Genomic DNA, 82,476 nt, shown 5'->3' with positions numbered 1-82,476 from the left:
CAAGGAGGAGTGGTACCGCATCCAGAAACCCTCAACCCTCGACGAGTTCCACACAGGGCTGAATAATTACCTGCGCTGGTGGAACACCACCCGCATTCAACAGCGACTCGGCTACCTCAGCCCAGACGAGCACTGCGCCCAAGAGATTGCCGCCGCGTAGAGTTTCATTATCAAGTCCAACATTCGGGGACCAGGCCACTCCTTCGACAGTATTTCCCTAAAGGAACGGACCTCTCCAGGCACGCCCCCGAGGAGCGCCACCGAGCTAAACGCCCGGCCACGGAAATCACTGGACTGGGACACCCCAGCCGAGCGACTCCATGCTTTACTAGAGGCCAGCTAACCAAGCAGTGTTGCAACGATGGCTGGGGTCCAAGCCGCGGAAGGAAAGCTCTATCTCTGCGCAGTCAAGGACGTGTTCTCGAACCGGATCGTGGGCTACTCGATCGATTCACGAATGAAGTCCAGCCTCGCGGTGAACGCCCTCGAAAACGCTGCCGCGCGCCGCGGTGATATCGCCGGCTGTGTGGTTCATAGCGACAGAGGATCGCAATTTCGGAGCCGGAAGTTCCTTCGCGCGCTCGCCCGCCACGACCTGGTCGGATCGATGGGACGGGTCGCATCGTGTGGCGACAATGCGGCAATGAATTCTTCTTCAGCCTGCTGCAGAAGAACGTCCTGAACCGACGCAATTGGACCACCCGGGACCAGCTTCGGCTCGCGATCGTGACCTGGATCGAACGCACCTACCACCGCCGACGCAGGCAGCCCCGCCTGGGCCGTTTGACCCCGATCGAATTCGAGGCCATCATGAACACGCCAGCCGCACTGGCTGCGTGACTAGAAACTGTCACCTACTCGTGCAGCAGACCCCTTCGCCTATCTCGTGCTCCGCGCGGCACTCGACCACGCCCTACTCGATCCCGTCTCGATCGACGCCAACGCCATAGAGAAAGCGGCACTGGCCGGCGCCGACTCGTTCCTGCGGGCTTACCGTGCTGACCCCGGTGGGCGCCACTTACAAGGTGAGGTTCGCGTACGGCTGCGACGGAGAATAGGCGGGCAGCGTTGCAGTCGAGAAGCTACTTCGGTACCGACTACTTGGAATAAGATCCACAGTCGGCTTGTCGGAAACGGCGGATGCGCGCGGCTTCTATTGATTTGGCTGAATGTCTCGTAAACCTATAGGGCGGTGGCTCTGGGAGAGTTGCGAACCCCTGAATGACAACACAGAAAAATCTTCGACTCAATCGAGGGTGTATATCTGAGACGCCTCATCAACCTTTAGGTTTTCGAGATTCCTCTGGCGAGCTTTTCGAGTCCGCGCCGCTCGTCAGTCGTCCATTGCTGTGCTGATTTCGATGAGGATGCCGTTGAGGTCTTTGACGTAGGCAACGACCTGCCCCCAGGGTGTTGTGACGGGTTCGGCTATAGGAATGGCGCCAGCGTTGCATGCTTGTTTGTAGGCGCTCGGGACGTCGGCCGTTGCCAAGGCCAGTTGTACCCCCGGCGCTTCGTTCTCGGTGCGGTTCGGACGAATTTCAAGGCGCGAGTTTGCGGCGCCCTTCAGACGTCAGCGGGGCGTTGGGATGGGTAACGTAAGAGATGAGGGCCTCCGTGGCATCGATTGAGTGTGGTAACCCAACTGATACCGGAGGTCCTCACCTATTTAGCTCACGCCACGCACACAACCTCTATGGGAAGACACCTAGGGCGAATTCTCAGGCATTGGAGCACAGGGTTGAGAGTAGCGAGATCGCGAATTTCTGAGTGCGTTCGTGTTCCTGTCCTGAATGCCTCTCAAGATCGATGGTATTCAGTAGCCCAGTGACGAGCGATAACAGGCAGAGTGGTGACATGACGTTTACCGGATTCGGGTCAGATGCGAGTGCCTTCTTGGCCGGCCTCGCGAAAGACAATTCACGGCAGTTCTTCGATGCGCACAGGCAGCAGTATGACATCGCTGTTCGGCAGCCTTTAGAGGATCTTCTCGGCGAAGCAGAGAAGACCTACGGACCCGGTCGGGTCATGCGACCCAACCGTGATGTGCGGTTCAGTACGGACAAGTCGCCCTACAAGACCAATGCCAGCATGTGGGCTGGCTCGGTTGGGGGAGTCTATCTGAGCCTGACCGCAGATCATCTCGAGGCTGGAGGCGGTATCTACGAACCCAGCCGGGATCAGTTGGTTCGCGCCCGGACGGCCATCGACTCTGTTCCCACAGCCGCGGCGCAGCTGACGGAGATCATCGATGCCCTTGTCTCGTCGGGCTTCGAGATGGCGGGCCCGTCTCTGAAGACTGCGCCCCGGGGCTACGACCGCGACCACCCCAACATCGAGCTGCTCCGCCTGAAGCATTACGCAGCCCTCACCAGGCTTCCTGTCGAAGCTGCCCCGGAAAAGATCCGGGGCGCGTGGAAGGCTATTGAAGCTCTGATCGAATGGGGCGAGACCCATGTCGGGGCCGCCAAATCTTGGCCGTGAGAACCACGCTTCATCGCGCCTCGGCGATTTCGATCGCACTCCTGGTCGAGGCGAACTGCTGTGTTGCGTCGGGAACCCACGTATCGAGGTAGCTCTCGACGTCGGCTGCTGCATCAAGATTCATGCGCATTGCCAAGCGCCCATCCGGCCGGACGAGGACAAGGGTGGGGGCGGTGGCCCCATAAATAAATTCGGTGCGCTTCTTGATCGAGGTCGAAAAGGGTGCGCCCCTGATCGGTAGAAGAGGCGACTGGGGTGCTGTCGGTGGTGATCACATGCGTCGAGACACGCGCAGACAGCCCTTCGGTCGCATCCAAGGGGAGGGTCGACGCGTTCGGGCGCCGACCCGTGAATGCGAGCAGGGTCCACCCGCCGCGGTAGAGCAGGTCGAAAAGGTGGATGCTGTTGAACCCTTGGACGGTTTGGGAGTCCAGGGCCCGGTCGCCCGCTTTTATCCTCAAATGTGTACGCAAATGATACAGTTGGCTTTATGGACACTCTTTCGGCCTCGGTGAGCGCCCGCGACTTGCGTACAGAGCTTTCCGCAATCGTCGGTCGAGTTGCCTACGGGCATGAACGGATCGGCTTGACTCGCAATGGAAAGCTGGCCGCCGTTGTTATCGGGGTCGACGATCTGGAACTGTTGGAGCGTCTCGAAGATGCCCAGGACCTGTTGGCATACCGTGCCGCTAGGGCGGCGGACGACGGAGGACGCGTCTCGCTGGATGAACTCACCTCTGAGCTCGGGGAGTGAGCCCGTACGCCGTCGAGTTCACCACCGCGGCGGCTCGTCAGCTGCGCAAGCTCGACCCAGTCGTCCGTCGGCGCCTCCTGGCCGCGATCGGACTGCTCGCATCTGATCCGCGACCCCAAGGCTGCAAGAAGCTCGCGGGTGAAGACGTGGCATGGCGCGTGCCGGTCGGTGACTATCGCGTCATCTACGAGATCCTCGACGACCAACTCCTCGTCACCGTTCTGAGGGCAGCGCACCGTCGCGAGGTGTACTGAGGCAGTGAAGAACGACCTGGACATTGCCGAGCGGAGTGCGGTTGGATGAGCGGATGAGCCCGCCAGCGATCTTCGTCGAGATCGACATCCGCTGTTCCCTCGATCGCGTCTGGGAGCTCACCCAGCAGCCGGAGCTGCACCCGCGCTGGGATGTGCGCTTCACCTCCATCACCCCGACGGCAGCGCTCCCCGGGGAGGGCTACCGCGTCCGTTACGAACGCCGGCTTCCGCTTCACACCATTGTCGGCACGGGCACGTCCCTCGGCGAACGCAGCAGGCCGGACGGCACCCGCACCTCCGCGCTGCGGTTCACCACGGCCGATCCGTTGTCTCCGCTCGGCGACGGCCGCGGCTACTGGCGCTACCTGCCCACCGAGGCCGGGGTCACCTTCCTCACCGGCTACGACTACACCCCCGGCTGGGGCCGGTTGCTGGATGCCCTCATCGTTCGGAGACTGGTCGGCTGGGCCACAGCCTGGAGTTTCGACCGCCTGCGCATCTGGGCGGAGACCGGCGTCGAACCCGAGCGCTGGCCGCTGTGGTCGGTACTGCAGGTGTGGCGACCGGGTCGGCCCCGTGCATCCCGCTGCCGTCGTGTTCCCCGCCGGGGCCGGCCGATGGATGCCGCACCAGCCGCCCTCGAAACGTTGGAGGCCCCGTGACCAGCGTCTTCGAGCAGGCTCTCGGCGCCGACTTCCAACGGCTCTCACCGATGATGCAGGAACGTTCCGTTCACGATCGAGAACTACCCCTATCGCGATCCCTTCGGGCGGGAGACCGTCACGTTCGTGCGTCACTACCGGGTGCGCCGGCGACCGAGTCGCTTCGACGCGACGATGGTGCTGAGCGATGGCCGGATCCTCGACTATCTGGGCACCCACCAGCATCTGGCCGTCGATCTCGATCTGCACGTCGATGATAGGGGCGGCCTCCGTCTCAGGTCGGGCCGGCAGCGCTTCCACGAGGGGAGGTTCGTCTCGTTCCGGTTCCCGATGATCTTCAGCGGCACGGCCGAGCTGCACGAATGGTTCGACGACGTAGCCGGCGTCTACCGGATCAGCATGCAGGTGCACAACCGGGTGCTCGGTTTCCTCTTCGGCTACGAGGGCGAGTTCACCGGCACGTTCCCCGAGGCCCGCGACGCGCCGCAACACCTGAAGCCGGTGAGGCACGAACCCCGAGGGTGAACTTGTTACGGTAGTTGCACAGTGACAATGACACGACGGCAGCTCCGCGAGCTCGCCACGACTCAAGGCTCGGCCGTGCGACCCGAGATCCAGGCGCTGCGGGCCATCGCTGTGCTCTCTGTGGTCATCTACCACCTCTGGCCGGCGGGGCTTCCGGGCGGCTTCGTCGGGGTCGACGTCTTCTTCGTGATCTCGGGTTTTCTCATCATCGGCCACCTCCTGCGGGAGGTCGATCGCACCGGGGGCGTGCGCCTCCTGCCGTTCTGGGCGAGGCGTGCCCGCCGGCTGCTACCCGCCAGTCTCCTGGTGCTCGCCGTCACCGGGGTCGCCGTTCTCGCCGTCGTTCCCCAGGTGCAGTGGCAGCAGTTCTTCTCCGAGATCGCCGCCTCTGCCCTGTACGTGCAGAACTGGCTGCTCGCCCACAATGCGGTCGACTACCTGGCCGCCACCAATGCGTCGTCTCCTGTGGAGCACTTCTGGTCGCTGTCGGCGGAGGAGCAGTTCTACATTGCCTGGCCTGTGGTCATCGTCGGCCTCATCGCCATGACCGGTCGCCTGAAGAGCGCCGCGCCGCGCCGGTGGATCGTCGGCGGGCTCATCGTCATCACCGCCGCGAGCTTCGTCTACTCCGTCTTCGCGGTCGCGACCGCTCCTGCAGCGGCCTACTTCGTGACGCCGGCGCGGGCGTGGGAGTTCGGTGCCGGGGGCATCCTCGCCCTGTTCCTGAAGGCGTCCCCGAGTGCCCTCCCGTTCGTGCGGGCGGCAGCGAGTTGGATCGGGCTCCTCGTCATCGGCATCACTCTCGCGCTGTACACGGGCGCGACGCCGTTCCCCGGGCTCGGGGCACTGCCGCCGGTACTCGGCACCCTTCTCGTGATCTGGGCCGGCTCGCCCGCTGTCTCCTGGGCTCCGACCCTGCTGCTCCGGCTCAGACCCGTGCAGTGGATGGGCGACATCTCCTATTCGCTCTACCTCTGGCACTGGCCGTTCATCGTGCTCGTTCCGATCGCGCTCGCCCGGCCGCTGGGCTGGCGCACCCGCCTCGCCATCCTGGTCGTCTCGATTGTGCTCGCCTACGCGACCAAGCGGCTCGTCGAGGATCCGCTCCGGGTGCGGAGGAAGCTCACAAAGAGGACGGCGTGGCAGTCCCTCGCGATCACCCTCAGCGGCACGGCGATCGTGGCCATCGGCGCATCCATCGCCTTCGCCCAGCCGGTCATCCAGAACTCCCAGTATTCGGCGAGCGTGGAAGCGGCCATCCGGAGCGACCCGGGATGCACGGGGGCGCCGGCCGCGCTCAGCCAGAACCACTGCCCGGCACCGTTCGCGGTGACCAGCCTCACCAACCCGGCCTCGGCAGAGACCGACATCGGCCGGGGAGTGCAGTCGGTCGACGACTGCAAGCAGACGATCATGGCGGATGCCGTCATGACCTGCGACATCGGGGATGTCAGCACGCCGACATCCACCGTCGCGCTGATCGGCGATTCGCACGCGGGCCAGTACCTGACACCGCTCGACGAGTACGGGCAGGCCAACCACATCCACTTCATCACCTACCTGAAGTCCTGGTGCAGCGGCACGGGAGCTGAAGGGGTGGCGAACCCCGGCTACGACGTGCCCGACCGGATTCGATCGTGCACCGACTGGGGCAGGGCTGTGCTCGACAGCGTGAACCAGAATTCGGCTATCACGGCTGTGTTGTTCACGGATTTCACCCGCAGTTACCTCGAACCCCCGCCTGTTCTCGGGGGGCGGGCGATCACCCCGAACGACTTCGAGCAGGCGTGGCAGCCGTTGCTCGCCTCTGGAAAGCGCGTCATCGCACTCCGCGACCTGCCCAATGCCGACCAGCAGAAGGAGGACGTCCCCGAGTGCGTCGCGCTGCACCTCACAGACGACGACCCCTGCGCGGTGCCGAAGGCTATGGCGACGCTCGATCCCGCACAGGATCCGCTGGCGATCGCGGCGGCCCAGATGCCCGGCGTCTCCCTGGTGGATCTGACGGACACGTTCTGCGATGCCACCGTGTGCCACGTTGTGATCGGCGGGCTGATCGTCTATTTCGGCAGCAACCACATGACGCTCGCGTTCTCGCGCACCCTTGAGTCGATCGTCGGCCCACAGATCGCCGGTGCCGTCGGCCCACGCTAGCCTCTGGGTTCCGAATCGCCGACCACGAAATCGCACCCCCGAAAGGGTTACGTAGCGGCGATCAAAGTTCTAAAGTCTTATTCAGACTCTTACTTCGACGATCCAGAGGAATCCTGAACAATGACTCCAGCCAACAGTGAGACCGCCCAGGGAATGTCCCGCCGAACCGTTGTCACCGGAGCCGCGTGGGCGGTGCCGGTTGTGGCTCTCGCCGTGGCGGTTCCGGCCGCGTCGGCGTCGACCGCCGTACCCACCGACATCCAGGTCACGCTGCAGCCCACCCCTCCCGTTGCCAATCGCCCACTCCGCCTGACGTACTCGGGTACCAGCAACTTCGACCCCGTTCCGTTCCCCGCTGGATCGACGGTCACCATCACCATCGGTGGTGCGTTGGCGTCCCCGGTCTTCAACGGGTTGAGCCAGACCAGCTCGTCGGGCACCAATCCGGTCACCTACTTGTTCGCCATCACCAACCTGAATGCCTTCTACGTGCAGGGCACTCCGCAATCGGGCACGTCGATCACGGTCACGGTCTACGACGCGAGCAACAACGTGATCGGGAGCGACTCGACCACCGTCGCCTAGCCTCCGGGATCACTCCGCCTCCCACTGTGATCGAATCGAGACCGACTTCATCGCGGCCTTCGGGAACCGAACCGGTCGTGCCGGACAGTATGAAGTATGGGGACAGAACGATTCGAAGAACTGGCGGTGTGGGCGTCAGCTCGCAACGGAGACGCGGCTGCGTTTGCCGATCTCTTCGATCTCCATCGTGACCGGGTGTTCCGCCAGGCACTCCGCCTGACGCGTTCGCAGCACGATGCCGAAGACATCACCGCTGCGACTTTCTACGAGTTGTGGCGTCGGCGCGACGCCGTTCGTATCGTCGAGAACAGCGTGATCGCCTGGCTGCTGGTCACGACGAACAATGTCGCCCGCAATGTCTCCCGCAGCCGGACCCGGCACCGTGCGCTGCTCGATCGGCTCCCTCGCGAGGACGACCGGGGCGCCGAAGCATTCGAAGCGGTCGACGCGCGAATCGATTCGGAACGCGCGACCCAGAAGATCCGGAGTGCGCTGGCCCAGCTCTCGATTGCGGACCAGAACGTGATCACTCTCTGCGTGATCGAAGAACTTCCGACCGCAGAAGCGGCTCGCGTGCTGAACATTCCGGCAGGCACCGTCAAATCGCGCCTGTCGCGCGCCAAAGCACGCCTGGCTGTTCGTGCAGACCTTCTCCACGCCGAGGGATCACTGACAGGAGGCGCACAATGAACGACGAGCCGACGTTCGATCCGGAACGCAGCCGGGCTATCAGGCAGTCGCTGGTCGAAACGGTTGCCGCGGAGCCCGCCAGACGACGGCGCACTCGTCACGTGCGAGTGCTCGCCGGAATCATCGTGGTCGCCGTTCTGACCGCAGGCGGAACGACGGCGATCGCGCTCGGCGGTGGCGCCCTCTTCACCCCGGCGACGGCTCCGTCGACGGGCACGCCCGCTCCTGTTCCGCCGACCGCGCTCCCGACGACGCCGCCGATCACCTCGACGGCGGATCCGAACCCTGTGCCTGCCGTCGCGTCATCCCCGATTGCGCCGCACGACGTTCTCTCCTCCCCGGCTGGCGCATTGTGGTCGACCGACCTGCTCGGGAGCGACGAATCCTGCGTGCAGCACTACGTCTACAGCGTCTCGGACGGCTACGCGCTGTTCCAGTCAGGCCCGAAGATCACCGCAGGAGACGAACCCGACCCGTGTGATCTCACGGACAACGGTGTCACCCTCACCCTCGTCGACACGACAGACGGCACGCAGGCCTGGTCGCGCAACTGGTCCTGGGACGGCGGCCCCAGTCGCGACGTCGGAGTCGACACCCTGGTGCTCGGCACCTCGGGCAGGATCCTCATCAACACCCAGGAACCCGGTTTCGGACCGGAAGAAGTCCTCGATTTGTCCACAGGGTCAGCTCTCGGATCCCTCACCCTGACCGATGGAGAGAGCGTTCGCCAGGTGCAGGCGGTCGCGGGCGATTCGGGTGAAGTGATCGCGATGATCGAGACCGTCGACTCCCGTTCGAATACGACAGGACCGTCGAGGGTGGCCCGATTCGATCCACGGGATGCGGCACACCCCGTCTGGTCGACATCGGTGGAAGGTTGGTTGCACAACATGCGGGTCGTGACCAAGGGTCTTGGCTACACCGCGCTGACGTACAGCCCCACGGGAGGGCAGACCGCGCCGGCACCCGGGCTCGCTCCGTCTGTGGACAGCGTGCTGAATCTGACGACGGGCGAGATCTCGCCACGCTCTGAAGAGCTCATATACGACTTCTTCACCGGCTACACGATCCGCCTCTCTGACGTCGACGACAGCGGAAGCGCGCTCACCCTGACCGGACTCGATGACGGTGGGAACCAGCTCTGGACGCGGAGCATCCCGACAGGCAGCGACGTCGTTCAGGTGACCACACCTCTCGTGCGGCCGGGCAGCAGCGATCTCGTCGGAAACGGCCAGTTCCTGATCGAGTCTCCCGGTGCACTCACGCTCGTCGACGGTCTGACGGGCAACACCGTCTGGTCGACCAAACTGGATGCCTGCACCCTGACCGAGACGGGTGCGTTGAGTTCCGGGGCTCTTGCCGTCTCCGACGGCCCAACGCTTCTCGTCAACGGCCTCCCTGACGCGGCGTGCCGCTTTGCGGCCACCTCCGGGGCGCCCCTCGCCGATCCTTCCCGGGCACTCTGGACGAATGCCGGTCTGACGGCGACCTACGAACTCCGCGACGGCAGAGGAACCGCGACGAACGTGCAGAGCAATGAGGTGCTCTGGTCGATCTCCTCGGACGCCTCCTCCTGGCTGTTCGCAGGCGGTCGGTTGGTCGCTCGGACCGGCAACACCATCTCCGGCCTCGGCTGAACCCGATCCGGAACCGAGTGGGCGAGCGGGCCCGAGCACCCGCGGGGATCGGCTCTGGCGGAAATTCGCAACGTCTGTTCAAATGGTGCTGTACGGCGAACTCATCGCCGTTCGATCGGAACCACAAGTTCTGAGATCGTTACGACTCGCGCCCACCGGCAGAGGAGAACACCATGAGCAACAGAGACGTTGCATCGCTTGAGCGCATCGCGCCCGAGCTCGAACCACAGTCCATTCCGACGCCCGAACGTGACGTCATCCGATTCGTGCAGAGCGACGGCTCCCTCACCGAGCTGGGGCAGAGCCGCGGTGTGGATGTCGGATTCGCCCAGTCCCTCTACCGGGAGATGGTGCTGGCCCGGCGACTGGATGTCGAAGCGCTCGCGCTGCAACGGCAGGGCGAGCTGAACCTCTGGCTGCAGTGCGCGGGCCAGGAGGCCGCACAGGTCGGATCGATCCGGGCGCTGGATGCGGCCGACATGGTCTTCCCGAGCTACCGCGAGCACGCCGCAGCTCTCTCCCGGGGTGTGACGCCGTCGGAGCTGCTCTCCCAGTGGCGCGGGGCGAGCCACACCGGCTGGGACGGCGCGGCCAGGCGATTCCACCTCTACTCGGTCGTTCTGGGCACCCAGACCCTGCACGCCACGGGATTTGCGGCAGGGTCCCGGCTGGCCGACACCGACGACATCGTGCTCACCTACTTCGGCGACGGTGCGGCGAGCCAGGGCGACGTGAACGAGGCCCTCAACTGGGCGGCGGCGATGAAGCTGCCGGTGGTGTTCTTCTGCCAGAACAACCAGTGGGCCATCTCGACCCCGTCATCGTCGCAGATGGGGGCGCCGCTGCACCAGCGAGCGGCGGGCTTCGGGATGCCCGCCTGGCACGTCGACGGCAACGACGTTCTCGCGGTGCACGCTGTCACCGAGGCGGCCGCCCTGCACGTGCGCTCCGGCCGGGGACCGGCGTTCATCGAAGCTCAGACGTACCGGATGGCGGGCCACAGCAGCTCGGACGACCCGGGACGCTATCGAGGCACCGACGAGGTGACGCTCTGGAGCGGCCGCGATCCGATCTCCCGCATGACCGCGCTACTGGGTGAGCTCGGCGCGGCGGAGCAGTTCTTCGACGAGTTGCGTGCGGAGTCGGATGACTTCGCCCGCGACATCCGTTCCGCCTGCCTCTCGATCGAGCGCCCCCGCTTCGAGGAACTGTTCGGCAACGTCTACGCCGAACCGCACCCCGTGATGGAACGGGAGCGAGCCGAGTTCCATGCGTTCGCCTCGATGCTGAACGCGGAGGTGTGACATGGAGACCATGACTCTGGGCGGAGCCCTCAACGCCGGTCTCCGCCGCGCCCTGGAGGCGGATGACCGTGTCGTTCTGCTGGGCGAGGACATCGGGCGCCTCGGCGGAGTGTTCCGGGTCACCGACGGGCTGCAGAGACAGTTCGGGGCGAATCGGGTCGTCGACACGCCGCTCGCTGAATCGGGGATCGTGGGCACGGCCATCGGGCTGGCGCTCCGGGGGTTCCGGCCGGTCTGCGAGATCCAGTTCGACGGCTTCGTCTACCCGGCGTTCGACCAGATCGTGAGCCAGCTGGCGAAGCTCCGCGCACGATCAGGCGGACGCCTCACGCTCCCCATCGTGATCCGCATCCCGGGTGGCGGCGGCATCGGCGCGGTCGAGCATCACAGCGAGTCGAACGAGGCCTACTTCGCGCACACCGCCGGACTCCGGGTGGTGTCGTGTTCGAATCCGAACGACGCTTTCTGGATGATCCAACAGGCCATCGCCAGCGACGACCCGGTGATCTTCTTCGAACCGAAACGACGTTACTGGGACAAGGGTCAGGTCGAACCGCAACCCGACCTGCCCCTTCACGGTTCACGGATGATCGGGGAGGGCGACGACGCCCTTCTGGTGGCTCACGGGCCGAGCGTCGCGCTGGCGCTCGCGGCGGCTGCTGCGGCGCACGAAGACGGCTACTCGGTCGGCGTTCTCGATCTGCGGAGCCTGTCGCCGCTCGACCTGCCCACCCTCCTCGACGAAGCGAAGCGGAGCGGCCGCGTCGTGGTGGTTCACGAAGCGAGCACGTTCGGCGGCATCGGCGCCGAGATCGCCGCGACGATCACCGAGCACTGCTTCACCGACCTGAAGTCGCCCGTTCTGCGGGTCGGCGGGTACAACATGCCGTACCCACCAGCCGGCGTCGAGAACCAGTTCCTGCCCGACATCGACCGCGTGCTTGTCGCGATCGATCGTTCACTGTCGTTCCAGGTGGCATGATGACGACCTTCACACTGCCGGATGTCGGCGAGGGGCTGACCGAAGCCGAGATCGTGCTCTGGCGGGTCGCGCCGGGTGATGTCGTGAACGTCAACGACCCGCTCGTGGAGATCGAGACGGCGAAGTCGATCGTCGAGATCCCGTCGCCCTACGCCGGAACGGTCGAGACGCTGCACGGGGAGACCGGCGCGACGCTCGCCGTGAACAGTCCGCTCGTCACCATCCGGACGGTGGGGGAGGTGCCGGTCGCTGGGGGGACCGGGGTCGCTGAGGTCACCGAGGCGGCCGGTGTCGCCGACGCCGTCGTCGCTCCGGCGCCGGCCGATCCAGAACCGAGGCCTCTGGTGCTGGTCGGCAGCGGGCCGAGTGTCGCGGCGAGCCGGCGCTTCCACCTTCCGATGCGCGACTCGGCCGTGGCCGGGGTGACCGGGGTTGTCGCTGCCGAGACTCGGGTCCCCATCCGTGGCATGCGGAAGGCGACCGCGGCCGCCGTGACCGCATCCGCGTTCACCGCACCGCACGTCACCGAGTGGCTCACCGTCGACGTCACCTCGACGCTGAACGTTGTCGCCGCACTCCGCGCCGATCGCGGCTGGCAGGGCGTGCGGGTCACCCCGCTGCTGCTCGTGGCGAGAGCCCTGGTCGTCGCTTCTCAGAGGTTCCCCGGCATCAACGCCTCGTGGGACGAAGCGACGCAGGAGATCGTCACCAAGCACTACGTGAATCTCGGGATCGCCGCTGCCACCCCGCGCGGACTGCTCGTGCCGAACATCAAGGACGCGGGGCGCCTGGGCCTCCGCGACCTGGCAGAAAGTCTCGCCGACCTGGTGGCGACGGCCAGAGCCGGCACCACCGCTCCCGCGGCACTCGCGCACGGAACGATCACGATCACCAACATCGGTGCGCTCGGCGTCGACGCCGGAACCCCGATCCTGAATCCCGGCGAGGCGGCCATCCTCGCCTTCGGCCGGATCAGGCCGATGCCGTGGGTCGTGGGAGACGAGGTCGTCGTGCGGCAGGTGGCGCAGTTCGCCCTCTCGTTCGACCATCGTCTCGTCGACGGGGAACTCGGGTCGAACGTGCTGGCCGAAGTGGGCAGCATCCTCACCGATCCCTGGCGCGCCGCCCTCTGACGCGCGTGTGCTCACAGAGAAGGGCGCTCAGGGGTGTCACAGGCCGCGAGCGAACCCGATGCTCTCGCGAACCAGCACCAGGATGAATTCCAGCTCCCGCTCGTCGCGCGGGCCGTAGATCATGAACTCGGTGCCGAAATCCTCGTACTGGTGGGGCTCGCCCCATCCCCGATCGGTGAGTTCAGCGCCCCGCTCGGCGGGCAGGCAGAGGTGGATGCTCGTGTCCGTGACCCCGTGCAGATGCACCGGCTCGAGCCGCCTTCCGGGCGCCAGAGACGTCTCCGGTGCGCGTTCGACCAGCAGGTCGGTGAGGAAGACGGCTCTGGATGACGGCGGCGAGACCTGGCTGTGACCCTCGACCACGCCATCGAGTTCGAAGACCGCGCCCACCAGTCGGCCCCACAGCGCGGCCGGGGACCGTTCCGTCAGCTGCCTCTGGGGCCCTTCGCGGGAGACCTCCGGTCGCCCGCCCGTTCTTCTCGGTTCATTCACCCGACAACGCTACCGCGGCGGTAGATTGGGGTCATGGACAACCGTGTTTCCCGAATCGCGCTCATCGTCATCGGCGTGATCGCGCTCATCGTGGGCGCCGTGTTCGCCGGTCAGGGCGCGAATCTCATCCCCGGCAGTTCGATGACCGGTGACCGCATGTGGCTGTACATCGGAGTCGTCGTCGCGGTGGTCGGCGTCATCCTGATCGTGCTCGGACTCCGTCGAAGGGGTCGAGGCCGCTCGAACACCTAGGGCCGACGCCTCAGGGGCAGACGCGGAGCCTCCGCCCCTCGAAACCGACGATGTCGCCGGGCTGCAGCTGTCGCCCCCGGCGTCGATCGACCTCTCCGTTCACGCTCACGTGGCCGTCCGCTATGACGTCCTTCACGAGCCCGCCGGAGTCGAGGATCCCAGCGAACTTCAGGAATTGCCCCAGGCGGATGATCTCCCCGCCGATCGGGATGTCGTCGACTGGGCTCGGGTTCGTCATCCCGGAATGCTAGCCGACGGACCCCGCCGGGGGGCCCGATGTGCTCACTGGGCGCGAGGCGCAGCCGGGGTGGTGTTGTCGCGTGGGGGGAACTCGCCCATGGTCAGTTCCGGGTCGGTCCCGGTCGGGTGGGGGAACCAGGCGAGGAACGTGACTCCTTCGTGCGTGGCGTCGAATCGGGTGATGGTTGCGTTGCCGGGCTCGAAGAAGGTGTCTCCCGGGCGGAGGATCACCTCGTTCTGGTCGCCGACGCGAAAATGAACCGAACCGGATTCGACGACACCGAAAACAGGCCCGTTGTGCCAGTGCGTCCCGGGATGGATGTTCGGGGCAATGGTGATCCGGCGGACATCGACAGTGCTGAAACGTGCCGCGTCTCCGAGGTCGAGAGAGGCGAGCGTGGTGCGTTCCACAGGATTCTGATTCACCTGACGATCTTGTCACCTGGGCCGGGCTTTCAGCCACTCGGATGTCATCGCCGGGTGAGGAGCGTCACGCCGTCCGAGACGTCGACGGCCCGGTAGCCGGCGGCCTGGGCCGAGGAGACGAGGCTGGTGAGAGCGTCCGCGTCGAGGGGGAACCGGTGGGGGATGGAGGTGTCGGCGACGATGAATCGGGGCTGGCTGGTTACCGTGTTGGCCAAGCTAGTGGCTTCGGCAAGGGGGATGGCGTTCATACTGGAGGCATGGCCCGTGCTCTCCTTCTCGTTGACATCCAGCTCGACTACTTTCCCGGAGGCGCGTTCCCTCTTGTCGAACCGGACGCCGCGGCTGCAGCCGCGAGCACCGTCCTGACTTCGTTCCGCCTCTCGGGCGAACCCATTGTTCACATCTTCCACGTCGCCACGGACTCCGATGCAACGTTCTTCCTGCCGGGAACACCCGGAACAGACTTTCACCCGAGCGTCGAACCCCTCGCAGGTGAAACGGTCCTCGAGAAGCACGAACCGAACAGTTTCATCGGCACAGGGCTCCAGGGCATCCTCGACGGCGCGGGAGTCACCGACCTGGTGATCGTCGGCATGATGAGCAGCATGTGCATCGACTCCACCACCAGGGCCGCCCACGAACTCGGCTTCACCTGCACGGTGATCTCCGATGCCTGCGCCGCGCCCGACTTGCGCCTGGGCGAGACGACCGTTCCGGGGGCGAGCGTGCACGCCGCGTTCATGGCTGCTCTCGACGGAAGCTTCGCGACTGTCACCCGCAGCACCGACTTTCGCTGACAGAGCCCCGCCGGGTGCGGGCGGGCCCTCCGAGCCACGGTGAATCGACGACGACGGCGAGCTCTGCGACTCCGGGGGGCTGTCCGATCGAGCGGATCGCGGCGAGCACGTGTCGCTGGCCAGGCCGTGCTGCCGGTCGTGCGCCAGCAGGGCTCCGGCGCCATCGTCAACGTCAACTCTGGGACGACTTTGCGAACGTTCCGGGAACAGGCGGCTACGTCGCGTCGAAGATCGCGCTCGAACGTCTGTCGGCCATCGCCCGGAATGAACTCGAGGGCACGGGGATCGTCGTCTCCACCATGATCCCCTTCGCGACGAGCATGGAGTTTTTGAGCTCGATCAGAGCGGCGAGCCTCAGCTCGACCTCGTCCCTTCAGCTTATGGAGGAACGCGCTGAATCGGCGCCGGCGATCAGCCCCAGAAAGCCCGCACGGCCTCGACGACGAGATCCGCCTGGCGCCGACCGGCCTCCGCGGAGGCGCGCCGGGTGTGCATCAGAAGGGGGTTCGCTCCGAACGCGAGCGTGCTCTCTTCGTCGGCCTCGACGACGAACACGTCGCTGATGCCCCTGAGGGTGTCGATGGTGGCGGGCAGGGTCGGGCCGGTGCCGCTGACAGGGGGCTCGGGGGAGCAGGCGATCACCAGGATGCTCGCGCAGTCGGCGGCGACGTCGGCGTTCGTCGACGAGCGCATTCCGCCGTCCATGTACGGATGGCCGCCGATGGTGATCGGCTTGAAGACTCCCGGCACGGCGCAGCTGGCGGCAACCGCGCTCGCGAGTTCGGCATCCGAGTCGCGGTCGAAGACGGTGAAGTGACCGGTCTCGGCGTCCACAGCGGTGATGCGGAGTTCGCCCTCCGGCCACTGTTCGCTGGGCAGAAGGGGAGCGATGCGGGCGAGGCTCTCCCTGTCGTCGGATCGCTGGTAGTCCTCGCGGGCCAGTTCGCCGATCGTGCGCCGTGCGGCAGCCTCGCCCTCTGTGCTCGCGATGCCCGCCATGATGGCCTTCATCGTGCGGGAGAGGTCGCGATCCTCGGCTCCCGCGGGCGAGGGGTCTGCCACAGGGCGATCCCCGTCGCTGTCGGCCATCAGGGAGGCGAAGGTGTCGTCGAGGGATCCGGCGCGGAGGTTGACCCCGACGACCGATCCGGCCGACGTTCCGACGATCACGTCGGCGGCCTGCAGGTCGATGCCGTGCTGCAGCAGCCCAGTCAGAAGGCCCGTCTCCCAGGCGATGCCGGCAACGCCGCCCCCGCCCAGAACGATTGCGCGGCGCGGGCCGCTCTGGTCGGGCCGGATGTCTTCGTCGCTCATACTCCAACGCTACTCCTCCGGCAGAGGGGCGGGCGGAGGTTTGCGCCCGCGAGGACCCACAGGCATGATGAACACAGTGGCGCCGGGGACCTGTGGGCCCTCGACAGGGATGGGGCCCGGATGCACGACGACACTCTTCTCGCCATCATCTACCGGGGGCGCCCGACGACGGTGCGGGAGCTCGCCGCACTCTCCCACATGACGGAGGCTGAGGCGCGGGCGGCCGTCGTCGACCTGCGCGAGCGAGGACTGCTCGGCGGGGACCGTGACGAACTCGCGTATGCCAACCCGGCGCTGTGGGCCGCCCAAGCGGTTGCGGAGCGGTCGGCGGCGCTTCGCCGAGACTCCCGTGAAGCCCTGGCGGCGCTCGAACAGATCGTCGTCGACCTCCCGGAGATGCTGCGGAACTGGTCGGTGGGGGAGACCTCGTCCGATCCGGTTCCGGTGATCACGCGCCACGGCCGCCATGCCAGCGAGGACCTCTGGTACGACGTCGTGCGCCGTGACGGCGGAACGCTCAACGCGGTGCTGCCGGAAGTCGACCGGTTCCTCCACCCGTCACCCGAACGTGCCGAACGCTTCGGCCGCGCCCTGGCGGCCAAAGACGCCGTGCGTGTCATCATGCCGACCTGGGCGGCCGACGATCAGGCTGCCCTTCTCCGAATGCAGAACTACCGCGCCGCCGGCGTCGAATACCGGCTGCTGGATGCTCCGTCGAGCTGGTTCTGGGTGGATGGAGACCATCTCGCCGTTCCGTTCGAGTGGGGAGAGAGCCGTCCGACCAGCGTGCTCGGCATTCGGAACGCTGCCCTCGCGGGAATGGCGACGCAGTATTTCGATGAGCTGTGGCAGCGGGCAGAGCCAACCGAGCCCGCCGACAAAACCTGGACGCCGCTGCTGAAACTCATGCGCACAGGCATCACCCTCGACACCGCCTCACGCCGGGTGGGCATCAACCCCCGAACCGGCAGGCGCCGGATCGCAGCCGCCATGGAGCACTACGGCGTCTCGACCCTCTTCGCACTCGGCGTGGTGTGGGCCGCCGACTCGTCGACTGCGAATGGCACAGAGAGCGTGCTCTAGCCGGCCAGGGCCTTCAGCGCAGGCGGGGCGAGCTCGAGCAGTCCGGGGTAGCCGGGAGTGAGACCAGCCGGAAGCAGGTCGTTGAGGATGACGATCGCGAGGTCGGCATCCGGGCAATAGGCGGCGATGCCGTTCGAGCCGGGGATCTCACCGGCGTGACCGAGGCAGGTGCCGACGCCGGGCACGAGGTCCCGGATCCAGACGGCCTGGTCCCGCGCGCTGCTCACCATGCCGCCGGCCGAGAAGGCCCCCGTCCACTGGGGGGAGGGCGTGGGGCTCGTCGGCGTGGCGGTCGAGGGTTTGCCGAGACAGTCGCCGCCCGTTCCCGCGGCGCAACCGAGGTCGAATCCGTCCACCGCCGCGGGGCCCTTGCCGAACCCGTCGAGGTACGTGCCGGTCAGCCCGAGCTGGTCGATGAAGCGGGTCTCCACCTGCTCGCCGTAGGGGATGTTCGCCGCCTTTTCGGCGATGCTCCCCAGGATGATGTAGCCAGCGTTCAGATAGGCGTAGGCGGTCCCTGGAGCGCTCACGGGAGGCTCGGCGAAGACGTTGTCGATGACCGCCTGGGTGGTCGCGGTTCCGACGAGGTCGAAGTCGAGCTCGGCGAGTCCGCTTTCGTGCTGGAGCAGCATCCGCACCGTAATGGCAGAGGCGTTCGGAGCCTCCGGGTACCAGCGACTGAGGGTGTCGTCGAGGGAGAGAACGCCCTCCTGGTCGAGCTGCATGATCAGCGCCGCGGTGAAGAGCTTCGTCATGCTGCCGATGTGGAAGGTGTCGTCGACGGCCAGGGGTATCGACCCGAGGGTGGCATCACCGCTCGCGACGCGGGCGACGGGCCCGGTGCCGACGGATGCCGCCACCACCGTTCCGGGTACGGCGAAGGTCATCGAACTGGTGAGATACGACGAGCGCCACGTCGAGACGGGTGCGGACATCACCGCGGCGAAGGCGGCATCGGCGCCCGGGTCGGCCGACGCGGTCGGGGAGGGCGCGGGTGCGGTCGACGTCGCTCCGGGCGATCCGCTTGCCGAGCATCCGCCCACCGACAGCAGCACGGTGGCGACGATCCCCGCCACCAATGCGATCCTCGGCCGGTTCGGTCTCGGGGTCATGTCGTTCCTTTCGGCTCTGCCCGCGGTCTGAGGTCGAGCGGGCAGGGGCCCCACAATCATGACGGCGCGGCGAGCTGCGCCGAAACGCCCGGTGCCGCCCTCTAGCGGACGTGTCCGCAAGAGGGTCTTGTCGGCGACAAATGCCGCCCGACACACTGATTGTGCCGACAAAGGGGAATCACCGTGACCGACCGAACTGCCAACGCGAGTCCCAGCCAACCCACGGTGCTGGACGCCGCCCAGCCGCAGCTCAAGCGCACGCTCGGCGGTTTCCAGGTCTTCGCGATCTCGTTCGCCTTCATCTCCGTGGCGGTCGGCGTGTTCGCGACCTATGGCGAGGTGCTTCAGACCTCGGGGCCGGTCGGCATCTGGCTCTGGGTGCTCGCCGCCGTCGGACAGACGCTCGTCGCGCTCGTCGTCGCCCAGTTCGCCGCCCGGATCGCCCTGAGCGGATCGTCGTACCAGTGGGCCTCCCGGCTCGCGAACCCGAAGGTGGGTTGGTTCTTCGGCTGGCTGAGCTTCTGGTACCTCGCCATCGCGGTTGTCACGATGGCCAACGCGATGGCCAGCCAGGCAGTGATGCCGCTCCTCGGAATGGACGCCGATGAGGGGATGGCGCGCATCCTGACCCTCGTGATCCTCGTCGTGCAGGCTGCCCTCGTGATCGCGTCGACGAGGCTCTTCGGCCTGATCACTTCGGCTGCGGTGGCCGTCGAACTCGGCATCATCGCGGTGCTCGTCATCGGGCTGCTGATCGTGCTGGCCGTGACCGGAGGTGGGGATGCCGCCACTCTCGTCTCCCGCGGAACGACTCTCGGCGACCCGAACTACTTCGCCATCGGGGGAGGCCTCACGGCCGGTGCGCTGATGGGGCTCACCACCCTGGTCGGCTTCGACTCCGCTGCGAACCTGGCCGAGGAGGCGAAGAACCCGTTCCGCACCGTTCCCCGAGCGATTGTGGGGTCGGTGATCGCGGCGAGCGTCGCGGGTCTCGTCTTCCTCATCGTTCTCACGGTCTCGATCAAGGACGTGGATGCCGTCACTGCCGATCCCTCGCCAGTTGCAGCGATCATCCGGGGCCAACTCGGCCCGGTCTGGGAGCGCATCCTGCTCGGCGGTATCGCCTTCGCGTTCTTCGGCGCCGGCATGGTCGTGATGGCGGCCTGCTCGCGGCAGGTCTTCGCGATGGCCCGCGACGGCCGGTTTCCCGCGGCACGGCTGATGAGCCGGGTCAACCCGGTGACGCGAACGCCTGTCGCAGCGACAGTGCTCATCGTCGTCATCGGCATCCTTCTGATGGTCGCGCTGCCCGGCGACGCACTGATCCAGCTGATTGTGGGGGGAACCCTGCTGCCGGCCCTGATGTACGGGGGCATCGTGGTCCTCTACCTGGTGGTGCGCGGCAAGCTCGAGAAGAAGCCCGGGGGGTTCAGTCTCGGGCGCTTCGAACTGCCGGTCACGGTGGTGGCGCTGGTGTGGGTGGCGCTGGTGCTGTTCGTGCTGGTGACGCCGCCCGATGCCTTCGTGCCGTCGCTCGTGGTGCTCGGGCTGCTCCTGGCGGGAGCGGTCTACTTCGCGTGGCTGATGATTTTCCGCCGTCGGGTTCTCGAGAGCGAATCCGACGGCGGAGCGGCCGTGGAGGCGGTCGAATGAGCGCCCTCGGCCAGACGCCAGCCGTTGTCATCCCCGACCTCAGCGAGCTTCCCGGCCGGGTCGTGCGGCCGGGCGACGACGGGTACGACGCTGCTCGCCGCTCGTGGAACCACCTCTTCTTGCACCGGCCGGCCGCTGTCGTGTACCCGCAGTCGACCCCGGATGTCGTCGCCGCCGTCGACTGGGCCAGAAACGCCGGTGTACCCCTGCGAGTGCGCGGCGGCGGTCACTGCCTCGAGGGGTGGTCGACGCTCGACGACGGCCTCGTGATCGACGTGGGCCACCTGGACTCGGTCTCGATCGACACCGATGCCCGAACGGCCACCGTCGGGGCGGGCGTGTCACAGGCGGCGGCCGTGGCCGCGCTCGGAGCCGCCGGATTCGCCGCGCCGACCGGAACGGAGGGCTCTGTCGGCCTCGCCGGCGCCACGCTCGGCGGGGGCTTCGGACTGCTCACCCGGGCCTTCGGGATGGCCTGCGACAACCTGCTCGCCGTGGAGATCGTGGTGGCGGCTGGTGCTGACGCTGGTGCGGGGTCGGATGGCGGTGCGGGGGCGATCACGGTCGACGCCGATCATCACGGTGAATTGCTGCGAGCACTCCGCGGCGCGGGCAATGGCAGCTTCGGGGTGGTGACCGCGTTGACGTATGCCGTGCATCCGCTCTCCCAGGTCTCCTCGGTCAGGGTGACGTGGCCGAGCCCCGATGTGCTGGCCGAGGTGTTCGACGTCTGGCAGCGCACCGCCCCGTTCGTCGACGATCGCCTGACCAGCCAGCTGGAGATCACCCGCGGGTCGATCGTGCTGTCCGCGGTGCTCGCGTCGGGCGACGAACAGGAAGCACTGCGGATGCTCGAGCCCCTGCTCGCGATCGACTCACCCGACGTGGTGACCGCCGACGCGCCGTGGGCGGAGACGTATGCAGGCTTCCAGATTCCGCCGGGCGACGAGCCGGCCAACTGGAAGTTCCGCTCGCAGTTCGTGACCGAGCCGTTCCCGCCTGAGGCGATTGCCGTCATCCACTCGTTCCTGGCCAGCGCTCCGGCCGACGGATGCAACTACTTCACGAATGCGTTCGGCGGTGTCGTGCCACAGAGCGAACCACGCGGCGGAAGCGCATTCGCACACCGCGACGCCCTCTTCTACGCAGAGCCTGGCGCAGGGTGGGGAATCCGCGGGGGAGTGCCTGCCTCAGACGACCCACTCACCCCGGTGTGCCGGGCCTGGGTTGCGGCCTTCGCCGCAGCGCTCGAGCCCTACACGAACGGTGCCTACCCCAACGTGCCCAACGCCGACGCCGTCACCTGGGCGACTGACTACTGGGGACCCGACATCGCGCGGCTCTCGGCTGTCAAACGGGCCTACGACCCGGCCGACGCGTTCCGCTTCGAGCAGAGCGTTCCACTTCACCCGTTCGGCTGAACCCCTTCCGCTGAACCCGTGCCGATCCAGGAGTCACCATGGGCCCATCCAGCCGCCTCGCCCGCACGACCACCGTCGTCGCCCTCGCTCTTCTGCTGGCCGGGTGCTCCACGCCGGCCTCCACCGGCGCGGAGTCACCCGCCGCCGCCACGGCTTCGGCTCCGGCGGTGACGGCCTATCCAGCCGACACCGCAGCCGCCATCAGCAAGGCGGCCACCGACGTGATGACGGCCAACGGCATCCCCGGCGCCATTCGAAACTCGTCGTCATCACCTCCACCAACTCATTGGTGAAGCTGGCCGATGGAACCCTCGTCCCGCCGAGCGCGGCCATCGCGGCAGCCGTCTCAGCGGTCGTGCCCCCCGACGCGCCGTTCGTGTTCCCGCACGTCGGCGCCCGCGTCTCCGCCGGCATCAGTCCGAGCGGTGACGCCGACGGACCCGTGGATGGCGGCGCCCACCGCCTCGCTGATACCGGCCGCCACCGGCTCCGACCCCGCCGCGCCGCAACCGGGAGCCAGGGGAGCGTCATCATCCCCAGACCTCGCCAACACCGGCGACACCACCCTGGTCTCCCTGCTCATCGCCGCCTTCGCCGCAATTCTCGTCGGAGCGGCAGCGCTCATCGTGCGGAGGCGACGGAAGGCGCGCCCCGAGACGAGAATCGACCGGTTCTAGAGAGCGTGGGCGATCAGCGCGTCCAGTTGAAGGGTGTGGTCGTGGACACTTTCACGAGCCCGGATCGCTCGAGAATCGGCCGGGAGTCTTCGGTCGAATCGCTGTGCACGAGCTTCTTGCCCCTCTCCAGCGCCGACCGGGCTCGCGCGGCCGTCAGGGCCCGGTAGATCCCTCGACCGCGGTAGGCAGGAAGCGTCGCACCACCCCAGATGCCGACGAAGTCTGTGCCTGGCACGGGTTCGAGCCGGCCACCGCAGACCATCACTCCATCGGTCTCCGCCACCCAGAGCTCCATCCCGTCACCGCGATCCAGGCGCGCGATCAGGGCATCCGCGATCCGGGTGTCGACGCTGTCGCCGAACGCTTCGTCGACCATGGCGCTCATCGCCCGCACCTCACCCTCGCCGACAACACGACGCACGGTCACGCCGCTCGGCATGGGGGCGTTGTCGCACAGTGCCTCGAGGGGCCCGATCATGATCGACTCGGGCTCGTCCGGTTCGAACCCGCTGGCGATCAGGGCTTCCCGGAGCCCCGGCGCGCGGTCGTGCCCGCGGGTCTTCCACTCGACGCGTGAGATCTCGGGATCGGCCTGGAAATGCTCCAGGCCGTTTGCGACGAGCTCGGCGACCCGGTCTGCATCAGAGTCTCCCAGGTCGCGATAGGTGATGAATCCGCGGCCGCCGGCGAACGTGACGAGGCGCAACGGACCCAGCCGCGTCACGCTGACCGCGCTCGGCGTTTCGGCGTCGGTTCGCAATTGTTCGTCGTAAGCGCGGAGGTACTGCTCAGCGGAAGTCATACTCGTCAGGCTAACGCGGGCCGCAGGCGTCATCCGGGCGAGAGCCGACCGGGAGATATTGAATATCGATACAGAGCGCGCGATCTTCGATATGCTCTCCCCATGACTGGGTTTGTCGATGTGTTCCTCCGCGTGTTGCTCATCGCGCTTTTCGGCGCGTGTGTCGCTGTGCAGATCTGGGCGGGCTCGCTGGCCGCGCCGATCGTCGGCGGTGTGTCCGGTGTCGTTCTGGTCTGCCTCATCGTCGCCGGCGCGCTCTGCGTCGAGGCCGTGCTGATCAGCGTCTGGATGCTCGCGGGCATGGTTCGCGACGCGTCGATCTTCGACGGCCGCACCCGCGCCGACCGGTGGACGAACACCGCGATCGCCGCGCTCGGCCTCGCCGCCGTGTTCGCGGCATCCGGGTTCGTCTACTTCCTCGTCAGCCAGACGCAGCCGTCGCACCAGGCCGAGGCGGTGCTGGCCGTGGTTGCGGCGGCAGCCGTGGGCGTCGCCGTCGCACTGGCGCTCGTCGTGGTGGTCATGCGGCGTCTGCTACAGACCGCGATCCAGTACCAGTCCGAACTGGCCGAGGTCATCTGATGCCGATCGTCATCAACCTCGACGTCGAACTTGCCAAACGGAAGATGTCCGTCACCGACCTCGCCACAGCGATCGACCTCGCCGTGGCGAACGTGTCGATCCTGAAGAACGGGCGCGCCAAGGCCATCCGGTTCACGACCCTCGACGCGATCTGCGAAGCGCTCGGCTGCCAGCCCGGCGACATCCTCAGCTACGTTCCCGACGAATGACCCGGTATCGAAAAGCCCTCCTGGCGGGCATCGTCGCTGCTGCGCTCTGGATGCTCGTCAACGGGCTGAACATCGCCCTGACCTTCAACAGCACGCTGCCGTCGTCGCTTGCCGACATCGTGTTCCCCGCCGCGATCCGGTCGGTGACCTGGGTCTCCGACCCGCCCTGGAACGTCGTCACCCCGATCGTGTCCGCTCTGGCGGTCGGCGCCCTGATCGTCATCGGATCGCGACTGACGGCGGGCCCGGGCCCGGGCTCGGAATCCGGATCGGATCGCGGTACCCGCCGTGTGCCCCGGACGTTGACTTCGTGGTTCACCGCCCTCCTCGCGGCCGGCCTCGTGGGCTTCGCCCTGGCCCTCGGGCAGACCTTCCACGATTGGCCACCGAGCCGGGTCTGGAACGCGTTCGACGGCTTCCCCGACGCCATCCGGTCAGGCGTTCTCTGGGGTGTCGTGTGGGGCTGGATTCCGGCCGTGCTGTTCGCCCGGGTGGATGGGGCCGGGCTCTCGTCCCGGGCATCCGCACGGAAACGCGGCGGTACCTCACGGATGCTCGTCGGGGCGGTCGCTGCCGTGTTCGTTCTTGCAGTGGTCGTGTCCTCGTCGCTGACGGGATACAGCGTGCCCGCCGAGCCATCCGACCCCGCACCGATCGTGCAGCCGACAGGGCCCGCCGTTCCGCTGATCGCTGAGGGATCACCCGTCGTCGATCCGCAGTGGTGCAGCGACGACCAACTCGCCTTGGAGGCCGGCGCGGTCGACGGTGCTGCCGGGCACCGCTCCCTCCAGCTGTTGGCGACCAACCACACCGGGGTCGACTGCGTGTTGGACGGGTATCCCGACCTCGCGTTCGCCGACGCGAACGACTTCCTCCTCACCCTGCACCTCGTGCACGGCGGATCCTTCACCTCCGACGACCCGGGCCCCGCCCCGATCATCCTGAGTGCCGGCCAGTCGGCGACCGCCCGGCTCGGCTGGGACGCCCAACCCAGAGACCCCGACCACACGGTCGCCTACCTCCATCTCGCCCCGTATCCCGGCGCGGAACGGATAGCGCTGCCGATCAGGGGCGATCTCATCCAGGATGCCGACGTCGCGGTCACCGCGTGGGCCGGCACTGCTCGGGTGGCGGTCCCGGTCGACTCCGGTCCCCGGCAGGCAGCGGAGGGAGACGTCACCTACGACGCATCCGGTGCCCCGATCTCCTACACCGTGGCGGATGGCGACAAACTCGGTGCCATCGGAGACCGATTCGGCCTGGACGTCGTCGAGCTGACCCATCCCGACGGTTCGCGCTACGACTACAGCAACGTCATCATCCAGCCCGGCGATGTGCTCGGATTCGCAGCCTGGTCACCCGCCTGTCGAAGCAGTCCCACCACCTGCTGACCCCACGGGTCTGGCCTCAGCGGGCGGTCTGGCTCACTCGGCGACGGCGGGGAGGGCATGCGAGGTGAGGTGAGCAACCATGTGGACTCGGCGTTCATACCGGTCGAGACCATGTTCCGCCTCGACGTCGATGAGAGAGCGGTGGAACGGCGTCGTCGGCTCCTCCTCGATGAAGCCTGCCGTTGCGTAGAACGGAGCGTTCCAGGGGACATCGGCGAAGGTACGCAGTGAGATCTGCGCGTGGCCGCGCATCCGCGCGTGCTGCTTCGCAGCTTCGACCAGCATGCGACCCACGCCCTGTCGCGCATGCTCGGGTGTCACCGACAGCTGTTCCAGGTGGCAGAAGCCTTCTGTCTCCAGGACGTGCGCGAAGCCAGCGACGCTGTCGTCAGCGAGTTCGGCGACGAGCAGGAAGCCGGGCTGGGACGCCCGAGCAGCTCCCGCTGGAGCGGCGGGCCAGCCGTCCGGGTGGAACTGGTTGATCAGCAGCTGGTCGGCCCGGTTCTCGATCTGCTCGATCGCAGACAGGTCACGTGCCTGGGCGAAGCGAACACGCAGAGGCATGACACAAGCGTACGAGCCGGTCGGCAGATCGCAAGTACTTGCAATAATGGCAAGTACGTGCGATGATGGGATCAGACGAGAGGAACACCAATGGACACCACACCCACCATCACCGCCACGGAGGCCCAGCGCCTCCTCGATCAGGCAGATCGGCTGAGTCGCTCCGCGCACAACGCCACCCGCTGGCCCTACATCGCGTTCATTCTCGCGCTCGGCGTGGCGACGTCGATGGGAACATTCGCGATGGCGTTGGCCACAGGAGACGCCTTCGGGCTCGCCTACGTGGGCACGCTGGCTGTGATGTTCGCGCTCGTGATCTTCTTCATGGTGAGCATCCAGGGCCGATCGGCGTTCGCTCGCAGCCGCCGCTGGACCGGGTACATCGTCAGCTGGTTCATCACCTACGCTGTAGCACTCGCCGTCGTCATCTGGGCACACGGATCTGTTCTCCTGGCCGGCACCGCGTCCGGACTGGTACTCGTGGTGGCGATGATCTGCGCGGCACGGGAGGCGCGCTCGTGACCGCCCTCGAGCAGCATCCCCGACACCGGCTCGACGATCTCCTGCAGAACCCCGTTCGCTTCTCGATCGTGGCAGCCCTGGACCGCGCTGGTACGCTCGGATTCGGAGAAGTGCGCGACGCGGTCGAGATCACAGACTCGGCGCTGAGCAAGCAAGTCTCGTCGCTGGAATCCGCGGGGTATCTCTCCGTGGGCAAGTCGTTCGTCGGCAAGATGCCGCGCACCTCCCTCACCCTCACCCGTCACGGGCGCTCCGCCTGGGCGGCCCATCTGGCTGCACTCCGAGAGATCGCCGGCGAACCGGGCCGGTAGCGGGCCGCGAAGGGGGCGTCATCGCTGGCGGCTGGCGGGCAGCGCGACCAGCGACAGCAGCGCTGTGAGTGCGGATGCGGCGAGCACGATCCACGTGATCGCCGAGGTGCCGGACGCGCCGATCGCCACACCCGCCGCGAGTGTGCCGGTGCCGATCCCGAGAGTCGTGCCACTGACGATCCAGCCGTTCGCCTCCGTGAGGGCAGCAGGCGCACTGAGCTGCGAGATGCGTTCGAAGACCTGGCCGAGCGTTGGAGGGAGCATCAGTCCCGAGATTCCCGCGGCGAGGATGCAGGCCCACGTCGGGAGCCGCGTGATGGCGAGCGCGAGGTACCCGACAGCGAGAAGGATGCCGCAGAGGGTGAGCAGGCGCTCGGGCGAGGAGCCGAGCGGGCGGCTCGATTCTCAGTCGACCGGGCTGTTTCTGCTCCGCCGGTTCGCGCGCGCCAACCGGATGCGCGTGAAGCTCGAATGGGAGGCCTCCGTCGCGAGCGTGCGGGCGGTCGGCACCTCGGTACCGGGTTTCCCCTGCACGATGTTCTCGCCTCCCGGAGGCCGGGCCGTCGTGGTTGTGCCGCTCCTGGTGTCGGACAGCCCGCGGGTCTCGTCGTGCTGCTCGGTGGCCCGGCGGTGCTGTTCGTGGTGGCAGCGCAGACGCACGGGTAGCCGCTGTCTAGCTGCGTCAGAGTTCAGCCCCGACGAGCCGGCCCACACGCGTGATCTGCTGTTCGTTCCGCTGGTAGTGCGACCACTGTCCGATACGAGTGCACGTCACCAGGTTCACGCGCTGCAGCGTGGCCATGAACTGCGAAGCGGTCGACTGGGAGACGTTCGCCCGAGCCTGGATGTGTTTCAGGCACACCCCGACCACCTCTGCGGGCTGGTCCTGCGGAGGGAACGACGACGGTTCCTTCAACCACCCCAGAATCGCCAAGCGGGTCGGGTGGCCCAGCGCCTTGAAGACCGCCACCATGTCATCGACCGACTCACTGTTCATTCTCCGACTGTATCGCAGTATCGCGATTTACCGATGTTGTGCTAGACAGTACATCGTAGAATCGCGGTTTGACGATGGAGGCAGGATGCAGAAGACGGCGCTGGTGGTGGGAGCACGCGGAGTGATCGGCGGCAACCTCGTCGCGCACCTCGAACGGGAAGGCGATTGGCGCGTGATCGGACTGTCTCGCAGGGGCGGAGACGATGCCGGGGTCGTGCGTAACATCGCCGTCGACCTGCTCGACCGGAACGACACGGCCGCCACGCTCGCCCCGCTCACCGAGGTGACTCACGTGTTCTACGCCGCGTATCAGGACCGTCCCAGTTGGGCAGAACTGGTGCCGCCGAACCTTGCGATGCTCGTCAATGTCGTCGACGCGATCGAGCCCGTCGCGCCGAGGTTGGAGCACATCAGTCTGATGCAGGGGTACAAGGTCTACGGCGCGCACCTCGGCCCGTTCGCCACTCCTGCGAAGGAGGATGACCCGCCCCACATGCCTCCGGAGTTCAATGTCGATCAGCAGGACTTCCTCGAGCGTCGGCAGCTCGGCGCCTCGTGGTCGTGGTCGGCTCTCCGGCCATCCGTCGTCGCAGGTGTGGGGCTCGGCAATCCGATGAACCTCGCCATGGTGATCGCCGTCTCCGCCTCGATCAGCAGGGAGCTGGGGATACCGCTGCGGTTCCCGGGCAAGCCGGGTGCGTACACGAGCCTGATCGAGATGACCGACGCGAATCTTCTCGCCCGGGCCACCACGTGGGCCGCCACCAATCCGGGAAGCAGGAACGAGGCCTACAACATCACCAACGGCGACATGTTCCGGTGGTGCACCATGTGGCCGAAGATCGCCGCCTTCTTCGACGTCGACGTGGCGCCGCCGCTTCCCATGAGCCTGACCGAGATGATGGCAGACAAGGCCGACCTCTGGAACACGATGGTCGAGAAGTATGGCCTTCTCCCCACCCCCTACCAAGACGTGTCGTCGTGGCAGTTCGGGGACTTCGTCTTCAGCTGGGATTACGACGTGATCGCAGACACCTCCAAATCACGCCGGGCCGGGTTCCACGACTATGTCGAAACCGAAGCCATGTTCCTCCGCATCTTCCAGAACCTCCGCGACCAGCGGATCATCCCCTGAATCCGCCGGATACTCCGCGGCAAGCCGCTTATGGAGCGATTCCCCAGCCGGCGAATGCTCCGTCAGCCGGCCCAGGGCGCGGATGAGAACCTGCTGGTCAGCGTCGCTGACGGCCGCATCGATCGAGTCGTAGAGCCGGCCTTCGATTCTCCGAACCCGCTCAGCTGTGCTCGCGCCGAGGCGGCTGGCGGAGAGCCGGATCTGGCGCCTGTCCTGCTTGCCGGGATGCCGTTCCACGAGGCCTGCCGCGACAAGTCGGTTGACGATTCGGCTCGGATTCGTTCCGCTGTCGCAGACCAGCATGTCGCCGAGTTCGCTGAGCGCGAGAGGGCCGTGGTCGGAGATGAGGCCGAGCGCCTCCGACTGCGCCGGCGTGAGGTCGAGCTCCGTCAGGAGCGCCTGAAGCACCCGGTTGCCCTCCCGCTGCGCTGCGAGGATCAGGTAGCGGAGTTGCTCTGCTGTTCTCACCGGGTCAGCCCCTGGCCCGCAATAGTGCTGACACGAGCAGACCTGCGGCTGCCGGGTCGTGGGCCGCAAGGATCGGCATGGTGGGGTGCCGGAGAGCCAGCTCATTGACGCGTCGGGTCGTCTCTTCGAGGACGGTCCTTCTGCCGACCCCGGGGACACGGCCGGCGGCAAGGAGTTCGGCGTCGTAGGTGACATCGCCGACGAACAGCATGACGGGAAGTCTCGCGCTCTGGAGGAGCAGCGACAGCGAGCCCGGCGTGTGGCCCGGTGTCGGCAGGAGGAGTAGAGAGCCGTCGTCCATGACGTCGTAGGCGTGAGTGAACGGTGCGATCGAGTCCCCGGGGAAGGGTCGCGGAGTGATCGGGACCCACTCGAGGCCGGGGATCTGGATGTGATCGCGCATCACCCCGTTGAGGATGGCGAACCGCTTCTGCAGTCCGGCAAGTTCGATGTCACTGGCCATCACCCGCGCCGACGTCGGCAGTTCACGCAGGCCTCCGATGTGGTCCTGGTGCAGATGGGAAAGGATCGCGGTCTGCACGTCGGCGATGTCGTAGCCGAGGTCGTGCAGCTGGTCGGTGAGTGTGGCACCGTGGGGGATGTCGAACGTGGCAAGGCGTCGATAGAGGTGCCCGGGTATGCCGCCGGGGAAGTAGTCGGGATCGGTGACAGAATTCTGGTCCTGGCCCGTGTCGAAGAGCACGAGCCCCTCCGCGTGCTCGATCACATACACGTTGATGGGGCGAGGCGTCGTCCAGTGACGAGACGTGTTGAGCCACCACAACAACGGCGTGCCGCGGGTCTCCACGTGTTCGGGGCGGATCTGCACCGTTCCCGTGCTGATAACCGAAACCCGTCGGATCTCTGACACGGCGCCTCCTCAGTGCATGATGCGACATATGTGTCATGACATACATCATAGGGTATGCGGGCGCTCGACCTCGTCAATCTGCGGGTCGGCGGGTTCGACCATCCCGAAGCCTGATCGATCGCCGAGCCGTTCACGGAGCTCGACACGATCGGCGGTTGACGCTAGGCGGGCACCCGCACGTCGAGGGCGCTGGGCTCCACCCACGCGTTGAAGGCCGTGGCACGGCCGAAGGCATCGCCGTCGAGCTCGATCTCCTCGGGGCGGGACAGGCGGGCCGTGAACTTCTTCACGGTGCTGTATTCGAGTTCGTGGTCGTTGCGGTGCTCGCCGACGAGAGTCCTGCCGAGCTTCGTGCGACGCACCACGCCGTTGACCCAGGCGACCTTCGTCCAGATGCGGAGCCACCCGAGCACTCCGCCCGGCCGCATGACGAGCAGATCCAGCGAGCCGTCGTCGACGACAGCATCGGGCATGAGCAGGATGTTCGCCGGCAGCGATCCGCAGTTGCCGATGATGAGCGTGTTCGCCTTCTCCCGCACCACCGGTCCGTCATCCTTCCGGAATCGGAGGTGCAGCTCGTTGGGGTCGCGGAGTGAGGTCACGATGGCGCGGACGTACGCCGCCCAGCCGGCTTTCGCCTTGAGGTCGTCGTCGGTGTTCTGGATCATCTTCGCGTCGATGCCCATGCCGGCCATCACCACGAAGACGTGCCTGTCGCGTGTGCCGCCCTGCCGCTCGATGTCGATCACGCCGAGGTCGATGGGCCGGTTCGTGCCGGTGAAGGCGGTGTGCACCGAGTGCTCGAGGTCGTTGAGGGTGAGATCGAGGTTGCGGGCGAGCAGGTTGCCGGTGCCCGATGGCAGGAGTGCGAGTGTGACTCCGCTACCCCGCAGGGCTTCCGTCACCGCACGGACAGTGCCATCGCCGCCCGCTGCGAGCACGAGGTCGACGCCCGCTGCGAGGGCCTCCTTCGTGGCCTCCTGGCCCACATCCTCCACGGTGGTCTCGAAGAAGAGCGACTCGCCCCAGCCGGCAGCCGACGATTCGGTGGCGACGATCGTCTTCAGCAGGTCGACATCGACCTTGATCGGGTTGTAGACAACAGCGGCTACTCGGGTGGCGGCGGGTGTGGCGTCGGGCACGCGGGTCTCCTAGAGGTCGTCGAATTCTTCAGTGTAGGCAATCGGATCTGCGAGGCCCGCAACGTTGGCGCTCCGCAGGCGGGAGGTCTGCTGGTCGAATTCGGCCACCAGGGATGCGTCGATCAACTCGTCGTGCTCGCTGTCCTCGGTTGAGGAGATGATCTGGCTCGCCGGGCCGACGAGAAGGCGCACGCTACCGGTGGTGCCATCGGCGTGCAGGCAGGGGATGACGACCGTCTCCGACCCATTGGTGGCTGCGAGCGCCCCAGCGTAGTCGAGCAGTGCCCTGGCGATCTCCGATCCCGTCAGGATCGAATCGCCCGAATAGTGGATTCTGTCCATGCCTTCTTTTTACCCCACGCAGGGGATCTACCCCGAGGCTTGCGCGGTGGGTGCGGATGCCGTAAGCCTCCGCCCCCGGCCTCCACCGCTCGACCGTGCGGGCGCAACGGGGAAGGTTCAGGCGGCGTTGGTCGTCACGCGCGGGCCCATCCAGTCTGGCGGTCGGCCGGTCGGTCGGTCGGCCGGCGCGGTGCTGCGGCACACAACGGATGCCGTGGCCGGGGGCATCCGTTAAGGCGTTCTTCACCTGCTGTCTCCGAGCGCTCTGCGGGCCGTACGCGCCCCCCTCCTAACGTGTGGATGTCGCCCCGGTGGCCCAGCAGCCCGCACCCGAACGCGGGCACCACCAACGATGTACCGGAGGAATCTTGTTCACTTTTCGTCGCAGCACGATGGGAATCGCCGCCCTCGCGGTCGCTGCACTCGCGCTGACCGCCTGCTCCTCGACCGCCTCGACCACCGGCAGCTCTGCCGCTGCCGTCGACGCCCAGACCGCCACCAGCGTCTCGGCGTTCGGTGACCTCGACGGGCTCGTCGCCGCAGCCAAGGCCGAGGGCTCACTCAACGTCATCGCCCTCCCGGACGACTGGGCGAACTACGGCAAGATCATCGAGGCCTTCAAGGCGAAGTACGGGATCACCGTGAATTCGGCGAGCCCCGATGCATCCAGTGCCGAGGAGATCACCGCGATCACGAGCCTCGCCGGCCAGGACACCGCGCCCGATGTGGTGGATGTCGGCCCGGCGGTCGCGCTCGCCAACACCGACAAGTTCGCTCCCTACAAGGTCTCCGCCTGGGGCGACATCCCCGACGAGAACAAGGAGTCGACTGGCCTCTGGGTCAACGACTACACCGGTCTGATGTCGATCGGCTACAACTCGAACGTCATCAAGACCGCCCCGGCGAAGCTCGACGACCTGCTCGGCGCCGACTACAAGGGCAAGGTCGCGATCAACGGCGACCCGACCCAGGCCGGTGCAGCCTTCGCGGCTGTGGGGCTCGCGGCTGTCCAGTCGGGTGGCACGCTCGACGACTTCCAGCCCGGGATCGACTTCTTCCAGAAGGTGAACAAGGCCGGCAACTTCCTCACGGTCGACCCGACCCCGGCCACGATCGCCTCGGGTGAGACCGCCGTCGTCTTCGACTGGAGCTACAACAACCTCGCGGCCGCCGCGGCGACCCCGGGCTGGAAGACCACCGTTCTGCCCGGCACGGCCTACGGCAGCTACTACAACCAGGCGATCAGCAAGGACGCCCCGCACCCCGCGGCCGCCCGCCTCTGGCAGGAGTTCCTGTACAGCCCGGATGCCCAGAACCTGTACCTCGCAGCGGGAGCGTTCCCCGTTCTGCTCGGTGCTATGGAGACGGCCGGAACCGTCGACACCACGGCCGAGGCCGCTGTTGGAAAGATGCCCGAGAACTTCGTCTCGCCGACGTCGGACCAGAGCGCGGCGGCTGCTGCGCTGCTGTCGACCAACTGGGCAGCGGCGATCCAGTAAGCAGAGGCACGCCTTCACCCCATGACGAAGAAGCTCGCCGTCCTCGGCCTCACACCGTTCGCGCTGTACATTCTGCTGTTCCTCGCGATCCCCTCGGCGCTGGCGATCACGACGGGCTTCTTCGACAAGGCGGGGGCGTTCACCCTCGACAATGTGGGTGCGCTCTTCTCCCCCCAGATCCTGCAGACCTTCCTGAGCTCGTTCTGGGTCTCGGGGGTCACCGCGGTGATCGGGGCGGTCGTGGGAGCGCTCGTCTGCTACGCCTTGCTCGGCACCAGGCCTGACGGGACGTTGCGGTCCACCGTCAATTCGGCCGCCAGCGTGCTCGCGCAGTTCGGCGGGGTGATGCTCGCCTTCGCGTTCATCGCGACGATCGGCGTGCAGGGCGTCATCACCGTCTGGCTGAAGGATGCCGGACTCGACATCTACGGCAACGGCGTCTGGCTCTACCAGGTGCCGGGCCTGCTTCTGCCCTACCTCTACTTCCAGGTGCCGCTCATGGTCATCACGTTCATGCCCGCGCTTGAGGGCCTGAAGCCGCAGTGGGCCGAGGCGAACTCCAGCCTCGGCGGCAGCCGGTTCACCTACTGGGTGCGGATCGCCGGCCCGATCCTCCTGCCGTCCTTCCTCGGCAGCCTGCTGCTGCTGTTCGCCAACGCGTTCTCGTCGTATGCGACGGCTGCCGCGCTGATCAGCCAGGGTTCGCAGATCGTTCCGCTGCAGATCCGGTCGGCGCTGATCAGCGAGACGGTGCTGGGGCGCGCGAACATGGCGGGCGCACTGGCGTTCGGGATGATCGTGGTGATGGTCGTGCTCATGTTCGGCTATTCACTGCTGCAGTCCCGCACGGCGAGGTGGCAGCGATGAGCGGGGCGCGGGTGGATGCCCGTGGTGCCGCGACGCGTGGCCGCACGGCCGAACCACGGGTGGGGGCGGCGCCCTCGCGGCTGACCCGCACGATCATCCTGAGCGTGGTCGGGCTCGTGTTCGCGATCCCGATCGTGGCCATGATCCAGTTCACCTTCCGCGACGGGTTGAGCGGTTCGTACACTCTCGGCCACTGGACGGGCCTCGCCGACCCGGCTGTCAACACGAAGTACGCGCCGCTCGTGACGGCGCTCGGCAACTCCGGTGTGCTGGTCGTGGTGACCGTGCTGCTGGTGCTCGTCCTGCTGCTGCCGACCATGGTGCTCGTCGAGCTGCGCTTTCCGCGGCTGCGGCGCGTGTTGGAGTTCGTCTGCATCGTGCCCATCACCGTGCCGGCAATCGTGCTGGTCGTCGGGCTCGTTCCGGTGTACAGCGTGGTCGTGAAGGTCGCCGGCAGCTCGATCTGGTCGCTCGGCTTCGCCTACGGGGTGACGGTTTTGCCGTATGCGTACCGTGCCATCCAGGCGAACCTCGGCACGGTCGACGTCATCACGCTCAGTGAGGCCGCGCGGTCGCTCGGGGCGGGCTGGGCGACCGTGCTGTTCCGGGTCATCCTGCCGAACCTGCGGCGCGGGATGCTCGCGGCGGCGTTCATCTCGGTCGCGGTGGTGCTCGGGGAGTTCACGATCGCGTCGCTGCTCAATCGCGTCAACCTGCAGACGGCGCTGGTGCTGATCTCGAAGAGCGACCCGTACGTCGCCGTGATCTTCTCGCTGCTCGCGCTCGGCTTCGCTTTTGTCCTCCTGCTGCTGATCGGGCGGTTGAGCACCGTCGGGGCTGGCCGCACCCACCGCCCGCGTCGCCCGTCGGACGCCGGGAACGTGGCGCTCCCGGTAGCCGCCGGCTCCTTGTCGCCGGCCACCGTTGTTCTCCCCGCCGCAGTCCTTCCAGCTCCCGGCGCAGTCCCGCCGGTCCCCGCCGCAGAAAGAGCCAACCGATGACCTCACTCACCGCACCCGCCCCCCGGGCCGGTCTCGCGCCCACCGTCGGCGCATCCGTCGAGCTCATCGACGTGGTGAAGGACTACGGCACCGGCACCCTCGCGCTCGACTCGCTGAACCTGCACGTGCGACCGGGTGAGTTCGTCGCCCTGCTCGGCCCGTCGGGCTGCGGCAAGACCACGGCCCTCCGCTCGGTGGCCGGGCTCGAGAGCGTCACCAGCGGCGGCGTCGCGATCGGCGGCGTCGACGTGACCGACCAGCCGACGAACCGGCGCGACCTCGGGATGGTCTTCCAGTCGTACTCGCTGTTCCCGCATCTCGACGCCGCACGGAACGTCGAATTCGGGCTCCAGATGCGCAAGGTTCCGGCGGCGCTCCGCCGCACGCGGGCGCTCGAAGCCCTCGAGATGGTCGGCCTCGGCGGCTACGGCGACCGGTTCGCCCACCAGCTCTCGGGCGGGCAGCAGCAGCGCGTCGCGCTCGCCCGCGCCCTCGTCACCCGGCCGCGCGTGCTGCTGCTCGACGAGCCGCTGTCGGCGCTCGACGCCAAGGTGCGGGTGCAGCTGCGGGACGAGATCCGCCGCATCCAGACGGAGCTCGGCATCACCACGCTGTTCGTCACCCACGACCAGGAGGAGGCGCTGGCGGTCGCCGACCGGGTCGCCGTGATGCGTGCCGGCACGATCGAGCAGATCGGCACCCCCGAGAGCCTCTACACCCAGCCCGCGACGACGTTCGTGGCGGAGTTCGTGGGTCTCAGCAACCGCCTGCCCGGGGTGGCGGCGGGCGGCTACGCCCTCGTGCACGGGATCGAACTGCCCCTGCTCGACCCGACGGTGGCGCCGGGGCCGGTGACGGTGTACGTGCGGCCCGAGGACCTCGAGATCGTGCCGTCCGGCACCTCGGCCGTGCCGGCGGATCCGCTCAGCGGCACTCCCGCCCTGACCGGCCCCGCTCCGGTGCTTGTGGGCACGGTCGTCTCGACCAGCTTCCTCGGCTCGATCCGCCGCTCCACCGTGCGTCTGCCCGACGGAGGTCTCATCGCCGTGCAGCACGGGGTCGGCGTGCGACCCGCCCCGGGCGAGCACGTGCACCTGCGCTTCGGCGGCGCCTGCGTCTCGGCCACCCCCGCCCCCTGACCCACCCTCCCCTCTCCCACCCGCTCGCCCGGGCCCGCGCCCCCGCGAAGGGACCCATATCGTCCCAACCGGGCCGCGGTGGCGCGTTTCGGGTCCCTTGACGGGAGCCAGCCCACCCTCGCACCCGCTCGCCCGGGCCCGCGCCCCCGCGAAGGGACCCGTATCGTCCCAACCGGGCCGCGGTGGCGCGTTTCGGGTCCCTCGCCGGTAGCCGGCCGCGGGGTTCACCCCATCGGGGGGTGCACACCAGTGCCCGCAGGTCGCTAGTCTCAGCCTGCGCACCTGCGCGACACCCCGAACAGAAGACGAGCATCGGTCATGCCGCGCAGAAGTCACCGCCTCCGCTCCCTCCGCTCCTTCCGCCTCCTGCGCGTTCCGGCCGTGCTCGCGATCGGGGTGGTCGTCGGCACCGGCGGCGTCGTCGCAGCGCCGGCTCCCCAAGCCCAGGCGGCCACCTCCGTGGTGTCGAGCACCAACACCTGGATCAAGACGATCACGAGCGTTCTCGGCCCGGCCGGCAAGGTGTTCGGCTTCGACACGGCGCCGCTCGACCTCGCCGCTGCCTTCATCGGCCCGCTTCTGTCGATCATCCTCGGTGACGACGGCGGGCAACCCAAGGGCCCGCAGATCCAGGATGTGCTCGACCGGCTGGAACAGCTGAACGACATCGAGAACAAGATCGACATGCTGCATGACGACCTGGCGACCATCCAGAGCCAGATTCTCGACACCGATCAGCACGTGCTGATGGGCACCTGCACGGTACAGACGACGCAACTGAACGCCTATCTGACGAAGCTGCAGTCGGCGCAGTCGAAGTACAAGACGATGCTCGAACGGGTCGAAGACCTCAGGGCGCACGGCGGAGACGGCGGCGAACTGCAGCTCGCCGTCAACGAGTTCGTCGACTACTCCCTCGGCGACGCCGGGCGAACGGCTGTCGTCGGGACGCCGCTCGGTGACGGGGTCATGTCGGTGAACACGGCGCTCCTGACAACCGGGGGAGGCCCGGGGCTGATCAAGAGCTGCGGGGAGGCCTACCTCGCCGCGTGGCGGAACGGACAGGCGCACGCCGGAGCCGACGACGCGGGCCGCTGGCTCGACGACCGTACCTACTACGAGCCCCTGCAGAACCTGGTCGAGTTCTGGCAGACCGCCAGCGCGCAGGGTGCCTTCCTGGTGGAGGAGGCCGCTCTTCTGAAGTCGGCGCGCACGTGGGTCGGTGACGGCAATGCGCTCGCACCCGAAGACCAGGCATCGGTGTGCAAGCTCGCCCTCAGTGCGACCGGTTCGACCACTTCGGCCAAGACGCGAGCGATCTGCCGCGACGGATCCGTGTTCATGCAGACCTTCTACAACGGGCTCGCCGCCGAGTGGCGAGAGGTCGGGATGCCGCTCAGCAACGATGACATGGTGCTGAGCCCGGGTTCCGACGTTACGGGCGTCGTCTACAACAACAGGGTCGTCCCCTCGACGCTCTGGGCCCGGAACCCCTCCACCTTCCCCGCATCGTGGACGAGCGGCACATGGACCACGTCCGCCACGCCGGTCACCGTCGACAGCATCCCTGGGTTCGCGCCGGCGACAGAGTCTCAGTGGCTCGACCTCAGTTCGGGTTACGCGGCCACCCACCCGTCGAACCAGCCGGCTGTGGCCAAGCCGTTCAACAGTTGGGACGCCCAGAAGAACCCGTACAAGGCGGCTGAGGTCACGCCCTTCGCCCCGGTCGACGTTCTGGCCCAGATGCGGAACAGCGTGCAACCGGGGGCGCCAGCCGCCGACGGTACCCCGACCACGACGCACCTCTTCGACCTGACGGGGGTGACGTCGGCGTGGATCCCGAACCAGACGGCGAGCCACACGTTCCCGATGTTCGTCGGCCGCGAGCCCTTCGAACTCGGCAAGGCCGACGGATTGACCTTCCCGCCATCGTCCTTCCAGGACGGTTTCAATCAAGCCGGGCAGTCCGACTACGTCTACGACGACAACGGGCTCGCGGTCAAGTGTTTCGTGGCTCCCGTCGACGGCGTGGTCTGCAACGACACTGTCGGTTCGTGGTTCATCGCTCGGGAATCATCGGAGTACAACTACCTCGAGGCCTTCCAGGCCTTCTCGGTCATCCCGGGGGCGACGGAGACCGGTCGGCTCGTGATCGCCTCCTACCCTGACTCGGGATGCTTCGGTATCCCCTCCGAGTGCGCCTGGCGCGTGACATCCATCGACCACACCTACGACCTCCCCTCCTGGCTCGCCCCGTTCACCACGAAGTCGGGCCAGAAGTACGAGGGCGACCCGACCGCGAAGGCGACTCTCTGGCCGGTGGCCGCAGTTCCAAAGGAATGCGGGACGACCAGCTGGGGCGTGCCGACCCAGTGCCGGGCGAGCATCGATGCGTGGCTGAAGGCGACCATCCCGAACCCGAGCATCCCGGGCCCGGTGGCGACGTCGGCGGCGACGGTCAGCGACCATGACTTCACCGACCGCGCCTACTGCGAGGTGCCGAGCTGGCAGCCGAACGCGAGCGAAGCCGGGGTCGCCATCACGACCGGCGAAGTGACCTGGACGGGCTGGAAGACGGACGGCGTCACCTACACCGTCACGACCGCCGCCGCGGATCCGCTCGCGCTGACCGATTTCGCGCGAAAGGCGGGCTGGTACTCCGACGCCTTCGCTGGCGTACGGGAGTCGTTCACGCTGCGGTGTTCGTTCGCGGCCCGGTACACCGATCTCGCGACGGAGACCACCGTGCAGAGCGCCGTGGCGACCGCGACGCGCGTGGCGGGAGCGAACACGTTCCTCCTCACGGGGGTCGGAGCCGGGGACCCGGGTGCGGGGTCGGGTTCGGGTTCGCCGGGCACCGGTACGGGCGGTTCGCTTGAGCCCGTAGTTGCAACGAACCCGAACCAGGCCTCTGCCGGCCAGCTTGCCGCCACGGGGAGCGAGGCGGGCCTCTGGGTGCTCCTCGCGGGCGCTCTCGCCCTCTTCGGGGTCGTGGCAGCGCTCATGGCCCGACCGCGGCTGCGTCGCCGCCGCTGACGGGTCGACGTCCGGTACGGGATACTGGGGCGTGCGCCGTGCCCGAACAGTGGGCGCGGCGAAGCCCAGCCAGCGGCCCCGCGCCGGCTGCGAGAGACGAGGAAGACCGTGACACCCGACCGCCGCTGGATCACCGAGGCCATCCGCGAGCTGAAGGCCGACAGCACCCGGAGCGCCGACACGCACCTGCTGCGCTTCCCCGTGCCGGCCGACTGGGGCGTCGACCTGTACTTCAAAGACGAGTCGTCGCATCCGACGGGCTCCCTCAAGCACCGCCTCGCCAAGTCGCTGTTCATCTACGGCCTGGTCGGCGGGCACATCGGGCAGGGCACGACGGTGGTGGAGGCATCCAGCGGCTCGACCGCCGTCTCGGAGGCCTACTTCGCCCGGATGCTCGGGCTCGACTTCGTGGCTGTGATGGCCGCCTCGACCAGCCGCCGCAAGATCGAGCTGATCGAGGGCTACGGCGGCCGCTGCGTGCTCGTCGCGACAGCCGGCGAGGTGTACGCCGAGGCCGAGCGCATCGCGCGGGAATCCGGCGGGTACTACCTCGACCAGTTCACGAACGCGGCTGTCGCGACCGACTGGCGCGGAAACAACAACATCGCCTGTTCGATCTTCGAGCAAATGGCGGGGGAGCGGCATCCGGAGCCCACCTGGATCGTGTCGGGCGCCGGCACCGGCGGCACCACGGCGACCATCGCCCGCTACGCCCGGTACGCCGGCGTCGCGACGCGCGTAGCGGTCGGCGACCCCGAGGGTTCGGTCTTCGAGGAGGCGTGGCGCACCGGGCGGACGGATGTCACGGGCCGAGGCTCCCGCATCGAGGGCATCGGGCGGCCGCGGGTGGAGCTCTCGTTCCTGCCGTCGGTGATCGACTGGGTGCAGACGGTTCCGGATTCGGCGTCCATCGCCGCGATGACGGTGGTCTCCGACGTGCTCGGCCGGGCGCCCGGCCCCTCCACGGGGACGAACCTCGTGGTGGCGCTCGACCTCGCCCGGGACATGGTGGCGCGCGGCGAGACCGGCAGCATCGTGACGCTGCTCTGCGACGGCGGCGACCGCTACTCGGACACGTACTACGACGCGGGCTGGGTGGCGGCGCAGGGCTTCGACGTGGCGCCGCCGCTCGCGGCGCTCCGCGAGCGCCTCGCCCGCTGACGCGCCCCCGCCCCCGCCGCTCTCCGGGTGCTGCGCTGACCCCGCGCCGCACGTGAAGCGCGCCCATTTGTCGCTTTCGCGGGTGCGCGCGCAGGCACGGAAGCGACAGACGTGCGCGGAAGCGTGCGACTGCGGGGATGCAGCGCACGGCTGGGGCGCGTTTAGGCTGGGAGCAGAGCGACGAGAGGCGATGACGTGCAGCACGAGATCCATCTGGCGGGGTACGGCATCCGACTCGAACCTATGGCGACGGCGCACGCCGAGGCTCTGCAGGCCCTCACCGACGACGCGCTCTGGGCGGGCATGACGTCGCCAAGGCCGCTGGATGCCGCCGCCTATGCCGCACACATCGACGCCCAGCTCCAGACGCCCGGCACGTTCGCCTTCGTGGTGCTCGGCGACGACGGAACCGTGCGCGGCACCACGAGCTTCTACGAGTACTCGGCTGCGCAGCGCCGCATCGAGATCGGCAGCACCTGGTACGGCCGGGAGTTCTGGGGCGGACGCACCAACCCCGCGGCGAAACGCCTGCTGTTCGGCCACGCGTTCGACGAGTTCGGCGTCGCGAGGGTGGCGCTCCGCTGCGATGCGCGCAACACGCGGAGCGCCGCCGCGATCCAGCGTCTCGGAGCGGTGCCGGAGGGTGTGCTGCGCTCGCACCGTTCCTCGCCCGACGGCAGCCGCGGCGACACGGCCTACTTCTCGGTGCTCGAGGCGGAGTGGCCGAATGTGCGCCGCGGCCTCGACGAGCGGCTCGACGAGCAACTGGCGTGAGTGCCGTGACAGCGGCGCATCTGCATGGCCGACGGGTGACCCGCCTGCTCGCCGCCGCCGCCGGCGTGTCGGCCTTCGCTCTCGTCGCCCTGGTCTCCCTCGCGCCCCCGCCGCAGGCTCCGGGCACGATCGACGCCTACGGCTACGTGCAGGCCAGCGCCCGGGGGTCGCTGCAGATCGTGACGGTTCCCGGGGATGCGGCGGGGGTGACGGTCACCCGCGACGACTATTCGGCCACGGCGGGGGTGAAGACCCTCTCCGCCGGAAGCACCAACAAGGACTGGGCCACGCTCGTGCTGTTTCTCGCCGGGTTTCCGATGACCGAGTCGAACGTCACCGTGATGATGCGATGGATGCGGCAGGAGAACGGCCCACCCGACTGGTGGAACCGCAACAATCCGCTGAACAACGGCTGGGGTTCGGGCGGCGGCAGCGGCTTCGGCAGCTACGACACCCTGGTCACCGCGGCGGCGAACTGCGCGGAGGCCCTGCACAGCGTGGGCGGCTATTCGGCGATCGTCGCCGGGTTCGCCGCCTCCGCCCCGACGGCCCAGATCGAGAGCGCCATCTGGGCGTCACCGTGGGCGTCGAGCCACTACGCGAACGGTGCCCACTGGTCGTACGCTCCGGTTCCGGTCGTCGCCTCGCCCTCGGGCACCTGGTGAACGCCGCGCGGCGGCCGAGTCACGCCGTGCGGAGGTCCGCGACGGCGCTCTCCGAGGTGAGCGACGCGATCAGCCCCGGAAAGCGCGCCTCGAGCTCGTCGCTCCGGAGGGCTATCCGGTGACTCCGGCCTTCGATGACGACCGTGGTCAGCCCGGCCTCCCGCAGCGTCTTGAAGTGGTGCGAGAGCGTGGACTTCTGGATGTCGAGCCCGAACGCTTCGACGTTGCAGGCGTGGTACTCACCGTCGGCCAGCACCTGCACCATCTTCACCCGGCCGGGGTCGGCGAGGGCGCGCAGGATGCTCGTGAGCCGGATGTCGTCGGCGTCGGGCTGCGGGAACGGATTGTCGGGCATCCGGGAGACCTCCAAAGTAGTTCGACGCATGTCAAACCGTCTGCTAGCTTATCGGTATGACGAACATCGAACGATCTTACTCCGCCAGGCGGCCCGACGGGCGGCTCGTGCTGCTTGCCATCGGTCTCTTCGTCGTCGGGACGAACGCGTTCGTCATCGCAGGTCTGCTGCCCGCCATCGCCACGACGCTCGGAGTCGCCGCGAGCGACGTCAGCTACTCGATCACCGCGTACGCGATCGTCGTGGCGGTGGCCGCACCGGCCGTCGCCATCCTGCTGCCGCGCGTCTCGCGGACGACTCTCATGGCGGCCGGCCTCGTGCTGATCGCTCTCGGAACCGTGCTGGCCGCGGCATCCACGACCCTGCCGCTGTTCACGACGGGCCGTGTTCTCGCCGCCCTCGGTGGGGCGGCTCTCGTCCCTGCCGCCACAGCCGCCGCCGCGAGCCTTTCGACGCCGGCCGCCCGTGGCCGCGCCATCGCGTTCGTCTCGCTGGGCTTCACGGCGGCCACGGCTCTCGGTTCTCCGCTCGGCACGGCCCTCGGAGCCCTCGGCGGCTGGCAGCTGCCCCTGCTGATCGTCGCGGGCATCTCGGCGGCGCTCGCGCTTGCTGTGGCGCTCTTCGTGCGAGGCATCCCTGTCGGGCACCCCGTGTCTCTCCGGGCGCGATTCGCGCCCCTCGCCGACCATCGCATCGTGCTCACCCTCGCCGCGACCCTCTTCCTCATGGCCGGCTTCAACATCGTCTACATCTTCAGCTCGTCGATCACTGCCGGTGCGACCGGCGGCAGCGGCAGTCTGCTCGCAGTGCTGCTGCTGGTCTACGGCGTCGCCGGAACCGCGGGTAACGTCGCTGCCGGCCGGCTCACCGACAGGCTCGGCAGCAGGCGCACGGCGACACTCTCCCTGGCCGTGCACGCCGTCGCCCTGGTTGCGCTGCCGATCATCGATGCGAACTACCTCTCCACGGCCGTCGTCTTTGCGATCTGGGGTTTCGCCGCCTTCGCAGCGGCTCCCGCTGTTCAGCACCGGGTGATCGTCATCGACCCCGCCGCATCCGGCCTCGCCCTGTCGTGGTACACGACCGCCATGTACGCGGGCATCGCGATCGCGCCGCCCCTCGGCGCCGCGGCCCTCGGCCTCAGCGGGACCCAGGCGCTTCCCCTCGTGGGAGCTGCGGCCGTGGTTCTCGCTCTCGTGCTGTTCCAGCTCGGCTACCTCGCGAAGCCCGGGCGCCGCGCCGGTACGCGCGAGTCTCAGCCCGGGATCGGGTCTCCGGCCCCCGCGCCGCGCCCCTGACAGCGCCGCACGGGCAACAGGCCCAGCGCGAGCGGGGTTCGGGTCAGGGGGTGAGGGTGAACTCGAAGAAGGCGCCGTCGGCGTCGTGCACGATGCGGGCCGCCCCCGCGAATCCGGCGAAGTCGCCGGTGCCGGTGCCGGGAACGATGTAGCCGAACGCAGACGGATCGCCCGGATGCTGCAGGGCGCCGTGGTGCACGGTGAATGAGCCGGAGCGGCCATCGTCGAGGGTGCCGGTGATGCGCTCGGCGGCGAGGTAGCCACGACCCGACTCCTCATCGCCCGACGACAGGAACTCGGCGACGCTCTCGCCCACGAGGCCAGCGGTGTAGGTCTTCCGCATGATGATCGCGCCCACCCACTCGCCGTCGCCGTCGAGTCCGCTGAGGGATGACGGGTCCCAGCCCGTCACGGAGAAGCGCGCGGTGAGGGTGGTGGGCGTCTGCGCTGGGTCGGTCATGCGAACAGCCTACGGAGCGGAGTCGCCGGAGGGAACATTCGGAACTTCCGTGGTGTCGGGAGCGCCCCGCTTCTTCTTCTGGAACCGCTTGCCGGTTTCGAGGTCGACCGCGATGAGCCCGGTCGGCAGGTTCGACAGGTCACGGGCGATCACCGTGGTCTCCTCAGAGTCAGGCAGCCGGATGCCCACCGGGTAGTGCTCGCCGGCCAGAATCAGGTCGCTCCGGCGCTCGAGCGTCTGGCCCTTGAAGAAGGCGGGGCTCCGCCAGCGCATGATCAGCATCAGGATGACGCCGAGCACGAGCGACCCGACGCCGACGACCGCGACCGCACCGATGCCGAAGATCGTCACGTTCTCGTCGTTCTCGTCGGTGAGCCAGTCGGGCAGCGCGTACTGGATGAGGCCGAAGATGAAGACGGCGGTGAGCATGAGCCCGCCGAGCAGCGGGATCACCCCGCGCATCATGAAATCGCGGAACGTCGCCGTGAGCGTTCGGCGGTAGTACCAGACACAGGCGAAGCCCGTGAGGCCGTAGTAGAACGCGATCAGCAGCCCGACCGATCCGATCAGCGCGCTCAGAAGTGTTGGCGAGATGAGCGTGAACAGCAGGTAGAACGCGGCCGAGATGACGCCCATCCCGATGGTCGACCAGGTCGGCGTGAGGAACTTCGGGTGAATCTTCGCGAAGTTCTCGGGCAGCGCTTTGTAGACGGCCATCGAGAGCGAGGTGCGGGCCGTCGGCAGGATGGTGGTCTGCGTGGACGCCGACGCCGAGGTCAGGATCGAGATGTAGAGCAGTGCGAGCATGATGCCGCCGAAGGCCGAGTCCCCGAACAGGTCGGGGCCGATTGCGCTGAAGACGTCGCTGGCATTGTCGGGGTTGCCAAGGCCCACACCCTCGGTTCCGACCCCGGCGAACGCGATGGTCGCAACCGCCACGAGGGCGTAGGTCACGAGCAGCAGAAGTGTCGAGATCACGGCTGCGCGACCGGGGGTGCGGCCCGGGTCATCGCTCTCCTCGTTGATGGAGACGGCGGTGTCCCAGCCCCAGTAGATGAAGACGGCGGTGAGGATGGCCGGGGCGATCACCGTGCTGAAGTCCAGGTCGAACGGCAGGAACCACGAGATGTCGGGCATCAGGGAGTAGCTCTCGGCGGTGCCGGTGTACACCTTCACCAGTGCGAACACGGCGAAGACGACGAGGATCACGACCTCTATGCCGAGAAGGGCATATTGGAGCCGGGCGGAGACCTCTATGCCGCGATAGCAGATGTAGGTCATGATGGCGATCCAGGCGAGACCCGCCACCGTCGACCAGAACACGTCTCCGGAGAGGGCGCTGATCGCGTCGTCGTTGAAGAGCTTGCCCACCAGCGTGAACGAGTACGACCCCGCAATCTGGGCCAGGTTGGCCATGACGATCACGTCGGCGGCGATGATCCCCCAGCCGCCCATCCAGCCCGTCTTCGGTCCGAACGCCCGCGAGGCCCAGGTGAAGGTGGTGCCGCAGTCGGGCTCGGCCTTGTTGAGCTCCTGGTAGGCGACGGCGATGAAGTACATCGGCACGAAGGCCAGCAGGATGATGCCGGGCGACTTCACCCCGGCGAGCAGCGAGCCGCCGGAGGCGACGATGAAACCGAGACTCGCGGCCAGAGAGTAGGCCGGTGCGGTCGAGGCGACGCCCACCACCACGCTGCCGACGAGACCGAGGGCGCCGCCCTTCAGCCCCTTGCTCTCGACATCGGTGCTGCCTCGTGCGGGGGCTGTTGTCATCGGGCACCACTCTCTTCCGGCGGTTCACCGGCGTCACCGGGATAGACAGACAGTAGTGCCCGCGGGCCCCTTCGCGCCAGTCTTCGGAGGTGTACGTGTCGAAACGCTTCGGAATCGGTGGTGTCGGGAGCGATCACAGCCGGAAAGCGTCGTCTGGGAAAGCGAGGCAGAACCGCGATTGCGCGCCGAGGATTTACTACGCCTGGAAGGCCGAGCTCGGCAGATCCTTCTCGTTGGCGACGATCGCCTGCACGATGCGGTCTGCGACAGCGTCGGGGTCGAGGCCTGCGGGGAAGGCGGGTGCGGTGCCGGCGAGCGGATGCCGCGACAGCTCAGTCTCGGTGTGCCCGGGCCGTGCATCCAGAACCCGCACGCCCGCTCGCCGGAGCTCCCGGGACGCCGCCTGCACGAAGGCGGCCAGCCCGGCCTTCGACGCGGAGTAGGCCGCCATGCCGGCCGTGGGAGACTCGGCGACGATGCCGCTGATGGTCACGATGAACGGACTGCGGTCGGCGGCGGCCGATTCCGCCAACCGCGGGAGCGCACCGCGGATCAGACGGATCGGCGCTGTCGTGTTGACCGCGAAGAGCGCATCGAGGGTCTCGTCGTCGAGCTCGCCGACGGGCCCGAACGCTACGGCGCCCGCCGCGATCACGATGCCGTCGAGGTGTTCGGGATGTGCGGCAGCGGCGGCCAGCAGCAGGGAGTCAGCCGCTTCGGGCGCCCGCAGGTCGGCCAGGAACGCGTCGGGCCCGGCCAGCGTCACGGGGTTGCGTGCGGCGCGCACCACGGTCGCGCCGGCATCGGACAGGCGGCTCGCGATCCTGCCGCCGAGTCCGCCCGACGCGCCGAGCACCAGCACCACTGCACCTTCGAGGTTCGTCATGCCCTGAGCGTATCCGCGCGCGCCGGGACGACGGCACCCCTTGCGGAGGCCGCCCGTCGTCCCCAACGCGAGGAGGTTATCGCGTCGCTGTGGCGGCCGCGACGGCCTGCGTCACGATGGTCGGCACGTCGGCGTCGATCGAGAGGCTGACGCCCCGTTCATCCGGGTCCAGAGGCTCGAAGGCCGCAAGCTGGGAATCCAGCAGGGCGGCCGACATGAAGTGGTTCGTGCGCGCGCCCAGACGGCTTTCGAGCAGTTCGCGTGACCCGGTGAGCGTGACGAAGAAGGTGTCGGGAGCGGCTTCCCTGATGGTGTCGCGGTAGTGGCGGCGGAGGGCGGAGCAGGCCATAACGAGGCCGTCGTTGCGGCTGCGCTGCAGTTCCGCCCCGATGCGCACGAGCCACGGTGCGCGATCCTCGTCGGTGAGCGGCGTGCCGCCAGCCATCTTGGAGACGTTCTCGGCCGAGTGCAGGGAGTCGGCGTCGGCGAACGGGATGCCGAGCTGCTCTGCGAGGGCGAGACCGATAGTCGACTTGCCGGCGCCCGACACGCCTGCGACCACGATGAGCGGCGTCATTCGGAGTCTCCCATGGGCTGAAACACTACCGGCTCGAGCCGGGCGGATGCCGCACGTTCCAGCTGCGTCTGCGCTCGGGTTCGTGCTGTGGAGCTATGCCGTCGCGCGGCTCCCGGGCACCCCGTCACCGGGGCACCCGCCAGTCGAAGCGTGATTCGGACGGATCAGGCCGTCGCGGTCGCGCGCACGCCCTTGGTCAGGTTCTCGACCAGCTCGTGCCTGTTCTGGCGAACCACGTAGGCGGGCTGGTCGCGCTCGACACGCCAGCTCTCCGAGAGCGGGCCGACGTTCACGGTGTCGAAGCCGAGCTCGTCGTAGAGGTTCGTCACCAGCTCGGCGGCCTCCTCGAAGTCGCTCGCGGTCGCAAGCGCGCGGCGGTTCTCGGTGCCGGCGGGGGCACCGTCGGTGGTGATGTCATCCGACTTGATGTGATTGAAGCCCTTGGCGACCTTGCTCTCGACGAGATGGCGCTGCAGTATGCCCGACACGGTGTCGAGACCGTTGTCAAGGGCGGCGATGTGGCCGTCGCGTTCGAAGTAGTAATTGTTCGTGTTGATCACGATCTTGCCGACGAGCGGTGCGACGGGCACGGCCTCGTAGGCCTTCAGCGGCACCGTCACGACGGCGAAGTCGCCGGCCTCGGCGGCCTCCTCTGCGGTGGCGGCGCGCGCCTTCGGGCCGAGGTCTGCTACGAGGTCTGCGAGTGTCTCCGGACCGCGCGAGTTGCTGATCACGATGTCGGAGCCCGCCGCGATCGCCGCGCGTGCGACCTGGCTGCCGATGTGTCCTGCTCCGATGATTCCGATTGTTGTCATGTGAGAAGTAACAGCGCGGGGCGGCGTGGCTATTCCCGCCCATCCCGCAGCTTCGATCGGTCGAAGGGAAGCACACTGCTCGAAGGCGCGGTCTTTGGGACAGTTTGCGTCCTCTGCTCCGTAGTTTGCGGGGTGCCTGCGGAGGGTGCCGTGCCGGCCCGGGGCGGTGCGGTACCGTGTTGGCATGGCAGAGTCGGGCGGGCCTACGGGCGCAGAGTCGGGTGGGCAGTCGGGTGCGCGATCGGGTGCGCAGGGGGTCGGGCGGAGCCGGTTCGCGGTGCGCCTCGATGCGTCCGGCTCGGAGCCGCCGTTCGAGCAGGTGCGACGACAGGTCGCTGAAGCTGTGCAGTCGGGCATCCTGGTTCCCGGATCCAAGCTCCCCACGGTGCGCGCCCTCGCCGACGAGCTCGGGGTGGCCGTGAACACCGTGGCGAAGAGTTACCGCGAACTCGAGGTGGACGGCATCATCGAGACCCGTGGCCGCAGCGGATCCTTCGTGGCCGCATCGGGCGACCCGCGGATGCGCGAGGGCCACGCGGCGGCCCTCGCCTTCGTCGGGCGGGCGCGGCACCTCGGCTTCGACGCCGACGAGGTGCTCGACCTCGTACGGAGCGCGCTCCGCGCCTGAGCCCGCGGGTCACCCGCGGACCCGCGCCGCGCTCCGCGCGTTACCGCCCCAAGTTCGCGGTCACCCGCGCATCCGCACCGCACTCCCCGCACCGTGTCAACCCGCCAACCCGCACCGCGTGAGCGCTCCCGCCCTCGGCCCTGACCCGCAGAGCGCCCGAATCGACGTCGAGGGACCCACGTCGGTCCGGGTCACGTCGAAGGGACCCATTTCGTCCTGGGCCACCGGGGGTGGAACGATATGGGGCCCTTCGCTGCGCAGCCGCGGGGCGGGGCGCTACGACTCGGCGGCCCGCCCGCGGAACGCCACCATGTTCATGCGGTTGCCGCAGCGCACGCTGCAGAACCGCTTCGAACCGTTCCGCGACAGGTCGAGCAGCAGCCCGTCGCAGTCGTCGGCAGCGCACGCCCGCAGCCGCCCGTTCTCGTCCGAGCGGATCACGTCGACGAGAGCCAGCGCGACCTCCACCCGGATGCGCTCGGCCAGGGGTGCCTCGGGGTCCGTGGCGTGCAGGTGCCAGTCGAGCGTGTCGTGCCGCACGAGCTGGGGGAGTGCGCGCGCGTCGGAGAGCATCGCGTTCACCTCTCCGACCGCGTCGGTGCGGGCGAGCATCCAGACCCGGCGGAGCCTGGCGCGTGTGGCGCGCACCTCCGCGAGTTCGAGGTCGTCGAGGTCGATGCGGCCGGAGTACTGCCAGAAGGTCAGGATGGCGCCGAGTTCGGGAGGTGTTGCGAGCTCGTCGAGGCCGCTTTTCGTGGCGCCGACGACCGTGTTCATGAGGTCGACAGCGAAGCTCAGAGTGTCTTCGGTGTCAGGGGCAAAATGCAATTTGACTCCTTACTGTGGACGATACTACCGTCAAGACCAGGGTGTGAGCGAGAAGAGCGGTGAGGAAGAGCATGGCGAAGACGTCGATGTCGAAGGGGCTCGCTGTCGCGATCCTGGCCGCAGCCACATTCGGGGCGTCCGGAGCGTTCATCAAACCGCTGCTCGAGGCCGGGTGGAGCCCCGCCGCCGCCGTCACCGTCCGTGCCCTGATCGGCGGATTCGTCTTGCTCCCCTTCGCGCTCCTCTCGCTCCGGGGCCGCTGGTCGGCACTCTGGCGGGGCCGCTGGCGGGTGCTCGCGATGGCGCTGGTGGGTGTCGCCGGCACCCAGCTGGTCTACTTTGCGGCCATCCAGCGCATTCCGGTCGGCACGGGCATCCTGATCGAGTACATGGCGCCCCTGTTACTGGTGGCGAGCGTCTGGGCGATCACCCGCCGTCGACCCAAGGTCGTCGTTCTGGTCGGCTCGGTGATCGCGCTGGTGGGTCTCGTGCTCGTGGTCTCGCCGGGCGGCGGCGGGTCGATGGATGCCCTGGGGCTCATCTTCGCCCTCATCGCCATGGTCGGCTGCGCCCTCTACTACGTGATCGCCGCGCGACCCGCCGACGGCCTGCCCGCAGTGGCGCTCGCCGGATTCGGGCTGCTCCTCGGCGGAATGGTGCTCGGAGCGGTCGGGCTCACCGGCGTCGTGCCGTTCACGGCGACCTTCGGCCAGGTCGGTCTGCTCGGCGGCGAAGCGCCCTGGTGGATCCCGTTGCTCATCGTCGGTGTCATCAGCACCGCGATCGCCTACGCGGCGAGCATCGCGGCGAGTGGGATGCTCGGCTCCCGCCTGGCGTCCTTCGTCGGGTTGCTCGAGGTCGTTGCCGCCACGTTCTACGCCTGGCTCCTGCTCGGCGAAGCACTCTCGGTGGGACAGCTGATCGGCGGGGCGCTCATCCTCGTCGGAATCGGATTCGTGCGCTCAGAGAAGCAGACGGCGGAACCGCTGGCGCCCGGCGCCTCCGACCCGCAGTTCGACGCCGAGCAGTTCGCCAAGGCGTAACGGGCGGGGCCGCGGCCTGCGGCGGCGCGAGCGCCGAGCCGGGCATCCGCGAGCCGAAGGCAGCCGGTACGGTTGCATCACGGACACCGTCGACCAGGGGGAGTGCAATGAAGCTCGAACGCATCGGCGAGGTGTTCGTCATCCGCCTCGACGAGACCGAGAACCGGTTCAATCCGGGTTGGGTGGGTGACTACCTCAGGCTGCTCGATGAGGCGGAGTCCGCGTCGGGTCCCGCCGCGCTCGTCACTGCGGGCACCGGCAAGTTCTTCTCCAACGGACTCGACCTCGACTGGATCACCACACACCGCGCTGGAGCGGCCGCACTCCTCGGGGACGTGCTCGAGCTTTTCGCCCGCGCTCTCGAGTCGAGCCTGCCGACTGTCGCCGCGATCCAAGGCCATTGCTATGCGGCCGGCGCGATGCTCGCGATCGCCCACGACTACCGCATCATGCGGGAGGATCGCGGTTTCCTGTGCTTCCCCGAGATCCACATCCGGGTGCCGTTCACGCCGGGCATGGCCGACCTCGTTGCGGGGAAGCTCACCCCGCAGGCCGCCCGTGACGCGATGCTGTTCGGAACGCGGTACACGGCTCCGGATGCCCTCCGAGCCGGCATCGTCGACGAGGTCGCCGCGGCTGACGCCGTCGCCGACCGCGCCATCGCGCTGGCCGCCTCGCTCGTGGGCAAGGACGCGGCCACCCTCCGCGCGATCAAGCGGGCCGTGCACGCCCGCGCCCTCGACTCGCTGCGGAACGACCCCGCGAACACGGCTCTCGGCGGCCTGTTCGCGGACTGACGCGGCTGCGCTGCGCTCGTCCGGATAGGCACGGGATCGCTCATCCGGGAGGAGCTCAGCCCAACCGATGCGAATACGGCGGAGGATTGCCCCACCTCCTCCCGGATGGGATGGCGGTGCTGGCAGCCCAGACGAAACCGTGTCCGATCGGGAGGAGCTGAGGTGATGTTCGGCGTTATTCGCGCGACCCTTGCTCAGCTCCTCCCGTTCGCAACGCCGGGTGGCACGCGGGTCACGCGGGCGTCGCACAGCGGCGACGCGCGCTACGTGAGGCGCGAGTTACGCGGAGCGCAACGCGAAGCGGCGAGGGGCGGAGCCTACGCGGGGTCGGCCGCGCCGAGGTGCGAAGCGCTCCGCGAACGCTCCTGTTGCACGCGGAGCGCCGCGTCATAGCCGGCCGACCAGTCCTCCTCGACGGGGATGCCGAGACGCTCGGCCTCCTCGATGCTGAGTTCCCGCGGAAAACCGTTGGTGTCAGAGAGCCGGAAGATGTCTTCGCCCGTCAGGGTGCGCCCGGAGAAGCCTCCGATCATCCGGAGACCCGCCTCGAGGGTGCGCCGGAACGACTTCTCCTCCCGAAGCAACACCGCCACGATCTCCTCGCGCGACGTTCGGATCTCGGGGTAGTCGTTCTCGTAGAGGTCGGCGATCTGGCCGACCACGCCCTCGAAGAACGTGTCGCGCAGATTGATCGAGTACGCGGTGCGGATGGCGCGCCTCAGCAGCCGGCGCATCACGTAACCCTGCTCCTTGTTGGAGGGCCGCACGCCGTCGACCGCGAGGAACACGGCACCCCGCAGGTGGTCGGCGATGATGCGGAACGGCTTCGGATCGGCCTCGTACGAGGCGCCCGACAATCCCTCGAGCGTCTGCACGATCGGCCACAGCAGGCTGATGCGGTACACGTCGGGTGTGTCCAAAGCTGCGGCGGCGATGCGCTCGAGACCTCCGCCGAAGTCGACGTTGCGCTGGTCGAGCGGGGTGAACGAGCCGTCCTGCTCGCGGCGGTACTGCATGAAGACCTGGTTACCGATCTCCATGAACTGGCCGCTGTCGCTCGCCGGGTGCGCCTTGCCGAAGCACGCGTCGTGATGGTCGGGGCCGAAATCGTAGAAGACCTCGCTGTCGGGCCCGCAGGGGTCGCCGAGCGGGGTGCCGAGCAGGCTCCCGCCGCGGCTCCACCAATTCTCGCCGGAGTCGTAGAAGAAGATCTTCTCGCCGGGTTCGACCCCACGGGCATCCCCGTCGGCCTGGCTGCCCACGACGGCGATGCCCGCTTCGATGCCGTGCTCGGCGAAGACGGCCTGCCAGATCGCCGCGGCCTCGTCGTCGCGCGGGATGCCGTACTTCTCGTCTCCGATGAAGCAGCTCACCGCGAGCTTCATCGGGTCGAGGCCGACGACATCCACCAGAAAGGTGAAGAACGCGCGGATCTGGTGCTCTTTGAAGTAGTCGCCGAGGCTCCAGTTGCCGAGCATCTCGAAGAACGTGGTGTGGCGGTTGTCGCCGACCTCCTCGATGTCCTGCGCGCGGAGGCACGGCTGGCTGTCGGTCAGCCGGATCCCGTCGGGGTGGTGCTCGCCGAGCAGGTACGGCAGGAGCGCCTGCATGCCGCTGCCGGTGAAGAGCGTGCTGCCGTCGCCCCGCGGCACGAGGTTCGCGCGCGCGATCTGCACGTGCCCGCGGTCACGCTGGTAGGCCAGGTAGGCGTTGCGGATGTCGTGTGCGTCCAAGGGGTCCCCCGTGATGTGGTCGAGATTCGCTGCAGGATGCTCGCGCCGAGCGTGGGCGGCTGTGTTCGTGCTCGGTCGTGGCTGGTGCTGGGTGGTGGCCGTGCTGGGTGGTGGGCTACTGCTGGGTCGTGCGGTCGATGCTCATCACGAGGATGACGCGGTCGGCCGAGTCGGGCGGCGGAGTCTGCTCGGGGTTGCCATACCGTTTGCCGAGCACGACGTAGAACGCACCCGTCGGGTCGGGGACGACCTCGGACAACCGGCCACGCACCTCCAGGTAGCGGAAGGGGTTCTGCGGGTCGATGACCGCGAGGCTCATTGATGGGTTCTGCATGAGGTTGCGGTACTTCGCGCGTTTCGTGGTGTGGGTGAAGCGCAGCGTCTCGCCGTCGAACAAGAACCACATCGGGTTCACCTGCACGGTGTTGTCGGGGCGGACGGTTCCGAGCGCGCCATAGTTGGGGTCTTCGAGCAACCGGACGTAGTCCGCGGGGATCTCAGCTGTCATTGGCCCAGCCTGCCAGAAGCGCCAGACACTGTCACGGGCCGGGGCGCACGCCTGGCCTCCGGCACCGGGCGCCGGCGTCAGACGCCGGCGGGAGCCCAGCCGAGCAGCGGTGCCAACCGCGTAGCGATGTCGGTGAGGATCTGCACGTAGTCCTCGTGCTCGAACGAGAACGGCAGGGCGAACACCACCTCGTCGACAGCCTGGAACCCGGCATGCGCCTGGAGGGCATCCGCGATCTCTGCCGAACTGCCGACGATGTCGGGGGCGAACAGCAAGCGGCCGGGGCCCTGGGGGGTGAGGGTGCGTTCGAAACGGCCGTCGGCGTACGCGCGGTACTTCGCGACCTGCTCGGGGCTGGCGCTGTCGGTCGGGATGACGACGAGCCCCTGGGAGGCGCGCGCCGCGTCACCAAGCGGATGCTTCGAGCGGAACAGGTCGATCTGTGCCCGTTGGATGCGGGCGAAGTCGTTGTCCTCCTCGGCTCGCACCACGCTGCTCGACAGTAGGTTGAGCGCGTGCTCACCGGCCCAGGCCGCCGACGAGAGCCCGGCCGCGCCGTACCAGATGCGTTCGGCAAGACCCGCTGCGAACGGCTGGATGCGCCCAGAGTAGGCTTCGATGCCCTCGGTTCCGGTGAAGGTGCTCACCGATTCGCCGCGGAGGTTCGCCAGCAGACGCTCTGCCCGCTCGTGACCGAAGTTCTCGTCCTGCCATGAATCCGGGTACAGGTGCTCCCTGATGGCTTCGAAGTGGGTCGGCGCTCCCACGCTGATTCCCGGATTCAGTCGCCCACGGCTGAGCACATCCACCGTCGCAAGGTCTTCCGCCAGCCGGAACGGGTTTTCGAATCCGAGCGGGATCACCGCGGTGCCCAGCTCGATGCGGCTCGTTCGCTGTGTCGCGGCGGCAAGCACGGCTATGGGTGACGAGATGCCGAACTGCAGGTGCCGATCCCGCAGCCACGCGCTGTCGAAGCCGAGCTGTTCGCCCAGTTCGATGATCTGGAGGGTGCTCTCGTGGCCGCCGAGCGGATCGTGCTCGTCGAAGAACCCGATGGTGAGGAAGCCGAGCTTCACGAGCGGGCGCGTTCTGCTGCTGGTGTCGGTCATGGGCTCCTTCTGGGTGCGGTTCAAGCCTAAACCGATGCGCTGGGCCTGATACGCGAGCGGGCGCGCGGTGGCTCGGCGTGGGATGATCGGCTCATGACTGGGCGACTGATGCTCCTCGACACCGCTTCGCTCTACTTCCGCGCCTTCCACGGCGTGCCGGACACGGTTCGGGCGCCCGACGGATCCCCGGTCAACGCCGTGCGTGGCCTGCTCGACATGGTCGCCAAGCTGGTGGCGGACTTCTCGCCCACCGATATCGTCGCCTGCTGGGACGATGCGTGGCGGCCTTCGTGGCGGGTGCGCCTGATTCCGTCGTACAAACAGCACCGCGTTGCGCAGGAGGTTGCCGGGGGAGTCGACGTCGAGGAGGTCCCCGAGCTCCTGACGCAGCAGATTCCTCTGATCAGGGAGGTTCTCACGGCCTTCGGCATCCCGATCGTCGGGGCGACCGACCACGAGGCCGACGACGTGATCGGCACTCTCGCGACCCGGGCGACGGGCCCGGTCGACGTCGTCACCGGTGATCGCGATCTCTTCCAGCTGGTGGATGATCGCGCCCAGGTCCGCGTCATCTACACGGCGCGCGGAATGAGCCGCCTCGAACTCGTCACCGATGAGGTGATCGTGTCGAAGTACGGGATCTCGCCCCGTCAGTATGTCGACTTCGCCGTCATGCGGGGAGACGCCTCGGATGGACTGCCCGGCGTCGCCGGCATCGGGGAGAAGACCGCCGCGACCCTGCTCGCGGAACACGGCGACCTCGCGGGCATCGTCGCGGCGGCGGCCGATCCCGCTGCCCCATTGTCAGCGTCGGTGCGGGCGCGACTCGCCGCGGCGAGCGACTACCTCGCGGTGGCACCTCGAGTGGTCGAGGTCGTGCGGGACCTGGATCTCGACCCTGACACCGCTTCAGGCTCGGACCCCGCCTCCGACCACGCCTCCGCACTCGACGCTCATCTCGTCTCCCAGGAGCCAGGCCGCCACTCGTCGAGCATCGGGGTCCTCACGCCCGAACAGCTCTCGACCATCGACGCTTTCTCAACGAAGTGGGGGCTCGGCGGCTCGTCTGACCGTGCGCTCCGGGCGCTCAACCGCCCAGCCTGAGAAGTCGCTGCCCGCTGGGCCGCCGCCCCCCACCCGGGCCGCAGCCTCCACCCGGGCCGCCGCAGCCCTCCGGCCGGCCGTCACAGACGTCCGCGCGCCGCGACGGTGACCGACGCCCACCCGATCAGCGAACCGTCGCCCGCGTAGACGGCAACGGGATGCACGCCGGGGCTGTAGCCCGCAGGGATCCGAACTCCCACACGGCCACCCGCGACGACTCCTGTCGTGAGAGGCATCTGCGGTGCGTAGCCGACGACGCTGACGGTGCGACCCTCGTGCCCCGCGACCTGCACCTGCACCGTGGTTCCCGCCGCTGCCGCAGCCGGAGTGATGCTCACCGCGCCGAAGTTCTGAGCGTTCCCGTCCGTCAGCGCGGAAGCGGCCAGCGGGGCGACTGCCCGCACAGTGATGGGCACGTCGATCGACGTTCTGGTCGCAGGCACCCGCACGGTCAGCACGGCGCCTCCTGCCTCACCGTCGCCCGGAAGAGTCGCGGTGACGGTGGCGCGACCCACCTCGTCGGTCGTGTCCACCACGGCGGGGTCGATGGCTGACCGGCCGATGACCTCTCCACGGTAAAGGACTTCGACGCTGCCGGCGGGAGCCTCCCCGCCGCTGAAGAGCAGCGAGGACAGCGCCATCGTGACGGTGTCGCCCGGGGCGAAACCACCCATAGCACTGGCGCCCAAGTGCACGCCGACAGCGCGTTGTGCGAGATCGGGGCTCACCGCTGGGTGTTTCGTGAAGGAACCGATCATCGAATCCAGGTCGATCCTGCCAGTGTCGGAACGATTCGTGCCGCCCGTGAAGGACGTGAAGTTGTCACCGCCGTCGGCGAGGTACTTGTTGGCCACCACCCGGTAGGTCGTCGTCGCGCTGAGAGCCGCACCGTTGAGCGTCATTCGGAGCACACGGGAGCCCTTCGGGGCGGTCGGGTCGTAGAGGTACTGGAAGCCCCGCGACACTCCGAGCTTGAGGAACGGTCGTCCGCCCCCGGTGGGCTGCCACTGCTGCTCCAGCACGGCCTTCAGCTGGGCGCCCGTCAGGTCGAGAGCGATGAGGGTGCTCGCGAAGGGCTGCACAGCGTTCGCCTCGCTGTAGGTCACATTGCCGTCCGGATCCTTGGCGGAGCTCGAAGCGTAGGTGAGGTTGACCCGCAGTCCGCCGGGGTTCATCAGCGCGATCTGGGTGCCGATGTCTGCCGTCGCCTCGAGCTGCGCATCGGCCACGAAGTTGCCGAGCGTGGATTCGCCACCCCGGTTGTCGCTTCCGTCGGACTGCCTCGCCTTGTTCAGGTCGGCGGTGATGGTGCCGACCGTGACGGAGCCGGGCACCGAGGCGTAGGCCTCGGCCGCCGAGACGATCCCCGCGACAGCCGGGTCGGGAGTGAACCGTGGTGTCTTGTTGGGATTGGTGAGGGGCACCAGCTCTGCAGTCATCGCCTGCGGCCGGTGCGTCGCACCGTCGACCACCACGGACAGGTGGCCGATCGTCTCGCCGTATTCCCCGGCCTGTATCACGGGACGATCAAGCCCGGCCGGCCACCCTGGAACCGGAATCGTGTGGGTGTAACTCTGGTGCGTGTGCCCCGACACGATGGCATCGACGTTCGCGTCGGCGCCTGAGACGATGCGGCCGAAGGTCGACGTGTCCGTCGACGAACCCACACCGGAGGTGGCCGCTCCCTCGTGCACGAGCAGAACGACCACGTCGGCCTCTCCATTGGCAGCGTCGCCATCGGAGAGCCGGTCGGCCACAGCGTTCACCTCCGGAACAATGCTCCTCACCTCGAGCCCCGGTAGAGATCCTGCGCTGACCAGGGTCGGCAGCTGCTCTGTCACCGCGCCGATGAAGCCCACTCTCACACCGTCGATCACGGAGATCGAGAACTGGTCGTAGGCCGGTCTGCCGGTGGCTGTGTCGTAAAGGTTGGCTGCGAGGTACGGGAAGGCGGCGGCGGTGCGCACGCGCCCATCGATGTCGGCCCGACCCCGGTCGAATTCGTGGTTGCCCAGCGCAGACGCAGCGAGTCCCATCGCGTTGAGAGCATCGAGCGTCGGCTTGTCCTGCTGGATGAACGAGGTGAACGTCGAAGCGCCGATGTTGTCTCCGGCTGAGATCAGTCGCGTGTCGGGATTCAGAGCCGTGTAGTGGTTCACGGCCCCCGCCAGAACCGCGGCCCCGGCGATGACGCCCTCGGCGGAGAGCCTGCCATGGAAGTCGTTGATGCTCAGCAGGTCGATGGTGACGCTCGATGCGGCCGAGGCGCTGGTTGCCGTGAAGGCACCCAGCCCGGCCGCGCTGGTGAGGCCGAGCGTTGCAGCGAGCGTGAGGACGAGGGCGCGTTTCATCGTGATTCTCCAGCCGGGGGGTTCGGAATGGTGGGTGGCGTGTGCTGCGGCAGAGCGAGACCGACGACGAGCGGGTCGTGATCGGATGACCGGAACGGGTCTTTCGGATTCACGAAGGTCGAAACGTTCGCATTGGCGGCCGAGTACTGGCGCACCGGCGCTTCGACCGAGTTGATGTTCCAGATGTCCGTTCCGGTGACCAGGGCCTGTGCCTCGGCGGAGGCGAAGATGTGGTCGATCGATCCTGACTCCCCGGAGAAGCTGTAGGAGGCCTTGCCAGTGCCGGCCCCGAGATCGGCGAACCCGGCCGCCATGATCGCGAGCACCGGATCCTCGTGAGACAGCGCGTTGAAGTCGCCGACGAGGAAGACGCGGTCGGTGCCGCTCGCTCTGCTCACCGTCTTCGTGAAGTCGAGCAGCGCGAGTGCCTGCCTGGTGCGGTCGCCGTTGAAGGCGCCCTGGCCGGTGTCGACGTTGTCGCCCTTCGCCTCTGAACCCGACTTCGACTTGAAATGGTTGGAGACCACCAGGAACGTCTCCTCGGCGGTCGCGTACACCGGCCGGAAGGCCTGCGCGTCGGGTTCCCTCGCGTTGTCGAAGGGAGCCGATCCGATCAGGATCGACGTCGGGCCCACCGGTTCCGCCACCGAGGACCGATAGACGAATCCCGTTCGGATCAGGTCTTCGTCTGCGAGGGCTGGAACCGCGGCAGGGGAGGGCACGAAGCGCCAGTCAGCGCGACGATCGGCCGCGTTCAGGGCATCGACGAGTACCCCGAGCGCATGGTCGCGGGGCATCCCGAGCTTCGCAGAGTTCTCGATCTCCTCCAGCGACACGATGTCGGCACCCAACGCCAGGATCGCACTCACGATCTTCGACTGCTGCTGCAGGAAGTGGGCGCGGGTCGCCGCGCCCCTCACTCCGCAGCCCGGGGCGTCGCTGTTGTTCACGGTGACGGGACTGCCCGCGCGGTCGGAGAAGTACGTGCATCCGGAGCGTTCGTCGCCTGTGGTCGGAAAGAAGTTCAGCACGTTGAACGTGCCCAGTCGGATGCTGCCTCCCACGTCTGTGGGCGCCGCTGTGCGAGTGGAGCCGAACCGGGCGGGAGAAGCGGTGGCTTCGTTCGCGCCGGTCACCTCGGTCGTGGGCTGGAACCGCCAGGCGCTGTTGCGGTAGTCGAGCACGACCGGGTGGGTGAAGGTGACGGGTGCGCCGACACGAACGGGGCCGGAGAGATAGGGGAGAGGTTTCGCTGAACCGGCCGCAGAAGTGAACGAGGTGGTCGCCCCGTCATCGAGCCAGACGGCCCTGGCCCTGTTGTTCGAGACGGTGGCCGCGTACTCCGCGCTGCCGACGGCAGCGACACTCGCCGGCGCGGCCAGGGGAACGGTGCCGGCGGCGAGCTCGATCTGCCCGTACTGGGCCGAGGACTGCAGGCCGGTGACCGTGAAGTCGCCAGCAGGCTGGATGAGCATCCCTTCAAGGGATTCCCGATCGCTGTCTGTGGCCGGGTACTTCGTCGCTGCGGGTAGGGGCGGAGTCACGCCCGTCGGGTCGAGCGGAACTATCGCGCCGGCGGTGGGCGGCGACAGCTGGGTGAGACCGCCGAACTCCGAGACGAGGCCCGACACCTGGAGATAGTCGCCGATCCGTGCGGAGAGGGGTGTGCCGGCCAGGTAGACGAAAATGCCGTCGGAGGCGCGATGCGTGCGCGGGTCGACGACGCCTCCCGTGCCCGCCGACTGGAGGAAATACCCGTTCAGCCCGCCGGTGGCATAGGCGGCGGTCACGAAACCGGTCGTGGTGACGGAGCTGCCGACGAACGGGCTGGACGCGGACGTTCCCTGGATGGTCGCGATCGAAACGGACGCCGCCTCTGCCCGCGGCATCGGGGACACGAGGTTCACGGCGGTGAGCGTGGCGAGCGCCACGGTCGCGACGGCAACCTTGTTGGAAAGCTTCAGGCGGAGGCCCGCGGGCCGCTTCTGGTGTGGATCGTGAGGCATTGCGACCCCTTTCGGGAGGATCATCGGCTGGGTGGACTCGGCCCTCCGACGCGACGTCGCAGGCCCCCGGCCGAATGACTCCCACAGGAATCAACACCTGAAATTACCTCATTAAATACGGATTGCGACAAGAGCCTCGCAGAACTTCTTGCCGATCTGGTCTGCTGTCGGAGGTTCGGTTTACGATCTGGCCGTGGCAGAGAACATCGAGGCATGGTGGGCGAGGCGCCAGCGCTCGAAAGAGCGCGACGTGCCCTATGAGATCGGGGCGTACCGCACTGAATGGGAGCGCTACCCCGTGCTCGTGCGCCAGTACCACCCCGACCTGAACCGCAACATCACGCTGACGCAGATCCCGCCCGCCGCCGAGGTGTACCTCACCTGGCAGTGCGACGCCGGACACGTGTTCGTGGCGACACCCGACGAGCAGCGCCACAGACCGGGCGGGGTTCGCCGCAGGTCATCGTGGTGTCCCGACTGCCTGGCGCTCGCGGCGCCGAAGCGGATCGTGAATCGTCAACTCCCGGTCGACCAGCAGGCGGCTCCGGATGCCCGGAGAGTCGGTCCGCGCTCTGCCGTCGGCGGCGTCCCACCTCCCCGCCCGACCAGCACCCCGCCGACCAGCACCCCGCCGACCCACACTTCGCGGACCCACTCTCCACCGACGCGCACCACCCTGGCGGCCCACCCAGCGGGTGAGGCGTTCCACAGCGGGCGGGCCCCACGACCGGCATCCGCCGCCGAGGGCGATCTGCGCAGCCGGCTCGCCGAACGGCTCGACATCGACCTCCGCGCAGCGAACGCGGTGCAGGTGCGGAGGCCGTTCTTCGCGCACAGGGAGGTGTGGCCCGACATCGTTCTGGTAGAGCTGAAGGTCGCCATCGAGTACGACACGATCGGAAAGTTCGGGCTCGAACATGTGGGCACCCGCGAGGCCACGGACCGCCGCAAGGACCGGCTGCTTCGCGAAGCCGGCTGGGAGGTCATCCGGGTGCGCTGCGGCAAGCTCCGGCCGCTCGGCGGGTTCGACCTCGTGGCCGGCGGGGTGACGGCCCCGCTGATCGAGCGCATCCTCGAGCGTCTGCGGGAGATCCGGGGGGACCTCATCGTGAACGCCTACCTGCGCTGACCTGTGTCGTCGCCTGTCGCCGCTGGTCGCCGCCGAGGCGGGCGACTGCGGGTCGGCGCGGGGCGTACAGTCGAACGGATGACCGACTCTCCCACTCCGTACGCGTTGCTCCTGCGCGGAACCAACACTGCCGACCATGGGGTACAGGTCGCTCTGCCGATCGGTGCAGACGGTGAGCCCGAGCGCATCCTCCGGTATCAGGGCGAGGCCTGGGAGCTGCTCACGCAGTCCGTCACACGGGGTGGCTTTTTCGAGTACGGCAACCCGCGAACACTCTGAACGGCGGGTACACGGGAATCATCCCCGGCCGCAACCGGTTCGAGCGACTATGACTTCTGCGAACACCACCACCGAACCCGGCATGGGCACGCTCCTCGAGGGCGCGGATCCGGCCCCTCTCTTCACCCCGTTCACCGCGGGTGAGCTCAGCCTGTCGAACCGCCTCGTGATGGCGCCGATGACCCGAGCCTTCTCACCGAACGGCGTGCCCGGGCTTGACGTTCGCGACTACTACGCGCGGAGGGCCTCGCACCTCGGACTCATTGTCACCGAGGGAACCTACGTCGATCATCCGTCGGCCGGATCGAGCGACCGCATCCCGACCTTCTACGGCGACGAGGCGCTCGCGGGCTGGAAGAGCGTGGTCGATGCCGTGCACGCTGAGGGCGGACGCATCTTCCCGCAGCTCTGGCACCTCGGCGTCACCAGATCCGAGGGCGCGGCGCCGCATCCCGATGCCCCCGTGATCAGCCCGTCCGGGCTACGGGCCAATGGCACTCCGAAGGGCGACGCGGCGACCACGAAGGACATCGATGACATCATCGCTGCCTTCGTGCAGGGCGCTCTGGATGCCCAGCGCATCGGTTTCGACGGCATCGAGCTGCACGGAGCGCACGGGTACCTGCTCGACCAGTTCCTCTGGGAGGCCACGAACCGTCGCGGCGACCGTTTCGGCGGATCCACCGGCAACCGCGCCCAGCTCGCGGCGGAGATCGTCGCGGCGATCCGCTCCGAGGTGGGACCTGAGTATCCGATCGACTTCCGGTTCTCGCAGTGGAAGGGCAACGCGTACGACGCCCGCATCGCGTCGACGCCGTCGGAACTCGAGCAGATCCTGACGCCCCTCGTCGACGCCGGGGTGTCGATCCTGCACGCCTCGACCCGTCGCTACTGGCTGCCGGAATTCGAAGATTCTACGCGCACACTTGCGGGGTGGACCAAGCACCTCACCGGGCTGCCGACCATCGCCCTCGGCTCGGTCGGCGTGTCGGCGCCGTTCCTCGCCGGGGAAGACGAGCAGCAGCCGTCGCTGAGCATCGCGCCGCTCCTCGAGTTGTTCGAGCAGGGTGAGTTCGACATGGTGGCGCTCGGACGTTCGGTGCTCGCTGACCCGGAGTTCACCGAGAAGCTCCGCACGGGTCGGGCCGACGAAATCAGGCAGTACCAGAAGAACGACGAGGCGACGCTGTACTGATTGCCCTCATCGGTTAGAGGGTTGCACGCCCCGTTCGCCTGGGCCTCCGGATGCGCGGCTTTCGCCGAACGCGAAACCCATGCGTCGGGGGTCGACGGTGTCGGCGGCAAAACCTAGGCTTGGCGACATGAGTGGAAGCAGGAAGCGAAGCGATTCGCGCCTGAACGTGGCCCGCTTCCAGGTGGACGGCTCGCTGCAGGGAGACGGCAAGGCCGAAGCCGGCAAGGCGGAGGCGGAGGACGACACCGCCCTCGCCGGGCAGCGATCGATGGAGGCCCGGGCGCAGTACGTCGAGATCTCGATCCAGCAGGCGATGCGCCGGGGCGAGTTCGACAATCTGCCGGGCTCCGGCAAGCCGCTTCGCAACCTCCACGATGCCTACGATCCCAACTGGTGGATCAAGCAGAAGATCGAACGCGAGAACATCACGGGTCTCGGACCGCCCGCACTGACGCTCCGGAGTGAGAGTGCGGGTCTCGACGAGAAGGTGGATGCCGCACCCTCCGAGAAGCGCGTTCGCGAGTTGCTCGACGACTTCAATGCCCGGGTCGTCGAGGCGCGCCGCCAGCTGAAGGGCGGCCCACCGGTCGTCACGGCGACGCGGGACGTCGAAGCCGAGATCGAGCGCTGGCGCGAGCGGCGTGACGCACGGTTCGTCGCCTATGAGCAGCAGCGCGCAGCCGATGAGGCCGCCTACCGGTCACTGCCGTGGCGCGAGCGTCGTCGCGCACGCCGCCCCGGTGCGTAGCGCTCGCCCGCCTTCCGCCCGGCCCGACCGGGACAGGTCTCAGCCCACAGCGGCGGACGAGCCGACGGGCGCCTTAACCTTCTCGAGCCGCACCACGATCGCCTTCGAGACCGGCGTGTTGCTTTCGAGGGCGGCGCTCGCCAGGGGGATGAGCACGTTCGCCTCGGGGAAGTAGGCCGCCGCACAACCCTTCGCCGTGGGGTACGAGACCACACGGTAGCCGCGCAGTTCCCGGTCGGGTTCATCCTTCCACTCGCTGAAGATGTCGACCGTGTCGCCGTCGGCCAGCCCGAGTTCACGGATGTCGTCGGGGTTCACGAACACGACGTTCCGGCCCTTCTTGATTCCGCGGTAGCGGTCGTTCAGGCTGTAGATGGTCGTGTTGAACTGGTCATGCGAGCGCATCGTCTGGAGGATCAGTCGCCCCGCCGGCCGCTCCAGCGGCTCGAGGTGATTCACCGTCAGCATCGCCTTGCCCGTGGCGGTGTTGAACGTACGTGAGTCGCGCGGGCCGTTCGGCAGGACGAACCCACCCTTTCGGCGCACGTCGGCGTTGAAGTTCTCGAACCCCGGTACCACCCGCGAGATGGATTCCCTGATGGTGTCGTAGTTGTTCTCGAACCCCTCCCAGTCGACGGGACCGTCGTCGCCGAGAACGGCGCGCGCCAATCGAGTGACGATGGACACCTCGGAGAGCAACGTGGGGGCGACGGGCGGAACGGCGCCGTGCGTGGCGTGAACGGCGCACACGGTGTCTTCGACCGAGAGGAACTGCGGCCCGGCCTTCTGCAGGTCGACCTCTGTGCGACCGAGCGTCGGCAGAATGAGTGCTTCGCGGCCGATGACGGCGTGCGAGCGGTTGAGCTTCGTCGAGACCTGCACGGTCATCTCCGTGCCACGCATCGCCGCTTCCGCTGCGGCGGTGTCGGAGATCGCGGCGACGAGGTTTCCGCCGAGGCCGAACCAGAACTTGATCTCGCCGCGCTGCATCGCCTCGATGCCCTTCAGCGAGTCGACGCCGTGCGCACGGGGCGACCGGATGCCGAACTCTGTGTCGAGCGCGTCGAGGAAGGTCTCGGGCATCTGCTCCCAGATGCCCATCGTGCGGTCGCCCTGCACATTGCTGTGGCCACGGATGGGCGACGCTCCCGCCCCCTGGCGCCCGATGTTGCCGCGCAGCAGCAGGAGGTTCACGACCTCCCGGAGGGTGTCCACCGACTTGCGGTGCTGTGTCAGCCCCATCGCCCAGGTGATGATCGTTCTCTCCGAGGCGATGTACCGGTCGGCGAGCTCGTCGATCTCGGCGCTGGTCAGCCCGGTAGCTTCGAGCACGGTGTCTTCGTCGAGGTCTGCGAGATGCTCCCGAAGGGCCTCCAGACCCTGGGTGTACGTCTGCAGGAACCCGTGGTCGAGAACCGTGCCCGGGTTTCGGTCCTCGGCCTCCAGGACCCGCTTCGATAGCGCCTGCAGCAGAGCCATGTCGCCCCCCAGCCGGATCTGCACGAACTGGTCGGCGATCGCCGTTCCCCGCCCGAGCAGGCCGCGCGCCGTCTGCGGATTCTTGTACCGCAGCAGCCCGGCTTCGGGCAGCGGGTTCACGGCCACGATCTTCGCGCCCTGCTTCTTCGCATCTTCGAGAGCCGTGAGCATGCGCGGATGATTGGTGCCGGGGTTCTGGCCCATGATGATGATGAGGTCGGTGTTCTCGAAGTCGTCGTAGGCGATGGTCGACTTGCCGACGCCGATCGTCTCGCCGAGGGCCGTTCCGGTGGACTCGTGACACATGTTCGAGCAGTCCGGCAGGTTGTTCGTACCGAAGGCGCGCACGAAGAGCTGGTAGACGAAGGCCGTCTCGTTCGCAGCTCGCCCCGATGTGTAGAAGGCGGCCTCGTCGGGGGAGGCGAGCCCCTTCAGCTTGTCGGCAATCAGGCTGAACGCCTTCTGCCAGCTCACCGGCTCGTAGTGGTCATTGCCCGCAGGCTTGTAGACGGGTTCGACGAGGCGCCCCTGCATGCCGAGCCAGTATTCGCTCTTGGAGAGCAGGTCGGTCACCGAGTGCTCTGCCCAGAACGAGGTCGGAACCGTGACGGGCGTGGCCTCCCACGTGATGGCCCGCGCCCCGTTCTCACAGAACTCGGCCACCTTGCGGTGGTCGGGATCGGGCCACGCGCAACTCATGCAGTCGAAGCCGTCTTTCTGGTTGACCTTCGTGAGCAGCGTGAACGCCCGCCCCGGGCCCATCTCCACGAGGGCAGGCTCGCTGGCCGAGTAGATGGCGGGAAGGCCCACCGCCCACTTCTCAGGCGGATGCACCGTCATGTCGTCGTAGTCGGGGTCTTCGACGGGAGGCTTACGGCTCATCGGGCGATCACTTTCTGCTGCAGTTCGGGTTCGGCACGTTCATCCTGTGCCCTCGGTGCCAGCGCAGGGGCGCGCCCGGCGGAATCTGTGGAGAACCCGTCATCGACACGCTCTGTGCAGGAGTAGACGTTCATCGACGACCCGCGCAGGAATCCGACCAGCGTGATCCCCATCTCGACCGCCAGTTCGGCCGCGAGCGAAGATGGCGCCGACACGGCGGCCAGCATCGGGATCCCGGCCATCGACGCCTTCTGCACCAGTTCGAAACTGGCTCGCCCCGAGACCATCAGCACGGTGCCCGAGAGCGGGAGCCGATCGGCGGTGAGGGCCCAGCCGACCACCTTGTCGACGGCATTGTGCCGCCCCACATCCTCACGCAGCACGAGCAGCTCGCCCGATCGCCCGTCGAACAGCGCGGCAGCGTGCAGTCCGCCGGTCTTTTCGAAGACGTCCTGCTGAGAGCGCAGCACGTCGGGGAACGAGGCGAGCAGCTCCGACGAGACGACGAGCGGGTCGCCGGCCGCTTCGTGTCTCGAGAGGGTGCGTACGGCGTCGATGCTCGCCTTGCCGCAGAGCCCGCACGAGCTCGTCGTGAAGAAATTGCGTTCGAGGCTCGGATCCGGCGGTGCCACGCCTGCGGCCAGCACCAGGTCGAGCACGTTGTACGTGTTCAGCCCTTCCTCGGTGGCGCCCGCGCAGTATCTCGCCGATGCGAACTGGTCGCCCCGCCAGATGACGCCCTCAGAGACGAGAAAACCCGCGGCCAGATCGAAATCGTGGCCGGGAGTGCGCATCGTGATCGCGAGGGCGCGGCCGCCCACCCTGATCTCCAGCGGTTCCTCGGCAGCGAGAATGTCTTCGCGGGAGCGGCCCGGCTCGCCCACGGTCACGCGGGTCACACGGCGTCGAACGGTGATTCTGCCCATCATCCAGAGGTATCACCGAACCCGCTTCCGCACAATGCTGCGCGCACAGGCTGGGGATGTGCATCCGCTCACCCTCGTAGGCTGGACGGCATGATCTTTGACGCGATCGTGCTGGCCGGAGGGCGGAGCTCCCGCCTCGGCGGCGTGCCCAAGGCCCTGCTCGCGCTCGGAGAGGAGACCCTGGCCGGGCGGGCGCTCGATGCGGCTCTGGATGCCCGTCAGCGGGTCATCGTCGGCGATCGCGACGCACTGGCCGGGGCGCTCGGCGGCCGCGCGGTGCTGTTCGCGCGGGAGAACCCGCCCTTCGCGGGGCCGGCAGCGGCTGTCGCGGCCGGCCTGGATGCGCTGGCGCTCGTCCCGGCGGGCGGGTCCGCGCCAGCGCCGGCCGACTTCGTGCTGGTGCTCGCCTGCGACATGCCGCGGGTGACCGCGGCGGTCGTCGCGCTGCTGGCCGCTGCCGCCGCTGCCGCCGCTGCCGCCGCTGCCGCCGCTGCCGCGGCTGCCCCAGCCTCTGCCGCCGCTGCCGCCGCTGCCGCCGCTGCCGCGGCTGCCCCAGCCTCTGCCGCCGCTGCCGCCGCTGCCGCCGCTGCCGCGGCTGCCCCAGCCTCTGCCGCCCCTGCCCCCGCAGATGCCTTCGTCGCCCGCAGCCCCGACGGGCGGATGCAACCCCTCGCAGCCCTGTACAACTCCATCGCTCTGGCTTCGGCGGTCGGCTCTCATCGTGCCGCCGGCGACCTCGAGAACCTCTCGATCAGTTCTCTGTTCGCCGGCCTGGGCACGCAGCCTGTCGACGTCCCATCGGGTTCCACCGACGACATCGACACTGCGGCCGATGCCGAACGGTCGGGAATCCGACTACCGTGAACACCGAGCCGGTGCGCGGTGGATCCGGCGCGACCCGACGAACGACCTGACACCTGACCGACCTGGAGCACCCATGACCCGCACCGACGACGACGCCCAGCGCGAGACGCTCGAGGAGTGGAGCGCCGATCTCCGGGATGCCCTCCGTCTGGCCGGCCTCGACGTTCCCCTGGCCGTGGATGTCGCGGCCATCCTCTCGCTGGCCGGCGACGCCGCGCATGCGGTTCTCCGTCCCGCCGCGCCGCTGACCACCTTCATCGTGGGATTCGCGGCCGGGCGCGCGGCGGGAGGGGGCGCCGATCCCGCCATGGCTGTGGCGGAAGCCCTCGCCGCGACCCGCACCCTGCTCGCCGAACGCCAGGCCTACGAGGCAGATGCGACGGCCGACCCGGCCGAACCGGCGGCAGCGGCCGCAGCCCTCACCGACCCCATAGCCCCCAAGGCCCCCGCCGCGCCCCCCGTGCCCGCGCCGTGAGCGCGAAGCCGCCCACCCCGCACTCCCGCCCCGACTGGCAGACTGCCCGGAACATCGCCAACCGGGCGCCCGCCCGGCTCCCTGCGGCTGTCGTTCCGCTCGCCGATGCCGCCGCTCGCATCCTCGCCAACGACGTCGCCGCGCTCGCCGACGTTCCGCATTACGCCTCATCGGCGATGGACGGGTGGGCGGTCTCAGGCGACGGCCCGTGGATGCTCGTGCCCGCCCGCCCCAGACCGGTGGCGGATTCTGCCGCTGAACCCGATCCATCGTCCGCCCAGTTCACGGCGACCGTGCTTGCCCACGGCACGGCCGCGCTCATCGTCACCGGCGGGCTGGTTCCCGCCGGTGCCGACCGCGTGGTGCCGAGTGAACGCGGAACGGTCGACGTCGGCCTGCTCGCCGAGCAGAGCGGCCCGGTCGGACGCGACCACATCCGTGCAGCGGGCGAGGAAGCGCGGCAGGGGGACATCGTGCTCCACCGGGGGCTCCGGCTGAACCCGGCCCACATCGCGGTCGCGGCGTCGTGCGGACATGATGAACTGCCGGTGCGCGCGCGCCCGAGGGTGGCACTCGTGCTCACCGGTGACGAGGTGCAGTTGACGGGCATTCCGCAGCCCGGTTTTGTTCGTGACAGTTTCGGCGTGACGCTCCCATCTCTCATCGGATCTCTCGGCGGCGAGGTCGTGTCGCTGCTGCGTTCTCGTGATTCGCTCGCCGATCTGCTGGGTGCGCTGCGGGACTCCCAGCGCGGTGCACCCACCCCGGATCTCATCGTCACCACGGGCGGTACGGGAGCGTCCGGTGTCGACCACCTGCACGAGGCCCTCCGTGGACTCGGTGCCGAACTCCTGGTCGATCGGGTCGCCATGCGCCCGGGCGGGCCGTCGCTGGTGGCACGCCTGCCGAACGGATGCCTGCTGCTCGGTCTGCCCGGCAACCCCCTCGCAGCCATGGTCGCGCTGGTTGTCCTCGGGCATCCGCTCCTCGCAGGGTGTGCAGGCGAACCGCTGCCGCCGGTCTCGACGGTCGTGACCCGCGATGCCCTCGAAGGTCGCGCTGGCGCTGTTCTGCTGAGCCCGTACCGCCTCATCGACGGTCAGGCCGTGCTGAACGCCTTCACGGGCTCGGCGATGATGCGCGGCCTCGCGGACGCAGACGGCCTGCTGGTGTGCCCCGCCGAGGGCGCCCCTGCGGGCGCGACCCTCGATGCCCTCCCTGCCCCCTGGAACGCCTGATCCGCCTCACGGGCAGCCCGCTGCATCGCCGCGCGTCCACGCCACCCACAGTCGAGCGGGAATGACAAGGGCTGCCGGTGGGCGGCCGTGGATGCTCGACTGGAACAATGACGGTGGCGGCGGAGATCTGGCGGGTGGAGCTCCGTCGGCGTTCGCTCGAGGGCTGGAAGCGCACCGGGTGGGGGTCGAGGGCTGTGGTCTCCGCGTTCGTCGGGCGAGCATCCGGAGCAGCCGACCTCATCTTCTTCAGCGTCGACGACACGAGGGTCGTGCATCTGGTGCCGGCCGGGGATGAGGAGCGTTCCGAACGGTTGCTCGCTGCCGCGCGCCGGGACCTGCTCGAACTTCCCACCGGCGAGTTCGCCCAGCAGTGGGGCTTTCCGCCCGGCATCTGAACGGCACCCGAAGCGGCACCCGAACCTGTGTGAGAATCAGCGGGATGAGGGAGTGTGGGGAATGAGCAGAATACTTCGTGCGGAAACACTGAAACCCGATGTGCGCCGGTGGACGGGCATCTCCGCGATTGCGGTCGCGGCCCTGATGGCGGCCGAGTTCGTGACGCAGGTGACGACGGTCGGCACGCGCCCGGAACTCTACCAGGAGGATGCCCTCGCCGAGTTCATGACGGCAGCGGCGAATCCCACGCTGTTCGTGATCTTCCTCGACACGTTCCTGATGGCGGCGTTGATCGTGTTCCTCGCGAGCTTCCGCCAGTTGATCACGCACACCCGGCACGACATGCAGTGGGTGGCCGACCTCGGTTACGGCGCGGGCCTGGTGTTCGTGGCGATCACCCTGGTGGGCGATGCGATGGATGCCGGAGCCGCGCTCGACACCGTGAAGCAGCCGGCCAGTGGAACGGTCATCCGCGCCCTCACCGAGGGCCACATCGTGATGTTCGGATCGATCGGCTGTGTGCTGACGGCGCTGGTCGTCGCGGCGGCCGGCTACGTGACGTTCGCCTCGGATGTGCTGCCGCGCTGGACGGGCTGGCTCGCGTTCGCGGTCGCCGCCTCCAACCTGGTCACGGTGCCGACGATGTTCAGCGGCACCAGCGCGACCGATCTGTTCTCCGCCGGTGGCGGCGGAGTGACCGCCCTCGCGACGTTCCCGTTCCTGGCCTGGGTTGCCATCGTGGGGATCGTGACGATCCGCGGCCAGCGGCACCACGCGGCCAAGCGCACCGCGGCAGCCGTCGGCATCGCCTTCGTGAAGTAGGTCGCGTCTGACGCCCCGTCGACCTTCCCGTCTGCAGAGAGACCCGGAGATCTCGGGGCGCAGACGGGAAGGTCGGCAGCGGGAGTGAGGCCTAGGCCTCGCTCATCACGGCCTGCTCGCGCTGGCCGCGGGCGGCGAGGGCGGCGGCGCGGGCGGCGAGACGGCGGGCCTGCTCGGCCTGGCCGGCGTCGAGCACGTCCTGCGGAACCTCGACGCTCTCGACATGGTTCACGCCGTTGTACTTCTCGATGTACGCGTCGAGCTCGGGGCCCGACTCCCACGACGTGATGAGGCAGTAGCGCGGGTCGGGGCCGGGGTGCGTGGCCGCATGCCAGAGACGCTGGGTGTCGACGATCAACTGCGCGCCGGCGGGCAACGCGATGCGGGTCTCGCCCTGTGGGTCGGTGCGGTTCTCCCGCAGCACGAAGTAGCTGGTCGCGTCATCCGTGAGGTTGAAGAAGCCGCGCACCACCCAGCCGGTGCCGTCGGGGTTCAGGCGGTTGTTGTCGTCCTGGTGGAGGTTGTAGAGGGTGTCGGCGTACTCGTTCGGCTGCAGCTCGATCACGCGGCAGCGACCGACGTTGGCACCCGGCTCCTCGGCGCGACGCGTCAGGTTGGGGGCCTTCTCGATCTGGGAGTCGATCCAGACGCCATCCTTGTCGGTGCGCGGCGGCTTGTGGTTCCAGAAGCCGTTGCACTCGATCGCTCCGAAGGCGCTGGCGAGAGGAGCGAAGCGGGTGTCGCCCGACGACTTCCAGTCGTTGTATTCGATGTCGAGCCACTCAGTGGGGTCGAGTTCCTGGTTGTAGCGGTCGAGCACTACATAGCCAGTTTCTTCCAGAGCGGCAGATTTAATGTATCCCATGGTGAGATCTTGCCCTTTCTTCTTGGACCAGCACGTTTTAACAGGTCCAGGTTAGGTCAGCCTAACATCCGGCCCCTGTGCGGGCCATGGCCGCCGCAACGTGTCTGTACGTGTCTGTACGATCGGAACCATGTCCAGCGCCACCAACGTCGAAGCCACTGCGGTCAACACCGTGCAGTGGCTCTCCGCCCCCCAGACGTCGATCGTCGTTCCGGTCTACCAGCGCCAGTACCGGTGGGACATTGGCGGCTGCGAACAGTTGCTCGGCGACATCCGGGCGGTGGCCGATTCGGATGATCGCCACAGGCACTTCATCGGGTCGATCCTCTCGACGGCCGCGGGCGACGATGCCCCGGGATCCGGCGCGGCCGCTTCGCCGGAGGAACTCGTGCTGATCGACGGGCAGCAGCGCATCACGACGCTCATGCTGCTCGTGGCGGCGCTTCACCACACTGTTCTGCAGCAGGACACAGAGGGGTCGGGACTGGCCCGTGAACTCGAGGCCGTGCTCGTGCGGGCCTCCGATCCCGACCGCACCAAGCTCCGCCCGCACCGGGCCTGGGCCGACGTGTTCGAGAGCGTGGTGCTCGATCGTCGCGCATCGGGCGACCAGCTGCGCGATTCGCGATTCGACGACAACTACGCGTTCTTCCGCAGCCAGGTTCTCGCCGAGGAGGTTCCGCGCATCTGGCGGGGGCTGCAGAAACTCGAACACGTGGCGATCACCCTGGGTGCCAACGCGAACGCCCAGCAGATCTTCGAAAGCCTGAACTCCACAGGCGAGCCGCTCCGCGACCACGAACTCATTCACAACTATGTACTTATGGGGCTCTCGCACGCCGAACAGAACGAGATAGAGGATTCGTTCTGGCTGCCGATCGAGCAGAACACGGGCGAGTCGATCGCCAGCTTCTGGCGCCACTACCTGGTCATGATCACCGGTCGGGAGGTCGCCGTCACGGGTGGGCGTGGGGTGTACGACGCCTTCCGCCAGCAGTTCCCGCGACTCGACGTCGACACTCTCCGCGCGCGGGCGGCCGAGTGGCGGGACCTCTCGGCCGACTACCGCGTGCTGCTCGAGCCGTCCCGGGCCCCCGACGGGGAGGTCGCCCGCCAGCTCGCGTTCCTGAACACGTTCGGCAGGGGGATGTATCCGCTTGCCCTCCGCGCATACCGGGACTGGTCGCGCGGAGACATCACCGCCGAGACGCTCGTCGGGGGGCTCGAGCACATCCAGTCGCTGGTGCTGCGGCGAACCGTGGTGGGAGTGGCGACGGATCGGCTGGTCGCGAGGCTCTGCCGCGCACGTGAGCTCGGCCCTGACGCCCTTGTGCTGGCGATCGCGCGGATCACCCCGTCAGACGAACGCGTTCGCGTGGCACTGAAGTTCAGCGACCTTCCGCACCCCGGTTACGTACTGGGGCGCATCGCCGACCGCACCGGACGGGGGATGGATGTCGCGGGGGCAGGTCTGGCCGGTGGCGCCGGGCTCGACGGTCTCGCCGGGTTCGACGTCGAGAACATCTTTCCGCTCGCACCCCCCGACGCGTGGAGCGGTGACGGCGTGAGCCAGTGGGCTGACTACACCGACGACGAGCAGAACAGCCACCGCGCCCTGGCGCAGACGCTCGGCAATCTCGCCCTGCTCGAACAGCCTCTCGCCGAGCGTGCCGTCGACCGGTCGTTCCCGGTGAAGCGCGCGCTCTACGAGTCCAGCGTCATCGCGACCACCGAGGAACTCGCTGAGGCATCCGAATGGGGCACCGCGGCCATCGCCCGGCGCACCGCCCGGCTCACCGAGGTGTTCCTTGAGGTATGGGCGCGAGCGGCCACCGTCGGGATCGACGACGACGGCCTCACGCCCATCCTCGACGTCGAGCGGCGGCGGGGTTGGCCGCGTGGCTGGGAACGGGAGTTCGAGTACGTCGAGTACCGCGGCGAGCACTGGGAGGTCTACGACGTCAAACACCTCTTCAACCGCATCTTCAAACGGCTGTGGGCGGATGCCCGGTCGAGCGTCGTCGCCTTCAGCGCCGATCGCGGCGGCCCGATCTACAAGGCCCAGGCGTGGAACGGCCACTGGGATGCCCTCGACGAGTCGCACTACCTCTACATGGGCTGGGATTCGAAGTACATGCTCACCGCTCTGCAGGGTGTGCTCGACGAGGCCGGCATCGCGGCCGAGGTCTTCGTCAAGTACTCCTACATCGGGGCCCTGATGTAGCGCCACGCGTTGCGCGCTCATGCTGTCTGATATATACCCATGATGTCTTCTGCGCTAGCGGAGGAAAGTGTGCTCGGTGGCCTTCCGGACGGTTGGCGCACCGAGTTTCGCGTTTAATCGGACAGGTCGATCACGTCGACGATCATCGGCTTGATTCGCGTGTTCCATTCGCCGCCTCGCGCGAACGCTCAGGCGACCGCATCCGGAATCCGGAATCCAGAGGATGGGTTCTGAACTCGCGACATCATGCCGGTAACCGACCCGGGAGCCGCTGGTATGTGCGAGAGCGCGACCGAGAATCAGCCGGTCGAGCTTCTCGATCGAATCGTCTCCCTCGAGAACGATCCACCTGTAGGCGTTCGAAACCGAGTCGCACGCGATGGCTCTGAGGCACCGCTCGCGAGCCACCGCGTTCTTGAGGCCGGTCGCGCGATAGACACGAACGCGAACGCCCAATCCGCAGAGCGTCGAGAGGATGTGTCTCCGACGCGAGTCGCTTTCCTTCACCATGTGCACGCGAGCCTGACCGCGCTTCCGACGTTTCGATATCTCCTGGCCCAGGATCCTGATGTCTTGGGTGGGGACGATCGCAGCTACGACGGTGTAGCCCTTCGTCTTGCTTTCGTCGATGAAGACGGTGTTCCTACGCCTTCCACCACTGAGTTGAGTTTGAGTCAACTATAGCCGACGGGTGGTATGGCGCCGACAGCGCCGCGGCAGGTTTTGACGTGCTGTCAGGCCTTCGGGATGGCGAGTTGCACCGCGCTGGTGCCCTTGTAGTCGGCGGGGTCGCCGTCGAACACCAGGCGATCGGGCACGACCCCGCCCGGGAACACGTCGACAGAGCACTCCACATTGACGACGTTCGTTCCGCCGAACTGGCCGGTCACCGGGTCGGAGCACTTCTCGTACTCGGCGGGAACGAGCAGCGTGCTGCCGGTCTCGCCGCTGGCCGAGTCGACTGCCGAGATCGACTGAAGGGGGCTCGCGTTCTCCGAACCTTCGAGCACCACCCAGGCGTAGTTGATGTAGTACGGCGTGCCTACGGCGGTGTCGCTGGTGCCGTTCATCACCTTCAGATCCTTGAGATCGTCGGCGTCGCCCACACGGAGCAGACCGGCCTTCAACGCGAGGGTGGATGTCGCACCCTCGCCCGAGTCGTCCGCGATCCGCACGACAGCCCACTCGTCTGAGGGAACCGCGGTGCCGGCCGGGGTGAGCGCCGACGGATCGGGCATGCCGGTGGCGGGAGCCGGTGACGGCCCGCCGAGGGACTCCTCCCGCGCGGAGAGCCCCCCCGAGCATCCGGAGACCAGCAGAAGGGCCGCCAGCCCGAGGGTCATGGCGGCGAGGGTGCGGGGGCGTGCGGCGGAGAACGTGATCGGGGCCTCTCGTTGGCGTGTCAGCAGTCCTTCCAACTTATCGATCGGATGTCGCCGCGGCCGAATCCGGTGCAATCGTAGGTGCCCCGAGCCTCGGGCGCATAATGGGCTCATGCTCACCGGCCGACAGCTCCCCGACACCCACATCTTCGAGATCGACTACGCGGGAGCGGTTGACGCCGCCGAGTTCATCGCGCTGCGCGACGCTCTTGCTGCGTTTCTCGACGCGAACGACCCGGCGGACATCCTCGGCATCTACTCCGACCTCGACCTCACCAAGATCGAGCCGAAGGCGCTCTGGGAGGACCTGAAGTCGGCGGGCCTCGAGAAGAAGGTGCGACGCGCGGCGCTGCTGACCGGTTCGCTCATGCTGAAGACGCTGGCGCGGGGCGCGAGCCACTTCATCCAGGCAGACGTGCGCGTCTTCGGCCTCGACGAGCGCGCGGCGGCGCTGGAATGGCTGGACTCCTAGCCTCTTGCGGCGACTCGGGTTCGTGTATATATTGCGTTGTATAAGCGAAAGGGAGGCGATCATGACCGTGACGTCCATAGATATCGACCCGGATCTGCTCTCGACGGCTCGAACACTCATCGGTGCTGCGAGCAACAGGGACACCGTTGACCGAGCGTTGAAGACACTGATCGCCATGCAGCGCCAGCCAACCGTGATCGAAGAAATCATTGCGCACAAGTTCTCCACAGATCAGATCGATGCGCCCACCATCGAGCCCGGGGGCCAGTACTCTTCTGTCGCGTGAGCACATATCTTGTCGACAACAGCATCTGGCAGAAGGCCGGCCGGAGCGCTCGAATATCGAGGAGACTGCGGGAGATCTCGACGTTCCACGTCGTTATGACCTGTCCTCCGCAGGTGCTCGAATACTGTCACTCGGCTCGAAGCGAGTTCGAGTATTTCGTCCTTCGCGGGGAGATGGGGCGACTGTTCCCTGCCGGAATCCATCCGTCGGAGGCCGACTCGCTCGACATCCAGGAGGCGTTGTGGAGTACCGGCCGCGTGCGGGCCGCCGCCGCGTTCGATTGCCTCATCGCTGCGTACGCCATCAGGAATGACGCGATCGTCCTGAACTCGGATCGTGATTTCGGTCACATCGCCGACGCTGTGGGCCCGGAGTTCCGCCAGGAGTACGTTCCGGAATGACACGCAGCGAACAGAGGGGTGACGGCGCGGCTCTCGTCTCGTAGGCTCAGAGGCGGGCAAGGTCTGGAGCACGTGTGGACGGGATCGAAGAGGTTCTCGAGCAGTTCACGGCCGACGACGTGCAGGCGAATGCGGCATTGCGCGATCGGGTTGCGGGAGCGCTGGTGGGGCACGGTGCGAGAGCCGGCGGCCCCGGCGTCAGCGGGTGCGGCGCCTCGCCCGCGGTGTTGCGCCTCGTCGATGCGGGGTCGTTCCGGCACGGCACTGCGGTTCGGGGGGCGAGCAGGTTCGACGTGTTCGTCGTGCTGGGCGGCGCGCGGCCCAAGTCCCTCGGACGAGCGCTCGCCAGCATCCGCCCGACTGTTCAGAATGCTCTGTCCGACCTGGTCGTGACCGTGACATCCGACTCGGTGCTGGTCGACGCGCCCGCGGAGGCTCTGGCGGAGGGTGGGCTCGGAGACGATTCCGCCGCGCCCGCGGTTCGGTTGCGACTCATCCCCGCGGTCGAAGCGCCGGGCGACGCCGGCAGCGCTGTCGTCTCGGTCCCCGATGCCGCTAGGCGCTGGGTGCTGAACCGGCCCGGCGCCCGCGTGCAGCTGATCGACCGGATCGACGACTCGCACCTCCGGTCGCTGATCCGGCTCATGCTCGTCTGGAAGCACATCAACCGAGTGCCCGTGTCGTCGTACTACCTCGAGACCGCGGTCGTTCGGCAGGCCCTCCGGCAGCCGTCGTTCAACCTGCTCTGGGATCTCTGCTGGGCCTTCGAACAGCTCGCCCACGATGACCTGGTGAACCTGCCCGACCTGTCGAGTCCGTCGCAGGTGCAGAAGGTCCGCGCGGCGGAGACCCTTGGCCGGCGCATCGAGGCTCAGGGTCCCATCGATCGGGCGGCTGTTTATGCCCGGGCCGCCGTCAACGCCTACCTCGACGACGACCGCATGGTGGTGGATGCCCGGCTCGCCGCCCTCTTCGGCACCAGTTTCGCGGCCCTCGACCGCTGACCCGCCCCCGCCCTCGCACTGATTCGGGAGGAGAGCGCCGCCGGCGCTCCCACAGCGTCCGCGCCTCCCTCCTCCTGAATTACGCACGCCCGCTCTCTGCGCAGATAGCGGATGCGGCGGATGCGGCGCACGCGCGGGAGCGCCAGCGTCAGCGCGCGGTCGGGAGGGCGGCGCGCGCGGCCTCGAATGAGGCGAGCCGGCCGGCTGCGGTGGGCGCGAGCGGCTGCGCCACCACGGTGGTCACGCCCGATGCGGCGAGGGCGGCGAGGCGCTCGCGCACCCGCGACTCGGTGCCGATGAGCGACGACGCGAGCACGAGATCCTCGGGCACGGAATCCGCTGCCGCCGCCTTCTCGCCCGAAAGGTACAGTTCCTGCACGCGCGACGCCTCGTCGGCGTAGCCGTAGCGCACGGCCAGATCGTTGTAGAAGTTGGCTCCGCGGGCACCCATTCCGCCGAGGTAGAGCGCCATGCGCTGGCGGTAGGCGTCGAGCATCCGGTCGCCGTCGTCGCCGACGTAGAGGGGCAGGCCCACGATGACGTCGAGCGGGCCGAGCGAGGGGTCGCGCAGTGCCGTGCCCTCAGCCAGGGCCTCGCCCCAGGCGGCAGCAGCACGCTCGGGGTGGTAGAGGAACGGGAGCCAGCCGTCGGCGATCTCCGCCGCCTGCTGCACGGCGCGCGGGGCGAGGGCTGCGATAGCCACGGGGATGGATGCCCGAACCGGCCGATTGATCAGCTTCAGGGGTTTTCCGAGCCCGGAGCCCTGCCCCTCAGCGAGCGGCACCGTGTAGTTGCGTCCCGAGTGCTCGAGCGGCTCCCGGCGCCAGACGGAACGGCAGATCTCGACCGTCTCCCGAAGATGCCCGAGCGGCCGCTCGAAGGGCACGCCGTGGAAGCCTTCGATGACCTGCGGGCCGGAGCTGCCGAGCCCGAGCTCGAAGCGCCCTCCGGAGACGGAGTCGAGGCCGGCAGCCGTCATGGCGAGGAGGGCCGGTGTGCGCGAGTAGATCGGCAGGATCGACGACATCAGCGTTGCCGTGCTCGTGACGGCGGCGAGGTAGCCGAGGCGGCTGACGGCGTCGAACGAATAGGCCTCGGAGACAGCGATCACGTCGGCACCCGCGCGCTCGAAGTCGCGCACCTCCGTGGCGGCGCCCGCGAAGTCTTCGGCATAGTCGATGGTGATGCCGAGCCTCATGCTCACTCCTTCGTGATGGATCCGGCAGAGCGGTGGCTGCCGTCCCGGCCGGTCACCACCAGCGTAGCGACGATGACCACCAGCAGCGCCGCCGTGAAGATCTCGGCAGCCGGAAGCAGCGCGCTGGCCGCGATCGCCACCCCGGCGAGGGGGATGACCACGTTGGCTACAGCGGTGGCCGAGGGCCGCACGGCGGTCAGCCACACCGCCAGCACGAACACGGCGACCGGCACGGTGAGCGTTGCAGCAGACGCGACCGCCGGCAGCTCGGTCTCCTGGCCGTGGAAGTCGACCAGCACCTCGATGCCTGCGGACATCGCGGCTGCCGCGGCGAAGATCACGTAGTGCGCGTATCCCAGCGTCAGCGACTGGCGGAGCGTGCCGAACCGGCTGTGCAGGGGGGTCGCGAAGTACAGCCACCACATCGCTGCGACGATCAGCAGCGAGCAGCCGGCGAGGGCGACCAGCGGAACGATGTGCTCGGTGTCCTTCAGCGAGTCGATGATGGCGTTGGCCGATCCGAGCAGCCCCTCACCGAGCACGACCAGGGTGAACAGGCCGAAACGCTCGGCGATGTGATGGTTGTGGAACGGGGTGACCTGACGGTGTTCCGCCCAGACGGGCACGCAGACCTCCGCGACCGCCAGCACGACGAAGCTGATCGCCCCGGCCTCCTCGGGCAGCAGCAGTCTCAGCAGCCAGGCCGCCTGTACGAGCGTGATGCCGGCGGCGTAGCGGAGAGCGGTCTGCCGATACTCCGGCGAGTTCGCGGCGGCCCGCAGCCACTGGCTCACCATCGCGAGCCGCATGATCACGTAGCCCCAGGTCACCGCCGTGAAGTCGCTGTGCACCATCGCCGCCTCGACGCCCGCTGCCAGCACGAGCACGCCCGCCATCTGCGCGATCGTCGTGACCCGGTAGAGCCAGTCGTCGTTGTCGAAAGCTGTGGCGAACCACGTGAAGTTCATCCACGCCCACCAGATGGCGAAGAACACCATCAGGTACGCGCCCACCCCGACCACCACGTGCTGTTCGGTCTCGAGGTGGTGGAGGGTCTGGGCGGCGAGCGACACGGCGACCACGAACACCAGGTCGAAGAAGAGTTCCAGCGTCGAGGCGACACGGTGCGGTTCGCGCTTGTCCCGGGGCCGCACGGGCCGCAGGTCGAGTCGGCCGAGGATGCTCGTCACGAACGTCTCCCGTCAGCCGACGAGCTCGGCCTCGACCGCGGCGCGGAGCGACTCCGGGATCGGCACGGGGCGGTGCGAATCCCGCCCGACGAACACGTGCACGAACTCGCCGGTCGCCACCTGCGCGCCGTCGCTCGCGCGGAACATGTCGAGCACCCACGCGATGCTCGTCGTCCCGATCCTTCCGGCCCGCAGCGTGACATTCAATGTGTCCGGGAACGCAGCCGGTTCAATGAACCGGCAGGACGACGAGACGCAGAAGGCGAGCACGTCGGACGTTCCGATGTCGAAGTGCCCCTCCGTCACGAGCCAGCCGGTGATCGTGGTGTCCATCGCGGTGTAGTAGACCGTGTTGTTGAGGTGACCGAAGACGTCGTTGTCGTTCCAACGGGTGGCGAAGGGGCGGCTGATGCTGTTCACGTCGAAACTCTACCCGGCGGCGGCGGCGGCAGTGGCGGCAGCGATGACGTAACCGAACGCGACGAGGCCCGCGACCAGCACGGCGGCGGCAACGACGGCCGGCAGCACCGCACCGGGCAGCTGCGTCGGTGTGGCGGCGGGCGGCGCGGCGGTAAGCGGAGCAGCCGTGGGCGGCGCGGGGCTCAGCGCAGTGGTCAGTACCCGGTGCACGTGCCGGTGCCGGATGCCCGACCGCACGAGCACGAACAGCCCGAGCAGCACGCCGGCGACCCCGAGCCCGATACCCCACCAGCCGGCCCCGGGAGCGAGGAGGCGCGCGCCCACCAGTGAACCGGCGGTGATGGCGAGTCCGGTGCGCTGCCACGAGAGCGCGGTGCGCTCGACCTGGAGGCCGTCGTCGAACCGTTCGCGGCTGGAGGGATCCGGGGTGCCTCCGGCGGTCATCCGCGAGCCCTCGTGCCACGGGCGCCGGTCATCCGATCGCCGCCGCTCATCTCAGCGCGTACCCGAGCAGGAGCAGCACGCCGACCACGCTGACCACCACCGCGAGCGGGGCCGTCAGCACCGACCCGGGCAGTGCCCGGCCGAGCCGCATCGCCTGTTCGACCCGCGCCCAGCCGAACCACGCCTGCAGCGGCGCAAGGATGCCCGCGAGCACCAGCACGAGTGAGGCCGCCAGCCGCAGCCCGGGCTGCATCGGCAGACCGAGTGCCTCGAGTGCCACTCCGCCGGCGATCAGGGCCAGCGAGGTGCGGATCCAGGCCAGGAACGTGCGCTCGTTCGCCAGGGTGAACCGGGGATCGGGTTCGGATCCCCGGCCGAACACGCGACGCGGAAACCGGCTGCGACCCGGGCGACCCGTGTCGCCCGTGCCGCGTTCCGCGCCGCTCATACCGCTGTCACCGCCGCTCATGCCGCGACCGCCGCGGCCGGTGCCGCGAACCTCGCCGCCCACGCCGCGACCCTCGCCGCCCACGCCGCGATCACCGGCGCGTCACCCCGTCGAGCAGGCCCGCGAAGTCCTCTTCGCGGAACTCGCCACCCCGCCGTTCTCCGGAGCGATCGGCCTCGACTTCGAGCATCCGCAGATCGACTCGGCGGATCTTGCCCGAGATCGTCTTCGGCAGCTCCGCGAACTCGATCCGGCGCACCCGCATGTACGACGGCATCGTCGAGGCACTGTGCACGAACAACGCACGCGCGGTTTCGGCGTCCGGAGCCCAACCGTCGGCGAGCACGACGTACGCCTTCGGGGTGGTGAGCCTGGTCGCATGGGGTGCGGGCACGACCGCGGCCTCCACGACGGCCGGATGCTCGATCAGCAGGCTCTCGACCTCGAAGGGCGACACCTTGTAGTCCGACGACTTGAAGACGTCGTCGGTGCGGCCGATGTAGGTGATGTGGCCGTCGGCGTCCCGGGATGCGACGTCGCCCGTGTGGTAGTACCCGCCGACGGTGACCTCGGCGTTCCGTTCCGGGTCGTCGAGGTAGCGGGTCATCAGGGTGAACGGGCGCTCGGCGAGGTCGAGGCAGAGCTCGCCTTCGTCGGAGGGTTCGCCCGAGACCGGATCCACCAGCACCACCGGAACGCCGGGGAGTGGGCGCCCCATCGAGCCGGGCTTCACCGGGCTGCCGGGGGTGTTGGCGACCGTGGCGGTCATCTCGGTCTGGCCGTAGCCGTCACGGATGGTGAGCCCCCAGCGCGCCTCGATCCGGCTGATCACCTCGGGGTTCAGAGGCTCGCCCGCCGAGAGCACTTCGCGGAGAGCGTGCGGCCTGACGGCATCCGGCGCCTGGATGAGCATGCGCCAGACGGTCGGCGGCGCGCAGAAGGTCGTGACCCCGGCGCGGTCGAGTTCGGCGGCCAGCTTCACTGCATCGAACTTCGCGTAGTTGTAGATGAACACCGTGGCCTCGGCGATCCAGGGAGCGAAGATGAGGCTCCAGGCGTGCTTGGCCCAGCCCGGCGAACTGATGGCGAGGTGCACGTCGCCCGGCCGCATTCCCAGCCAGTACATGGTGGAGAGGTGACCGACCGGGTAGGAGGTCTGGGTGTGCTCGACCATCTTCGGCTTGCTGGTGGTTCCGGAGGTGAAGTAGACGAGCAGGGGGTCGCCGGAGGCGGGTTCCGCGCGCGGGAAGTCGGGGGAGGCGTCCGGGGTTCCGACGTTCGCTTCCGGGGCTCCGGATGACTCACCCCCGCCATCCAGAGCGTCGCCGT

At 68.1% G+C, this 82,476-nt stretch carries 91 protein-coding genes and 3 pseudogenes (1 of these 94 only partly in view); 57 read left to right on the top strand and 37 right to left on the bottom strand.

What is annotated here, in order from left to right:
• The 15 genes and pseudogenes from B7R22_RS20270 to B7R22_RS13590 form a co-directional block, all read left to right on the top strand.
• Positions 1-160 (top strand): IS3 family transposase (locus tag B7R22_RS20270; protein ID WP_147305391.1); only part of this gene is annotated, 160 nt, incomplete at its 5' end.
• A gap of 20 nt (positions 161-180) precedes the next feature.
• Positions 181-343: pseudogene (locus B7R22_RS13655) on the top strand (IS30 family transposase); the annotation flags it as partial.
• A gap of 39 nt (positions 344-382) precedes the next feature.
• Positions 383-840, top strand: a pseudogene (locus B7R22_RS13650) (transposase); the annotation flags it as partial.
• 1,017 nt (positions 841-1,857) lie between these two features.
• Positions 1,858-2,484 (top strand): DUF2461 domain-containing protein, encoded by a 627-nt coding sequence (locus tag B7R22_RS13645; RefSeq protein WP_172582391.1) that lies wholly within the window; start codon positions 1,858-1,860, stop codon positions 2,482-2,484.
• A 490-nt stretch (positions 2,485-2,974) separates the two neighbouring features.
• The gene (locus B7R22_RS13640) at positions 2,975-3,238 is read left to right on the top strand and encodes a type II toxin-antitoxin system Phd/YefM family antitoxin (protein ID WP_116412233.1); all 264 of its coding nucleotides are present in this window, start codon (positions 2,975-2,977) and stop codon (positions 3,236-3,238) included.
• A complete protein-coding gene (locus B7R22_RS13635) occupies positions 3,235-3,492 on the top strand; it encodes a type II toxin-antitoxin system RelE family toxin (RefSeq protein WP_116412232.1) in 258 nt (85 codons plus the stop codon). The genes B7R22_RS13640 and B7R22_RS13635 overlap by 4 nt, the downstream gene beginning before the upstream one ends.
• A gap of 53 nt (positions 3,493-3,545) precedes the next feature.
• Positions 3,546-4,154, top strand: a complete 609-nt coding sequence (locus tag B7R22_RS13630) for an SRPBCC family protein (protein ID WP_116412231.1) — start codon at positions 3,546-3,548, stop codon at positions 4,152-4,154.
• 69 nt (positions 4,155-4,223) lie between these two features.
• Positions 4,224-4,679: pseudogene (locus B7R22_RS13625) on the top strand (DUF4166 domain-containing protein); the annotation flags it as partial.
• A 27-nt stretch (positions 4,680-4,706) separates the two neighbouring features.
• The gene (locus B7R22_RS13620; protein ID WP_116412230.1) at positions 4,707-6,833 is read left to right on the top strand and encodes an acyltransferase family protein; all 2,127 of its coding nucleotides are present in this window, start codon (positions 4,707-4,709) and stop codon (positions 6,831-6,833) included.
• A 120-nt stretch (positions 6,834-6,953) separates the two neighbouring features.
• Positions 6,954-7,418: a hypothetical protein gene (locus B7R22_RS13615; RefSeq protein WP_116412229.1), complete on the top strand. Its 465-nt coding sequence runs from the start codon at positions 6,954-6,956 to the stop codon at positions 7,416-7,418.
• Positions 7,419-7,514: 96 nt separating this feature from the next.
• On the top strand, positions 7,515-8,108 hold the full coding sequence (locus B7R22_RS13610; RefSeq protein ID WP_116412228.1) for an RNA polymerase sigma factor: 594 nt from the start codon (positions 7,515-7,517) through the stop codon (positions 8,106-8,108).
• Entirely contained in the window at positions 8,105-9,745 is a 1,641-nt protein-coding gene (locus B7R22_RS13605) for a PQQ-binding-like beta-propeller repeat protein (RefSeq protein WP_116412227.1), read from the top strand. Before B7R22_RS13610 ends, B7R22_RS13605 begins: the two co-directional genes overlap by 4 nt.
• A 173-nt stretch (positions 9,746-9,918) precedes the next feature.
• Positions 9,919-11,049 carry a thiamine pyrophosphate-dependent enzyme gene (locus B7R22_RS13600; RefSeq protein ID WP_116412226.1) on the top strand — a complete coding sequence of 377 codons (1,131 nt, stop codon included), beginning with the start codon at positions 9,919-9,921 and terminating at the stop codon, positions 11,047-11,049.
• Between the two features lies 1 nt (position 11,050).
• Positions 11,051-12,031, top strand: coding sequence for an alpha-ketoacid dehydrogenase subunit beta (locus B7R22_RS13595; RefSeq protein ID WP_116412225.1), 981 nt, complete (start codon positions 11,051-11,053; stop codon positions 12,029-12,031).
• On the top strand, positions 12,031-13,164 hold the full coding sequence (locus tag B7R22_RS13590) for a dihydrolipoamide acetyltransferase family protein (protein ID WP_367379195.1): 1,134 nt from the start codon (positions 12,031-12,033) through the stop codon (positions 13,162-13,164). Before B7R22_RS13595 ends, B7R22_RS13590 begins: the two co-directional genes overlap by 1 nt.
• Positions 13,165-13,200: 36 nt before the next feature.
• On the opposite strand, the gene B7R22_RS13585 is transcribed toward B7R22_RS13590, so the two are convergent.
• A complete protein-coding gene (locus tag B7R22_RS13585) occupies positions 13,201-13,656 on the bottom strand; it encodes a luciferase domain-containing protein (RefSeq protein ID WP_253259073.1) in 456 nt (151 codons plus the stop codon).
• A 33-nt stretch (positions 13,657-13,689) separates the two neighbouring features.
• Here B7R22_RS13585 and B7R22_RS13580 point away from each other — a divergent pair, with 33 nt between their 5' ends.
• Positions 13,690-13,908: a hypothetical protein gene (locus B7R22_RS13580; protein ID WP_116412222.1), complete on the top strand. Its 219-nt coding sequence runs from the start codon at positions 13,690-13,692 to the stop codon at positions 13,906-13,908.
• A 10-nt stretch (positions 13,909-13,918) separates the two neighbouring features.
• Here the strand turns inward: B7R22_RS13580 and B7R22_RS13575 are convergent, their stop codons facing one another.
• The 3 genes from B7R22_RS13575 to B7R22_RS19260 are packed head-to-tail and all read right to left on the bottom strand — an operon-like array spanning position 13,919 to position 14,789.
• The gene (locus B7R22_RS13575; protein WP_116412221.1) at positions 13,919-14,146 is read right to left on the bottom strand and encodes an RNA-binding S4 domain-containing protein; all 228 of its coding nucleotides are present in this window, start codon (positions 14,144-14,146) and stop codon (positions 13,919-13,921) included.
• Between the two features lie 44 nt (positions 14,147-14,190).
• Positions 14,191-14,574 (bottom strand): cupin domain-containing protein, encoded by a 384-nt coding sequence (locus B7R22_RS13570; RefSeq protein WP_116412220.1) that lies wholly within the window; start codon positions 14,572-14,574, stop codon positions 14,191-14,193.
• Between the two features lie 44 nt (positions 14,575-14,618).
• Positions 14,619-14,789: a hypothetical protein gene (locus tag B7R22_RS19260; protein WP_172582387.1), complete on the bottom strand. Its 171-nt coding sequence runs from the start codon at positions 14,787-14,789 to the stop codon at positions 14,619-14,621.
• A gap of 42 nt (positions 14,790-14,831) precedes the next feature.
• Between B7R22_RS19260 and B7R22_RS13560 the strand changes: the two genes are divergently transcribed.
• Entirely contained in the window at positions 14,832-15,371 is a 540-nt protein-coding gene (locus B7R22_RS13560; RefSeq protein ID WP_116412218.1) for a cysteine hydrolase family protein, read from the top strand.
• Positions 15,372-15,782: 411 nt separating this feature from the next.
• Here B7R22_RS13560 and B7R22_RS13555 read toward each other — a convergent pair whose 3' ends face one another.
• Positions 15,783-16,685: a patatin-like phospholipase family protein gene (locus B7R22_RS13555; protein ID WP_116412217.1), complete on the bottom strand. Its 903-nt coding sequence runs from the start codon at positions 16,683-16,685 to the stop codon at positions 15,783-15,785.
• 120 nt (positions 16,686-16,805) lie between these two features.
• On the opposite strand from B7R22_RS13555, the gene B7R22_RS13550 reads away from it, so the two are divergent.
• Complete coding sequence (locus B7R22_RS13550; RefSeq protein WP_116412216.1) at positions 16,806-17,768, top strand: hypothetical protein; 963 nt, start codon at positions 16,806-16,808, stop codon at positions 17,766-17,768.
• On the opposite strand, the gene B7R22_RS13545 is transcribed toward B7R22_RS13550, so the two are convergent.
• Positions 17,765-18,628 (bottom strand): serine hydrolase domain-containing protein, encoded by an 864-nt coding sequence (locus B7R22_RS13545; RefSeq protein ID WP_253259080.1) that lies wholly within the window; start codon positions 18,626-18,628, stop codon positions 17,765-17,767. The two genes, B7R22_RS13550 and B7R22_RS13545, sit on opposite strands and share 4 nt — an antisense overlap.
• On the opposite strand from B7R22_RS13545, the gene B7R22_RS19875 reads away from it, so the two are divergent.
• The 5 genes from B7R22_RS19875 (at position 18,522) to B7R22_RS13525 (ending at position 22,631) form a co-directional block, all read left to right on the top strand.
• Positions 18,522-18,911: a hypothetical protein gene (locus B7R22_RS19875; protein ID WP_253259082.1), complete on the top strand. Its 390-nt coding sequence runs from the start codon at positions 18,522-18,524 to the stop codon at positions 18,909-18,911. The two genes, B7R22_RS13545 and B7R22_RS19875, sit on opposite strands and share 107 nt — an antisense overlap.
• Before the next feature lie 152 nt (positions 18,912-19,063).
• Complete coding sequence (locus tag B7R22_RS13540; RefSeq protein WP_116412214.1) at positions 19,064-20,533, top strand: amino acid permease; 1,470 nt, start codon at positions 19,064-19,066, stop codon at positions 20,531-20,533.
• Positions 20,530-21,954: an FAD-dependent oxidoreductase gene (locus B7R22_RS13535; RefSeq protein WP_116412213.1), complete on the top strand. Its 1,425-nt coding sequence runs from the start codon at positions 20,530-20,532 to the stop codon at positions 21,952-21,954. Before B7R22_RS13540 ends, B7R22_RS13535 begins: the two co-directional genes overlap by 4 nt.
• Before the next feature lie 38 nt (positions 21,955-21,992).
• Positions 21,993-22,247 (top strand): hypothetical protein, encoded by a 255-nt coding sequence (locus tag B7R22_RS13530; RefSeq protein ID WP_116412212.1) that lies wholly within the window; start codon positions 21,993-21,995, stop codon positions 22,245-22,247.
• Between the two features lie 132 nt (positions 22,248-22,379).
• Positions 22,380-22,631 carry an LPXTG cell wall anchor domain-containing protein gene (locus tag B7R22_RS13525; protein WP_172582385.1) on the top strand — a complete coding sequence of 84 codons (252 nt, stop codon included), beginning with the start codon at positions 22,380-22,382 and terminating at the stop codon, positions 22,629-22,631.
• 13 nt (positions 22,632-22,644) lie between these two features.
• On the opposite strand, the gene B7R22_RS13520 is transcribed toward B7R22_RS13525, so the two are convergent.
• The gene (locus B7R22_RS13520) at positions 22,645-23,433 is read right to left on the bottom strand and encodes a GNAT family N-acetyltransferase (RefSeq protein ID WP_116412210.1); all 789 of its coding nucleotides are present in this window, start codon (positions 23,431-23,433) and stop codon (positions 22,645-22,647) included.
• 102 nt (positions 23,434-23,535) lie between these two features.
• On the opposite strand from B7R22_RS13520, the gene B7R22_RS13515 reads away from it, so the two are divergent.
• The 3 genes from B7R22_RS13515 to B7R22_RS13505 are packed head-to-tail and all read left to right on the top strand — an operon-like array spanning position 23,536 to position 25,615.
• Positions 23,536-24,015: a DUF2975 domain-containing protein gene (locus B7R22_RS13515; RefSeq protein ID WP_116412209.1), complete on the top strand. Its 480-nt coding sequence runs from the start codon at positions 23,536-23,538 to the stop codon at positions 24,013-24,015.
• Positions 24,015-24,224, top strand: coding sequence for a helix-turn-helix domain-containing protein (locus B7R22_RS13510; RefSeq protein WP_116412208.1), 210 nt, complete (start codon positions 24,015-24,017; stop codon positions 24,222-24,224). Before B7R22_RS13515 ends, B7R22_RS13510 begins: the two co-directional genes overlap by 1 nt.
• Positions 24,221-25,615 (top strand): DUF4232 domain-containing protein, encoded by a 1,395-nt coding sequence (locus B7R22_RS13505; protein ID WP_116412207.1) that lies wholly within the window; start codon positions 24,221-24,223, stop codon positions 25,613-25,615. Before B7R22_RS13510 ends, B7R22_RS13505 begins: the two co-directional genes overlap by 4 nt.
• A 33-nt stretch (positions 25,616-25,648) precedes the next feature.
• Here the strand turns inward: B7R22_RS13505 and B7R22_RS13500 are convergent, their stop codons facing one another.
• A complete protein-coding gene (locus B7R22_RS13500) occupies positions 25,649-26,179 on the bottom strand; it encodes a GNAT family N-acetyltransferase (protein ID WP_116412206.1) in 531 nt (176 codons plus the stop codon).
• Positions 26,180-26,269: 90 nt separating this feature from the next.
• On the opposite strand from B7R22_RS13500, the gene B7R22_RS13495 reads away from it, so the two are divergent.
• Together B7R22_RS13495 and B7R22_RS13490 are read left to right on the top strand one after the other, a co-directional pair.
• On the top strand, positions 26,270-26,701 hold the full coding sequence (locus tag B7R22_RS13495; protein ID WP_116412205.1) for a chemotaxis protein CheY: 432 nt from the start codon (positions 26,270-26,272) through the stop codon (positions 26,699-26,701).
• The gene (locus tag B7R22_RS13490; protein ID WP_116412204.1) at positions 26,698-27,012 is read left to right on the top strand and encodes a winged helix-turn-helix domain-containing protein; all 315 of its coding nucleotides are present in this window, start codon (positions 26,698-26,700) and stop codon (positions 27,010-27,012) included. The genes B7R22_RS13495 and B7R22_RS13490 overlap by 4 nt, the downstream gene beginning before the upstream one ends.
• Before the next feature lie 18 nt (positions 27,013-27,030).
• On the opposite strand, the gene B7R22_RS13485 is transcribed toward B7R22_RS13490, so the two are convergent.
• From B7R22_RS13485 to B7R22_RS13475, 3 genes are all read right to left on the bottom strand, one after another.
• On the bottom strand, positions 27,031-27,276 hold the full coding sequence (locus B7R22_RS13485) for a hypothetical protein (protein WP_116412203.1): 246 nt from the start codon (positions 27,274-27,276) through the stop codon (positions 27,031-27,033).
• A gap of 141 nt (positions 27,277-27,417) precedes the next feature.
• Complete coding sequence (locus tag B7R22_RS13480; RefSeq protein ID WP_116412202.1) at positions 27,418-27,672, bottom strand: hypothetical protein; 255 nt, start codon at positions 27,670-27,672, stop codon at positions 27,418-27,420.
• Between the two features lie 22 nt (positions 27,673-27,694).
• Positions 27,695-28,009 carry an ArsR/SmtB family transcription factor gene (locus B7R22_RS13475; protein ID WP_116412201.1) on the bottom strand — a complete coding sequence of 105 codons (315 nt, stop codon included), beginning with the start codon at positions 28,007-28,009 and terminating at the stop codon, positions 27,695-27,697.
• 85 nt (positions 28,010-28,094) lie between these two features.
• On the opposite strand from B7R22_RS13475, the gene B7R22_RS13470 reads away from it, so the two are divergent.
• Positions 28,095-29,144, top strand: coding sequence for an SDR family oxidoreductase (locus tag B7R22_RS13470; protein ID WP_116412200.1), 1,050 nt, complete (start codon positions 28,095-28,097; stop codon positions 29,142-29,144).
• On the opposite strand, the gene B7R22_RS13465 is transcribed toward B7R22_RS13470, so the two are convergent.
• The 4 genes from B7R22_RS13465 to B7R22_RS13450 form a co-directional block, all read right to left on the bottom strand.
• On the bottom strand, positions 29,052-29,612 hold the full coding sequence (locus tag B7R22_RS13465) for a MarR family winged helix-turn-helix transcriptional regulator (RefSeq protein ID WP_116412199.1): 561 nt from the start codon (positions 29,610-29,612) through the stop codon (positions 29,052-29,054). The genes B7R22_RS13470 and B7R22_RS13465 overlap by 93 nt on opposite strands.
• Before the next feature lie 4 nt (positions 29,613-29,616).
• Positions 29,617-30,483 carry an MBL fold metallo-hydrolase gene (locus B7R22_RS13460; RefSeq protein WP_116412198.1) on the bottom strand — a complete coding sequence of 289 codons (867 nt, stop codon included), beginning with the start codon at positions 30,481-30,483 and terminating at the stop codon, positions 29,617-29,619.
• Between the two features lie 161 nt (positions 30,484-30,644).
• Positions 30,645-31,625 carry a diacylglycerol/lipid kinase family protein gene (locus B7R22_RS13455; RefSeq protein WP_116412197.1) on the bottom strand — a complete coding sequence of 327 codons (981 nt, stop codon included), beginning with the start codon at positions 31,623-31,625 and terminating at the stop codon, positions 30,645-30,647.
• Between the two features lie 9 nt (positions 31,626-31,634).
• Positions 31,635-31,967 (bottom strand): hypothetical protein, encoded by a 333-nt coding sequence (locus tag B7R22_RS13450; RefSeq protein WP_116412196.1) that lies wholly within the window; start codon positions 31,965-31,967, stop codon positions 31,635-31,637.
• Here B7R22_RS13450 and B7R22_RS18845 point away from each other — a divergent pair.
• From B7R22_RS18845 to B7R22_RS13410, 9 genes are all read left to right on the top strand, one after another.
• Positions 31,966-32,202 carry a hypothetical protein gene (locus B7R22_RS18845; protein WP_147305389.1) on the top strand — a complete coding sequence of 79 codons (237 nt, stop codon included), beginning with the start codon at positions 31,966-31,968 and terminating at the stop codon, positions 32,200-32,202. The two genes, B7R22_RS13450 and B7R22_RS18845, sit on opposite strands and share 2 nt — an antisense overlap.
• 157 nt (positions 32,203-32,359) lie before the next feature.
• Positions 32,360-33,466 carry an ABC transporter substrate-binding protein gene (locus B7R22_RS13445; protein ID WP_172582381.1) on the top strand — a complete coding sequence of 369 codons (1,107 nt, stop codon included), beginning with the start codon at positions 32,360-32,362 and terminating at the stop codon, positions 33,464-33,466.
• A 21-nt stretch (positions 33,467-33,487) separates the two neighbouring features.
• On the top strand, positions 33,488-34,333 hold the full coding sequence (locus B7R22_RS13440) for an ABC transporter permease (protein ID WP_116412194.1): 846 nt from the start codon (positions 33,488-33,490) through the stop codon (positions 34,331-34,333).
• Positions 34,330-35,334, top strand: a complete 1,005-nt coding sequence (locus B7R22_RS13435) for an ABC transporter permease subunit (RefSeq protein ID WP_116412193.1) — start codon at positions 34,330-34,332, stop codon at positions 35,332-35,334. The genes B7R22_RS13440 and B7R22_RS13435 overlap by 4 nt, the downstream gene beginning before the upstream one ends.
• Positions 35,331-36,473 carry an ABC transporter ATP-binding protein gene (locus tag B7R22_RS13430; RefSeq protein WP_116412192.1) on the top strand — a complete coding sequence of 381 codons (1,143 nt, stop codon included), beginning with the start codon at positions 35,331-35,333 and terminating at the stop codon, positions 36,471-36,473. The genes B7R22_RS13435 and B7R22_RS13430 overlap by 4 nt, the downstream gene beginning before the upstream one ends.
• A gap of 318 nt (positions 36,474-36,791) precedes the next feature.
• A complete protein-coding gene (locus B7R22_RS13425) occupies positions 36,792-39,509 on the top strand; it encodes a hypothetical protein (protein WP_116412191.1) in 2,718 nt (905 codons plus the stop codon).
• 108 nt (positions 39,510-39,617) lie between these two features.
• Entirely contained in the window at positions 39,618-40,670 is a 1,053-nt protein-coding gene (locus B7R22_RS13420; RefSeq protein WP_216363454.1) for a PLP-dependent cysteine synthase family protein, read from the top strand.
• A gap of 195 nt (positions 40,671-40,865) precedes the next feature.
• Complete coding sequence (locus B7R22_RS13415; protein WP_116412189.1) at positions 40,866-41,444, top strand: GNAT family N-acetyltransferase; 579 nt, start codon at positions 40,866-40,868, stop codon at positions 41,442-41,444.
• Positions 41,441-42,109, top strand: a complete 669-nt coding sequence (locus B7R22_RS13410) for a hypothetical protein (RefSeq protein ID WP_147305388.1) — start codon at positions 41,441-41,443, stop codon at positions 42,107-42,109. Before B7R22_RS13415 ends, B7R22_RS13410 begins: the two co-directional genes overlap by 4 nt.
• Positions 42,110-42,128: 19 nt before the next feature.
• Here B7R22_RS13410 and B7R22_RS13405 read toward each other — a convergent pair whose 3' ends face one another.
• Positions 42,129-42,464: an ArsR/SmtB family transcription factor gene (locus B7R22_RS13405; protein WP_116412187.1), complete on the bottom strand. Its 336-nt coding sequence runs from the start codon at positions 42,462-42,464 to the stop codon at positions 42,129-42,131.
• 56 nt (positions 42,465-42,520) lie between these two features.
• On the opposite strand from B7R22_RS13405, the gene B7R22_RS13400 reads away from it, so the two are divergent.
• Positions 42,521-43,762, top strand: a complete 1,242-nt coding sequence (locus B7R22_RS13400) for an MFS transporter (RefSeq protein WP_116412186.1) — start codon at positions 42,521-42,523, stop codon at positions 43,760-43,762.
• A 43-nt stretch (positions 43,763-43,805) separates the two neighbouring features.
• Here B7R22_RS13400 and B7R22_RS13395 read toward each other — a convergent pair whose 3' ends face one another.
• The 5 genes from B7R22_RS13395 to B7R22_RS13375 form a co-directional block, all read right to left on the bottom strand.
• Positions 43,806-44,222, bottom strand: a complete 417-nt coding sequence (locus B7R22_RS13395; RefSeq protein WP_116412185.1) for a DUF3224 domain-containing protein — start codon at positions 44,220-44,222, stop codon at positions 43,806-43,808.
• Between the two features lie 9 nt (positions 44,223-44,231).
• Positions 44,232-45,995: an APC family permease gene (locus B7R22_RS13390; protein ID WP_116412184.1), complete on the bottom strand. Its 1,764-nt coding sequence runs from the start codon at positions 45,993-45,995 to the stop codon at positions 44,232-44,234.
• Positions 45,996-46,191: 196 nt separating this feature from the next.
• Positions 46,192-46,881: an SDR family NAD(P)-dependent oxidoreductase gene (locus B7R22_RS13385; RefSeq protein ID WP_116412183.1), complete on the bottom strand. Its 690-nt coding sequence runs from the start codon at positions 46,879-46,881 to the stop codon at positions 46,192-46,194.
• Between the two features lie 76 nt (positions 46,882-46,957).
• Positions 46,958-47,458 (bottom strand): gluconokinase, encoded by a 501-nt coding sequence (locus B7R22_RS13380; RefSeq protein WP_116412182.1) that lies wholly within the window; start codon positions 47,456-47,458, stop codon positions 46,958-46,960.
• A 164-nt stretch (positions 47,459-47,622) separates the two neighbouring features.
• Entirely contained in the window at positions 47,623-48,273 is a 651-nt protein-coding gene (locus tag B7R22_RS13375; RefSeq protein WP_116412181.1) for an NADPH-dependent F420 reductase, read from the bottom strand.
• Between the two features lie 184 nt (positions 48,274-48,457).
• Here B7R22_RS13375 and B7R22_RS13370 point away from each other — a divergent pair, with 184 nt between their 5' ends.
• Positions 48,458-48,901 carry a GntR family transcriptional regulator gene (locus tag B7R22_RS13370; protein WP_116412263.1) on the top strand — a complete coding sequence of 148 codons (444 nt, stop codon included), beginning with the start codon at positions 48,458-48,460 and terminating at the stop codon, positions 48,899-48,901.
• 276 nt (positions 48,902-49,177) lie between these two features.
• Here the strand turns inward: B7R22_RS13370 and B7R22_RS13365 are convergent, their stop codons facing one another.
• Positions 49,178-49,729 carry a CGNR zinc finger domain-containing protein gene (locus B7R22_RS13365; RefSeq protein ID WP_253259072.1) on the bottom strand — a complete coding sequence of 184 codons (552 nt, stop codon included), beginning with the start codon at positions 49,727-49,729 and terminating at the stop codon, positions 49,178-49,180.
• A 71-nt stretch (positions 49,730-49,800) separates the two neighbouring features.
• Here B7R22_RS13365 and B7R22_RS13360 point away from each other — a divergent pair, with 71 nt between their 5' ends.
• A complete protein-coding gene (locus B7R22_RS13360) occupies positions 49,801-50,772 on the top strand; it encodes an EamA family transporter (RefSeq protein ID WP_116412180.1) in 972 nt (323 codons plus the stop codon).
• Between the two features lie 107 nt (positions 50,773-50,879).
• Positions 50,880-51,569 carry an enoyl-CoA hydratase-related protein gene (locus B7R22_RS13355; RefSeq protein ID WP_116412179.1) on the top strand — a complete coding sequence of 230 codons (690 nt, stop codon included), beginning with the start codon at positions 50,880-50,882 and terminating at the stop codon, positions 51,567-51,569.
• Positions 51,570-51,886: 317 nt separating this feature from the next.
• Here B7R22_RS13355 and B7R22_RS13350 read toward each other — a convergent pair whose 3' ends face one another.
• The 3 genes from B7R22_RS13350 to B7R22_RS13340 all read right to left on the bottom strand — a co-directional run bounded on the left by B7R22_RS13350 (position 51,887) and on the right by B7R22_RS13340 (position 54,919).
• A complete protein-coding gene (locus B7R22_RS13350; RefSeq protein ID WP_116412178.1) occupies positions 51,887-53,302 on the bottom strand; it encodes an alanine--tRNA ligase-related protein in 1,416 nt (471 codons plus the stop codon).
• Positions 53,303-53,417: 115 nt separating this feature from the next.
• The gene (locus B7R22_RS13345; protein ID WP_116412177.1) at positions 53,418-53,810 is read right to left on the bottom strand and encodes a PPOX class F420-dependent oxidoreductase; all 393 of its coding nucleotides are present in this window, start codon (positions 53,808-53,810) and stop codon (positions 53,418-53,420) included.
• Positions 53,811-53,887: 77 nt separating this feature from the next.
• Positions 53,888-54,919, bottom strand: a complete 1,032-nt coding sequence (locus B7R22_RS13340) for an LLM class flavin-dependent oxidoreductase (protein WP_116412176.1) — start codon at positions 54,917-54,919, stop codon at positions 53,888-53,890.
• Positions 54,920-55,012: 93 nt separating this feature from the next.
• Between B7R22_RS13340 and B7R22_RS13335 the strand changes: the two genes are divergently transcribed.
• Positions 55,013-56,023, top strand: coding sequence for a 5'-3' exonuclease (locus B7R22_RS13335; protein ID WP_116412175.1), 1,011 nt, complete (start codon positions 55,013-55,015; stop codon positions 56,021-56,023).
• Positions 56,024-56,103: 80 nt separating this feature from the next.
• On the opposite strand, the gene B7R22_RS13330 is transcribed toward B7R22_RS13335, so the two are convergent.
• Complete coding sequence (locus B7R22_RS13330) at positions 56,104-58,374, bottom strand: bifunctional metallophosphatase/5'-nucleotidase (RefSeq protein WP_116412174.1); 2,271 nt, start codon at positions 58,372-58,374, stop codon at positions 56,104-56,106.
• Positions 58,371-60,380 (bottom strand): ExeM/NucH family extracellular endonuclease, encoded by a 2,010-nt coding sequence (locus B7R22_RS13325; RefSeq protein ID WP_116412173.1) that lies wholly within the window; start codon positions 60,378-60,380, stop codon positions 58,371-58,373. The genes B7R22_RS13330 and B7R22_RS13325 overlap by 4 nt, the downstream gene beginning before the upstream one ends.
• Before the next feature lie 193 nt (positions 60,381-60,573).
• On the opposite strand from B7R22_RS13325, the gene B7R22_RS13320 reads away from it, so the two are divergent.
• The 4 genes from B7R22_RS13320 (at position 60,574) to B7R22_RS13305 (ending at position 63,731) form a co-directional block, all read left to right on the top strand.
• A complete protein-coding gene (locus B7R22_RS13320) occupies positions 60,574-61,509 on the top strand; it encodes a zinc-ribbon domain-containing protein (RefSeq protein ID WP_116412261.1) in 936 nt (311 codons plus the stop codon).
• Positions 61,510-61,587: 78 nt separating this feature from the next.
• Entirely contained in the window at positions 61,588-61,788 is a 201-nt protein-coding gene (locus B7R22_RS13315) for a hypothetical protein (protein ID WP_116412172.1), read from the top strand.
• A gap of 49 nt (positions 61,789-61,837) precedes the next feature.
• Positions 61,838-62,983, top strand: coding sequence for an NADH:flavin oxidoreductase (locus B7R22_RS13310; protein ID WP_116412171.1), 1,146 nt, complete (start codon positions 61,838-61,840; stop codon positions 62,981-62,983).
• Between the two features lie 127 nt (positions 62,984-63,110).
• Positions 63,111-63,731 carry a DUF1992 domain-containing protein gene (locus B7R22_RS13305; protein WP_116412170.1) on the top strand — a complete coding sequence of 207 codons (621 nt, stop codon included), beginning with the start codon at positions 63,111-63,113 and terminating at the stop codon, positions 63,729-63,731.
• 39 nt (positions 63,732-63,770) lie between these two features.
• Here B7R22_RS13305 and B7R22_RS13300 read toward each other — a convergent pair whose 3' ends face one another.
• Positions 63,771-66,092 (bottom strand): FdhF/YdeP family oxidoreductase, encoded by a 2,322-nt coding sequence (locus tag B7R22_RS13300; RefSeq protein ID WP_116412169.1) that lies wholly within the window; start codon positions 66,090-66,092, stop codon positions 63,771-63,773.
• Entirely contained in the window at positions 66,089-67,018 is a 930-nt protein-coding gene (gene fdhD / locus B7R22_RS13295; protein ID WP_116412260.1) for a formate dehydrogenase accessory sulfurtransferase FdhD, read from the bottom strand. Before fdhD ends, B7R22_RS13300 begins: the two co-directional genes overlap by 4 nt.
• Positions 67,019-67,108: 90 nt before the next feature.
• Between fdhD and mobA the strand changes: the two genes are divergently transcribed.
• The 5 genes from mobA to B7R22_RS13270 all read left to right on the top strand — a co-directional run bounded on the left by mobA (position 67,109) and on the right by B7R22_RS13270 (position 70,813).
• Complete coding sequence (gene mobA, locus B7R22_RS13290; RefSeq protein ID WP_116412168.1) at positions 67,109-67,882, top strand: molybdenum cofactor guanylyltransferase; 774 nt, start codon at positions 67,109-67,111, stop codon at positions 67,880-67,882.
• Positions 67,883-67,955: 73 nt separating this feature from the next.
• The gene (locus B7R22_RS19255; protein ID WP_216363453.1) at positions 67,956-68,357 is read left to right on the top strand and encodes a DUF6457 domain-containing protein; all 402 of its coding nucleotides are present in this window, start codon (positions 67,956-67,958) and stop codon (positions 68,355-68,357) included.
• Complete coding sequence (locus B7R22_RS18840; RefSeq protein WP_172582379.1) at positions 68,354-69,595, top strand: molybdopterin molybdotransferase MoeA; 1,242 nt, start codon at positions 68,354-68,356, stop codon at positions 69,593-69,595. Before B7R22_RS19255 ends, B7R22_RS18840 begins: the two co-directional genes overlap by 4 nt.
• Before the next feature lie 107 nt (positions 69,596-69,702).
• Complete coding sequence (locus B7R22_RS13275; protein WP_116412167.1) at positions 69,703-69,990, top strand: hypothetical protein; 288 nt, start codon at positions 69,703-69,705, stop codon at positions 69,988-69,990.
• A gap of 61 nt (positions 69,991-70,051) precedes the next feature.
• Positions 70,052-70,813: a hypothetical protein gene (locus B7R22_RS13270; protein WP_147305385.1), complete on the top strand. Its 762-nt coding sequence runs from the start codon at positions 70,052-70,054 to the stop codon at positions 70,811-70,813.
• A gap of 91 nt (positions 70,814-70,904) precedes the next feature.
• On the opposite strand, the gene B7R22_RS13265 is transcribed toward B7R22_RS13270, so the two are convergent.
• The gene (locus tag B7R22_RS13265) at positions 70,905-71,678 is read right to left on the bottom strand and encodes a hypothetical protein (protein WP_116412165.1); all 774 of its coding nucleotides are present in this window, start codon (positions 71,676-71,678) and stop codon (positions 70,905-70,907) included.
• A gap of 130 nt (positions 71,679-71,808) precedes the next feature.
• Here B7R22_RS13265 and B7R22_RS13260 point away from each other — a divergent pair, with 130 nt between their 5' ends.
• A complete protein-coding gene (locus B7R22_RS13260) occupies positions 71,809-73,902 on the top strand; it encodes a DUF262 domain-containing protein (protein WP_116412164.1) in 2,094 nt (697 codons plus the stop codon).
• A 734-nt stretch (positions 73,903-74,636) separates the two neighbouring features.
• On the opposite strand, the gene B7R22_RS13250 is transcribed toward B7R22_RS13260, so the two are convergent.
• Positions 74,637-75,245, bottom strand: a complete 609-nt coding sequence (locus B7R22_RS13250; RefSeq protein ID WP_172582377.1) for a hypothetical protein — start codon at positions 75,243-75,245, stop codon at positions 74,637-74,639.
• Positions 75,246-75,396: 151 nt separating this feature from the next.
• Between B7R22_RS13250 and B7R22_RS19250 the strand changes: the two genes are divergently transcribed.
• From B7R22_RS19250 to B7R22_RS13230, 4 genes are all read left to right on the top strand, one after another.
• Positions 75,397-75,756, top strand: a complete 360-nt coding sequence (locus B7R22_RS19250; protein WP_172582375.1) for an STAS/SEC14 domain-containing protein — start codon at positions 75,397-75,399, stop codon at positions 75,754-75,756.
• A gap of 61 nt (positions 75,757-75,817) precedes the next feature.
• Positions 75,818-76,042, top strand: coding sequence for a type II toxin-antitoxin system VapB family antitoxin (locus B7R22_RS13240; RefSeq protein ID WP_116412160.1), 225 nt, complete (start codon positions 75,818-75,820; stop codon positions 76,040-76,042).
• Entirely contained in the window at positions 76,039-76,443 is a 405-nt protein-coding gene (locus B7R22_RS13235; RefSeq protein ID WP_116412159.1) for a PIN domain-containing protein, read from the top strand. The genes B7R22_RS13240 and B7R22_RS13235 overlap by 4 nt, the downstream gene beginning before the upstream one ends.
• Positions 76,444-76,517: 74 nt before the next feature.
• A complete protein-coding gene (locus B7R22_RS13230; RefSeq protein ID WP_116412158.1) occupies positions 76,518-77,447 on the top strand; it encodes a hypothetical protein in 930 nt (309 codons plus the stop codon).
• A gap of 148 nt (positions 77,448-77,595) precedes the next feature.
• On the opposite strand, the gene B7R22_RS13225 is transcribed toward B7R22_RS13230, so the two are convergent.
• The 6 genes from B7R22_RS13225 to B7R22_RS13200 all read right to left on the bottom strand — a co-directional run.
• Positions 77,596-78,645 (bottom strand): LLM class F420-dependent oxidoreductase, encoded by a 1,050-nt coding sequence (locus B7R22_RS13225; protein ID WP_116412157.1) that lies wholly within the window; start codon positions 78,643-78,645, stop codon positions 77,596-77,598.
• A gap of 2 nt (positions 78,646-78,647) precedes the next feature.
• A complete protein-coding gene (locus tag B7R22_RS13220) occupies positions 78,648-79,835 on the bottom strand; it encodes a low temperature requirement protein A (RefSeq protein ID WP_253259071.1) in 1,188 nt (395 codons plus the stop codon).
• A gap of 12 nt (positions 79,836-79,847) precedes the next feature.
• The gene (locus B7R22_RS13215; protein WP_116412156.1) at positions 79,848-80,255 is read right to left on the bottom strand and encodes an acyl-CoA thioesterase; all 408 of its coding nucleotides are present in this window, start codon (positions 80,253-80,255) and stop codon (positions 79,848-79,850) included.
• A gap of 9 nt (positions 80,256-80,264) precedes the next feature.
• Positions 80,265-80,699 (bottom strand): DUF202 domain-containing protein, encoded by a 435-nt coding sequence (locus tag B7R22_RS13210; protein ID WP_116412155.1) that lies wholly within the window; start codon positions 80,697-80,699, stop codon positions 80,265-80,267.
• Between the two features lie 46 nt (positions 80,700-80,745).
• Positions 80,746-81,147, bottom strand: coding sequence for a YidH family protein (locus B7R22_RS13205; RefSeq protein ID WP_116412257.1), 402 nt, complete (start codon positions 81,145-81,147; stop codon positions 80,746-80,748).
• 91 nt (positions 81,148-81,238) lie between these two features.
• Positions 81,239-82,476: the 3' portion of an AMP-binding protein gene (locus B7R22_RS13200; RefSeq protein WP_116412154.1), read on the bottom strand. It continues 538 nt past the right edge of the window; 1,238 of the gene's 1,776 nt are visible here — the last part of the coding sequence; the start codon falls outside the window, past its right edge — the gene reads right to left on this strand; the stop codon is at positions 81,239-81,241.

This window comes from Subtercola boreus, assembly GCF_003399635.1.
GTDB lineage: Bacteria > Actinomycetota > Actinomycetes > Actinomycetales > Microbacteriaceae > Subtercola > Subtercola boreus_B.
Note: the sequence above shows the minus strand (reverse complement) of the source record. Positions and strands in the feature narration are given on the sequence as shown.

Excerpts from the sequence above, each read along its gene's own strand:
- B7R22_RS13645 (WP_172582391.1), top strand. The coding sequence starts at position 1,858 with ATGACGTTTACCGGATTCGGGTCAGATGCGAGTGCCTTCTTGGCCGGC.
- B7R22_RS13640 (WP_116412233.1), top strand. The coding sequence starts at position 2,975 with ATGGACACTCTTTCGGCCTCGGTGAGCGCCCGCGACTTGCGTACAGAG.
- B7R22_RS13630 (WP_116412231.1), top strand. The coding sequence starts at position 3,546 with ATGAGCCCGCCAGCGATCTTCGTCGAGATCGACATCCGCTGTTCCCTC.
- B7R22_RS13620 (WP_116412230.1), top strand. The coding sequence starts at position 4,707 with ATGACACGACGGCAGCTCCGCGAGCTCGCCACGACTCAAGGCTCGGCC.
- B7R22_RS13615 (WP_116412229.1), top strand. The coding sequence starts at position 6,954 with ATGACTCCAGCCAACAGTGAGACCGCCCAGGGAATGTCCCGCCGAACC.
- B7R22_RS13610 (WP_116412228.1), top strand. The coding sequence starts at position 7,515 with ATGGGGACAGAACGATTCGAAGAACTGGCGGTGTGGGCGTCAGCTCGC.
- B7R22_RS13605 (WP_116412227.1), top strand. The coding sequence starts at position 8,105 with ATGAACGACGAGCCGACGTTCGATCCGGAACGCAGCCGGGCTATCAGG.
- B7R22_RS13600 (WP_116412226.1), top strand. The coding sequence starts at position 9,919 with ATGAGCAACAGAGACGTTGCATCGCTTGAGCGCATCGCGCCCGAGCTC.
- B7R22_RS13595 (WP_116412225.1), top strand. The coding sequence starts at position 11,051 with ATGGAGACCATGACTCTGGGCGGAGCCCTCAACGCCGGTCTCCGCCGC.
- B7R22_RS13590 (WP_367379195.1), top strand. The coding sequence starts at position 12,031 with ATGACGACCTTCACACTGCCGGATGTCGGCGAGGGGCTGACCGAAGCC.
- B7R22_RS13580 (WP_116412222.1), top strand. The coding sequence starts at position 13,690 with ATGGACAACCGTGTTTCCCGAATCGCGCTCATCGTCATCGGCGTGATC.
- B7R22_RS13575 (WP_116412221.1), bottom strand. The coding sequence starts at position 14,146 with ATGACGAACCCGAGCCCAGTCGACGACATCCCGATCGGCGGGGAGATC.
- B7R22_RS13560 (WP_116412218.1), top strand. The coding sequence starts at position 14,832 with ATGGCCCGTGCTCTCCTTCTCGTTGACATCCAGCTCGACTACTTTCCC.
- B7R22_RS13555 (WP_116412217.1), bottom strand. The coding sequence starts at position 16,685 with ATGAGCGACGAAGACATCCGGCCCGACCAGAGCGGCCCGCGCCGCGCA.
- B7R22_RS13550 (WP_116412216.1), top strand. The coding sequence starts at position 16,806 with ATGCACGACGACACTCTTCTCGCCATCATCTACCGGGGGCGCCCGACG.
- B7R22_RS19875 (WP_253259082.1), top strand. The coding sequence starts at position 18,522 with ATGCTGCCGATGTGGAAGGTGTCGTCGACGGCCAGGGGTATCGACCCG.
- B7R22_RS13535 (WP_116412213.1), top strand. The coding sequence starts at position 20,530 with ATGAGCGCCCTCGGCCAGACGCCAGCCGTTGTCATCCCCGACCTCAGC.
- B7R22_RS13530 (WP_116412212.1), top strand. The coding sequence starts at position 21,993 with ATGGGCCCATCCAGCCGCCTCGCCCGCACGACCACCGTCGTCGCCCTC.
- B7R22_RS13520 (WP_116412210.1), bottom strand. The coding sequence starts at position 23,433 with ATGACTTCCGCTGAGCAGTACCTCCGCGCTTACGACGAACAATTGCGA.
- B7R22_RS13515 (WP_116412209.1), top strand. The coding sequence starts at position 23,536 with ATGACTGGGTTTGTCGATGTGTTCCTCCGCGTGTTGCTCATCGCGCTT.
- B7R22_RS13510 (WP_116412208.1), top strand. The coding sequence starts at position 24,015 with ATGCCGATCGTCATCAACCTCGACGTCGAACTTGCCAAACGGAAGATG.
- B7R22_RS13505 (WP_116412207.1), top strand. The coding sequence starts at position 24,221 with ATGACCCGGTATCGAAAAGCCCTCCTGGCGGGCATCGTCGCTGCTGCG.
- B7R22_RS13500 (WP_116412206.1), bottom strand. The coding sequence starts at position 26,179 with ATGCCTCTGCGTGTTCGCTTCGCCCAGGCACGTGACCTGTCTGCGATC.
- B7R22_RS13495 (WP_116412205.1), top strand. The coding sequence starts at position 26,270 with ATGGACACCACACCCACCATCACCGCCACGGAGGCCCAGCGCCTCCTC.
- B7R22_RS13485 (WP_116412203.1), bottom strand. The coding sequence starts at position 27,276 with ATGCTCCCTCCAACGCTCGGCCAGGTCTTCGAACGCATCTCGCAGCTC.
- B7R22_RS13475 (WP_116412201.1), bottom strand. The coding sequence starts at position 28,009 with ATGAACAGTGAGTCGGTCGATGACATGGTGGCGGTCTTCAAGGCGCTG.
- B7R22_RS13470 (WP_116412200.1), top strand. The coding sequence starts at position 28,095 with ATGCAGAAGACGGCGCTGGTGGTGGGAGCACGCGGAGTGATCGGCGGC.
- B7R22_RS18845 (WP_147305389.1), top strand. The coding sequence starts at position 31,966 with ATGCCTTCTTTTTACCCCACGCAGGGGATCTACCCCGAGGCTTGCGCG.
- B7R22_RS13450 (WP_116412196.1), bottom strand. The coding sequence starts at position 31,967 with ATGGACAGAATCCACTATTCGGGCGATTCGATCCTGACGGGATCGGAG.
- B7R22_RS13445 (WP_172582381.1), top strand. The coding sequence starts at position 32,360 with ATGGGAATCGCCGCCCTCGCGGTCGCTGCACTCGCGCTGACCGCCTGC.
- B7R22_RS13440 (WP_116412194.1), top strand. The coding sequence starts at position 33,488 with ATGACGAAGAAGCTCGCCGTCCTCGGCCTCACACCGTTCGCGCTGTAC.
- B7R22_RS13435 (WP_116412193.1), top strand. The coding sequence starts at position 34,330 with ATGAGCGGGGCGCGGGTGGATGCCCGTGGTGCCGCGACGCGTGGCCGC.
- B7R22_RS13430 (WP_116412192.1), top strand. The coding sequence starts at position 35,331 with ATGACCTCACTCACCGCACCCGCCCCCCGGGCCGGTCTCGCGCCCACC.
- B7R22_RS13425 (WP_116412191.1), top strand. The coding sequence starts at position 36,792 with ATGCCGCGCAGAAGTCACCGCCTCCGCTCCCTCCGCTCCTTCCGCCTC.
- B7R22_RS13405 (WP_116412187.1), bottom strand. The coding sequence starts at position 42,464 with ATGCCCGACAATCCGTTCCCGCAGCCCGACGCCGACGACATCCGGCTC.
- B7R22_RS13400 (WP_116412186.1), top strand. The coding sequence starts at position 42,521 with ATGACGAACATCGAACGATCTTACTCCGCCAGGCGGCCCGACGGGCGG.
- B7R22_RS13395 (WP_116412185.1), bottom strand. The coding sequence starts at position 44,222 with ATGACCGACCCAGCGCAGACGCCCACCACCCTCACCGCGCGCTTCTCC.
- B7R22_RS13390 (WP_116412184.1), bottom strand. The coding sequence starts at position 45,995 with ATGACAACAGCCCCCGCACGAGGCAGCACCGATGTCGAGAGCAAGGGG.
- B7R22_RS13385 (WP_116412183.1), bottom strand. The coding sequence starts at position 46,881 with ATGACGAACCTCGAAGGTGCAGTGGTGCTGGTGCTCGGCGCGTCGGGC.
- B7R22_RS13380 (WP_116412182.1), bottom strand. The coding sequence starts at position 47,458 with ATGACGCCGCTCATCGTGGTCGCAGGCGTGTCGGGCGCCGGCAAGTCG.
- B7R22_RS13375 (WP_116412181.1), bottom strand. The coding sequence starts at position 48,273 with ATGACAACAATCGGAATCATCGGAGCAGGACACATCGGCAGCCAGGTC.
- B7R22_RS13370 (WP_116412263.1), top strand. The coding sequence starts at position 48,458 with ATGGCAGAGTCGGGCGGGCCTACGGGCGCAGAGTCGGGTGGGCAGTCG.
- B7R22_RS13360 (WP_116412180.1), top strand. The coding sequence starts at position 49,801 with ATGGCGAAGACGTCGATGTCGAAGGGGCTCGCTGTCGCGATCCTGGCC.
- B7R22_RS13355 (WP_116412179.1), top strand. The coding sequence starts at position 50,880 with ATGAAGCTCGAACGCATCGGCGAGGTGTTCGTCATCCGCCTCGACGAG.
- B7R22_RS13345 (WP_116412177.1), bottom strand. The coding sequence starts at position 53,810 with ATGACAGCTGAGATCCCCGCGGACTACGTCCGGTTGCTCGAAGACCCC.
- B7R22_RS13340 (WP_116412176.1), bottom strand. The coding sequence starts at position 54,919 with ATGACCGACACCAGCAGCAGAACGCGCCCGCTCGTGAAGCTCGGCTTC.
- B7R22_RS13335 (WP_116412175.1), top strand. The coding sequence starts at position 55,013 with ATGACTGGGCGACTGATGCTCCTCGACACCGCTTCGCTCTACTTCCGC.
- B7R22_RS13330 (WP_116412174.1), bottom strand. The coding sequence starts at position 58,374 with ATGAAACGCGCCCTCGTCCTCACGCTCGCTGCAACGCTCGGCCTCACC.
- B7R22_RS13325 (WP_116412173.1), bottom strand. The coding sequence starts at position 60,380 with ATGCCTCACGATCCACACCAGAAGCGGCCCGCGGGCCTCCGCCTGAAG.
- B7R22_RS13315 (WP_116412172.1), top strand. The coding sequence starts at position 61,588 with ATGACCGACTCTCCCACTCCGTACGCGTTGCTCCTGCGCGGAACCAAC.
- B7R22_RS13310 (WP_116412171.1), top strand. The coding sequence starts at position 61,838 with ATGACTTCTGCGAACACCACCACCGAACCCGGCATGGGCACGCTCCTC.
- B7R22_RS13305 (WP_116412170.1), top strand. The coding sequence starts at position 63,111 with ATGAGTGGAAGCAGGAAGCGAAGCGATTCGCGCCTGAACGTGGCCCGC.
- B7R22_RS13300 (WP_116412169.1), bottom strand. The coding sequence starts at position 66,092 with ATGAGCCGTAAGCCTCCCGTCGAAGACCCCGACTACGACGACATGACG.
- fdhD (WP_116412260.1), bottom strand. The coding sequence starts at position 67,018 with ATGGGCAGAATCACCGTTCGACGCCGTGTGACCCGCGTGACCGTGGGC.
- mobA (WP_116412168.1), top strand. The coding sequence starts at position 67,109 with ATGATCTTTGACGCGATCGTGCTGGCCGGAGGGCGGAGCTCCCGCCTC.
- B7R22_RS19255 (WP_216363453.1), top strand. The coding sequence starts at position 67,956 with ATGACCCGCACCGACGACGACGCCCAGCGCGAGACGCTCGAGGAGTGG.
- B7R22_RS13275 (WP_116412167.1), top strand. The coding sequence starts at position 69,703 with ATGACGGTGGCGGCGGAGATCTGGCGGGTGGAGCTCCGTCGGCGTTCG.
- B7R22_RS13270 (WP_147305385.1), top strand. The coding sequence starts at position 70,052 with ATGAGCAGAATACTTCGTGCGGAAACACTGAAACCCGATGTGCGCCGG.
- B7R22_RS13265 (WP_116412165.1), bottom strand. The coding sequence starts at position 71,678 with ATGGGATACATTAAATCTGCCGCTCTGGAAGAAACTGGCTATGTAGTG.
- B7R22_RS13260 (WP_116412164.1), top strand. The coding sequence starts at position 71,809 with ATGTCCAGCGCCACCAACGTCGAAGCCACTGCGGTCAACACCGTGCAG.
- B7R22_RS13250 (WP_172582377.1), bottom strand. The coding sequence starts at position 75,245 with ATGACCCTCGGGCTGGCGGCCCTTCTGCTGGTCTCCGGATGCTCGGGG.
- B7R22_RS19250 (WP_172582375.1), top strand. The coding sequence starts at position 75,397 with ATGCTCACCGGCCGACAGCTCCCCGACACCCACATCTTCGAGATCGAC.
- B7R22_RS13240 (WP_116412160.1), top strand. The coding sequence starts at position 75,818 with ATGACCGTGACGTCCATAGATATCGACCCGGATCTGCTCTCGACGGCT.
- B7R22_RS13225 (WP_116412157.1), bottom strand. The coding sequence starts at position 78,645 with ATGAGGCTCGGCATCACCATCGACTATGCCGAAGACTTCGCGGGCGCC.
- B7R22_RS13210 (WP_116412155.1), bottom strand. The coding sequence starts at position 80,699 with ATGACCGCCGGAGGCACCCCGGATCCCTCCAGCCGCGAACGGTTCGAC.
- B7R22_RS13205 (WP_116412257.1), bottom strand. The coding sequence starts at position 81,147 with ATGAGCGGCGCGGAACGCGGCACGGGCGACACGGGTCGCCCGGGTCGC.